Source organism: Cryobacterium sp. 10S3 (genome assembly GCF_034344045.1).
Taxonomy (GTDB): Bacteria; Actinomycetota; Actinomycetes; order Actinomycetales; family Microbacteriaceae; genus Cryobacterium; species Cryobacterium glucosi.
Window position 1 is genome coordinate 3,827,795 of sequence record NZ_CP133773.1, and the last position, 114,204, is coordinate 3,941,998.

The 114,204-nt window shown below is 66.0% G+C and carries 109 protein-coding genes, 3 tRNA genes, 3 rRNA genes and 2 pseudogenes (2 of these 117 only partly in view); 73 read left to right on the forward strand and 44 right to left on the reverse strand.

What is annotated here, in order from left to right:
- Together RHM57_RS17695 and RHM57_RS17700 are read right to left on the reverse strand one after the other, a co-directional pair.
- Positions 1–44, reverse strand: partial view of a hypothetical protein gene (locus tag RHM57_RS17695; RefSeq protein ID WP_166787341.1) — the start only. Its footprint begins 118 nt before the window's first position; only the first 44 of its 162 coding nucleotides appear in the window; it begins with the start codon at positions 42–44; its stop codon lies beyond the left edge, outside the window.
- 9 nt (positions 45–53) lie between these two features.
- Complete coding sequence (locus tag RHM57_RS17700; RefSeq protein ID WP_241985065.1) at positions 54–887, reverse strand: class E sortase; 834 nt, start codon at positions 885–887, stop codon at positions 54–56.
- A gap of 80 nt (positions 888–967) precedes the next feature.
- Here RHM57_RS17700 and RHM57_RS17705 point away from each other — a divergent pair, with 80 nt between their 5' ends.
- Positions 968–1,213 carry a cell division protein CrgA gene (locus RHM57_RS17705; RefSeq protein WP_134448576.1) on the forward strand — a complete coding sequence of 82 codons (246 nt, stop codon included), beginning with the start codon at positions 968–970 and terminating at the stop codon, positions 1,211–1,213.
- 79 nt (positions 1,214–1,292) lie between these two features.
- Here the strand turns inward: RHM57_RS17705 and RHM57_RS17710 are convergent, their stop codons facing one another.
- Both RHM57_RS17710 and RHM57_RS17715 read right to left on the reverse strand, forming a co-directional pair.
- The gene (locus tag RHM57_RS17710) at positions 1,293–2,132 is read right to left on the reverse strand and encodes a rhomboid family intramembrane serine protease (RefSeq protein WP_134448574.1); all 840 of its coding nucleotides are present in this window, start codon (positions 2,130–2,132) and stop codon (positions 1,293–1,295) included.
- 11 nt (positions 2,133–2,143) lie between these two features.
- Positions 2,144–2,683 carry a peptidylprolyl isomerase gene (locus RHM57_RS17715; RefSeq protein WP_134448572.1) on the reverse strand — a complete coding sequence of 180 codons (540 nt, stop codon included), beginning with the start codon at positions 2,681–2,683 and terminating at the stop codon, positions 2,144–2,146.
- A gap of 122 nt (positions 2,684–2,805) precedes the next feature.
- On the opposite strand from RHM57_RS17715, the gene RHM57_RS17720 reads away from it, so the two are divergent.
- Positions 2,806–3,333, forward strand: a complete 528-nt coding sequence (locus tag RHM57_RS17720) for a hypothetical protein (protein WP_134448570.1) — start codon at positions 2,806–2,808, stop codon at positions 3,331–3,333.
- A gap of 105 nt (positions 3,334–3,438) precedes the next feature.
- Here the strand turns inward: RHM57_RS17720 and RHM57_RS17725 are convergent.
- From RHM57_RS17725 to dnaA, 9 genes are all read right to left on the reverse strand, one after another.
- Positions 3,439–3,511, reverse strand: a tRNA-Ala gene (locus tag RHM57_RS17725).
- A 73-nt stretch (positions 3,512–3,584) separates the two neighbouring features.
- Positions 3,585–3,658, reverse strand: a tRNA-Ile gene (locus RHM57_RS17730).
- Between the two features lie 141 nt (positions 3,659–3,799).
- Positions 3,800–4,210 carry a DUF3566 domain-containing protein gene (locus RHM57_RS17735; RefSeq protein ID WP_134448568.1) on the reverse strand — a complete coding sequence of 137 codons (411 nt, stop codon included), beginning with the start codon at positions 4,208–4,210 and terminating at the stop codon, positions 3,800–3,802.
- On the reverse strand, positions 4,203–6,695 hold the full coding sequence (gyrA, locus tag RHM57_RS17740; RefSeq protein WP_322189891.1) for a DNA gyrase subunit A: 2,493 nt from the start codon (positions 6,693–6,695) through the stop codon (positions 4,203–4,205). The genes RHM57_RS17735 and gyrA overlap by 8 nt, the downstream gene beginning before the upstream one ends.
- 82 nt (positions 6,696–6,777) lie before the next feature.
- Positions 6,778–8,754 (reverse strand): DNA topoisomerase (ATP-hydrolyzing) subunit B, encoded by a 1,977-nt coding sequence (gene gyrB / locus RHM57_RS17745; RefSeq protein WP_134448566.1) that lies wholly within the window; start codon positions 8,752–8,754, stop codon positions 6,778–6,780.
- Between the two features lie 122 nt (positions 8,755–8,876).
- On the reverse strand, positions 8,877–9,365 hold the full coding sequence (locus RHM57_RS17750) for a DUF721 domain-containing protein (protein WP_134558118.1): 489 nt from the start codon (positions 9,363–9,365) through the stop codon (positions 8,877–8,879).
- A complete protein-coding gene (recF, locus tag RHM57_RS17755) occupies positions 9,358–10,539 on the reverse strand; it encodes a DNA replication/repair protein RecF (RefSeq protein WP_134448562.1) in 1,182 nt (393 codons plus the stop codon). Before recF ends, RHM57_RS17750 begins: the two co-directional genes overlap by 8 nt.
- A gap of 8 nt (positions 10,540–10,547) precedes the next feature.
- Complete coding sequence (gene dnaN, locus RHM57_RS17760; RefSeq protein ID WP_134448560.1) at positions 10,548–11,696, reverse strand: DNA polymerase III subunit beta; 1,149 nt, start codon at positions 11,694–11,696, stop codon at positions 10,548–10,550.
- 372 nt (positions 11,697–12,068) lie between these two features.
- The gene (gene dnaA, locus RHM57_RS17765; RefSeq protein ID WP_134448558.1) at positions 12,069–13,490 is read right to left on the reverse strand and encodes a chromosomal replication initiator protein DnaA; all 1,422 of its coding nucleotides are present in this window, start codon (positions 13,488–13,490) and stop codon (positions 12,069–12,071) included.
- A gap of 457 nt (positions 13,491–13,947) precedes the next feature.
- Between dnaA and rpmH the strand changes: the two genes are divergently transcribed.
- The 8 genes from rpmH (at position 13,948) to RHM57_RS17805 (ending at position 19,160) form a co-directional block, all read left to right on the forward strand.
- Positions 13,948–14,085 (forward strand): 50S ribosomal protein L34, encoded by a 138-nt coding sequence (gene rpmH, locus RHM57_RS17770; protein WP_010204566.1) that lies wholly within the window; start codon positions 13,948–13,950, stop codon positions 14,083–14,085.
- An 8-nt stretch (positions 14,086–14,093) separates the two neighbouring features.
- A complete protein-coding gene (gene rnpA, locus RHM57_RS17775; RefSeq protein WP_322189024.1) occupies positions 14,094–14,489 on the forward strand; it encodes a ribonuclease P protein component in 396 nt (131 codons plus the stop codon).
- Positions 14,490–14,511: 22 nt separating this feature from the next.
- Positions 14,512–14,823, forward strand: a complete 312-nt coding sequence (yidD, locus tag RHM57_RS17780; RefSeq protein WP_134448656.1) for a membrane protein insertion efficiency factor YidD — start codon at positions 14,512–14,514, stop codon at positions 14,821–14,823.
- An 8-nt stretch (positions 14,824–14,831) separates the two neighbouring features.
- Positions 14,832–15,809 carry a membrane protein insertase YidC gene (yidC, locus tag RHM57_RS17785; protein ID WP_134448555.1) on the forward strand — a complete coding sequence of 326 codons (978 nt, stop codon included), beginning with the start codon at positions 14,832–14,834 and terminating at the stop codon, positions 15,807–15,809.
- Positions 15,810–15,884: 75 nt separating this feature from the next.
- On the forward strand, positions 15,885–16,403 hold the full coding sequence (locus RHM57_RS17790) for a protein jag (RefSeq protein WP_134558121.1): 519 nt from the start codon (positions 15,885–15,887) through the stop codon (positions 16,401–16,403).
- 6 nt (positions 16,404–16,409) lie between these two features.
- The gene (gene rsmG, locus RHM57_RS17795; RefSeq protein WP_241975188.1) at positions 16,410–17,048 is read left to right on the forward strand and encodes a 16S rRNA (guanine(527)-N(7))-methyltransferase RsmG; all 639 of its coding nucleotides are present in this window, start codon (positions 16,410–16,412) and stop codon (positions 17,046–17,048) included.
- Between the two features lie 85 nt (positions 17,049–17,133).
- The gene (locus RHM57_RS17800; RefSeq protein WP_134560982.1) at positions 17,134–18,072 is read left to right on the forward strand and encodes a ParA family protein; all 939 of its coding nucleotides are present in this window, start codon (positions 17,134–17,136) and stop codon (positions 18,070–18,072) included.
- Complete coding sequence (locus RHM57_RS17805; RefSeq protein WP_134448551.1) at positions 18,072–19,160, forward strand: ParB/RepB/Spo0J family partition protein; 1,089 nt, start codon at positions 18,072–18,074, stop codon at positions 19,158–19,160. The genes RHM57_RS17800 and RHM57_RS17805 overlap by 1 nt, the downstream gene beginning before the upstream one ends.
- A gap of 553 nt (positions 19,161–19,713) precedes the next feature.
- On the opposite strand, the gene RHM57_RS17810 is transcribed toward RHM57_RS17805, so the two are convergent.
- The 6 genes from RHM57_RS17810 to RHM57_RS17835 form a co-directional block, all read right to left on the reverse strand.
- Positions 19,714–20,673, reverse strand: a complete 960-nt coding sequence (locus tag RHM57_RS17810; RefSeq protein WP_322136865.1) for a D-alanine--D-alanine ligase — start codon at positions 20,671–20,673, stop codon at positions 19,714–19,716.
- 42 nt (positions 20,674–20,715) lie between these two features.
- The gene (locus tag RHM57_RS17815; RefSeq protein ID WP_134448547.1) at positions 20,716–22,035 is read right to left on the reverse strand and encodes a PLP-dependent aminotransferase family protein; all 1,320 of its coding nucleotides are present in this window, start codon (positions 22,033–22,035) and stop codon (positions 20,716–20,718) included.
- Between the two features lie 137 nt (positions 22,036–22,172).
- Entirely contained in the window at positions 22,173–22,496 is a 324-nt protein-coding gene (gene trxA / locus RHM57_RS17820) for a thioredoxin (RefSeq protein WP_134448545.1), read from the reverse strand.
- Between the two features lie 9 nt (positions 22,497–22,505).
- Positions 22,506–23,480, reverse strand: a complete 975-nt coding sequence (gene trxB / locus RHM57_RS17825; protein WP_134558124.1) for a thioredoxin-disulfide reductase — start codon at positions 23,478–23,480, stop codon at positions 22,506–22,508.
- 166 nt (positions 23,481–23,646) lie between these two features.
- Positions 23,647–25,266, reverse strand: coding sequence for a murein biosynthesis integral membrane protein MurJ (gene murJ, locus RHM57_RS17830; protein WP_134448541.1), 1,620 nt, complete (start codon positions 25,264–25,266; stop codon positions 23,647–23,649).
- The gene (locus tag RHM57_RS17835; protein WP_322189028.1) at positions 25,259–27,634 is read right to left on the reverse strand and encodes a DUF6049 family protein; all 2,376 of its coding nucleotides are present in this window, start codon (positions 27,632–27,634) and stop codon (positions 25,259–25,261) included. Before RHM57_RS17835 ends, murJ begins: the two co-directional genes overlap by 8 nt.
- A 79-nt stretch (positions 27,635–27,713) precedes the next feature.
- On the opposite strand from RHM57_RS17835, the gene RHM57_RS17840 reads away from it, so the two are divergent.
- The 11 genes and pseudogenes from RHM57_RS17840 (at position 27,714) to RHM57_RS17890 (ending at position 37,081) form a co-directional block, all read left to right on the forward strand.
- Positions 27,714–29,147, forward strand: coding sequence for a CCA tRNA nucleotidyltransferase (locus tag RHM57_RS17840; protein ID WP_134558159.1), 1,434 nt, complete (start codon positions 27,714–27,716; stop codon positions 29,145–29,147).
- Between the two features lie 268 nt (positions 29,148–29,415).
- Positions 29,416–29,784 (forward strand): annotated as a pseudogene (gene rpsF / locus RHM57_RS17845) (30S ribosomal protein S6); the annotation flags it as partial.
- 219 nt (positions 29,785–30,003) lie between these two features.
- Positions 30,004–30,507: a single-stranded DNA-binding protein gene (locus RHM57_RS17850; RefSeq protein ID WP_134448535.1), complete on the forward strand. Its 504-nt coding sequence runs from the start codon at positions 30,004–30,006 to the stop codon at positions 30,505–30,507.
- Positions 30,508–30,568: 61 nt separating this feature from the next.
- The gene (gene rpsR, locus RHM57_RS17855; protein WP_035835236.1) at positions 30,569–30,832 is read left to right on the forward strand and encodes a 30S ribosomal protein S18; all 264 of its coding nucleotides are present in this window, start codon (positions 30,569–30,571) and stop codon (positions 30,830–30,832) included.
- Positions 30,833–30,840: 8 nt separating this feature from the next.
- Positions 30,841–31,290: a 50S ribosomal protein L9 gene (rplI, locus tag RHM57_RS17860; protein ID WP_134448533.1), complete on the forward strand. Its 450-nt coding sequence runs from the start codon at positions 30,841–30,843 to the stop codon at positions 31,288–31,290.
- A 436-nt stretch (positions 31,291–31,726) separates the two neighbouring features.
- Complete coding sequence (gene dnaB / locus RHM57_RS17865) at positions 31,727–33,118, forward strand: replicative DNA helicase (RefSeq protein ID WP_134448531.1); 1,392 nt, start codon at positions 31,727–31,729, stop codon at positions 33,116–33,118.
- 119 nt (positions 33,119–33,237) lie between these two features.
- The gene (locus tag RHM57_RS17870; RefSeq protein ID WP_322189031.1) at positions 33,238–34,401 is read left to right on the forward strand and encodes a Re/Si-specific NAD(P)(+) transhydrogenase subunit alpha; all 1,164 of its coding nucleotides are present in this window, start codon (positions 33,238–33,240) and stop codon (positions 34,399–34,401) included.
- A complete protein-coding gene (locus RHM57_RS17875; RefSeq protein ID WP_134448527.1) occupies positions 34,401–34,712 on the forward strand; it encodes an NAD(P) transhydrogenase subunit alpha in 312 nt (103 codons plus the stop codon). The genes RHM57_RS17870 and RHM57_RS17875 overlap by 1 nt, the downstream gene beginning before the upstream one ends.
- On the forward strand, positions 34,709–36,082 hold the full coding sequence (locus RHM57_RS17880) for an NAD(P)(+) transhydrogenase (Re/Si-specific) subunit beta (protein ID WP_134448525.1): 1,374 nt from the start codon (positions 34,709–34,711) through the stop codon (positions 36,080–36,082). Before RHM57_RS17875 ends, RHM57_RS17880 begins: the two co-directional genes overlap by 4 nt.
- Positions 36,083–36,197: 115 nt before the next feature.
- Positions 36,198–36,824, forward strand: coding sequence for a DUF308 domain-containing protein (locus tag RHM57_RS17885; protein WP_134448523.1), 627 nt, complete (start codon positions 36,198–36,200; stop codon positions 36,822–36,824).
- On the forward strand, positions 36,821–37,081 hold the full coding sequence (locus RHM57_RS17890) for a hypothetical protein (RefSeq protein WP_134448521.1): 261 nt from the start codon (positions 36,821–36,823) through the stop codon (positions 37,079–37,081). Before RHM57_RS17885 ends, RHM57_RS17890 begins: the two co-directional genes overlap by 4 nt.
- A 5-nt stretch (positions 37,082–37,086) precedes the next feature.
- Here the strand turns inward: RHM57_RS17890 and purB are convergent, their stop codons facing one another.
- Together purB and RHM57_RS17900 are read right to left on the reverse strand one after the other, a co-directional pair.
- Entirely contained in the window at positions 37,087–38,469 is a 1,383-nt protein-coding gene (gene purB, locus RHM57_RS17895; protein WP_134558128.1) for an adenylosuccinate lyase, read from the reverse strand.
- Entirely contained in the window at positions 38,466–38,993 is a 528-nt protein-coding gene (locus RHM57_RS17900; protein ID WP_134558160.1) for a low molecular weight protein-tyrosine-phosphatase, read from the reverse strand. Before RHM57_RS17900 ends, purB begins: the two co-directional genes overlap by 4 nt.
- Before the next feature lie 151 nt (positions 38,994–39,144).
- Between RHM57_RS17900 and RHM57_RS17905 the strand changes: the two genes are divergently transcribed.
- Together RHM57_RS17905 and RHM57_RS17910 are read left to right on the forward strand one after the other, a co-directional pair.
- Complete coding sequence (locus tag RHM57_RS17905; protein WP_322136859.1) at positions 39,145–39,510, forward strand: hypothetical protein; 366 nt, start codon at positions 39,145–39,147, stop codon at positions 39,508–39,510.
- Positions 39,507–41,003, forward strand: coding sequence for a hypothetical protein (locus RHM57_RS17910; RefSeq protein ID WP_134448514.1), 1,497 nt, complete (start codon positions 39,507–39,509; stop codon positions 41,001–41,003). The genes RHM57_RS17905 and RHM57_RS17910 overlap by 4 nt, the downstream gene beginning before the upstream one ends.
- Positions 41,004–41,051: 48 nt before the next feature.
- Here RHM57_RS17910 and RHM57_RS17915 read toward each other — a convergent pair whose 3' ends face one another.
- Positions 41,052–41,444, reverse strand: a complete 393-nt coding sequence (locus RHM57_RS17915; protein WP_134448512.1) for a phage holin family protein — start codon at positions 41,442–41,444, stop codon at positions 41,052–41,054.
- Between the two features lie 115 nt (positions 41,445–41,559).
- Between RHM57_RS17915 and RHM57_RS17920 the strand changes: the two genes are divergently transcribed.
- The 15 genes from RHM57_RS17920 (at position 41,560) to RHM57_RS17990 (ending at position 54,881) form a co-directional block, all read left to right on the forward strand.
- Positions 41,560–42,663 carry a histidinol-phosphate transaminase gene (locus RHM57_RS17920; RefSeq protein ID WP_322136857.1) on the forward strand — a complete coding sequence of 368 codons (1,104 nt, stop codon included), beginning with the start codon at positions 41,560–41,562 and terminating at the stop codon, positions 42,661–42,663.
- Positions 42,664–42,667: 4 nt separating this feature from the next.
- A complete protein-coding gene (pdhA, locus tag RHM57_RS17925; RefSeq protein WP_134448510.1) occupies positions 42,668–43,795 on the forward strand; it encodes a pyruvate dehydrogenase (acetyl-transferring) E1 component subunit alpha in 1,128 nt (375 codons plus the stop codon).
- A 98-nt stretch (positions 43,796–43,893) separates the two neighbouring features.
- The gene (locus RHM57_RS17930; protein WP_134448648.1) at positions 43,894–44,853 is read left to right on the forward strand and encodes an alpha-ketoacid dehydrogenase subunit beta; all 960 of its coding nucleotides are present in this window, start codon (positions 43,894–43,896) and stop codon (positions 44,851–44,853) included.
- Positions 44,854–44,898: 45 nt separating this feature from the next.
- A complete protein-coding gene (locus RHM57_RS17935) occupies positions 44,899–46,308 on the forward strand; it encodes a dihydrolipoamide acetyltransferase family protein (RefSeq protein ID WP_322189036.1) in 1,410 nt (469 codons plus the stop codon).
- 105 nt (positions 46,309–46,413) lie between these two features.
- A complete protein-coding gene (locus RHM57_RS17940) occupies positions 46,414–47,172 on the forward strand; it encodes a VIT1/CCC1 transporter family protein (RefSeq protein WP_134448506.1) in 759 nt (252 codons plus the stop codon).
- Between the two features lie 76 nt (positions 47,173–47,248).
- On the forward strand, positions 47,249–48,277 hold the full coding sequence (locus tag RHM57_RS17945) for a metal ABC transporter substrate-binding protein (protein WP_198413675.1): 1,029 nt from the start codon (positions 47,249–47,251) through the stop codon (positions 48,275–48,277).
- A gap of 4 nt (positions 48,278–48,281) precedes the next feature.
- Positions 48,282–49,073 (forward strand): metal ABC transporter ATP-binding protein, encoded by a 792-nt coding sequence (locus tag RHM57_RS17950; RefSeq protein ID WP_134448502.1) that lies wholly within the window; start codon positions 48,282–48,284, stop codon positions 49,071–49,073.
- Positions 49,074–49,955: a metal ABC transporter permease gene (locus RHM57_RS17955; RefSeq protein ID WP_134448500.1), complete on the forward strand. Its 882-nt coding sequence runs from the start codon at positions 49,074–49,076 to the stop codon at positions 49,953–49,955.
- Complete coding sequence (locus RHM57_RS17960) at positions 49,955–50,827, forward strand: metal ABC transporter permease (protein ID WP_322189040.1); 873 nt, start codon at positions 49,955–49,957, stop codon at positions 50,825–50,827. The genes RHM57_RS17955 and RHM57_RS17960 overlap by 1 nt, the downstream gene beginning before the upstream one ends.
- Positions 50,824–51,231 carry a Fur family transcriptional regulator gene (locus RHM57_RS17965; protein WP_134448496.1) on the forward strand — a complete coding sequence of 136 codons (408 nt, stop codon included), beginning with the start codon at positions 50,824–50,826 and terminating at the stop codon, positions 51,229–51,231. Before RHM57_RS17960 ends, RHM57_RS17965 begins: the two co-directional genes overlap by 4 nt.
- A 175-nt stretch (positions 51,232–51,406) precedes the next feature.
- Positions 51,407–51,643: a 50S ribosomal protein L28 gene (rpmB, locus tag RHM57_RS17970; RefSeq protein ID WP_134448494.1), complete on the forward strand. Its 237-nt coding sequence runs from the start codon at positions 51,407–51,409 to the stop codon at positions 51,641–51,643.
- Positions 51,643–51,810: a 50S ribosomal protein L33 gene (gene rpmG / locus RHM57_RS17975; protein ID WP_092322741.1), complete on the forward strand. Its 168-nt coding sequence runs from the start codon at positions 51,643–51,645 to the stop codon at positions 51,808–51,810. The genes rpmB and rpmG overlap by 1 nt, the downstream gene beginning before the upstream one ends.
- Before the next feature lie 3 nt (positions 51,811–51,813).
- Positions 51,814–52,119 carry a 30S ribosomal protein S14 gene (gene rpsN, locus RHM57_RS17980; RefSeq protein WP_134448490.1) on the forward strand — a complete coding sequence of 102 codons (306 nt, stop codon included), beginning with the start codon at positions 51,814–51,816 and terminating at the stop codon, positions 52,117–52,119.
- A gap of 310 nt (positions 52,120–52,429) precedes the next feature.
- On the forward strand, positions 52,430–52,717 hold the full coding sequence (locus RHM57_RS17985) for an HU family DNA-binding protein (RefSeq protein ID WP_134448488.1): 288 nt from the start codon (positions 52,430–52,432) through the stop codon (positions 52,715–52,717).
- A 154-nt stretch (positions 52,718–52,871) separates the two neighbouring features.
- Positions 52,872–54,881 carry a cytochrome c oxidase assembly protein gene (locus RHM57_RS17990; RefSeq protein WP_174774570.1) on the forward strand — a complete coding sequence of 670 codons (2,010 nt, stop codon included), beginning with the start codon at positions 52,872–52,874 and terminating at the stop codon, positions 54,879–54,881.
- Positions 54,882–54,897: 16 nt separating this feature from the next.
- Here RHM57_RS17990 and RHM57_RS17995 read toward each other — a convergent pair whose 3' ends face one another.
- Entirely contained in the window at positions 54,898–55,974 is a 1,077-nt protein-coding gene (locus RHM57_RS17995) for a hypothetical protein (RefSeq protein WP_322189043.1), read from the reverse strand.
- Between the two features lie 150 nt (positions 55,975–56,124).
- On the opposite strand from RHM57_RS17995, the gene RHM57_RS18000 reads away from it, so the two are divergent.
- Entirely contained in the window at positions 56,125–57,417 is a 1,293-nt protein-coding gene (locus RHM57_RS18000; RefSeq protein WP_134448484.1) for an ATP-dependent DNA helicase, read from the forward strand.
- 7 nt (positions 57,418–57,424) lie between these two features.
- On the opposite strand, the gene RHM57_RS18005 is transcribed toward RHM57_RS18000, so the two are convergent.
- Both RHM57_RS18005 and RHM57_RS18010 read right to left on the reverse strand, forming a co-directional pair.
- Positions 57,425–58,090 (reverse strand): hypothetical protein, encoded by a 666-nt coding sequence (locus RHM57_RS18005; RefSeq protein WP_322141078.1) that lies wholly within the window; start codon positions 58,088–58,090, stop codon positions 57,425–57,427.
- Positions 58,091–58,161: 71 nt separating this feature from the next.
- Positions 58,162–58,572, reverse strand: a complete 411-nt coding sequence (locus tag RHM57_RS18010) for a DUF4383 domain-containing protein (RefSeq protein WP_134448480.1) — start codon at positions 58,570–58,572, stop codon at positions 58,162–58,164.
- Positions 58,573–58,656: 84 nt separating this feature from the next.
- Here RHM57_RS18010 and RHM57_RS18015 point away from each other — a divergent pair, with 84 nt between their 5' ends.
- Positions 58,657–59,190 (forward strand): DinB family protein, encoded by a 534-nt coding sequence (locus RHM57_RS18015; protein WP_134558137.1) that lies wholly within the window; start codon positions 58,657–58,659, stop codon positions 59,188–59,190.
- 72 nt (positions 59,191–59,262) lie between these two features.
- On the opposite strand, the gene RHM57_RS18020 is transcribed toward RHM57_RS18015, so the two are convergent.
- Entirely contained in the window at positions 59,263–59,529 is a 267-nt protein-coding gene (locus RHM57_RS18020; protein WP_134448476.1) for a GlsB/YeaQ/YmgE family stress response membrane protein, read from the reverse strand.
- A gap of 291 nt (positions 59,530–59,820) precedes the next feature.
- Between RHM57_RS18020 and RHM57_RS18025 the strand changes: the two genes are divergently transcribed.
- Positions 59,821–61,281 (forward strand): nitronate monooxygenase, encoded by a 1,461-nt coding sequence (locus RHM57_RS18025; RefSeq protein WP_322136854.1) that lies wholly within the window; start codon positions 59,821–59,823, stop codon positions 61,279–61,281.
- Positions 61,282–61,343: 62 nt separating this feature from the next.
- Here the strand turns inward: RHM57_RS18025 and RHM57_RS18030 are convergent, their stop codons facing one another.
- Together RHM57_RS18030 and RHM57_RS18035 are read right to left on the reverse strand one after the other, a co-directional pair.
- Positions 61,344–62,243: a D-hexose-6-phosphate mutarotase gene (locus RHM57_RS18030; protein ID WP_322189047.1), complete on the reverse strand. Its 900-nt coding sequence runs from the start codon at positions 62,241–62,243 to the stop codon at positions 61,344–61,346.
- 114 nt (positions 62,244–62,357) lie between these two features.
- A complete protein-coding gene (locus RHM57_RS18035; protein WP_322189049.1) occupies positions 62,358–63,296 on the reverse strand; it encodes an NAD(P)-dependent oxidoreductase in 939 nt (312 codons plus the stop codon).
- 101 nt (positions 63,297–63,397) lie between these two features.
- On the opposite strand from RHM57_RS18035, the gene RHM57_RS18040 reads away from it, so the two are divergent.
- The 4 genes from RHM57_RS18040 to RHM57_RS18055 all read left to right on the forward strand — a co-directional run bounded on the left by RHM57_RS18040 (position 63,398) and on the right by RHM57_RS18055 (position 66,915).
- Positions 63,398–64,456, forward strand: a complete 1,059-nt coding sequence (locus RHM57_RS18040; RefSeq protein ID WP_134558140.1) for a D-2-hydroxyacid dehydrogenase — start codon at positions 63,398–63,400, stop codon at positions 64,454–64,456.
- A gap of 19 nt (positions 64,457–64,475) precedes the next feature.
- Positions 64,476–65,243 (forward strand): SDR family NAD(P)-dependent oxidoreductase, encoded by a 768-nt coding sequence (locus tag RHM57_RS18045; RefSeq protein ID WP_134448468.1) that lies wholly within the window; start codon positions 64,476–64,478, stop codon positions 65,241–65,243.
- A gap of 79 nt (positions 65,244–65,322) precedes the next feature.
- A complete protein-coding gene (locus tag RHM57_RS18050; RefSeq protein WP_322189051.1) occupies positions 65,323–66,378 on the forward strand; it encodes an L-idonate 5-dehydrogenase in 1,056 nt (351 codons plus the stop codon).
- Between the two features lie 6 nt (positions 66,379–66,384).
- Complete coding sequence (locus tag RHM57_RS18055) at positions 66,385–66,915, forward strand: gluconokinase (RefSeq protein ID WP_134448464.1); 531 nt, start codon at positions 66,385–66,387, stop codon at positions 66,913–66,915.
- A 24-nt stretch (positions 66,916–66,939) separates the two neighbouring features.
- On the opposite strand, the gene RHM57_RS18060 is transcribed toward RHM57_RS18055, so the two are convergent.
- Positions 66,940–67,857 carry an NAD(P)-dependent oxidoreductase gene (locus RHM57_RS18060; protein ID WP_322189053.1) on the reverse strand — a complete coding sequence of 306 codons (918 nt, stop codon included), beginning with the start codon at positions 67,855–67,857 and terminating at the stop codon, positions 66,940–66,942.
- A 130-nt stretch (positions 67,858–67,987) separates the two neighbouring features.
- Between RHM57_RS18060 and RHM57_RS18065 the strand changes: the two genes are divergently transcribed.
- The 8 genes from RHM57_RS18065 (at position 67,988) to RHM57_RS18100 (ending at position 75,771) form a co-directional block, all read left to right on the forward strand.
- Positions 67,988–68,779 carry an IclR family transcriptional regulator gene (locus RHM57_RS18065; protein ID WP_134448460.1) on the forward strand — a complete coding sequence of 264 codons (792 nt, stop codon included), beginning with the start codon at positions 67,988–67,990 and terminating at the stop codon, positions 68,777–68,779.
- A gap of 229 nt (positions 68,780–69,008) precedes the next feature.
- Positions 69,009–70,337: an MFS transporter gene (locus tag RHM57_RS18070; RefSeq protein WP_241975193.1), complete on the forward strand. Its 1,329-nt coding sequence runs from the start codon at positions 69,009–69,011 to the stop codon at positions 70,335–70,337.
- Positions 70,338–70,378: 41 nt separating this feature from the next.
- Entirely contained in the window at positions 70,379–71,116 is a 738-nt protein-coding gene (locus RHM57_RS18075; protein WP_134448456.1) for a fumarylacetoacetate hydrolase family protein, read from the forward strand.
- Positions 71,117–71,242: 126 nt separating this feature from the next.
- Positions 71,243–71,965 carry a TetR family transcriptional regulator gene (locus RHM57_RS18080; RefSeq protein WP_134448454.1) on the forward strand — a complete coding sequence of 241 codons (723 nt, stop codon included), beginning with the start codon at positions 71,243–71,245 and terminating at the stop codon, positions 71,963–71,965.
- Positions 71,962–73,020: an ABC transporter ATP-binding protein gene (locus RHM57_RS18085; RefSeq protein WP_134558145.1), complete on the forward strand. Its 1,059-nt coding sequence runs from the start codon at positions 71,962–71,964 to the stop codon at positions 73,018–73,020. Before RHM57_RS18080 ends, RHM57_RS18085 begins: the two co-directional genes overlap by 4 nt.
- The gene (locus RHM57_RS18090) at positions 73,017–73,844 is read left to right on the forward strand and encodes an ABC transporter permease subunit (RefSeq protein ID WP_134448450.1); all 828 of its coding nucleotides are present in this window, start codon (positions 73,017–73,019) and stop codon (positions 73,842–73,844) included. Before RHM57_RS18085 ends, RHM57_RS18090 begins: the two co-directional genes overlap by 4 nt.
- 64 nt (positions 73,845–73,908) lie before the next feature.
- The gene (locus RHM57_RS18095; protein ID WP_134448448.1) at positions 73,909–74,796 is read left to right on the forward strand and encodes an NAD-dependent epimerase/dehydratase family protein; all 888 of its coding nucleotides are present in this window, start codon (positions 73,909–73,911) and stop codon (positions 74,794–74,796) included.
- Positions 74,797–74,928: 132 nt separating this feature from the next.
- Positions 74,929–75,771 carry a fructose-bisphosphatase class II family protein gene (locus RHM57_RS18100; RefSeq protein WP_241975195.1) on the forward strand — a complete coding sequence of 281 codons (843 nt, stop codon included), beginning with the start codon at positions 74,929–74,931 and terminating at the stop codon, positions 75,769–75,771.
- Between the two features lie 112 nt (positions 75,772–75,883).
- Here the strand turns inward: RHM57_RS18100 and RHM57_RS18105 are convergent, their stop codons facing one another.
- Positions 75,884–76,675: a ferredoxin reductase gene (locus RHM57_RS18105; RefSeq protein ID WP_241975196.1), complete on the reverse strand. Its 792-nt coding sequence runs from the start codon at positions 76,673–76,675 to the stop codon at positions 75,884–75,886.
- On the reverse strand, positions 76,672–77,265 hold the full coding sequence (locus RHM57_RS18110; RefSeq protein WP_134558146.1) for a sulfite oxidase-like oxidoreductase: 594 nt from the start codon (positions 77,263–77,265) through the stop codon (positions 76,672–76,674). Before RHM57_RS18110 ends, RHM57_RS18105 begins: the two co-directional genes overlap by 4 nt.
- An 87-nt stretch (positions 77,266–77,352) precedes the next feature.
- On the opposite strand from RHM57_RS18110, the gene RHM57_RS18115 reads away from it, so the two are divergent.
- Both RHM57_RS18115 and RHM57_RS18120 read left to right on the forward strand, forming a co-directional pair.
- Positions 77,353–78,054: an SOS response-associated peptidase gene (locus RHM57_RS18115; protein ID WP_322189059.1), complete on the forward strand. Its 702-nt coding sequence runs from the start codon at positions 77,353–77,355 to the stop codon at positions 78,052–78,054.
- Positions 78,055–78,106: 52 nt separating this feature from the next.
- Entirely contained in the window at positions 78,107–78,970 is an 864-nt protein-coding gene (locus RHM57_RS18120) for a Sir2 family NAD-dependent protein deacetylase (RefSeq protein WP_134558148.1), read from the forward strand.
- 62 nt (positions 78,971–79,032) lie between these two features.
- Here RHM57_RS18120 and RHM57_RS18125 read toward each other — a convergent pair whose 3' ends face one another.
- Positions 79,033–79,902, reverse strand: a complete 870-nt coding sequence (locus RHM57_RS18125; protein WP_134558149.1) for a DeoR/GlpR family DNA-binding transcription regulator — start codon at positions 79,900–79,902, stop codon at positions 79,033–79,035.
- Positions 79,903–80,172: 270 nt separating this feature from the next.
- Between RHM57_RS18125 and RHM57_RS18130 the strand changes: the two genes are divergently transcribed.
- From RHM57_RS18130 to RHM57_RS18150, 5 genes are all read left to right on the forward strand, one after another.
- Positions 80,173–81,465 (forward strand): ABC transporter substrate-binding protein, encoded by a 1,293-nt coding sequence (locus RHM57_RS18130; protein ID WP_198413433.1) that lies wholly within the window; start codon positions 80,173–80,175, stop codon positions 81,463–81,465.
- An 84-nt stretch (positions 81,466–81,549) separates the two neighbouring features.
- Positions 81,550–82,470: a carbohydrate ABC transporter permease gene (locus RHM57_RS18135; protein ID WP_241975197.1), complete on the forward strand. Its 921-nt coding sequence runs from the start codon at positions 81,550–81,552 to the stop codon at positions 82,468–82,470.
- A gap of 1 nt (position 82,471) precedes the next feature.
- Positions 82,472–83,317, forward strand: coding sequence for a carbohydrate ABC transporter permease (locus RHM57_RS18140; protein WP_134448438.1), 846 nt, complete (start codon positions 82,472–82,474; stop codon positions 83,315–83,317).
- Between the two features lie 51 nt (positions 83,318–83,368).
- On the forward strand, positions 83,369–84,229 hold the full coding sequence (locus tag RHM57_RS18145; protein WP_134448436.1) for a ketose-bisphosphate aldolase: 861 nt from the start codon (positions 83,369–83,371) through the stop codon (positions 84,227–84,229).
- 4 nt (positions 84,230–84,233) lie between these two features.
- Positions 84,234–85,436 carry an ADP-dependent glucokinase/phosphofructokinase gene (locus tag RHM57_RS18150; protein ID WP_322189064.1) on the forward strand — a complete coding sequence of 401 codons (1,203 nt, stop codon included), beginning with the start codon at positions 84,234–84,236 and terminating at the stop codon, positions 85,434–85,436.
- A gap of 84 nt (positions 85,437–85,520) precedes the next feature.
- Here RHM57_RS18150 and RHM57_RS18155 read toward each other — a convergent pair whose 3' ends face one another.
- Positions 85,521–86,270 (reverse strand): SDR family oxidoreductase, encoded by a 750-nt coding sequence (locus RHM57_RS18155; RefSeq protein WP_322189066.1) that lies wholly within the window; start codon positions 86,268–86,270, stop codon positions 85,521–85,523.
- Between the two features lie 13 nt (positions 86,271–86,283).
- Positions 86,284–86,802, reverse strand: coding sequence for a GNAT family N-acetyltransferase (locus tag RHM57_RS18160; protein ID WP_134560995.1), 519 nt, complete (start codon positions 86,800–86,802; stop codon positions 86,284–86,286).
- 364 nt (positions 86,803–87,166) lie between these two features.
- Between RHM57_RS18160 and RHM57_RS19640 the strand changes: the two are divergent.
- The 3 genes and pseudogenes from RHM57_RS19640 to eda all read left to right on the forward strand — a co-directional run.
- Positions 87,167–87,601 (forward strand): annotated as a pseudogene (locus tag RHM57_RS19640) (gluconokinase); the annotation flags it as partial.
- 117 nt (positions 87,602–87,718) lie between these two features.
- Complete coding sequence (gene edd / locus RHM57_RS18165) at positions 87,719–89,551, forward strand: phosphogluconate dehydratase (protein WP_369125144.1); 1,833 nt, start codon at positions 87,719–87,721, stop codon at positions 89,549–89,551.
- Positions 89,551–90,183, forward strand: a complete 633-nt coding sequence (gene eda, locus RHM57_RS18170; RefSeq protein WP_322189070.1) for a bifunctional 4-hydroxy-2-oxoglutarate aldolase/2-dehydro-3-deoxy-phosphogluconate aldolase — start codon at positions 89,551–89,553, stop codon at positions 90,181–90,183. The genes edd and eda overlap by 1 nt, the downstream gene beginning before the upstream one ends.
- A gap of 38 nt (positions 90,184–90,221) precedes the next feature.
- On the opposite strand, the gene RHM57_RS18175 is transcribed toward eda, so the two are convergent.
- Positions 90,222–91,004 carry a hypothetical protein gene (locus RHM57_RS18175; RefSeq protein WP_134448414.1) on the reverse strand — a complete coding sequence of 261 codons (783 nt, stop codon included), beginning with the start codon at positions 91,002–91,004 and terminating at the stop codon, positions 90,222–90,224.
- Between the two features lie 71 nt (positions 91,005–91,075).
- Positions 91,076–91,146 (reverse strand) — tRNA-Gly (locus tag RHM57_RS18180).
- A gap of 72 nt (positions 91,147–91,218) precedes the next feature.
- Here RHM57_RS18180 and dcd point away from each other — a divergent pair.
- Together dcd and RHM57_RS18190 are read left to right on the forward strand one after the other, a co-directional pair.
- The gene (dcd, locus tag RHM57_RS18185) at positions 91,219–91,821 is read left to right on the forward strand and encodes a dCTP deaminase (RefSeq protein ID WP_134448386.1); all 603 of its coding nucleotides are present in this window, start codon (positions 91,219–91,221) and stop codon (positions 91,819–91,821) included.
- Between the two features lie 96 nt (positions 91,822–91,917).
- The gene (locus RHM57_RS18190; RefSeq protein WP_134558155.1) at positions 91,918–92,451 is read left to right on the forward strand and encodes a hypothetical protein; all 534 of its coding nucleotides are present in this window, start codon (positions 91,918–91,920) and stop codon (positions 92,449–92,451) included.
- Positions 92,452–92,458: 7 nt separating this feature from the next.
- Here the strand turns inward: RHM57_RS18190 and RHM57_RS18195 are convergent, their stop codons facing one another.
- The 3 genes from RHM57_RS18195 to RHM57_RS18205 all read right to left on the reverse strand — a co-directional run bounded on the left by RHM57_RS18195 (position 92,459) and on the right by RHM57_RS18205 (position 95,170).
- Positions 92,459–92,905 carry a hypothetical protein gene (locus tag RHM57_RS18195; RefSeq protein WP_134558156.1) on the reverse strand — a complete coding sequence of 149 codons (447 nt, stop codon included), beginning with the start codon at positions 92,903–92,905 and terminating at the stop codon, positions 92,459–92,461.
- Between the two features lie 68 nt (positions 92,906–92,973).
- Positions 92,974–93,774, reverse strand: coding sequence for an isocitrate lyase/PEP mutase family protein (locus RHM57_RS18200; RefSeq protein WP_134448381.1), 801 nt, complete (start codon positions 93,772–93,774; stop codon positions 92,974–92,976).
- 76 nt (positions 93,775–93,850) lie between these two features.
- Complete coding sequence (locus RHM57_RS18205) at positions 93,851–95,170, reverse strand: MFS transporter (RefSeq protein WP_134561011.1); 1,320 nt, start codon at positions 95,168–95,170, stop codon at positions 93,851–93,853.
- A gap of 196 nt (positions 95,171–95,366) precedes the next feature.
- Between RHM57_RS18205 and dnaK the strand changes: the two genes are divergently transcribed.
- The 8 genes from dnaK (at position 95,367) to rrf (ending at position 106,312) form a co-directional block, all read left to right on the forward strand.
- The gene (gene dnaK / locus RHM57_RS18210) at positions 95,367–97,235 is read left to right on the forward strand and encodes a molecular chaperone DnaK (protein WP_134448377.1); all 1,869 of its coding nucleotides are present in this window, start codon (positions 95,367–95,369) and stop codon (positions 97,233–97,235) included.
- Positions 97,235–97,840: a nucleotide exchange factor GrpE gene (locus RHM57_RS18215; protein WP_134448375.1), complete on the forward strand. Its 606-nt coding sequence runs from the start codon at positions 97,235–97,237 to the stop codon at positions 97,838–97,840. The genes dnaK and RHM57_RS18215 overlap by 1 nt, the downstream gene beginning before the upstream one ends.
- Entirely contained in the window at positions 97,833–98,843 is a 1,011-nt protein-coding gene (locus RHM57_RS18220) for a DnaJ C-terminal domain-containing protein (protein WP_134448374.1), read from the forward strand. Before RHM57_RS18215 ends, RHM57_RS18220 begins: the two co-directional genes overlap by 8 nt.
- 2 nt (positions 98,844–98,845) lie before the next feature.
- The gene (locus tag RHM57_RS18225; RefSeq protein ID WP_134448372.1) at positions 98,846–99,262 is read left to right on the forward strand and encodes a heat shock protein transcriptional repressor HspR; all 417 of its coding nucleotides are present in this window, start codon (positions 98,846–98,848) and stop codon (positions 99,260–99,262) included.
- The gene (locus RHM57_RS18230; protein WP_416173094.1) at positions 99,249–100,418 is read left to right on the forward strand and encodes a methyltransferase; all 1,170 of its coding nucleotides are present in this window, start codon (positions 99,249–99,251) and stop codon (positions 100,416–100,418) included. Before RHM57_RS18225 ends, RHM57_RS18230 begins: the two co-directional genes overlap by 14 nt.
- Before the next feature lie 563 nt (positions 100,419–100,981).
- Positions 100,982–102,501 (forward strand): 16S ribosomal RNA (locus tag RHM57_RS18235).
- Between the two features lie 446 nt (positions 102,502–102,947).
- Positions 102,948–106,075, forward strand: a 23S ribosomal RNA gene (locus RHM57_RS18240).
- 120 nt (positions 106,076–106,195) lie between these two features.
- A 5S ribosomal RNA gene (gene rrf, locus RHM57_RS18245) occupies positions 106,196–106,312 on the forward strand.
- The 16S, 23S and 5S rRNA genes sit together here, the layout of an rRNA operon.
- 213 nt (positions 106,313–106,525) lie before the next feature.
- Here rrf and RHM57_RS18250 read toward each other — a convergent pair.
- The 5 genes from RHM57_RS18250 to RHM57_RS18270 form a co-directional block, all read right to left on the reverse strand.
- Entirely contained in the window at positions 106,526–107,167 is a 642-nt protein-coding gene (locus RHM57_RS18250; protein ID WP_277870862.1) for a histidine phosphatase family protein, read from the reverse strand.
- Positions 107,168–107,301: 134 nt separating this feature from the next.
- Positions 107,302–108,621, reverse strand: coding sequence for a glycosyltransferase 87 family protein (locus RHM57_RS18255; RefSeq protein WP_166790701.1), 1,320 nt, complete (start codon positions 108,619–108,621; stop codon positions 107,302–107,304).
- A gap of 137 nt (positions 108,622–108,758) precedes the next feature.
- Positions 108,759–112,166 (reverse strand): DEAD/DEAH box helicase, encoded by a 3,408-nt coding sequence (locus tag RHM57_RS18260; RefSeq protein ID WP_322189075.1) that lies wholly within the window; start codon positions 112,164–112,166, stop codon positions 108,759–108,761.
- A gap of 87 nt (positions 112,167–112,253) precedes the next feature.
- Positions 112,254–113,162: a universal stress protein gene (locus RHM57_RS18265; RefSeq protein ID WP_166787243.1), complete on the reverse strand. Its 909-nt coding sequence runs from the start codon at positions 113,160–113,162 to the stop codon at positions 112,254–112,256.
- Between the two features lie 99 nt (positions 113,163–113,261).
- Positions 113,262–114,204, reverse strand: the end of a protein-coding gene (locus RHM57_RS18270) for a primary-amine oxidase (RefSeq protein WP_322189078.1). It continues 989 nt past the right edge of the window; the window shows 943 of its 1,932 coding nt (coding positions 990–1,932); its start codon lies beyond the right edge, outside the window; the stop codon is at positions 113,262–113,264.

Sequence of the window (114,204 nt, forward strand, 5' to 3'; positions counted from 1 at the left end):
AGCCAGAGCGGGCCGGGGAGGACCCGCCACAGTGCTGCGTACATATGAGCCTCCTAGCCCGCGGCCTGGGCTGCGATGATGGCGGCGAGTTCCGCGGGCGGGCCGGCCGAGATCGGCTGCCAGGAATCGAAGACGCCGTAGGCGATGATGCGTTCCGCCGTCGAATAGAGCGGATTGCAACTCGTGAGGGTGATGATGCGATCGGTCGCGGTGGCCCCCGGCGCATGCGGGACTGCGGCGAGCACGCCCACGTCGGTCGGTTGCACGTATTCCAGGTCACGGAACCGGTACGTGTAGTAGCCGTCGGCCGTCTGCACGAAAATGGGATCGCCGAGCTGAAACTCGTTGATCAGGTGCATGCCGCCGCCATTGGCGCTGCGGTGAGCGGCCACGACGAAGTTCCCGACCTCGCCGGGCATCTGAGTGCCGGGGTAATGCCCGATGCCGAGGCGTGGACTGTTGAGCACGTTGTGGCCGACGCCCTCAGCGATGGTGCGCGAGTACGCGGCGCCATAGCGGGGCACATACAGCACGGCGAACGGCTGCGCCTCCCCCGGGGCGACGCTGACGACGGGAGTCCCGAAGCCCGGCGTCTGGACGGGAACGGCCGTCGGCGTGTTCGTGGCGGTCGGCGCTGGCGTCGCGCTGGCCGCCTGTGCGTCGCCGATCCACTGCTGGCTGATCTGGTTGGCCGCACTCGCCTGTTCCCCCGCAACGACGAGGTCGTTCCACCACAGTTGCCAGGCGATGAAGAGGAAAACGAGAACGCCACCCGTGATGAGCACTTCACCGATGACACCGATCACACTCACCGGCCTGCGGCGCCGGGAAGCGCGCCGCTCGCGGCGACTCTCCGCTGGCGCAGCGGGCGGGGTGGCGTCGGACATGGTTCCGATTCTAATCGGCAGTGGTGGCCGGCAGGCCCTGGAGAGGTCGCCTGATGGGCAATGGCGCTAGAATCGCAGGCATGGCACGAACGAATCCCCGCACCAAGCCCGCCCGCACCGAGGTCGTTCGCTCTGGCGAGGACGCCCCGAACGCCGTCTGGTTCAAACCAGTCATGTTCGGCTTCATGCTCATCGGACTGGCATGGATCATCGTCTTCTACGTGAGCCAGGGCACCCTGCCGATCGCCGGCCTCGGCTCCTGGAACATCCTCGTTGGATTCGGGATCGCCTTCGTCGGCTTCCTGATGACGACCCGCTGGCGTTAACCTCTCGGTTACCCCCCTTTTGGGGGTCAATTACACCGGTGTAATTATCCCCAGTTGTGGACAGACCTGTGGATAACTTTCAGCCCAGGAACTTGACGAAACTCAGGGCGACGAGCACGATCGCGAAGGCCGCGACAAGCCAGTTCTGCAGCGACTGGTGCTTGCTGCGCCGAGTCTGCACGTAGATCAGGCCGAGGATCGCACCGCCGATCAGGCCGCCGACATGCGCCTGCCAGGCAACATTGAGGTTCGGCAGGAAGCCGATCACGAGGTTGATTCCGACCAGGATCAGCAATTGTGTCGAGTTGCCTCCGAGGCGCCTCTGAATTACCAGGAACGCGCCCATCAGGCCGAAGATCGCACCGGATGCCCCGACGACCGGTGTGAGCGGACCAGCGAGGAACAACACCCCGAGCGAACCGGCGAGGCCGCTCAGCAGGTACAGGGCGAGGAATCGACCGCGGCCGAGCATCCCCTCGAGGATCTGGCCGAATATCCACAGTGTGTACATGTTGAGAAGCACGTGGAAGATGAAGCCGGTCGAGTGGACGAAGACACTGGTGAGCATCCGCCATGGCTCGAAACTGCCGGGGTACGAGTAGATGCCCGCATAGAGCAATGCGCTCGTCACGTCGAATCCCGGGACGAGCTGCAGCAGGAACACGGCGAAGGTGACCCCGATGATGCCGTACGTGACGACGGGCCCACGGCTCGAGGAGATGCGGGTCAGCAGGGCCGGGCGGGTGCGCGGGGCGTTCTGCCGCTGCTCCTTCATGCACTCGGGGCAGATCACGCCGACGGCGGCCTGTGTCTGGCACTCCGGGCAGATGGTGCGGCCGCAGCGCTGACAGAGGATGAAGCTTTGCCTGCCCGGATGCCGATAGCAGAAATTGGCTGCGGATCCGGGCAGGTCAGTCATTCGAAGTGGGCCTAGACCTGCTCGACGGTGACGGACTCGATGACGACCTCGGTGAGGGGACGGTCACGGCCATCGGTCGGCACGGTGGCAAGCTTCGCGACGATGGCACGGGAGGCCTCGTCCTCGACTGCGCCGAAGATGGTGTGCTTGCCCTGCAGCCACGTGGTCGGGACGACAGTGATGAAGAACTGCGACCCGTTGGTGCCGCGGCCGCCCTGGATGCCGGCGTTGGCCATCGCGAAGACGTACGGCTGGGTGAAGTCGAGGTCGGGGCTGATCTCGTCGTCGAACTGGAAGCCGGGGCCACCGGTGCCCTGGCCGAGCGGGTCGCCGGCCTGGATCATGAAGTCCTTGATGATGCGGTGGAAGACGGTCCCGTCATAGAGGGGAGTCTTCGAGACCTTGCCAGTGCCGGGGTGCTTCCATTCGATCTCGCCGGTGGCGAGGCCCACGAAGTTCTTCACCGTCTTCGGCGCGTGGTTGCCGAAGAGGTTGACCTTGATCGGTCCGAGCGATGTATTGAGCGTTGCGACGGCGGTGTGCTTTGACATGGGGTCAATTCTTGCACAGGCGCGAAGACGGATCCTGACCGTCCACGCCATCCGAAGCCCTCTTGCGGTATTGCGTGGCAAGATGGATGGTGTTCGCCACATGACATCGATGGAGGGTCCAGATGAGCCTGTCACGCAAGCGCCGCAAGGAACTTACGAAGCTGCGCAAGAGCGCAGACGAGTTGTGGAACCACCAGCAGGAGGTTCTCGATCGGGCAAACGTGCTCGCACGTGATGCCGCACACCAGGCGGGGGTGCTCACCCGCGAGGAAGTCGTTCCCCGTGTCCGCGACAGCTACGACCAGTTGGTACGCCCGAAGATCCAGGCAACGCAGGATCTCGCAGAGGATGTGCGCAGCCAGGTCGTCACGAAGGTGCTTCCCGGCATCGGCACTGCTATCGGCACCGTCATGAGCGTCGGAGACGTCGCCAGGGATGCCCGCGTTCGTGCGGCCCTGAGCCGCCTGCACTTCCAGCAGCCCGTTGTGATCGAGAAGAAGGGCCCGGGGGCCGGCGCATACATCGCGCTCGGTGTCGCCCTGGCCGCCGCCGCAGGAGTCGCATACGCCGTCTGGCAGACGTTCCGCGCCGATGACGAGCTCTGGGTCGCCGACGACGAGCCCAAGAACGCATCGTCCGTCGAGTCGTAACAGACAGACAGAGACACAAAGAAGGCCCGCATCCACTGGATGCGGGCCTTCTGTCATTCTCGTGCAGGATTCATTCTCGTGCAGGATTCATTCTCGTGCAGATTGTGGAGCCACGGGGAATCGAACCCCGGACCTCCTGCTTGCAAAGCAGGCGCTCTACCAATTGAGCTATGGCCCCGTACATTCACGGGGGTGATGGCCGGAACGGCCGGTACTTCTTATAACTGCGACTGCATAAAACTGTAACTGCGTGGGGATACCGGGATTTGAACCTGGGACCTCTTCATTATCAGTGAAGCGCTCTAACCAACTGAGCTATATCCCCCTTATTGGGCAGATTTGAGACTACCGGAAACCTCCGGTTTCTCCCAATCGAGCAGCCGATTCGTTTCGGATGCTGCCCGATTGGGAGGCGGTGACGCGGGTGGAGCGGGTGACGCGGGTGGAGCGGGTGGAGAAGGTCGAGCTAGTTGTTCGTGAAGCCGACGAGCAGTCCGCCGGTGATCTTCACGCTCAGGTTGTACAGCACGGCGTAGACGGCACCCAGGGCCGTGATGACGACCGTGTTCAGCACCGCCACGACGACAGCGAAGCCCATGACATTACCGATGGACAGGATGCTGGCCAGATCGGAGGAAGACCCCGCGATATCGGCGTACAGCGCGTCGATCTTGCCGAAGATCCCGGTGCCGTTGAGCACCGTGAAGATCAGGAAGGTCGCGACGATGGTCACGATGCCGAGGCACAGGGCGATCAGGAACGACAGCTTCACCGCCGACCAGAAGTCGATGTACACCAGCTTGAGCCGCACCTGCTTGGTTGTCACAGTGGGCCTCCGGCCGGACTTCTTGGCAAGTTTCTCAGCAACACTACTCATCTAACGGTTCTTCCTCTCCCGAATCGCTCTCCGGCTCGTCCGCAGTTTCCTCGACGATCAGGTTACGTTCGGAGTTCTTCGCAATGGCGATGATCCGGTCTTCTTCCGCAAACTTAGCGAAGACGACGCCCATCGTGTCCCGTCCCTTGGCAGGGACTTCTGCGACGTCAGAGCGTACCACCTTGCCACTGGCAAGGACCACGAGTACTTCGTCCTCGTCATCCACGATAAGGGACCCGACGAGGTCCCCGCGATCATCGTTGAGTTTCGCGACCTTGATACCGAGTCCGCCACGGTTCTGCAGGCGGTACTGATCGGCCGCGGTGCGCTTGGCGTATCCGCCCTCCGTCACGACGAACACGTAGCCGTCGTCGGAGACAACGGATGCGTCGAGCAGCCGGTCATCCCCGCGGAAGTGCATCCCGATCACGCCGGAAGTGCTGCGGCCCATCGGCCGGAGGGCTTCGTCGCTCGCGGTGAACCGGATCGACATTCCCTTCCTGGACACGAGCAGCAGGTCCGAGTCTTCCTCCACGAGCAGCGCGGAGACGAGTTCGTCGCCCTCGCGCAGCTTGATCGCGATGATTCCGCCGGTACGGTTCGTGTCGTACTCGCTCAGGGCCGTCTTCTTGATCAGGCCGTCGCGAGTGGCGAGCGTGAGGTACTGGGCCGCCCCGTAGTCGCGGATGTCGAGGATCTGCGCGATCTCCTCGCCCGGCTGCAGTGCGAGCAGGTTGGCAACGTGCTGGCCCTTGGCGTCGCGACCGGATTCCTGGGCCTCGTACGCCTTGGCGCGATAGACCCGGCCGGTGTTCGTGAAGAACAGCAGCCAGTGGTGGGTGGTCGTGACGAAGAAGTGCTCCACGACGTCGTCCGCGCGCAGCTGGGCACCCTTGACGCCCTTGCCGCCGCGGTGCTGGTTGCGGTAGTTGTCGCTGCGGGTGCGCTTGATGTAGCCGCCGCGCGTGACGGTGACCACCATCTCCTCTTCGGGGATGAGGTCCTCGACCGACATGTCGCCGTCGAAGCCGAACATGATCTCGGTCCGCCGGTCGTCGCCGAATTTCGTGGTGATCTCGGTGAGTTCGTCGCTGATGATCGTGCGCTGGCGCTCCGGGCTCGCGAGGATCGACTGGAACTCGACGATCTGCAGCTCGAGTTCGGCGGCCTGGTCGATGATCTTCTGACGCTCCAGGGCCGCGAGGCGTCGCAGCTGCATGGTCAGGATGGCGTCGGCCTGGAGCTTGTCCACGTCCAGGAGGTCCATCAGGCCGGTGCGGGCGTCGTCGACGGTCAGAGACCGGCGGATGAGCGCGATCACCTCGTCGAGGGCGTCGAGGGCCTTGAGGTACCCGCGCAGGATGTGCGCATCCGCTTCGGCCTTGTTGAGCCGGAACTGGGTGCGCCGCACGATGACGTCGACCTGGTGGTCGACCCAGGCGGAGACGAAACCGTCGAGGGGAAGCGTGCGCGGCACCCCGTCGACGATCGCGAGCATGTTCGCGCCGAAGTTCTCCTGCAGCGGGGTGTGCTTGTAGAGGTTGTTCAGGACGACCTTCGCGACCGCGTCGCGTTTGAGCACGATCACGAGGCGCTGGCCGGTGCGGCCGGAGGTCTCATCGCGGATGTCGGCGATGCCACCGATCTTGCCGTCCTTGACGAGGTCGGCGATCTTGATCGCGAGGTTGTCCGGGTTGACCTGGTACGGCAGCTCGGTGATCACGAGGCAGGTGCGACCCTGGAGCTCTTCGATGCTGACGACGGCCCGCATCGTGATGGACCCGCGACCGGTGCGATAGGCATCCTGGATGCCCTTGATCCCGAGGATCTGGGCGCCGGTGGGGAAGTCTGGTCCCTTGATCCGCTGGATGAGGGCTTCCAGAAGCTCCTCGCGGGTCGCGTCCGGGTTCTGCAGGTACCAGAGGGCGCCGGCGGATACCTCGCGCAGGTTGTGCGGCGGGATGTTGGTGGCCATGCCGACGGCGATGCCGACCGAACCGTTGACGAGAAGGTTCGGGAAGCGCGAGGGGAGCACGGTGGGTTCGAGCGTGCGGCCGTCGTAGTTGTCCTGGAAGTCGACGGTGTCCTCGTCGATGTCGCGCACCATTTCGAGGGCGAGCGGGGCCATCTTCGTCTCGGTGTACCGCGGGGCGGCAGCGCCGTCGTTTCCGGGGGAGCCGAAGTTTCCCTGCCCCAGGGCGAGCGGGTACCGCAGGCTCCAGGGCTGCACCAGCCGGACGAGGGCGTCGTAGATGGAGGAGTCACCGTGGGGGTGGAACTGACCCATCACGTCGCCGACGACGCGCGCGCACTTGCTGAACGCCTTGTCCGGGCGGTAGCCGCCGTCGAACATGGCGTAGATCACGCGGCGGTGCACGGGCTTCATGCCGTCACGCACGTCGGGAAGCGCACGCCCGACGATGACGCTCATGGCGTAGTCGAGGTAGGAGCGCTGCATCTCGAGCTGCAGGTCGACCTGGTCGATCTTGCCGTGCTGCTCGAGATGAGCCGCCTTCGCGGCGGCCTCCGCTGCGGTCTCTTCGTTGGTCGTGTTGTTGGTGGTGTCGTCAGATGTCAAGGAAACGCACGTCCTTCGCGTTCTTCTGGATGAAGTTGCGGCGGGACTCGACGTCCTCGCCCATCAGTGTGGAGAAAATCTCGTCGGCAGCCGCTGCGTCGTCGAGCGTGACCTGGAGCAGCGTGCGGGTCTCAGGCGCCATCGTGGTTTCCCACAGCTCCTTGTAGTCCATCTCGCCGAGGCCCTTGTAGCGCTGGATGCCGTTGTCCTTGGGGATCCGCTTGCCCGCAGCAGCGCCGTCGGCGAGCAGCGCGTCGCGCTCCTTGTCGGAGTAGACGTATTCGTGCGGGGCATTCGTCCATTTGAGCCGGTACAGCGGCGGCTGCGCGAGGTACACGTAGCCGAGGTCGATGAGCGGCCTCATGTACCGGAACAACAGGGTCAGCAGGAGGGTCGTGATGTGCTGGCCGTCGACATCCGCATCGGCCATCAGGACGATCTTGTGATAGCGCACCTTGTCCGGGTTGAATTCCTCGCCCATGCCGGCGCCGAACGCCGTGATCATGGCCTGGACTTCTGCGTTGCCGAGGGCACGGTCGAGCCGGGCCTTCTCCACGTTCAGGATCTTCCCGCGAAGGGGCAGGATCGCCTGGTATTCCGGGTTCCGGCCCTGGACGGCGGAGCCGCCGGCCGAGTCACCCTCGACAATGAAGATCTCGGAGAGCGACGGGTCCTTGCTCTGGCAGTCCTTGAGCTTGCCCGGCATGCCGCCGCCCTCGAGGAGGCCCTTGCGTCGGGCGGTTTCGCGCGCCTTGCGGGCCGCCATCCGGGCGTTCGAGGCCTGGAGGGCCTTGCGGATGATCTCCTTGGCCGAGATCGGGTTGCGGTTGAACCAGTCGGAGAGCTGGTCGTTGGCGACCTTCTGCACGAAGGACTTCGCCTCTGTGTTGCCGAGCTTCGTCTTGGTCTGGCCCTCGAACTGCGGTTCGGCGAGTTTGATCGACACGACGGCGGTCAGGCCTTCACGCACATCGTCGCCGGTGAGGTTGTCGTCCTTTTCCTTGAGGATGCCCTTTTCCCTCGCGTACTTGTTGACGAGGGTCGTGAGCGCTGCGCGGAAACCCTCTTCGTGGGTGCCGCCCTCATGGGTATTGATCGTGTTCGCGTAGGTGTGGACGCTCTCCGTATACGCGGTGGTCCACTGCATGGCCACTTCGAGCGCCATCTTGCGTTCGTGGTCTTCGAACTCGAAGGAGATGATCTCTTCGTTGACGAGTTCGGCCTTCTTGGCACGGTTGAGATACTCGACATAGTCGACGAGTCCCTTCTCGTACATGAAGGTCTTGTGTATCGGTGCGCCCTCTGCGTCGAGGTGCTCCGGTCGTTCGTCGGTGAGCGTGATGGTGAGCCCCTTATTAAGGAACGCCATCTGCTGGAAACGGGCCCGCAGGGTTTCGAAGTCGAAGTCCGTGGTCTCGAAGGTCTCGGCGCTCGGCCAGAACGTGATCGTCGTTCCGGTCTCGTCCGAGGCTTCGTCCTGGCTCAGCGGGGCGAAGGGGACACCGTCGTGGAAACTCTGCCGCCACACGTGGCCCTGGCGACGAACCGCGACGTCGAGCCGGGAGGACAGCGCGTTGACCACGGAGCTGCCGACGCCGTGGAGGCCGCCGGAGACTGAATAACCGCCGCCGCCGAACTTTCCACCGGCGTGGAGCACGGTCAGGACGACCTCGACCGTCGAACGGCCCTCCGCCTTGTGAATGTCGACGGGGATTCCTCGCCCGTTGTCGGCGACGCGCACGGCTCCGTCGGCGAGGATCTCGATGCCGATCGTGTCGCAGTGTCCCGCGAGGGCCTCGTCCACCGAATTGTCCACAATCTCGTAGACCAGGTGGTGCAGACCTCGGGGGCCGGTCGACCCGATATACATACCGGGGCGCTTCCGAACGGCTTCAAGTCCTTCGAGGACCTGGATATCGTCGGCGCCGTATCCATGCTCCGGCTCGATCAATGGTTCGACTGACATCTGTTATGGAGCTCCTGACCGTCGCGCGGGCGACCCTTGAGTCTACCAAACAGGGCATGGTCTCCCGGCCATAAACGGGGATCTGACGCGTTTTGCCTAGTCGGTTGACCTGTTTTGGCTCCCTAGCCGTAGGTATCGCGTGGACCGCGCCCTGGAATTGATCTGGGACCCTTTTTCCAGGAGGGAGCGTTGGGTCCCTGAAAACGGATTGACAGGATGCCCGCGTCCGGATACCGGACGGAGATGTGCGTCATGATTTCGACACGCATCATGCGCAGCTGAGTCGCCCACGCCGTCGACTCGCAGTGCACGGTCAGGACGCCCTCGTCGATGCCGGCGGGAGTGGAGTGTTTCGAGGTTTCCTCACCGGCGAGTTCGATCCAGGATGCGAGCAGTTCCGACTGCGCGAGGGGTGAGTTCCAGCCCAGTTGCAGGGTCAGGGAGTCGATTGTGTCCCCGAGGCCACGCGGATCGCGGCCGATGCCGAACGGGACACTCGAGCCGGTGTCGTCCCGCACCCGGCGCCTCGCCCTGACACGCTTCGCGTTCGGGTCGCCGAACACGTCCTTGAAGCGCAGGTAGACCCGTGCTGCCTCGCTCTGCTCAGCCATCGATGACCTCCCCGGCGTGGATGTGAATCGTGTGCGCGGCCAGTTGCTTGGGGACATCCTCGAACACGGCTGCCGTGATGAGCACCTGGTCGAATCCCAGGACCGCGGCTGCGAGGCGGCTGCGGCGCGATTGGTCGAGTTCGGCGAAGACGTCGTCGAGGATGAGGACAGGATCCCCACTCGAGGAGTCCCTGCGCAGGAGTTCGGCGGCTGCGAGCTTGAGCGCGAGGGCGAACGACCAGGATTCGCCATGGCTCGCATACCCACGCGCCGGCAGGGCATTGAGCATGAACACCACATCGTCGCGATGCGGTCCGACGAGGGTCATCCCGCGGTCGAGTTCCTTCCTGCGCACACCGGCCAGGGATGCACGGAACAGGTCGGCGGTCGCCCCTGCCTCCTTCGCTCCGGCATCATTCGTGCCGACCGATGCTCCGGAGGGAGTGTCCTCCTCGCTGCCGAGGGTGTCATCCAGTCCGAGGATACTGAGTGCGCCAAGCAGGGCCGGCCCGTGATCGGCGCCGACGACGGCCTCATATGCAGTGCGGAGGGGTGTGCCGAGCTCTTCGACGAGCTTCGCCCGCTCGTCGATGATCTCCGAACCGAATTCCACGAGACGGTCGTCCCACACTTCGAGGGTTCCGAGCTGGGTTGTGCGCAATCCGGACGCCCTCGCCGATTTCAACAGGGAATTGCGCTGCCGGAGCACCCTGTCGTAGTCGGCGAGCACACCGGTGAGACGCGGAGACCGGAGGACGAGCAGCTGGTCGAGAAAACGGCGTCGTCCAGACGGGTCGCCGCGGACGAGCGCGAGGTCTTCCGGAGCGAACAGGACGCTCGAGAAATACCGCGGCAGTTCCCTCGTCTTGATCACCGAACGGTTGATCTGCGCCCGGTTCAGTCCCGAGCGGTTGATCTGCACTTCGGCGAGGAGGTCCCGGCCGTTGTACTCGAGTTTGGCCCGGATGATCGCGGATTCCTCGCCGGACCTGATCATCGCGGCCGTCGTCGACACCCGGTGCGAACCCAGTGTGCTCAGGAAGCCGAGGGCCTCGACCAGGTTGGTCTTCCCCTGGCCGTTGCTCCCGACGATGAGGTTCGGTCCCGGCTGGAACGGAACCTCGACCTGCGCATAGTTGCGGAAGTCGGTCAGGGACAGGTGAGTTACCCGCACCGGAGTTCTTAGCGCAACAGCAGGTTCGGCTGGAGCAAGTACTTGTAGCTGTCAGCTCCCGGCTGGTCGCGCGAACTCTGGCTCGTGATCAGGACAGGGCCCGGCTTGTTCGGGTTTTCCGTCTTCGTGAAGGAGATCCGCACGAATTCCGAGTGCACGGCCGTGAGGCCGTCCAGCAGGAATTGCGGCTTGAGGGAAACAACGGTTTCGACGCCGGACAGGATCGCATCGACGGATTCCTTGGCCTGTGCCTGTTCGGAACCGACCGCTTCGAGCGTGAGTCCCTCGGTCGTGAAGGAGAAACGCAGCGCAGCCTCGCGTTCGAGTACGAGAGCGACACGGCGGGTGGCCTCGATCAGTTCCGCGGTATTCATCACGGCGTAGTTGTCGACCTGGTCGGGGAACAGCCGGCGAACCGGCGGGTAGTTGCCCTTGATCAACAGGCTTGTGACGGTCTTCTTGTCGGCGGTGAATGCGATCAGTTCTCGATCGTCGGTGTTGGTGATCGCGACGGAGATCGTGCCGCTGTGTCCGAAGGTCTTGCCGACTTCCTGCAGGGTACGTGCGGGTACGAGCGCGGTGATGGTGTCTGTCGCGACCATCGTTCCGGGGTCCCAGTCGATTTCTCGCACGGCGACACGGTAGCGGTCTGTCGCGACGAGGCTCAGGCTGTTTTCGGAAATCTGCAGCTGGACACCCGTGATGACCGGCGTGACGTCGTCACGCGATGCGGCGACGGCGACCTGGGCGACGGCAGCGGCGAAATCTTCGGCGGGAACCAGGCCGGCCTGGCCGCTGACGACCGGGATGCTTGGATATTCCTCGACAGGCATGGACAGGAGCGTGAAGCTCGCGGTTCCACAGCTGACCGTGATGCGGGAGTCCTTGGTCACGAATGTGACGGGGGCGTTCGGCATCCGGCTGGCGATCTCGGCGAGGAGGCGACCGGACACGAGAACCCGTCCGGTCTCTTCGACCTCGGCGGCGATTTCGGTTTGCGCGGACACCTCATAGTCGAATGACGAGAGGATCAAGCCGGTCGCTGTTGCTTCGATCAGCACACCGCTCAAAATGGGCAGCGTGGTGCGCTGGGGAAGGAGTTTGACAGCAAAAGAAACGGCTTCGCTGAAAACGTCCCGGTTGGCCTGAAATCTCACGAAGTCACTCCTGTCGGTCGGAGACCTGTTTGGCCTCAATGGTAGTCGTTCTCACAACGGCCCCGGCGTCGCTCGGTTTCCTCCGGTGTCGGAGGAAAGGTTGTCGGCCAGAGAGAAGTTTAAGTTTTTGTTAATCTTCTTAACCGTTGTGGAAACTGTGGATAACTCTGTGGATGCGGCTCATTCACTGGGAACTACAAACATGTAACTTGTGGGCAGCCTGTGAGCGTTAATCGTCCCCCGGTTCAGGGCGAGCCTTGCCACCAGCGGAGTTTGCACAAGCTGGACGGTAGTTTCCACAAATTCAGACAAGTTGTTCGACGAGTTTCCACAGGGTTATCCACAACTGTGAAAACTGAGGGATTCTGCGGCTTATTTGTAGCGGTGGTCCTGTTTGATGCGGTTGGTGAGCTCCGTGACCTGGTTGTAGATCGAGCGGCGTTCCTTCATGAGTTCGCTGATCTTCTTGTTCGCGTACATCACCGTCGTATGGTCCCGGTTGCCGAACAGCTGGCCGATCTTCGGGAGGGAGAGATTGGTGAGCTCGCGGCAGAGGTACATCGCGATCTGTCGAGCCGTGGCAACGGCTTGGGAGCGTGAGGAGCCATAGAGGTCCTCGACGGTGAGCTTGAAGTAGTCCGCCGTGTTGGTGATGATGTCGACCGGCGCGATGACGTTGTCTTCGTCGAGGGTGATCAGGTCCTTGAGCACCGTCTGGACGAGGTCCATGTCGACGGGCGTTCGGTTGAGGCTCGCGAAGGCCGTGACCCTGATCAGGGTTCCCTCGAGCTCGCGGATGTTGGATGAGACCTTGGACGCCATGAATTCGAGGATGTCGTGGGGAACCTGGAGCTTCTCGCTCTGGGCCTTCTTGCGCAGGATGGCGATGCGGGTCTCGAGGTCGGGGGCCTGGACATCCGTGATGAGGCCCCACTCGAAACGGGACCTCATGCGGTCTTCGAAACCGGTCAGGGCCTTCGGCGGCAGGTCGCTCGTGATGACGACCTGCTTGTTGTGGTCGTGCAGGGTGTTGAAGGTGTGGAAGAACGCCTCTTGGGTCTCCGCCTTGCCCTGCAGGAACTGGATGTCGTCGATCATCAGGATGTCGATATTGCGATACCGGGACTGGAATGCCGAGCCGCGGTTGTTGGCGATCGAGTTGATGAAGTCGTTGGTGAACTCTTCTGAACTGACATAACGCACTCGGATGCCGGGATAGAGGCTCATGGCGTAGTGGCCGATGGCGTGGAGCAGGTGGGTCTTTCCCAATCCGGAGGAGCCGTAGACGAAGAGGGGGTTGTACGCCTTGGCCGGTGCCTCGGCAACGGCGACGGCGGCGGCGTGCGCGAACCGGTTCGACTGCCCGATCACGAAGTTGTCGAAGCTGTACTTGGAATTGAGCCGGGTGTCGTGCGGGCTCTCGACGGGCGGCGCGCTCTCGAAAACCGATTGGGGCGTCGCGGGTGTCTCGACGTCCCTGGGCAGTGCGGACTCCTGGACCGGACGGAGCGACTCCTGCTCGAGTTCGGGATTGACGACGACGTAGAAGGTCGAGACCGCGCTCGCCTCGGACAGTTGACCCATCGCGGCGAGCAGCGGCACCCGCATCCGCTGGTTCAGCATGCTCGCGGTGAACTCGTTCGGTACTTCGAGATAGAACGTGCCGGCCGCGATGCCCTTGGGTTCGACCAGGTTCAGGAAGCCGTAGAGCATCGGGGTGATGGTGTCATCCGATTCGAGGCTGGTGAGCACTGCCCGCCAGGTGTCCGCGATCGGTTGTTCTTCGGCTGCCATTGTTCCCTCTGTCGATACTGTCTGGTGAAACGCTGTGTGTTGAAACTGCGTGTCGGTACTGTCGATGATTTCTTGAATGCACCCGGAACTGCCGGAAGAGTCGACACCAGTGTGGGCCGAATCGACGGCCTCAGCAAAAGCATCCACAAGGTTATCCACCGCCTGTGCGCAATTCGGGCTGTGTTTTACAGGCATTGCGGGCTGCCTGTGGATAACTTGTCCTCACGGTAGTCAATGTCTGCCGCGGCGGCCAACTCTGTTGTGGATTCGGTACGTGTCGTTGACCGGAAACCGAGAAAACATCTGCAGAATCTGCCGTTTACCGCCGTCGGGTTTGACCAGCACCGATTGAGGCCGTAGTTTTAATCAGTTGACCCCAGCCCGCGGGCTACCTCACTCTTTCCCGGCCGTTCTACATTTTTTGGCCTGCGGAGATTCAATACGTGGAGACCACACAATGAGCAAGAGAACTTTCCAGCCGAACAACCGTCGTCGCGCCAAGGTGCACGGCTTCCGTCTTCGCATGCGTACCCGTGCCGGCCGCGCGATCCTCGGTGCCCGCCGTCGCAAGGGTCGCACCGAGCTTTCCGCCTAAGCACTCACGTGCTCGCGGGGACCAATCGCATCACGAGCGGCAACGACTACAAGATGGTCGTTCGCCGTGGCGTGCGTGTTGTTGGTCCGCATTTCGTGACGTACCTGCGTGACAATTCCGAGGGCTTACCCCCTCGGTTTGGTTTCATCGTCGCCAAAAACGTGGGGAACGCCGTCCGGCGCAACCGAATGCGACGTCGCCTGAAGGCGGCGTGCTTCGGTCTGCTCCCTACGGTGAACCCGGGCACGGATGTCGTCATTCGCGCACTTCCTGCGGCGCACGAAGTGGAGTGGCCGGTTTTGCAGGCCGAAGTCAGCCAGGCCCTCCTGAGTTTCCAGCGCCGAATTGCGGCGGGCATGACCGGATCCGGCCATCGCCGGCCGGAACGACTGCCCTCCCGATGAGTAGCCCGCGATGGTCGACCTCGTGAAGACGGTGTTGGCGTGGGTCCTTCTGCTCCCACGCAATCTGGGGGTTGTGCTCCTGCGCGTCTACCGCGCGGTGATCTCACCGCTGTATGGCGACGTTTGCAGGTACTATCCCTCTTGTTCGGCGTACGCACTCGGCGCCGTTCAGGAACATGGCCTTGTAATCGGGTCCGGTCTGGCTGCACGCCGGCTGGCCCGGTGTCATCCGTGGGCCGAAGGCGGAGTCGATGACGTTCCGCTGAAGCGCAAGCGTCGCTACGCCGTGACGTCGTTTGGATTTGTAGTCCCAGTGAGCCACGGAAAGGGCTGACCCAAAGTATGGACCTCCTAGGTACGATTCTCTGGCCTTTGAAATGGGCTGTCGAGCTCCTGCTCGTCGCCTTCCACTGGTTGTTCACGACCGTTGGCCTCGGCTACAACGATGGCATCACCTGGGTGCTCGCGATCGTGGGACTCGTGCTCGTCGTGCGCGCCGCGCTCATCCCCATCTTTGTACGGCAGATTCGCAGCCAGCGCAAGATGCTCGAGGTCGCTCCCCAGCTCAAGAAGATCCAGGACAAGTACAAGGGTAAGAAGGACCAGTTCTCCCGCGAGGCAATGTCCCGCGAGACCATGGAACTGTACAAGCGCACGGGCACGAACCCGCTGAGCTCGTGCCTTCCCCTCCTGCTGCAGATGCCGATCTTCTTCGCGCTCTTCTCCGTCCTCAACGACGCGCAGCACGCCAAGGCCGGCGTCGGTCCGCTCAACTCCCAGCTTGCGGAGAGCTTCGGGAGTGCGACCTTGTTCGGGGTTGCACCGCTGCACGAATCGTTCTCCACGCAGTGGGCGCTGCTCGTGGCCGGCAGCCCGTACAACCTCGCCGTGATGCTCATCGCGGCCACCATGGTCGTCCTGATGACTGCTTCGCAGTTCATCACGCAGCTGCAGATCGTCTCCAAGAACATGTCGCCGGAAACCAAGGCGAGCCCGATGTTCAAGCAGCAGCGCATGATGTTGTATTTACTCCCGCTCGTCTTCGCCTTCTCCGGTATCGCCTTCCCGCTCGGCGTCATGTTCTACTGGCTGACCTCGAACATCTGGACCATGGCCCAGCAGTTCCTGGTCATCCGCAACATGCCGACACCGGGCAGTGAAGCGGCCAAGGCCCGCGAGGAGCGTCTCGCGCGCAAGGGAAAGCTCATCGCGAAGGATGGCGACATCATCGTGGTCGAAGAGCCGAAGAAGCAGCAGCCGCAGCGTCAGCAGCCCGTCGGCAAGTCCCGCGCCAAGAAGCAGACCGGCCCGAAGAAATAGACTGGTCCGAAGCGACTGAACAGGCCGAAGGGCCTGAACAGAACGACTGAGCAGAACACAGAAGAGACGGACATCGTGACTGAGAACACCGACGTGATCGCCGCGGATTCCCCCGCGGAAGACGACTCCCCCACCCTCGATCAGCTCGAGAAGGAGGGCGACGTCGCCGCGGACTACATCGAGGAATTCCTCGACATCTGCGACCTCGACGGGGACATCGACATCGATGCCCGCAACGGCCGCGCCTACGTGTCGGTCAATTCGACGGATGCCGGAAGCCTGCGCCTGCTCTCCCGCCCGGACACCGTGAACGCCCTGCAGGAACTGACCCGCCTCGCGGTGCAGAACAAGACCGGGTCGTTCTCCCGGTTGATCCTCGACATCGGCGGCTCCCGTGAGGCCCGCCAGGCGGAGCTCGGCGTCCTCGTGACCCGGGCGATCGAGCGCATCGCCGCAGGCGCGACGGAAGCCTCCCTGCCGCCGATGTCGTCCTATGAGCGCAAGCTCGTGCACGACCTCGTCTCCGAGCACGGTTACGTGTCGGAGTCGACGGGCGAAGGCCGCGACCGTCACACGGTCATCACCGCGGCGTAGTTTCACGTGGAACCCGTGAACGACACGCTCGAGATCGAACCGGTCGTCACGGCCGGGCTCTTCGGGGACCGCATCGACGTCGCACGGGCCTTCGCGGCCAACCTCGCGACGCAGGGCGAGGAGCGCGGCCTGATCGGCCCGCTCGAGTTGCCCCGGCTCTGGAGCCGGCACATCCTGAACTGTGCGATCATGGCCCCGCTGCTCCGGCCCGGACTGGTCGGCGACGTCGGGTCCGGCGCCGGACTGCCCGGACTCGTGCTCGCGATCATTCGGCCCGACGTCGACTTCGTGCTGATCGAACCGATGGAGCGCCGGGTGGCTTGGCTGACCGAGCAGGTTGCGGAGCTCGGTTTGACCAACACGACCGTGACGCGCGCCCGTGCTGAGGACCTGCACCTTCCGCATCCGCTCGACCAGGTCACCGCGCGCGCAGTAAGCGCTTTCCGAACACTGATTCCCCTGACGGCGCCGCTCCTCAGGGCAGGGGGCGAGCTCGTGCTCATGAAGGGCGCTGGTGCGCAGGGCGAAATTTCGGCGGCTGCGAAGGAGATTCGTCGCTTCCACCTCAGCAATGTCGAGGTGATCACCCTCGGTGAGGGCGTGCTGCAGGACGTGACGCGAGTCATAAGGGCTACAGTTGATTAGTCCCCGATTGGCGTTTCGCACACGCGAACACGGATCGTGCATCACCCTCGGATGGCTCTTCAACCGTCGAACGTAAAGGTTTCACGTGAAACAACCCGGCCAGGAACAGCACGACACCACGGCCGCACGCGGTTTTGACAGCAGCACTCCCCTCGCCAGGGAAATCACCGAGCTCACGCGCAGGCGTCAGGTGATCGCAGCGGAGAAGCTGCCCAAGCCCGAGCGCACCCGGATCATCACGGTGTCCAACCAGAAGGGCGGCGTTGGCAAGACCACGACCGCCGTGAACCTGGCAGCGGCCCTGGCCCGGCAGGGTGCCCGGGTACTTGTGATCGACCTCGATCCGCAGGGAAATGCCTCGACAGCGCTCGGCGTCGAACACCGCGCGGACACCCCGAGCGTCTATGACGTGATCATCAACGACGTAGAACTCGCCTCCGTTGTGCAGAGCAGCCCCGAATTCGGTTCGCTCTTCTGCGTACCGGCGACGATCCACCTCGCGGGAGCCGAGATCGAGCTCGTCTCCCTCGTCGCCCGCGAACAGCGGCTGAGTCGTGCCCTCACCGTGCACCTCTCCGCAATGACGGATCCCTACGACTATGTGTTCATCGACTGTCCCCCATCCCTCGGGCTCCTGACGATCAACGCCTTCGTCGCCGCGAAAGAGGTCCTCATCCCGATTCAGTGCGAGTACTACGCGCTCGAAGGCCTGAGCCAGCTGCTCAAGAACATCGAACTGATCGAGAAGCACCTGAACCCCGAACTCACGGTATCGACCATTCTGCTGACGATGTACGACAGCCGCACCAACCTGGCCAACCAGGTGGCGCAGGACGTGCGCGATCACTTCCCCGACCAGGTGTTGAGTACCCTCATTCCGCGCTCTGTGCGGGTTTCTGAGGCGCCGAGCTACGGTCAGAGCGTGATCAGTTACGACCTGAACTCGGCAGGATCGCTCTCCTACCTTGAAGCAGCAGCGGAAATCGCCAGACGCGGTGCCCCCCAGACAGGAGAACGACAGTAATGGCGAAGAGAACAGGCCTCGGCCGCGGTATCGGCGCCCTGATTCCGATTCAGGACGACCCGACCCTCGCCCGTCCCGTGGACGTGTTCTTCCCGTACTCCCCGGCGGCGAAGGCGAGCGCGGCAGCCGCACTCGCGGCGGCGGGTGACAAGGCCGGGATCGACGCTGTCGGACTCACCGCGGTGCCGGACTCGGGTGCTCCCGCAGAGGACGGCCTGGTCGAGGGCGGTTCTGCTGTCGTCGAGCCGGCGGATGCGGATGCGCCCGTCCTCGTACCGGTTCCCGGTGCCCGGCTCGCGCACCTCAATCCGTTCGATATCGTCCCGAATGCCGTGCAGCCCCGCAGCGTGTTCGACGAATCCGATCTTGCGGAACTCGTGCACAGCATTCGCGAGGTCGGTGTGCTGCAGCCGATCGTGGTGCGCCCCCTCCCCGATCAGCCCGGAAAATACGAACTCGTCATGGGCGAGCGTCGGTTGCGGGCGACCAAGGAAGCGGGCCTCGATTCCATCCCCGCCGTTGTCCGGGAGACCGCGGACATCGACATGCTCCGAGACGCACTGCTCGAGAACCTGCATCGTGCCCAGCTCAATCCGCTCGAAGAGGCGTCGGCGTACCAGCAGCTGCTTGCGGACTTTGGAATCACCCAGGACGAGCTCGCACAGCGAATTGGCCGGTCAAGGCCACAAATCACCAACACGATCCGTCTCCTGAAGCTTCCGGAAGCCGTCCAGGTACGGGTCGCCGCGGGTGTCCTGTCCGCCGGTCACGCCCGTGCGATCCTCTCCGTGGGCGATCCGGAAGGGATGCTTCGTCTCGCCGACAAGATCGTCAACGAGGACCTCTCTGTGCGGGCGGCGGAAGCCGCGGCGACGGCAGTGCCGAAGGCGCAGGCGCCTCGACCATCGGCAGGCAAACGCCAGGGTCACCTCGACGAGATCGCTTCACACCTTGGCGATCGCCTGGACACCCGGGTGAAGATCAACCTGGGCGCGCGTAAGGGACAGATCAATATCGATTTTGCCACGATCGGCGACCTGAACCGGATTCTTGCGGTTCTGGGAGAGCCCGGCTTCGGGTCGAATTAGATCCCTCGGTCGAACAGGCCTGCTCCCCTACGGTGTTTCACGTGAAACATCACGCACGCACACGCGTCAGGTGAGCCGATTCACTCGCGGGGTGCTTGGTACGAAATGACGCAATTGGCGCGCTTCATCACCGGGGCGCCTGGTCGACGCGACGTTCTGCGCATGTTTCACGTGAAACGGTGTCACGAGACGCGAACCCCAGGTATGTTTCACGTGAAACATAGCGTTAGACTCAAGCCATTCTCTATGTAACCGGTGTCTCAAGGGGCCACCGCCGTGCAGGGTGAATCACCAGCGTGCCTGTGGGGTGTGCAGAATGCAGCGCATGTTTCACGTGAAACGTGCTCTTGCGCGGATTTTCTGCCTCCCGTCATTTCTGGCGCGAGTGTTTCACGTGAAACGTTGTCAGGAAAGACGAGTGGGAACGCCGGTTCTGCGTGATCTCAGGTCTTCAGAAGGCATCCTAAGCCGATTCCGGCGCTCCGGGAATGTCCGATTCGCGCCCCAAAGGGGCTGATTTTCGGGAGAAATGGACGATCTTGTCGGATCGAAGTCAGTCGACGGTCGCGACCGCGGCTCGCGCGAGTGACTCGTAGACGTCGCCGAGCGTCGCACCCGACGCTTCGATGGACTGGGGGACCAGGGAGGTTTCCGTGAGCCCGGGGAGCACGTTGGCTTCGAGGAACCAGACAACGCCTTCTTCGTCGACGATCAGGTCGATCCGGGAGATGTGCCGGAGTCCGAGCAGCGTGTGAATATCGACAGCCGTCTGGGCGACGAGAGTGGCGATGTCCGCGGTGATGCGCGCTGGTGCGTAGAAGAGGGTCTCGCCGGCGTTGTAGCGGGCCTCGAAGCTGTAGACGCCGTTGACGGGCACGATCTCGACGGCGGGGAGGGCGACCGGACCGAGTCCGGAGTCGATGACAGTGACGGCGAGTTCGGTGCCGCGTACCTTTTCTTCGACGAGGGCCACCGAGTTGTAGGTGTAGGCCTCGACCATGGCCCGCGGAAGCTCGGCCGCGGTCTCGACGATGGTGACACCCTGCGCGGATCCACCCTGGGATGGCTTCACGACAAGGGGAGTGGGAAGTGCCGTCAGGAGATGCTCGAGAACGCTCGCCGCTCCGAGGTCCCGGAAGGTCTCTTTGGAGAGGGCAATCCAGTTCGGTGTCGCGAACCCGGCGCGTCGGACGAGTTCCTTGGCCGTGGGCTTCGTCCAGGCGAGGCTCGCCGGACCTCCGCGGGAGCCGACGTGGGGGATACCCGTCGTCTCCAGGAGCGAGAGGAGCGCGCCGTCTTCCCCGGTGGCTCCGTGCACGACCGGGAAGATGACATCGGGGGCCCGGGTGGTGAGGTCGAGCAGGAGTCCCGCCTGCGGGTCGAGGAGGGTGACCTTGTGGCCGAGGCCGGTGAGCGCGTCCGCGACCCGACGCCCCGAACGGAGCGAGATATCGCGCTCATGCGAGATTCCGCCGGCGAGAACGATGATCGCGAGGGGAGAAATATCGGTCATGATCAGGGATTCCTTGCTAATCGCTTGGGGGTGGTTCGTGGGCTAGGAGATGTCGGTCGGCAGCGGGTTGAAGCGACCGGGTGTGCGGAGCGGATCGAGCGAGCCGGTTCCGGCGAACGTTTCGAGAAGGTCGAGCTCATCGCGGACGACGGTCGCGAGGCGACGGACGCCGACCCGGATCTCGGCAGGGGTGGGATAGCAGAACGACAGGCGGATGTTCTGCTGGCCGTCGCCGTCGGCGAAGAAAGCGGTTCCCGGCGTGTACGCGACGAGCTCCTTGACGGCGCGCGGGAGCATAGCCTTGGAATTGAGCAGCTGCGGCAGGGTGACCCAGACATAGAATCCGCCATTGGGATTCGTCCAGGTGAGTTCGGGCAGGTACTCGTCCAGTGCATTCAGCAGGGCGTCCTTGCGCTCGTGGTACACGCCTCGGAAGGTGTTGATCTGGCCCTTCCAATCGGCAGTGGCCAGGTACTCCGAGATCACGAGTTGGCTGAACGAGCTCGGCGACAGAACGGCGGCCTCGTTCGCGAGCACCAGCTTTTCCCTGATCGCGTGGGGTGCGAGGGCCCAACCCACCCGGAAACCCGGAGCGAGGGTTTTGGAGAAGGTGCCGAGGTAGACGACGCCGTCCTGTTCGAGGGAGCGCATCGCATCCGGTGCCGGCTTGTCGAAGTAGAGCAGGCCGTACGGGTTGTCTTCGAGGACGAGGATGTTGTTGGCGCGGCAGATCTCGAGAATTTCGATACGCCGTTCCCAGCTCAGCGTGACCCCGGCCGGGTTGTGGAAGTTCGGGATCGTGTACAGGAACTTGATGGTCTTGCCTGCAACACGGAGCTGCTGGATGTGCTCACGCAGGGCTTCAGGGATGAGACCGTGTTCGTCCATGGGAACATGGTCGACCTCGGCCTGGTACGACTTGAAGATGACCATGGCAGTCACGTAACTCGGTCCCTCGGAGATCACAACGTCACCGGGATCGAGAAAGAGTTTGCTGACGAGTTCGAGGGCGTGCTGCGAGCCGGTGGTCACGACGACATCGTCGGCATGGGCGCGGATGCCTTCGAGGGCCATGACCTCGAGGATCTGTTCGCGGAGAGCGGGTACTCCCTGGCCGGAGCCGTATTGCAGGGCGACGGGACCCTGCTCACGCATGACCCGCTCCATGGCGTTGACCACGAGGTCCGGGGGCAGCGCTGCCACGAACGGCATTCCCCCGGCCAGTGAGACGACCTCGGGGCGGGAGGCGACGGCGAAGAGGGCCCGCACCTCGGAGGCCCGCAGCCCGGCGGCTCGCTCGGCGTAGTGGTGGTACCACGGGTCGAGGTTGTTACCGGCCTGGGAAGAGCCCTGTGCAGTCACGTCACATCCGTTCTGGTGAGGGTTCAATCGTAGGCCCACCCGGATACGACGAAGCCCGCCCGACGGTGCCGGGCGGGCTTCGTTCATCTCTACGTCCGGTGTTTCACGTGAAACCGACCGAAGCGGGGAGAGGGCCTCTAGGCCAGGTATGCGGCCAGGTCGGAAACGAGGACGACCTTCGGCTTGGCGCCGATGACGGTCTTGACGACCTCGCCCTTCTGGAACACCTTCATGGCCGGGATCGACGTGATCTGGTATTTCGCGGCGAGGGCGGGGAAGTCGTCGACGTTGAGCTTGACGATGTCGAGCTTGTCGGCGTGCTCTGCGGCGATCTGGTCCAGGATGGGGCTGACGGCGCGGCAGGGGCCACACCATTCCGCCCAGAAGTCCACGAGGACGGTCTTCTCGTTGTTGATGACTTCCTGGTCGAAAGTCGCGTCGGTAACGGCGCGTGCGGACATGTGTGCTCCTTAGTTGGTGGCTGTTGCGAATGTGGAGTCGCCGGCGCTGGCCAGCAGTTCCGCGGGGAGGGAAGCGAGGTAGTGCTCCGCGTCGAGCGCAGCCACGGTGCCGGAGGCGGCCGCGGTCACGGCCTGGCGGTAGTGCGGGTCGATGACGTCGCCGGCGGCGAAGACGCCCGCCTGGCTGGTCAGGGAGGATCGTCCAGCGACGGCGATCGTGCCGTCCGTCGTGAGATCGAGCTGCTTGTGGACGAGGTGGGTGCGCGGGTCATTGCCGATGGCGACGAAGACCCCTCCGACGGGAAGGATGCTTTCGGCGCCGGAAACCGTGTCGCGCAGAACCAGGCCGTCGACGGCATCCGTGCCCGTGATGCCGGAGACCGTCGAGTTCCAGACGAACTCGATCTTCGGGTTGGCGAAGGCGCGATCCTGCATGATCTTGGAGGCGCGCAGGGTGTCCTTGCGGTGCACAACGTAGACCTTGCTCGCGAACCGGGTGAGGAAGGTGGCTTCCTCCATGGCGGAGTCGCCGCCGCCGATCACGGCAATCTCCTTCTCTTTGAAGAAGAAGCCGTCGCAGGTCGCACACCAGGAGACGCCGCGCCCCGAGAGGCGCTCTTCGTCTTCGAGACCGAGCTTGCGGTAGGCGGAACCGGTCGCGAAGATCACGGTCAGGGCCTCGTGGGTCTCGCCGGAACCGAGCGTGACGGTCTTGACCGCGCCGGTGAGGTCGAGTTCGGTGACGTCGTCGTAGACGACCTCGGTGCCGAAGCGTTCGGCCTGCTCCTGCATCTTCTGCATGAGGTCGGGGCCCTGGACACCCTCGGGGAAGCCGGGGAAGTTCTCGACCTCGGTCGTGTTCATCAGCTCGCCGCCTGCCTCGACCGAGCTCGCGATGAGGAGCGGTTTGAGGTTGGCGCGCGCGGCGTAAATGGCGGCCGTGAATCCGGCAGGGCCGGAGCCGATGATGATGATCTGACGCACGCGTAGACTCCTTCGCAGTGGGGGCAGGGCAGGTGTGGCTGCCTCGCTGCCGGGTACAACACATCCTAATCGGATGCTATTCCGCGCCTCCCAGCCGGGGGCCTGCGTTCACGGCCGGTTGCCAGTGTGCCCGGCCCGGGGACCACCTTGCTGGTGGCGTGCCGGACTAGTTCGTGCCGCGCGGGCGGAACCGGTTGATCAGCGGCACCAGGAAGACCCTGAGTTCATCGCTGCGCATGAGCAGCAGCATTCCGAAGTAGGCGAGCGACATCACGCCGCCGATGATGAGCATCGAAAGGATGGCCTCGAGCCGTCCGGAGACGGCGAAGCCGCCCTCGTGAGTGCCGCCGAGGAGCAGGAGGATTCCGAGGCCGATGATGAGGGGAAGAATCGCGGCGACCAGGTACCGGACGAGGCTCCGCAGGATACGACGGCCGTCGAGACCGCCCAGACGACGCCGCAACAAATGGCCGGCCAGGATCGTTTGCAGGATTCCGGAGACCGTCACGACGAGTGCGATGCCGACGGCGATCCAGGCCGGGGGCAGCAGCGAGCACGCGAGCACTCCGGTCACGACGAGGATGACCTGGAACAGGGTGAAGAAGAACGGGGTGCGGGTGTCGCCGAGCGCGTAGAACGTGCGTTGCAGGACGAAGAGCACGCAGAAGGCGACGAGGCCGAGAATGTAGGCGATGATGACGTTCCCGGTGCCCTGCACCTGCTCGAACTTCCCCTGGGTGAAAACCGCCGCGAACGGGTAGGCGCAGACCAGGATGACCGTCGACGCGAGCACGATCAGGAGTGACGTGCCTCGTATAGCCGACGAGGCATCCGTTCTGAGCTTCGCAACGTCACCGCGGGAGGCATGCTCGCTCATGCCGGTGAAGTAGGCGGTGGCCACGGAAACGGTGATGACCGAGTGCGGGAGCATGAAGATGAGCCAGGCTGTTGCGAGCACGGCGACGGACGCCTTGCCCGTGGCCTGGGTGACGACCTGGGTTTCGACGATCCCGGCGGCCGTGCTGAGCAGGAGCATGCCGAAGGTCCAGCTCGCGGTCTTGCCGGCGGCGCCGAGCCCGACCCCGCGGAAGTGGAAGTCGGGGCGGAAGTGAAGTCCGATCCGACGCCAGAAATAGAAGAGCACGACGGCCTGCGCGACGACGCCGAGCGTGGCGGTGCCGCCCAGCAGTGCGACCATGCCCGGGGTGAAGTCGCTCGCCGTGCGATCACCGTTGGGGTCGGCCCCGGCCACGAGGGCGAAGACGACGATTCCGGCCAGGGCAACCACGTTGTTGAGAACCGGAACCCAGGTGAACGGTCCGAACGACTTTCTCGCATTGAGCACTTCCCCCAGAACCGTGTACAGGCCGTAGAAGAAGATCTGCGGCATGCACCAATAAGCGAAGGCGATGGCGAGGTCCAACTGCGCTGGAGGCAGGTGCAGGCCGATGAAGGGCGTGATGACCGGGACCAGGAGTGTTGCGGCGAGCGTGGTGACCGCGAGGATGCTGAGCGCCAGGGTCAGCAGCTTGTTGATGTACGCGGTGCCGCCGTCGACGTGGAGTCCGGCCCTGACGATCTGGGGGACGAGGACCGCGGTGAGGACTCCGCCTGCGACGATCGTGTAGACGGTGTTCGGGAGCTGATTGGCGAGCGCGAACGCGTCGGCGCTCGTGCCGTACAGGCCGATCACGCCGGCGAGGACGATGACCTTCACGAATCCCAGGATGCGGGAGACGATCGTGCCCGAGGCGAGGAATGCGCTCGCGCGCCCGATGCTAGCCACGCGGCACGACCGGGGGATCGACGGGGGCATCGACAGGGGCGTCCACAGGGGCATCTGTCGCCTGCGCGACCGCAGTACGTTCCCGGCGGCGGCGCTGCACGTTTCTCCAGAGCCCGAATCCGAAGAAGAGCACGAGCAGGGCGGCGAAGATGAGCGAACCGAGGCCCTCCCAGTCCGCACGCACGTTGATCGGAATCTGACTGGGCTGGCCGACGACGGAACCGTCCGGGGAGAAGAGGGTGATCCGCAGCGTGACCGCACCATTCCCGACAGCGGCCGTCACGGGGACCTTGACGGTCCTGGCCGAGGACGCCTCGATCGTCGCCTCGATGACATCGCCGCCGACGATGAGTCGGCCGTTGGACGGGACGACCTGGACTTTCACCGTCACGGACTGCCCGAGGGCGTTGTCGAGGGTGATCGGGATGTCGACCTGACTGCCGACGACGTTGATCGGACCCTTCGTGGACACGCTGATCGAGGAGAGCAGTACAGAGGAGTCCGCGAGGCTCGAGTCGACGGCCTCGCTCCAGGCACCCGTATCCTGCGCCCAGCTCGTCGACAGCAGCGCGAGCGTCGTCAGTCGCTGGGTGGCGGTGATGGCGAGCGGTTTGGAGAGTGCCGTCGAGAACGCCGTCACCTCACCTTCACGGTGCAGCAGAGTGCGCGCCGTGAGGATGCGGGCATCGGACACCGCCTGGGACTGGAAGCTCACGTCCGTGGCCGGCGACGCCGCACGTGCGGCGGCCACGGTCGCCGGTGCACGCCAGCCCAGGCCCGAAAGGGCCGCGAGGGTTTCGCTCAACCGGACTCCACCCGGCACGGGGTCACGGTCGAACGTGGCGAGGAGTGTGCGCACGGTCGCGGGACGTTCGGCGGAGACCACCGCGATCTGGGAGCTCAGCTCGGCCATCGCCACCTGCCAGTCGCTATCCGTCGTCGCGGTGGCCGCCGTCCGGAGCGCTGCAGAGATGGGTTCGTCGGTGACCAGGGCGTTTCCATGCCCACCGGCCAGGACCACGTTCGCGTTGGGGGTCTCGGTGAGGTCAGACTGCGCGGTGTTTGCCCCGCCGAGGATGAGGCTCGAGAGGCCGCCCGCCGTGAAGACATCGAGGTCGGCGGCCGAGACCGTGCCCGTCAGCGGCCAGCCGATGTCCGTTGCCGTGTAATTCCAGGCCAGGAGTTGCTCGCTCGTGGGGACTGTGCCCGGAGTGATCACGGGTGCTGAGGTCGGGGGTGGAGTCGGAGTCGCGGTGTCGGTCGTCGTGTCGGTCGTCGTGTCGGTCAGGCCGGCAGGGGCGCTGCCGGTTGCCGTCGGAGTCGGGGTCGGTGTCGGAGTTGATGTTGATGGTGTCGGTGCCGGTGTCGGGGAGGTGAAATCCGAGGCGTTGATCGACTGGTCGAATGAGAGGGGAACCAGGAGGGTGCCGGCAGCGGCCTGGGCCTGAAGGGTGAGGTCGGCATCCGCATAGCCGAGCGGGAATATATCGTTCTTCGCCTGACCGAGGCGACCGAGCCAGGCCACGGCACTCGCCGGTGCCGTGTTGCCGAGGATACGGATCGACGCGATGATCATCGGATCGATCGCAATCGTCACGTCGCGGTTGATCACGCCGTCGAGCTGCCGGCTCAGCCTGCCGCCCGGCGCGGTGTAGGTTTCGAGTGATTTCGCCGGGATGAGACCCTCGGTCTGCTCCGGCACCGTGATCGGCATCACGACAGCGAGGGCCACCGGGGTGACGACCTCGTTGGAATACCAGACGAAGGTGCCCCGCCCCTGGGCGAGGACGGACCCGTCCTCGGTGATCGTGGCCGAGATGCCGCGGGCGCCCCACGCGTTGCCCGAGGTGAGGCCGACGTCCGCGGAGGGCACCGAGATGGCGACGGTCGCCGTTCCCGCTGGCGGGATGGCGGCCGGAAGTGCCGAACGCAGCATCAGGTCGCCGGGCTTGCCCGTCTTGGTGGGATGCAGCCAGGCGGTGAGTGCGCTGCGACTGGTCAGTGCCCGTTCGGCGAGGTAGAGCTCGATCGTGCCGGGGGTGATGGTTTCGGCGCTGCCGTTGGTGATCCTTACGGTGACCGCGAGGTCCTGACCTGACCGCAGGGGCGCCAGCGAGACGGGGGCGACCGTCACCGTGACCTGGTCCGTCGTCGCAGCATCCGCTGTCGGCGTCGGCGTCGGAGTCGCCGTCGCGGCGGCGGCCGCGCTGGTGGGCGCGCCGGGAATGAAGCCGGACGAAGCCAGGGGAAGCAGTCCGGCGAGGATGCCGATCAGGAGGGCGGAGACGGGGACCCTGAGGTGCGACCAGCGGCCGCTCGCCGCTGTCGGGTGCGCGGGCCGACGCGCAGTACTTGACTCGGCCACCATATAGGGGATTCTACGGCGTGCGCCCTGAGTAACCGGTCTGCGGCTCCCGCGCCGGCGACCAGGAACTAACATGGGGGGCATGCAGAGCGTCGCGACAGCCCTCACGCGGCTGGGCGACCTGGCTGCCACTCCTTCCGTATCCCGCCTGGCCCTGGCCTTCGAGGCTGCGGGCCACGAGCTTGCCCTCGTCGGCGGTCCGGTGCGCGACGCGTTCCTGGGCCGGACCCTGCACGACCTCGATTTCACGACGGATGCGACCCCGGAGCAGATCCTCGAGATCGTCACCCCGATCTCCGAGGCGCAGTGGGATATCGGCCGGGCCTTCGGGACCATCGGGGCGAAGGTCGCCGGCGAGACCGTGGAGATCACCACCTACCGGGCGGACAGCTACGACGGGGTGACCAGGAAGCCGGAGGTCGTATTCGGGCTGAGCCTGGAGGACGACCTTCTCCGCCGGGACTTCACGGTCAACGCGATGGCGTTGCGCCTTCCCGGGCTCACCCTGGTCGACCCGGCGAACGGCATCGGCGACCTCATGGCCGGGGTCCTGCGGACGCCGATCTCGCCGGAGATCTCCTTCGGCGACGACCCGCTGCGGATGATGCGTGCCGCCAGGTTCACCGCCCAACTCGGTTTCACCCTCGACCTCGACACCGCGATCGCGATGGACGCGATGGCGTCGAGCATCCGCAATATCTCGGCGGAACGGGTCTGCGAAGAGCTCTGCAAGCTGCTCCTCTCGGACAACCCGCACGGCGGCCTCGAGCTGCTGGTTGACTCCGGCCTGCTCGACATCGTCCTGCCGGAGATTCCGGCGCTGCGCCTCGAGGTCGACGAGCACCACCACCACAAGGACGTCTACCAGCACACCCTCACCGTGCTCGACCAGGCGATCGGCTACGAGAAGTCCCGGGAGAGCTTCCCGGGCGGACCGGACCTGATCGTGCGGCTCGCCGCCCTGTTCCACGACATCGGGAAGCCGGCGACCCGGAAGCTCGAGCCAGGCGGAATCGTGAGTTTCTACCACCACGACGTGGTGGGCGCCAAGCTCGCGAAGAAGCGCCTGCGTGCGCTGCGCTTCGACAACGACACGATCGCGGCCGTCTCCCGGCTGATCGAGCTCCACCTGCGCTTCTTCGGGTACACCGAGGGAGCCTGGACGGATTCGGCCGTGCGCCGCTATGTGCGCGACGCCGGCGACCAGCTCGAACGGCTGCACATCCTCACCAGGGCCGACGTGACCACCCGCAACCGGCGTAAGGCCGACCGGCTGGGCTTCGCATACGACGACCTCGAGCAGCGCATTCGCGAACTCGCCGAGCAGGAGGAGATGGCCGCAGTGCGGCCAGACCTCGACGGAGAGCAGATCATGGCGATCCTCGGCGTGAAACCGGGCAGGGAGGTCGGCGAGGCCTACCGTTTCCTCCTCGAACAGCGCCTCGACGACGGCCCCCTCGGTGTCGAGGAGGCAACGCGCCGCCTTCAGGCGTGGTGGGCGGGACACGGCCAGTAACCACTCCTCAACAGGGGCGGATGTGCGCACTTCTCCACAAGCGCTGCTTCCGGCTGCACGGTCCACGCGCGTCCCGGCATGCTCGGACTGACGTGAACACAGACGGCGTGGAGGGCGCCGCGGCGCTGTGGTGGCTTTTGGTCGCCTCATCGAGTAGTCTGGGCAGGTTGTCTGCGCGCCGGATTCCCGGCCTCCGCCTTCAGCACATGCACAACCCTCCTGTTGCAGAGATTCTGCAGCCGTTTAGTCCGAAGGAGGTGGGTTAGTCATGCATCAGTACGAGTTGATGGTTATCCTCGATCCCGAGATCGATGAGCGCACCGTAGCTCCCAGCCTTGACAAGTTCCTCAACGTTGTTCGCAACGATGGTGGAACGATTGACAAGGTTGACGTTTGGGGTCGCCGCCGTCTCGCTTACGAGATCAACAAGAAGTCCGAAGGCATCTACGCCGTCGTCGACTTCACCGCGAACGCTTCTGCCACGGCCGAGCTCGACCGCCAGCTGAAGCTGTCGGAAGCCGTCATGCGCACCAAGGTTCTCCGCGCAGAAGAAGGCATCGCCCAGGTTGCCGTCGCGAGCAAGCTCGCCGCCGAGAAGGCAGCCCGCAAGGCAGCCAACCCGAAGGTCATTGCCGCGAAGGCCGAAGCCGCAGCCGCCCCGACCGCCAAGGTCGCCGCGTCTGTCAAGCCCGCATCGGCTCCCGCCGCAGCAGCCGTCAAGGCCGCAGCCCCGGCAGCTCCTGCAGCCCCGGCAGCGGTCGCCACCCCGGCAGCAGTCGCCAAGCCCGCAGCGGTCGCCACACCGGCTCCCGCAGCAGCCGTCGACACCGCCGACAAGGCAAGCGACAAGTAGCCCATGGCCGGCGAGACCGTAATCACCGTGGTGGGCAACCTGACCAGCGATCCGGAACTGCGTTACACGCAGGGCGGGCTGGCGGTTGCCAACTTCACCATCGCATCCACTCCGCGCAATTTCGATCGCGCAGCCAACGAGTGGAAAGATGGCGACGCATTGTTCCTGCGCGCGAGCGTTTGGCGTGAATTCGCCGAGCACGTCGCCGGTTCACTGACCAAGGGTTCTCGTGTCGTCGCTACTGGGCGGCTCAAGCAGCGTTCCTATGAAACGAAGGAAGGCGAGAAGCGCACAAGCTTCGAGCTCGAAATCGACGATATCGGTCCTTCGCTCAAGTACGCCACTGCTTCGCTCACTCGCGCTGCATCGTCCTCCTCCCCGCGCGGCGGTAACTCCGCAGCGGCCGGGAACGACGAGCCCTGGGCAGCCACTCCTCCCGCCGCCGTGAACACCGGTGGCGACGTGTGGAACACCCCGGGCAACTTCAGCGACGAGACACCCTTCTAGCCGATCGCGGCGCTCCGGCGCCGTCAGGCTGAAACGCACTTCTTAAGAAAGTAAGGAAATCATGGCTGGAAAGTCGAGCGGCGACCGCCGCAAGCCGCTCCGCGGAGCTAAGGGTGGCAAGAATGCCGCTCCCGCGAAGTCGATCCGGGTTGGTGTCATCGATTACAAAGATGTCCCCACCCTGCGCAAGTTCATCTCCGAGCGTGGAAAGATCCGCGCCCGTCGTATCACCGGTGTCTCCGTCCAGGAACAGCGCCTCATCGCCCGTGCCGTCAAGAACGCCCGCGAAATGGCGTTGTTGCCCTACGCCGGCTCAGGCAGGTAGGTAGCCAAATGTCGAAAATCATTCTGACGCACGAGGTCTCCGGCCTCGGTGCACCCGGCGACATCGTCGAGGTCAAGAACGGGTTCGCCCGTAACTACCTCTTCCCGCAGGGCTGGGCCGTTTCCTGGACCCGCGGAGGCGAGAAGCAGATCGAACAGATCAAGGCTGCTCGTGTCGCCCGTGAGCACGCCACGCTCGAAGAGGCCCAGGCCCTGAAGGCAACCATCGAGAACACCAAGGTCCGTCTGGTCGTCAAGGCCGGAACGGGCGGACGCCTCTTCGGCTCCGTCAAGACCACGGATGTTGCCGAAGCCGTCGCCGCTGCAGGCCTCGGTGCCATCGACAAGCGCAAGATCGAGCTCAGCCCGATCAAGTCCGTCGGCGAGCACCAGGCAACGGTTCGTCTTCGCGACGAACTGAGCGCCACCATCACCCTCGTGGTGGTTGCTGCCAAGTAAGCAGTCACACTGCCGGCCTAGCGGCGGACTCCCACCGGAGTCCGCCGCTAGGCTCGTTTAAGGCTCCAGCCACCCCTTTCGAGGGTGATTTCAGTTGATGAATCCCCACATTTGTACACAGGATTTCTTCTGGGCACCAACGTTCAAGGTGTACTTGAACCAGCTTTTTACCCACAGCTGTGAATAGAATTTATGCCTGATCAAAGTGCATTAAATTTTCAAAGAAGATTAGTTGTCCACAGCCGAGTCCACAGGTTGTGCACAAGCCTCGCGGCGTTTCGCCCTCATTCTGCACAGTGTTATCCACAGGGTGGTTTGTTTCCAGCGGAAACCGGTCCGTATGGTGGGCACGCGGCCGGATTTCGAGGTGTGCCGGAATCGTCCGATGGTGTCGGCGGTCCCTGATAGAACATCACCACGGACAGAGGAGGCACGGTTGTCGATCGCACACCTGGGTCTGGCGGACAAACGCGGTACCGATCTGCGCAACGGCACAGAGACCCGGCACACCGAACGAACGCTCCCCCACGATCTCCTGGCCGAACAGAGCGCGCTCGGCGGCATGATGCTCAGCAAGGACGCCGTCGCAGACGTCGTCGAGACCGTTCGCGCCGCGGACTTCTACATCCCGAAGCACGAGCTGATCTTCGATGCGATCCTGTCGCTCTATGCGCAGGGTGAGCCGACGGACGTCATCGCCGTCACCGACGAACTCACCAAACTCGGCGAACTCTCCCGAGCCGGCGGCGCAGACTACCTGCACACGCTCACGAGCCTCGTCCCGACCGCCGCCAACGCGGGCTTCTACTCCTCCATCGTCGCCGAGCGGGCCCTGCTGCGCCGCCTCGTCGAGGCCGGGACCCGCATCGCCCAGATGGGGTACTCGGGCGAAGGCGAGGTGCTCGACCTCGTCAACAACGCCCAGGCCGAGATCTACGCCGTCACCGGCAGCACAGAGACCGAAGACTACGTGCCGCTCACCGACGCCGTGACGGCGGCAATCGACGAGATTGAAGCCGCCAAAGGCAAAGACGGCCAGATGACCGGCGTGCCGACCGGCTTCGCGGACATGGACGAGCTCACCAACGGTTTCCACCCCGGCCAGCTCATCATCGTCGCGGCACGTCCTGCCCTCGGAAAGTCGACGCTCGCGCTCGACTTCGCGCGCTCGGCCTCGATCAAGCACGACATGCCGAGCATCTTCTTCTCCCTCGAAATGGGCCGCAGCGAAATCGCGATGCGCCTGCTCTCTGCCGAGGCATCCGTGCCCCTGCAGAGCATGCGCAAGGGCACGGTCGACGCGCGCGACTGGACAACCATCGCGGCCACCCGCGGACGCATCAACGACGCCCCGCTCTACATCGACGACAGCCCCAACATGACCCTCGTCGAGATCAGGGCCAAGTGCCGCAGGCTCAAGCAGCGCGTCGGACTCAAAATGGTCATCATCGACTACCTGCAGCTGATGACATCGGGCAAGAAGGTCGAGTCCCGACAGCAGGAGGTCAGCGAGTTCTCCCGAGCTCTCAAGCTCATGGCCAAGGAACTGCAGGTGCCCGTGATCGCCCTCTCCCAGCTCAACCGTGGACCGGAACAGCGTGCGGACAAGATGCCGGCCATCTCCGACCTCCGGGAGTCCGGTTCGCTCGAGCAGGACGCCGACATGGTCATCCTGCTGCACCGCGAGAGCGCATATGAAAAGGACAACCCCCGCGCCGGCGAAGCCGACCTGATCGTCGCCAAGCACCGCAACGGTCCGACGCGAACCGTCACCGTCGCCTTCCACGGCCACTATTCGCGCTTCGCCGATCTCGCGCCCGGTTCGTAGATTCCGCGTTAAAACGACCCCCTCTTCCCCGGTACGCTAGCGGGAGGGCGGTAAAACCGCGCAAGCTTTCGGGTTGTCCGGATTTGCTCGTGGCTGGCCGCCGCGAAGGAGATACCCGCGTGAAGGTTGGCATTGGGCGAGAGCGCATCGAGGGAGAGCGGCGTGTCGCCGCGACACCGGAGACTGTGCAGCAACTACGGGGCCTCGGTGTCGATGTCCTGATCGAGGCCGGCGCCGGCATCGCTGCAGGATTCTCCGATCGCTCATACACGGATGCCGGTGCCACCGTCGTCCCCGAGCTCGCGCTCGATGACCTCGACGTCTACTGCCACGTGCGACCGCTCACCCCCTCGATCGCCGCCAGGCTCCACTCCGGCCTCGTCACGGTCGGACTCGCGGCCCCCGCAAACGAACTCCCGACCGTCACGGCCCTGGCCGCGGCCGGCGTCACCGCCTTCGCCCTCGAACTCGTGCCGCGCATCAGCCGCGCCCAGTCGATGGACGCCCTGACCTCGCAGGCCCTCGTCGCCGGCTACCGGGTCGTCCTCGAGGCGGCCATCCGCTTCCCGCGGTTCTTCCCGATGTACATGACTGCCGCGGGCACCATCCCGCCCGCGCGCGTCCTCGTCCTCGGCGCCGGCGTCGCGGGCTTGCAGGCGATCGCGACGGCCAAGCGCCTCGGCGCGCGCGTCTCCGCGTACGACGTGCGCCCCGCATCCGCCAACGAGGTCACCTCGATGGGCGGAACCTTCGTGACGCTCGACCTGGATGCCGTCGAGGGCGCGGGCGGGTACGCCCGCGAGCTCAGCGAAGACCGCGCCGTCCGCCAGCGCGAGCTCCTCGCCCCCCACGTCGCCGCGGCGGATGTCCTCATCACCACGGCCGCGATCCCCGGCCGCCCTGCACCCCTGCTCGTGACGCACGACATGGTCACCGGCATGCGGCCCGGCTCCGTCATCGTCGACCTCGCCGCCGAAACCGGCGGAAACGTCGAAGGCGTCGTCGCCGGCGTCGACACCCTCGTTCCGGTCGCGAGCGGGGACGGAACCGTCAGCCTCGTCGGGATGAAGGACGCGGCATCCACGATGCCCGCTGACGCCTCACGCCTGTACGCCAAGAACGTCGCGAACCTGCTCGCTCTCATGACGAGCGAGGGCACGGTCGCCCCCGATTTCACCGACGAGGTCATCGCCGGCGCATGCCTCACCCACTCGGGCGAAGTGACGCACGAACCGACCAAGGCCGCCCTCGCGGCCCAGGCCGCGCTGCAAGGAGAAGACTGATGGATCCGATCACCCTGTTGACCGTGGTGGTGCTGGCGGTGTTCGTCGGCTTTGAAGTGGTCTCGAAGGTCTCGAGCACCCTGCACACCCCGCTGATGAGCGGCGCGAACGCCATTCACGGCATCATCCTGATCGGCGCGATCACCGTCGCCGGCCAGACGACCACTATCTGGCTGCTGGTCGTGGCCCTGCTCGCCGTGCTCCTCGCGACAGCGAACCTCGTCGGCGGCTTCGTCGTCACCGACCGGATGCTCAAAATGTTCGCCCCCCGCAAACCGGCCGGCACCGACGCGAAGGACACCGCCAAATGAGCCTGCTCAGCCCCGAATGGACCGGGCTCCTCTACCTGGTCTCCGCCGTCTGCTTCATCCTCGCCCTCCGCGGGCTGTCCTCGCCCAAGACCGCACGGCGCGGCAACCTGATCGGCGCCGCCGGAGCGCTCCTCGCCGTCATCACCGTGTTCTTCTCGGTCCGGATGGACAACATCCCCGCCATCATCGTGGCCATCGCCGTCGGTTCGGCCATCGCCGCCCCGATCTCCCGCCGCGTGCAGATGACGCAGATGCCCCAGCTCGTCGCCCTCTTCAACGGCGTCGGCGGCGGCGCAGCCGCCCTGGTGGCCATGCTCGAGCTCGGTGAAAGCGCCAATGGCTGGACCAGGGTCGCCGTCGTCTTCACAATGCTCGTCGGCGCGGTGTCCTTCGCCGGCTCCGCCGTCACTGTCGGCAAGCTCCAGGGCCTGATCAGCTCCCGCCCGCTCGTGTTCCCCGGGCTGGCCTGGGTCATGGGCGGCATCGTCCTCCTGGCGCTCGTCACCGGCGGCTTCGTCGTCGGGACCGGTGCCGCCGGCTGGGCGGTCGTGCTGCTCGTTCTCGGCCTCGTCGTCGGCGCCCTGCTCGTGCTGCCGGTCGGCGGCGCGGACGTGCCCATCGTCATCTCCCTGCTGAACGCATTCACCGGGCTCGCCGTCGCGGCCTCCGGCATCGTGATCGGCAACCTCCTGCTCGTCGTCGCCGGCACCCTCGTCGGTGCAAGCGGCACGATCCTCACCCGCGCGATGGCCGCAGCAATGGGCCGCGGAGTCAGCGGCATCATGTTCGGCGCCTTCAAGGGCGGCTCGACCGCGGGCTCGACCACGCAGAGCGACCGTCCTGTCCGGTCCTCCAGCCCCGAAGACGTCGCCGTGCTGCTCAACTACGCCCAGCGGGTCGTCATCGTTCCCGGCTACGGCCTTGCCGTCGCCCAGGGCCAGCACACGATCGCCGAACTCGCAACGACCCTGCAGGCCAGGGGCGTCGAGGTCGTCTTCGCGATCCACCCGGTCGCCGGGCGGATGCCGGGGCACATGAACGTGCTCCTCGCCGAGGCGAACGTTCCGTACGAGTCGCTCAAGGAAATGGCCGAGGTCAACCCCGAGTTCAAGAACACCGACGTCGCCCTCGTCGTCGGCGCGAACGACGTGGTCAACCCCGCGGCCAAGACTTCGCCCGGCTCGCCGATCTACGGGATGCCGATTCTCGACGTCGGCGACGCCCGCCAGGTCGTCTTCCTCAAGCGCTCGATGCGCCCCGGCTTCGCGGGCATCGAGAACGAGTTGCTCTACGACCCGAAGACGACGCTTTTGTTCGGCGACGCCAAGGATTCCCTCACCAAGATCCTCGGCGCGGTCAACGCGCTCTAGGCTCTGTCACCGAGCGGATGCTCCGAGCCGGCCCGCGTAGACTTGGCCAGTCTCGCTACCCGACAACGAGCATCCGCTACCGGCAGGAAGCCGCAGGCAGGAAAGGGGTCTTCGCATGGCCGACGCACCCGACAACGCCCGCACGGACCACCGCACCGCGGGGTATTGGACAGTGCCCCTCGTGCGCGCTGCGATCGCCGTCGTCCCGGCCATCCTGATCACCTTCACCGCGAACCACTCCCCGGACTTCGGGCTCGTGGTGTTCGGCGCCTTCGCCTTCGTGAGTGGCGTCGCCGTCGCCGTGCTGAGCCGCCGCACTCTCGCAGACTCCCGTGAACGCAGCGCCTTCCTCGTGCAGGGCGTCGCCGGTGTCGTAGCCGGGGCGCTCGCGCTCGGCTTCCACGGCGGGGGGCTCGGCTTCTTCCTCTACCTCGTCACGGTCTGGGGCATCGTGACCGGCTTCCTGGAACTGTCGAGCGGCATCCGTGCCCGGCGCAGGGACCCTGCAGACCGTGACTGGCTCGTGATGGGCGCGGCGACCGTGCTGTTCGCGATCGTTGTGCTGGTGCTGCCGCCGAACGTCGTCGTTTCCGTCGGCCTGCTCGGCGCCTATCTCGTGATGCTCGCGGTCTACCTCGGCATCGCAGCGTTCTCACTCAAGTGGGCCGTGGCGGCCGGCGCCGCCCAGGTCCCCCTCGACTCGATTCACCCCGCAGCACCCAACGATTCGGACACTCAGTGACCCAGAACACGCCGCGCAAGCCCAGCCGCTCCGAAGTACTGAAGCCGCTCGAACTGGTCGGCCTCGCCGGCGTGATGGCCCTCTTCCTCGGGCTCGTCGTGCTGATGAGCACGAGGGAGCCGCTGCTCGCCCTGGTCGGGTTCGGCATCGCGTTCATCGTCGTGCTCGTCGTGATCGCGATGCTCGTGCTCAACATCAAGCCCAACGACGCCGAAAAGACCGACATCGACGAGCAGGACAAGGGCCAGCAGCCCTAAGCCGGTCAGCCGAGGTAGTCGACGAGACTGTCGGCGAGGCCGACGTATGCCGCGGGAGTCAACGCGAGCAGGCGGGCCCGGGCGTCCTCCCCGATCTCGAGCCCGGAGACGAAGGCGACGAGGTCGGCCTGGTTGATCCGCTTGCCACGGGTGAGCTCCTTGAGCAGCGCGTACGGGTCTGCGATCGTCGACCGGCCGGCCGAGACCTCCGCCCGGATCACGGTCTGGATGGCCTCGCCGAGGATCTCCCAGTTGACGTCGAGATCGTGAGCGAGCAGGGCCCTGTCGATGTCGATCTCGCCGAGCCCGCGCACGATGTTGTCGAGGGCGAGCAGGGAGTGGCCGAAGCCGACGCCGATGTTGCGCTGGGTCGTCGAATCGGTCAGGTCCCGCTGCATGCGCGAGGTGACCAGGGTCGCGGCGAGCGAGTCGAGGATCGCCGAGGACAGTTCGAGGTTCGCCTCGGCGTTCTCGAAGCGGATCGGGTTGATCTTGTGCGGCATCGTCGATGAGCCGGTCGCGCCGGCCTGAGGGATCTGCCGGAAGTAGCCGAGGGAGATGTAGGTCCACACGTCCGTTGCGAGGTTGTGCAGCACCCGGTTGACGTGGGACACCTTCGAGTACAGCTCGGCCTGCCAGTCGTGCGATTCGATCTGGGTCGTGAGCGGGTTCCAGGTCAGCCCGAGGCCCTCGACGAAGGCGCGGGACACGGCCGGCCAGTCGATCGTGGGATCCGCGGCGACGTGCGCCGCGAATGTTCCGGTCGCACCGCTGAACTTGCCGAGATAGTCGTTGGCCTCGACCTGCGCGGCCAGGCGCTCGAGCCGGTACACGAAGACCGCGATCTCCTTGCCGACGGTCGTCGGCGTTGCCGGCTGGCCGTGGGTGCGGGCGAGCATCGCATCCGCCCGGTATTCGAGGGCGCGCAGCCGGAGCAGTCCGATGGTCGCGCGGAGCTTGGGCAGCCAGACCTCGCGCACGGCGGAGCTCACGGTGAGGGCGTACGCGAGGTTGTTGATGTCCTCGCTCGTCGCGGCGAAGTGGGTGAGCTCGCTGATCCGGTCGAGGCCGAGCGTGGTCAGGCGGCGGCGCACGAGATACTCGACCGCCTTGACGTCGTGGCGGGTGGTGGCCTCGAGAACGGCGAGTTCGTCGATCTCGGCCTGGCCGAAGCCGGTGACGAGGGCGCGCAGCGAGGCCTTGTGTCCGGCGTCGAGCGGAGTGGAACCGAACAGGCTGCGATCGGTGAGGGTGATCAGCCACTCGACCTCGACGTGCACCCGCGCGCGGTTGAGTCCGGCCTCCGACAGGTACTCCCCGAGTTCGGTGACGGCGGCCCGGTAGCGGCCGTCTAGCGGGCTGAGGACCTGGGGGGGTAGTGGACTCATCGGACTCCCTGTCGAATTGCGGGCTCTAGTTGCGCGAAGAGCGCGAGGTTTGCCTTCTCAATCATGCCCAATACCGAGTCAAACAACGCATCGTCGGAATAGTACGGGTCCGGCACGTCGTGCAGGGACGCCTGTTCCTGGTCGAAGCTGAGCAGCAGGCGCACCTTGCTCCTGTCCCGGTCGCTCACCGCCCAGTTGCGCAGGATGCGCTCCTGGGTGCGGTCGAGCACGACGACGAGGTCGTAATCGCTGAACCAGACCGGGTCGAACTGGCGGGCGCGATGGTGGCTGCCGTCGTACCCCTGCCGTTTGAGGGCGGCGACCGTGCGGACATCCGCCTGCTCGCCGACGTGCCAGTCGCCGGTGCCCGCAGAGCTCGTGAAGATCAGCCGGCCGAGCCCGGACCGGGTGACCAGGTCGCGCAGGGTGATCTCCGCCATCGGCGAGCGGCAGATGTTGCCGGTGCAGACGAAGATGATCCGAAAGGGCGTCGCCTCGTCGGGGCGGATCGCCGAGAAGGTCATGGCTCCATTGTCCGTCACTTTCGCCTCCTCCACACCTGCTCGGGGGACTTCGCTTTCCCCAGGTTCCCGTCGGCGGGCGCTCCGGAGGGTAGTGGCGCACAGGATCGGTCTGTCGGGGCCCGCCGGGTCGGCCTCGCGGAAGGGCAGGCCGATGCAGTGGTGGCAGTATCCGCCGGAAACCGACCGGTTGACCGAACTGCGGCACCAGCGGATGCTGCTGCGCACCCTGGCCGACGACATCGCCCTCGCGGCGCGCCGGCTTCTCCCCGCCGGCGCCCCGGCAGAGTGGCGCTCCGAGGCGCAGCGCGCCTACCTCGACCGCCGCTGGGAACTCGCCGCGCTCCTGGCCGGGGCGGAGCGGAGCATCGAGGAGACCCTCACGGCGGTGCTCGCGCGGATCGACAGTGTGAAGGCTCAACTCGCGGCCGAGGAGGTGACGGCAGCGGCCGCTGCGACGACGTTGGTGCCGCAGGCACCGGGCGGAGCCCGGGCGACCCCCGGAGGCTGGTCGGAGTGAGGGGGCCGGGGTCCGGCGAGGGACTACTGATCTCCGGCGGTGGTGGAACCCTCGTCGCGACGGACGCCGTTCTCGCCGAGGCGGCCGTGCTCCGGGCGCTCCAGACGGAATCCGAGTCCTGGCGCGCCCGGCTCGCCCGGATCCGGGCGCTCGAGTCCTCGCCGACCCCGGCTGTGCGCTGGACGGACGCCGACCCGGGCCTCGGCATCCTGCGGACCGACACCGTGCTCGCCGACATCAGTGAGCGGAGCAGGGCGCTCGCCGACGCGCTCCTGACGGCCGCGGAAGGATACGGGCGCGTCGAACGGGTGGTCGAGCGGGCGAGCGGCGTCGCGGGAGCGTGGCTCGGCTACCTCGTGGGGCGTGCAGCCCCGCTGATGATCCTCGGTGCGCTGCCGAACCTCGCGGCCTTCGTCCTCGGCGGCCTCGTGAGCCGGGCGCTCTTCGGCGACTCTGTGGCCGGAGGGAGCCTGGCGGAGGTCGCGGCCTGGTTCCAGGCGAACCCGGGAGTGTTGAGCGACCCGGCCGTCGTCGCCGCGGTGCGCGTGCTCGTGTCCTCCGCCGACGACGCGGCCGTCGGCGCGCTCGGGTTGCCGTTTCCCGCAGCACTCGAACTGGGCGACGAGGGACTCGGCCTGCTCGGAGTCTCCTCCGTCGCCGGGGCGGCGCTGCTCCTGGTCCGTCCGTTCGGCCTGCTCGTGGAGACGCCGGTGAGCGTGCACCGGGTGACCGAGACCGGGAGCCCGGTGCATCCGGCCGTCCTCGCGGCCCTGCCCCCTGACGGTTTCGGGGAGCTCGCGCGGCGGATCCCCGACGCGAGGGCCGACGGTCCGCAGATCCGGATCGAGCGCTACGCCGGCAACGCTGGCTCCCCGCCGTCCTGGATCGTCTATGTCGGCGGCACCGCGGAGTGGGACCCGACCGGCACAGGGCAGCCGTTCGACCTGACCAGCGATGTCGCCGGCGCTGCGGCGGGCGACGCGGGTTCGGGCCCAGGCAACCTCGGCCCCTCCGGTTCGTATCGCGCCGTCGTCGAGGCGATGCACGCCGCCGGTGTCCAGCCGCAGGACCCGGTGCTCCCGGTCGGGCACTCCCTCGGCGGTCAGATCGCGGTCCAGCTCGCGGAGTCCGGAGAATTCAACACCGTCGGTGTCGCCTCCTTCGGCGGCCCGACGGCAGCGCTCTCCATTCCGGCCGGGGTGGAGGCCGTCACCGTCGAGCACACCGACGACATCGTTCCGGCGTTCGGCGGCATGCCGCCAGGGGTCGACGACCGGGTCCTCGTGCGCAGCAGGGCGTTCGCCGCCGGTGAGGCGCCGGCAGGGCAGGCATTGCCTGCGCATTCCCTTACGAGCTACCAGGCCACCGCCCGCCTGATGGACGGGTCGGCGGAGCCGAACCTGCTGCGCTTCCGGGACACCCTGGCCGGGGTCGGCGCAACCGGACCGGCCGAGGTCACCCGGTGGCGCGGCATCCGCGTGACCGGGCCGTGAACCCGGGCGGGCCGTGAACCCGGGCCGTGAACCAGGTGCGGGGGTGGGTTACTGGCGGCCGGTGGCGGGACGCGCGAGCACGCCGAGCAGCCAGCTGATGATGCCGAGAACGAGTGCCCCGAGCACCCCGGTCCAGAAGCCGTCGACATGCAAGCCGAAGCCGAGGCCGTCGGAGATCAGGGCCACGAGCATGAGGAGCAGGCCGTTGACGATGAGCGCGAGGAGGCCGAGGGTCAGAACGTAGAGCGGGAAGGCGATGACACGCACAAAACCGCCGATCACGCCGTTGACGAGACCGAAGATGAGGGCAATGAGGAGATACGTCACGACGATGGCGCCGGTGTCCGGCGCATAGGGTTCGACACTCACTCCCGAGACGAGGAGGGTGGTGAGCCACAGGGCGACGGCATTGAGGATGAGCTTGATCAGGAATCTGGCCATGCGACCACTATGGCACCTGACCGGGCGCTGCGCTTGGGTGGTGCGGCCTGCGGCACGCCCGGTCTCCGCGCGGCTCATGCGGTCGCGCGAATACGCCCCGGCGTAGAATCGCCGAGTGAGCCCCACAGACCAGTCAGCGGTGCGACTGCGCCCCGAAATCATCGCCCTCCCGGCCTACAGGCAGGGAAAGGCGGCAGCCGCGAGTGCCTTCAAGCTCTCGAGCAACGAGAACCCGTTCGGGCCACTGCCCGGTGTGATCGCTGCCGTCGGCGCCGAGACGACGTACAACCGCTATCCGGATGCCTCCGCGTCCGAACTGCGGGAACGCCTCGCCGCACGCTACGGGCTTTCGCCGGACGAGGTGCACGTGGGCAGCGGTTCCGTCGCCCTGCTCTCCCAGCTCATCCTCGCCGCGGCGGGCCCAGGGGACGAAGTCGTCTATTCCTGGCGCTCCTTCGAGGCGTACCCGAGCCTCGTCACCGTCGCAGGCGCGACGAGCGTGCAGGTGCCCAACCGGCCGGATCACGGCCACGACCTCACCGCCATGGCCGCCGCGATCACCGACCGCACCCGCGTGCTCATCGTCTGCAGCCCGAACAACCCGACAGGCACGATCGTGCACGCTGCGGAGTTCGAGGCCTTCATGGCGGTCGTCCCCTCGACGCTGCTCGTCATCCTCGACGAGGCGTACGCCGAGTTCGTGACCGACCCCGACGCCGTCAGGGGCATCTCCCTGCTGGGCCGCTACCCGAACCTCGTCGTGCTCCGCACCTTCTCCAAGGCATACGGCCTCGCCGGGCTCCGGGTCGGCTACGGCCTCGGGCCGGTTGCGATCCTCGACGCTGCCCGTGCGACGGCGATTCCGCTGTCGGTCACGGGGGTCGCCAGTGCTGCCGCGATCGCATCGCTCGATGTCGATGACGAACTCATGGAACGGGTGCGCACCATCGGCATCCGTCGTGACACGATCTGGCGCGCGCTCACCGAGCAGGGCTGGAACACTCCCGCACCCCAGGGCAACTTCATCTGGTTGCCGACGGGCGCGGAAACCGGTGTCGCCGCCGAGGCGCTCGGTGCGGCCGGACTCGTGGTGCGGCCCTTCCCCGAGGGGATCCGGATCTCAATTGGCGAGGAAGAATCTGTGGAAGAACTACTGCGAACCTGCGCGGAACTTGTACAAAATCTACCAATAGGGCATTCGGCCCGGCGGCTAGGTTAGTACGATGGCAGCGCGCGAGAACGACTCACCCCTGGTTCAGGTGCTCTCGACGAGCGGGCTCGTCGAGCCGAGCGAGGCGGCGGCGGAGTTCATGCCCTACCTCGACCGCCTGACCGAAGACGACCTCCGCAGGTTCTACCGTGACATGGTCGTCGTCCGTCGTTTCGACAAGGAGGCGGCGAACCTGCAACGGCAGGGCCAGCTCGCCCTGTGGGTGCCGAGCCACGGCCAGGAGGCCGCCCAGGTCGGCAGCGCGTATGCCACCCGCCCCCAGGACCACGTCTTCCCCTCCTACCGTGAGCACGTCGTCGGCATGATCCGCGGGCTCGACCTCGTCGACATCCTGCGGATGCTGCGCGGCGTCACCCTCGGTGGCTGGACCCCCGAGGATCACGGCAACTTCCATCTCTACACTCTCGTGCTCGCCTCGCAGACCCTGCACGCGACCGGATACGCGATGGGCATGCAGCTCGACGGCACGACCGCGACCGGCAACCCCGAAACCGACGAGGCGGTCATCGTCTACTACGGCGACGGAGCCTCCTCCCAGGGTGACGCGAACGAGGCCCTCGTCTTCGCGGCGAGTTACCAGACCCCGCAGGTCTTCTTCCTGCAGAACAACCACTGGGCGATCTCGGTGCCGGTCACCCGGCAGTCGCGCACCCCGCTCTACCTCCGCGCCGGCGGCTTCGGCATGCCCGGCACCCAGGTCGACGGCAATGACGTGCTCGCGAGCTACGCCGTCACCGCCAAGCACCTCGACGACGCGCGCGCGGGCAAGGGCCCCGCCCTGATCGAGGCGATGACCTACCGGGTCGGTGCGCACACCACCGCAGACGACCCCACCAAGTACCGTGACCCGGAGGAACTCGCCGCCTGGGTCGCGAAAGACCCGATCGTCCGGTTCCGCGCCTACCTGCAGGGCCTCGGCGTCGAGCAGGACTTCCTCGACGCCGTCGACGAGGAGGCCGAGGACCACGCAGCGGATGTCCGCCGCCGCGCCCTCGAGATCCGCTCGCCCGAGCGTTCCGTCATCTTCGACAACGTCTACGCCGAACCCCACCCGCTGATCCAGGAACAGAAGGCCTGGCTCGACCGATACGAAGCATCCTTCGAAGGAGGCGACGCGTGAGCGACACGATCGTGACCGAGACCCCGGTCCGGGAGCCGGCCGCTTCTGCAGTGCCCGCGGCAGCATCCGCCGTTCCAGCCACCTCGGCGAACCTCCCGATGGCCAAGGCCCTGAACGCCGGCCTCCGGCAGGCGATGCTCGACAATCCGAAGGTCCTGATGATGGGCGAGGACATCGGACCGCTCGGCGGCGTGTTCCGCGTCACCGAGGGCCTGCACGCCGAATTCGGCGACAAGCGCGTGCTCGACACCCCGCTCGCAGAGTCCGGCATCGTCGGCACCGCGATCGGCCTCGCCCTCCGCGGCTACCGTCCCGTCTGCGAGATCCAGTTCGACGGCTTCGTCTTCCCCGGCTTCGACCAGATCACCAGCCAGCTCTCCCGGATGCGCAACCGGCACGAGGGCCAGGTCACGATGCCCGTCGTGATCCGGATTCCCTACGGCGGACACATCGGCTCGATCGAGCACCACCAGGAGAGCCCGGAGGCGTACTTCGCGCACACCCCGGGCCTGCGCGTCGTGAGCCCCTCGAACCCGCACGACGCCTACTGGATGATGCAGGAGGCGATCGCCTCCGACGACCCGATCATCTTCTTCGAGCCGAAGAGCCGCTACTGGCCCAAGGGCGAGGTCCGTTTCGGCGCGAGCGGGATTCCCCTGCACGCGAGCCGGGTCGTCCGTGCCGGCTCCGACGTCACCCTCGTCGGCCATGGCGCCATGGTCACTGTCCTGCTGCAGGCCGCCGAACTCGCCGCGGTCGAGGGCATCAGCATCGAGGTCATCGACCTGCGCTCGATCTCCCCGATCGACTACGGCCCCATCCTCACCTCCGTGGAGAAGACCGGCCACCTGGTCGTCGCCCAGGAAGCATACGGCTTCGTGAGCGTCGGCTCGGAAATCGCGGCGACCGTCACGGAGCGCTCGTTCTACCACCTCGAGGCTCCCGTGCTGCGGGTTTCCGGCTTCGACACCCCCTTCCCGCCCGCGGCCGTCGAGACCCACTTCCTGCCGTCCCCCGACCGGGTCCTCGAAGCGGTCGATCGTTCCCTCGCCTACTGACATGCACCACCCCGCACCTAGCATGACCCACAGCAAGGAATCCAGATGAGCGTCCTGAACTTCACCCTTCCCGATGTCGGTGAGGGCCTCACCGAGGCTGAAATCGTCGAGTGGCGGGTCGCCCCCGGCGACACCGTGTCGATCAACCAGGTGCTCGTCGAGATCGAGACGGCCAAGTCGCTCGTCGAACTGCCGTCTCCGTTCGTCGGCGTCGTCGGCGCCATCCTCGTGGAGGTCGGAACGACCGTGGACGTCGGAACGGTGATCATCACCATCGTCCCCGCCGAGGAGCCCGCAGCCGTCAGTCCGGCTCCGGCCGCTGCTCCCGCTGCCGTGACGGCGGATGCCGGAGCAGGACAGGTCCCCGCCGCACACGTCACCGAGCTGGCCGGCGCAGCCCTCGACACCGGGTCGACCATCACCGCTGAGGAGCCGAAGGTGCTCGTCGGTCGGGGAGCCGCTCCGAGCGTGCCGACCCGTCGCCGTCGGGGATCCGACGGTGCCGCGCCGCACGCCTCGATCGCTCCTCCCGCGATCGAAACGCCCCGGCCGGCCGCCGCAGCCCAGGCGCGGGCGCCGCGAGCGGCATCCGCCGGTCCCGTCATCGCCAAGCCCCCGATTCGCAAGCTCGCGAAGGACCTCGGCGTCGATCTCGCCCTCGTCGAGGCGACCGGCCCCGTCGGCGACGTCACCCGCGAGGACGTGCTGCGCGGGGCGACCCAGGCGAGCGTGTTCCGCAACATCCAGACGCCCGAGTGGCCGAGCGACCGTGAGGAGCACATCCCGGTCAAGGGCGTGCGCAAGGCGATCGCGCAGGCCATGGTCGGCAGCGCGTTCACCGCGCCGCACGTCAGCCTGTTCGTCGACGTCGACGCCACGCGCACGATGGAGTTCGTCAAGCGCCTCAAGTCCTCGACCGACTTCGCCGGGGTGCGGGTCTCGCCGATGCTGATCATGGCCAAGGCGATGATCTGGGCCGTGCGCCGCAACCCCACCGTGAACTCGGTCTTCACCGATCAGGAAATCATCATCAAGCACTACGTGAACCTCGGCATCGCCGCGGCCACCCCGCGCGGGCTGATCGTGCCGAACGTCAAGGAAGCCCAGGACATGAGCCTCCTCGAGCTCGCTCGCGCCCTCGAGACGCTCACCCTCACGGCGCGCGACGGCAAGACGACGCCGGCAGACCAGGCCGGGGGCACGATCACGATCACGAACATCGGCGTCTTCGGCATGGACACCGGCACCCCGATCCTCAACTCCGGCGAAGCCGGGATCGTCGCCCTCGGCACGATCAAGCCCAAGCCCTGGGTCGTCGACGGCGAGGTGCGCGTGCGCCAGGTCACGACCATCGGCGCGAGCTTCGACCACCGGGTCGTCGACGGAGACGTGGCGAGCCGCTTCCTGGCGGATGTCGCGAGCATCATCGAGGAACCGGCCCTCCTCCTCGAATAGCGGGTTCAGACTTTGGGAAGGCTTACCTCACCAGCTCTTTAACGCGCTGGTGAGGTAAGGCTTTCCACGCTGGCGGACGTGGATTCCCTGTGGTCTGATGTTCCAATGACCTCCATCGCCCCCGCCAGAATCGCCCCCGTCGCTCCTGCGGTCGAAGCCGCAGCCGACGACCGGAAGCGCACCGAGAGCCACGCCGGCCGCCTGAACTGGCTTCGCGCCGGGGTGCTCGGCGCCAACGACGGTATCGTCTCCGTCGCAGCCCTCGTCGTCGGCGTCGCCGGCGCGAGCGGCTCGACCGCAGTCATTGCCGCGGCCGGCACAGCCGGTCTCGTCGGCGGGGCGATCTCGATGGCCCTCGGTGAATACGTCTCCGTCAGCAGCCAGAGCGACAGCCAGCGCACCCTGATCGCGCGCGAGAAGCACGAACTGAGCATCGACCCGGAGGGCGAGCTCGAGGAACTCGCGAAACTCTACGAAAAGCAGGGCCTCGCGCCCGCGACCGCCCGCCAGGTCGCCACGGAATTCACCGCGATCGACCCTGTGCGCGCCCACCTGCTGGCCGAGCACAGCATCACGGAAGACGACGTCGTCAGCGCCTGGCATGCCGCCTGGGTCTCCGCCGCGGCGTTCACCCTCGGCGCGCTGCTCCCGTTCCTGGCGATCCTGCTCCTGCCCGCGAGCGTGCGCATCCCGATCACCTTCGGCGCCGTGCTCGTCGCCCTCGCCGCCCTCGGCGCGACCGGCGCCCACCTCGGCGGCAGCCCCAAGCTGCGGGCGATCATCCGCGTCGTGCTCGGCGGCGCCGCCGCGCTCGTGGTCACCTTCCTGATCGGGTCCCTGCTCGGCACCTCCGGCGTCGTCTAGCCCGCCAGCCACCAAGCGGTGGCGAGCCCACCTAATGGTTTTGACAATCATTATCAATAGGGATAGCGTCGCTTACGTGACCCCCTCGAAAATCCTCGTACCCGCACTCCTGGCCGCGGCCGCGCTCACCCTCAGCGGATGCTCGGCCACGACGCCCGGTTCGGCCGGAGGCTCAGGAGGAGCATCGGGCGACCTCCGGGTCGTCGCGACAACCACCCAGGTCGCCGACCTCGCCCGCAACGTGATCGGGGATGCCCCGGGCGTCACGCTGACCCAGCTCATCCAGCCGAACCAGAGCGCGCACAGCTACGACCCGTCCGCGGCCGACCTGACCGCCCTCGGCCGCGCCGATGTGCTCGTCATCAACGGCGTCGGCCTCGAGGAATGGCTCACCGACGCGATCGACGCCTCCGGCTTCCATGGCGTCACGATCGACTCCGATGCGGGCATCACGATCGCAGAGAGCGGCGCCGGAAACGACGAGGCCCCCCACACGGCGGATGCCGCACACGACCACGCGGGCGGCAACCCGCACATCTGGACCGACGTCGCGAACGCGGAAGCCATGACCCGCACCATCGCCGCCGGTCTCGCGGCCGCGAGTGCCGCCGACGCCGACCGGGCAGCTGCCTTCACGGCCAACGCCGCCGGCTACGGAAGCACGCTCGCAGCGCTCGACGGCTGGATCCGCACGAACATCGACCCGGTCCCCGCCGCGGAGCGGCTTCTCGTCAGCAACCACGACGCCTTCGGTTATTTCACGGCCGCATACGGCATCACCTACGTCGGCAGCGTGATCCCGAGCTTCGACGACAACGCCGAACCGAGCGCAACCGAAATCGACCAACTCGTCACGAAGATCAAGGCCACCGGCGTCAAGGCCGTGTTCTCCGAGGCCTCGATCAGCCCCAAGGCCGCCGACACGATCGCCCGGCAGGCCGGCGTCACCGTGTACTCCGGCGACGACGCCCTGTATGGCGATTCCCTCGGCCCGGCCGGCAGCGACGGTGCCACCTACGTCGCCTCTCAGCTGCACAATGTGCGCCTGATCCTCGAGTCCTGGGGCAGAGTCCCCACCGCCGTACCGGCAGACCTGCGAGAGTGAACACGTGAACGAGAACGATTCTCAACCGCGGACCGCCGCGCCGCTCGCCCTCCACGTGGCCGGGGCATCCTTCGCATACGCCCAGACGCCCGCGCTCGAAGACGTCGCCTTCGACCTGCGCGCGGGTGAGGCCGTCGCCCTGATCGGGCCGAACGGTTCGGGAAAGTCGACCCTACTCAAGGGAGTGCTCGGCCTGATCCATCGCACAGCAGGCACGGTCGAAGTGCTCGGTGAATCCCCGGCCCCCGCAGGCGCGGTCGGGTACGTGCCCCAGGCCGACGAGCTCGACCCGGAATTCCCGGTCACCCTCGAACAGGTGGTCATGATGGGGCGATACCGTTCCCTCGGCTGGCTGCGCCTGCCCGGCAAACGCGACCGCGCGCACGTCGCAGCGGCCCTCGAGGCCGTCGGCCTCTCCGAACGCGCCAGGACCCGGTTCGGCGAACTCTCCGGGGGCCAGCAGCAGCGCGGCCTCCTCGCCCGCGCCCTCGCATCCGGGCCCCGCCTGCTCCTGCTCGACGAACCGTTCAACGGCCTCGACCAGGAGAACCGCAACGCGCTCGTGGACACCGTGAAGCGACTCAAGGCCGACGGTGTTGCCGTGCTCATCTCGACGCACGACCTCGAACTCGCCCGCGACGTCTGCGAATCGGTCCTGCTGCTGAACGGCGGCCAGGTCGCCTTCGGCCCACTCGACGAGGTGCTCAGCCTTGAGAACGTCCAGCGCACCTTCCGGTCCGTCGGGGTCGAACTCGACGAGCACACCGTCGTCGTGCCCAGCCACACGGGGCACTGAGTGGATGCCTGGGGCGCGCTTCTCGACGCCTTCTCCCTGCCGTTCATGTCCCGCGCCCTCGTGGTGCTCCTCGTGCTGAGCCTCGTCGCGGGCATCGTCGGCGTGCTGGTCAACCTGCGCGGGCTCGAATTCATCAGCGACGGGCTCACCCACGCGGTGTTTCCCGGCATCGCGATCGGGTTCGTCTGGGGCGGCCGTGAGGGCCTCTTCGCGGGGGCGATCGTCGCGGCAGTGCTCACTGCGATCGTGTTGGCGGTGCTGATGCGCAAGGCTGTGCCGGTCGACGCCGCGATCGCGATCGTGTTCACGGCCATGTTCAGCATCGGCGTGATCGTCGTGTCCCGGCAGACCAACTACGTCGGCCAGCTCGAACAGCTCCTGTTCGGGCGGCTGCTCACGATCAGCGTGGTCGAGGTCGTCCAGACGATCGTGATCTGCGCGATCGCCCTCCTCCTCGTGGGAGTCACACTCAAGGAGCAACTCTTCCGCGCCTTCGACCGCACCGGGTTCTCCGCCGTCGGCTACCGGCCCTTCGTGCTCGACCTCGTGCTCAACGTGGCGATCGCGCTCGTCGTCGTCGCCGCGTCGAGCGCCGTCGGAACCCTGCTCGTGCTCGCGGTGCTGATCGTTCCCGGCGCGGTCGCACGGCTCGTGACCGTGCGCCTGTGGCTGCTGTTCCCGGTCGCGGCGGTGTTCGCCGCCGTCGCGGCGTGGCTCGGCCTCTCCCTCGGCTATGTGGCATCCGTGGGGGCCGGCATCAACCTGCCGAGCGGCGCGACCGTCGTGCTCGTACTCGTCGCCGGGTACGCCCTCGCCCTCGTCGGCCGACTCCTGCTCGACCGGCTGCGCGCGCCGCAGCCTCGGCCCGCGGCGGTGCTCTGATGGATTACTTCAGCACCGCCCTCATCGCCGCGACCGTGATCGGCGCACTCTGCGGCCTCGTCGGCTCCCTTGTCGTGCTGCGCCGGCGCACCTTCTTCGCCCAGGCCCTCACCCACGCCACCTTCCCCGGCGCGGTCGCCGCGGCCATGCTCGGGCTGAGCATTCCGCTCGGGGCTTTCGTCGCGAGCATCGCCATCGTCGGAATCATGACCGTGATCGGCCGGGTGCGCCGCCAGGGCAGCCAGGTGGCCTCTGGCATCGTCCTCACGGCGGGCTTCGCGCTCGGGGTGCTCCTGCAGGCGCTCAACCCGTCGCTGCCCGTTCACGTCGATTCGTTCCTCGTCGGATCCATCCTGACCACGACCGGTTCCGACATCGGCCTCGCCGGCGGCGTCCTCGTGGTCGCCGTTCTGGTGATCGTCTTCTTCGGCAAGGAACTGCTGTTCTCGACCTTCGATGCGAGTGGATACCGCGCGGCCGGATACCGGGAATGGCCGATGGAACTCCTGACCCTGGGCCTCATCACCGCGACCGTCGTGACCGCGATGCCCGCGGTCGGCGCGATCCTCGCGATCGCCCTGATCGCAGCCCCCGCGGCCGCCGCACGCCTGCTCGCCCGCACCACGGGGCAGATCCTCGTCGCGGCACCCGTCCTCGGGGCGACGGCCGGGATCAGCGGGGTACTGCTCTCGCGCGCCATCGACGTCGCCGCCGGGCCCGCGATCGCGCTCACCGCAGCAGCGTTCTTCCTCCTGGCTCTCGCCGTGCGTCAGATCCGCTCCCGGGCCGGCAGTTCCCGGACCGCCGCCCTGCCCACCCGGCCGGCTTCCGGTCGTGCCGCCGCCCGGGCGAGCCTAGGGTGGGAGTCATGAAGCGCAACACCTGGCAGCGCGAGGCTGTGCGCACCGCCCTCAGCGACACGGTCGGATTCGTGAGCGTGCAGGGCCTGCACACCCGCCTGCACGCCACCGGATCCCCGATCGGACTCGCGACGGTCTACCGCGCCCTCGCCGACCTCGCGGGCGAAGGCGAGGCCGACTGCTTGCAGTCGCCCGACGGCGAAAGCCTCTACCGGGCCTGCAGCACGACAGACCACCACCACCACCTGATCTGCCGGCACTGCGGCCTCACCGTCGAAATCGAAGCGGATGCCGTCGAAACCTGGGCGAAGAACGTCGCCGCCGAGCACGGCTTCACCCAGGCCGCCCACGTCGTCGACGTGTTCGGCCTGTGCGCGGCGTGCACCGCGGCATCCGCCGCCGCCGCCATCGCCTGAGCGGAGTTGCGCGGACACCCGTCGACCCGTAGAGTTGGCGGTTGCTGCGCATATCTTTGCGTGCACTGCCGGAATACATCGGCTTCGCTTTCTGAACCAGTGAAGTGGAACTGCTGTGCCCGGCCGACAAGAGATCTTGGGAAGGGCATTCGCCCTTCGGTATTGGAGGAGAACCATGGCAGCAACCTGCCAGGTGACCGGAGCCGTTCCCGGCTTTGGACACAACGTTTCGCACTCGCACCGACGCACCAAGCGTCGTTTCGACCCGAACGTACAGACCAAAAAGTACTACGTGCCTTCGTTGCGCCGTAACGTCACCCTGACCCTCTCGGTCAAGGGAATCAAGGTTATCGATGCTCGTGGCATTGAGTCGGTCGTCAAGGACCTGCTCGCCCGTGGGGAGAAAATCTAATGGCCAAGCAGCATGACGTCCGCCCGATCATCAAGCTCCGCTCGACGGCCGGCACCGGTTACACGTATGTGACCCGCAAGAACCGTCGTAACGACCCCGACCGTCTCGTGCTCAAGAAGTACGACCCCGTAGTGCGCAAGCACGTTGACTTCCGAGAGGAGCGCTAACACATGGCCAAGAAGAGCAAGATCGCCCGTAACGAACAGCGCAAGATCGTTGTTGCCCGTTACGCCGTCAAGCGCCTGGAGCTGAAGAAGGCCCTCGTCGACGAGTCCGGTACGGACGAGTCGCGCGAGGCAGCCCGCCTCGGCCTCCAGAAGCTTCCCCGCAACGCTTCGCCGGTGCGCGTGCGCAACCGCGACGCCGTCGACGGTCGCCCCCGTGGCCACCTCTCCAAGTTCGGCATCTCGCGCGTGCGTTTCCGCGACATGGCGCACCGCGGCGAGCTGCCCGGCATCACCAAGTCCAGCTGGTAACACCCGCTGAATCGCTTCGCTGAACTCCGGTTCCGCGAATGAGGGGATGTCGACTTCGGTCGACATCCCCTTTCTCGTACCCGGGCGGATGTCTCGTCGAGGGACCCCGGATTCCGCGCACAGCGGAAATGGCACTCCCGGAAGGGCAAAAAGCGCCCCAAGATGCCGAAAAACGCCGGAAATACGCGGAAGTTCCCGGAACTCTGTTAGATTCAACGCGGTCCAACCGACCAACGGATGCGCCTTCTGGCGTCGCCCGCATTACCCGCATACCTGTTTTTTACAGACGAAGGTCCGAGGAGGACACTCAATGGCTGACAAGTCGCTGAACAAGACCGAGCTCGTTGCCAAGGTTGCCGCAGACTCTGGCCAGAGCCAGGTTGCCGTCGACAGCGTGCTCAACGCATTCTTTGCCGCACTCGCCGAAACCGTCGCGAGCGACGGCAAGGTCACCATCCCGGGCTGGCTCGGCGTCGAGCGCACCGCCACCGCGGCGCGCACCGGCCGCAACCCGCAGACCGGCGAAGAAATCGCCATCGCAGCAGGCCACCGCGTCAAGCTGACCGCCGGCAGCAAGCTGAAGGCCGCCGCCAAGTAACATCGGCACCCGTTCCACCTGCTTCACCCGCTTCATCTGCTTCACCTGCTTCATACAGAGGAGGGCGTCGGCTTCGGCCGGCGCCCTCCTCTGCGTCCGGTCCGTGGCATCCGCTCTCGGCATACCCACCCGGCTGGCCGGTTAAGCTGGAGCCGTGCCTCGTCTCGTGCGGATCTCCGGTCCTGCAGCCCTCCTCCTGGTGGCCGTGCTCTCGACCCTGCTGGCCCTCGCCTACGGCGGCGGCGCTGCTGCGCAACTGCTCGCAGACCCGGGGCCGCTCGTGCGCTGGGGACTCCCGGTGGCGAAGCTGCTCGTCAACCTCGGTGCTGCGGGCACGATCGGCGCCCTCGTGCTCGCCTGCTTCGCGCTCAGCCCCCGCGAGAACGCATACGGCACCTCGCTCGACTTCGCCGCGGGAGCCGCGGCACTCTTCACCGCCGCCTCCGCTCTCACCGGGTTCCTGACCTTCCTGCAGGTGACGGATGTCCCGTTGGCCTTCGACGACCGCTTCAGCGCGACCGCCGGCCAGTTCTTCAGCCAGATCGAACTCGGCCAGGCCTGGCTCGCGACCACGCTCATCGCCGCGGGCGTCACGGTGCTGTGCTTCGCGGTGCGCAGCCAGACCGGGCTCGTTTTCGTCACGGCCCTCGCGATCGGCGCCCTCGTTCCGATGGCGCTCCAGGGCCACGCAGCGGGCAGCCAGGGCCACGACGTCGCGATCACGGCACTCGGACTGCACCTCGTGTTCGCGGCGATCTGGCTCGGCGGGCTCCTGACGGTCGTCGTGCTCCGCAAACAGCTCGAGGGCACGCGTATCAACGCCGTCATCGGCCGCTATTCGACGCTCGCCCTCGTGAGTTTCATCGTCGTCGCGGCCTCCGGTTACGTCAGCGCCGAACTGCGGATCGGCAGCATCGACCGGCTTCTGACGCCGTACGGCATCCTCGTGCTCGTGAAGGTCGTCGCCCTCATCACGCTCGGCGGTTTCGGTGTGTTGCAGCGCCGGTTCCTCGTCGAGCGGATGCGCCGGGCCACGCTCGCGGGACCGGGCGCCGCCGGCCGCAGCGCGGGCACCTGGTTCTGGTGGCTCGTGGTCGGCGAGCTCGCTTTCATGGGACTCGCCTCAGGGGTTGCTGCGGCGCTCGCCCGTACCGCGACCCCGGTCGCCCAGGTCGTGGCGACCCAGGTCGCCACCTCGACCCCCGCGCAGATCCTCACCGGCGAGCTGCTGCCGCCAGAGCTGACCTTCGCCCGGTACTTCACCGAGTGGGACTTCGACCTGGCCTGGGTGCTGTTCTGCGCCTTCGGGATCTTCTTCTACCTGGCCGGGGTCTACCGGTTGCACAAGCGCGGTGACTCCTGGCCTGTCTACCGGACCGTGTCCTGGGTGGTGGGGATGCTCATCCTCTTCTACATCACCAACGGCGGCGCCAACCTGTACGCGAAGTATCTGTTCTCGTCGCACATGCTGATGCACATGGCGCTCACCATGCTGGTGCCGGTGTTCCTCGTGCCCGGCGCCCCGATCACCCTTGCCGCCCGGGCCATCCACAAGCGCACCGATGAGAGCCGCGGAGCCCGCGAGTGGATCCTCCTCGCGGTGCACTCCCGGTACGCGGGCGTCCTGACGAACCCGATCGTCGCCGCAGTGCTCTGGGCCGGCTCCCTCTGGGTGTTCTACTACTCGAACCTGTTCAGCTGGGCGACGACCGACCATATCGGGCACGAGTGGATGGTCGTGCACTTCCTGATCACCGGGTACCTGTTCGTGCAGTCCCTGATCGGCATCGACCCGGTGCCGTACCGGCTGCCCTACGCCTTCCGGCTGCTGCTGCTGCTCGGCACGATGGCGTTCCACGCCTTCTTCGGGGTCGCCCTGATGACCGGGACGGGCCTGCTCCTCGCCGACTGGTACGGCGCGATGGGCCGTACCTGGGGGGTCAGTGCGATCGCCGACCAACAGCTGGGCGGCGGCATCGCCTGGAGCGTCGGCGAGATCCCGACGATCGCGCTGGCGATCGCCGTCGCGATCCAGTGGTCCCGCAGTGACGAGAAGGAAACCCGGCGCAAGGACCGCAACGCCGACCGGACCGGCGAGGCCGAGCTCATCCGCTACAACGCCCAGCTCGAGCGGCTCGCCTCGCGCGACACCCGGCAGCCCTAGTCCCTGCCGGAATCGGTCAGCGGAGCTGGATCGCGAGCGACCCGTCGGCCCCGACCACGACCTGGATCGCGACCGCGAACGGAACATCCTCATCCCGGGTGCTGAGGTCCCCGTCGAAGAGCGACTGCACGGCGACCTTGATGTGCGCCCTGCCTGCCGTCGCCGGCATGTCGAAGGCGGTGTCCCCGGCGGCGAGCGTCACGGCCGGGTATTCGGGAATCGACCAGGTCGGCACCGACTTGACCCTGTCGTTGATCTCGATCCCGAAGGGGCAATCAGAGGGCTGCAGGACTGTCTGCGTCGCGCAGGAATCGAGGAAGGCGTTGAGCTCCGACTGGACCTGCCCGACGAAGGACGCGTTCGGTTCGGCGTCGACCGAGACATCCGTCGCCCCGGACTGCGTGACGGGAACCGACTGCGGCGCCGCGGTCAGCAGGGCCGACTCGTGCGCGATCGTGTACCGGGCCGGGGCGAACGCGAGGTACGCGGCCTGGTTCGAGAACGTCACCGGGCCGTCGGCCGCCGCGTGCGCGCGCGTGTCGAGGGTGAGGCCGTTGACCGAGAAACTCGCCTCGTGCAAGACCGTGACGCCGAGCACCGCGAGGGGGCTGGTGTCGAAGCGCCACGAGTCGAAGACCGCCGCGTACGTTCCCGCCCTGGCCACCCGGAACTCCATCGTCTCCGGAGCACCGTCGAGGTCGAAGGCGTAGATCACGCTGTGCACCTCGGCGGTGCCGGTGCCTGTGCCTGTGTCGGCGGCGTCCGGCTGCACGGTGTCGCTGACGAGCCTGATCGCGGTGATCGAACTGAGCACGGATGCCCGCAGCAGCGTGTCGGGAAGTTCCGTCGGCAGGCCCGCCGCCGTCAGCTCTGCCGTGGTCGGGGTCACCCCCGGCAGGGTGAGTGCGCTCGCGGTGTCGTGTCTGGCCAGGGCGTCGAGGTACTGGCGCACAAAACCACCCGCGCTGTACACCTCGCGGTTGAGCGAACCGATCGCCGCGAACAGCGCGGCGACGAGGAGGACGACAACCACGACGACGGCGACGAGGGTTCGGCCCCGGTCGCGCGGGGCCGTGCGGTCGCGGTTGCTCACGTCCACATTCTACGGGCGCGATTCTGAGGTGCCGGCGTGCGTGGGTGCGGGACGGGAGCTGCGATGTCCATGGATGCCCGGCATCCGCCCCCGGCACCGGCCCGGGCGGATACAGTGGAATGTTCCCTCCATTCCTACTGAAAGCGACCCGTGTCCCCGATTTCGTTGTCGCGTGAGCAGGCCGAGGTCTACCAGGCCATCGAGAACACGCGCCAGAATGTCTTCGTGACGGGGCGCGCCGGCACCGGCAAGTCGACGCTGCTGAACCACCTGTCGTGGAACACCAGCAAGCAGATCGTGATCGCCGCCCCGACCGGTGTCGCGGCGCTCAACGTGGGCGGGCAGACGATCCATTCGCTCTTCCGGCTGCCGATCGGGGTCATCGCCGACCACGCGATCGACCAGAACGACCAGGTCAAGAAGCTGCTCAACACGATCGACACCGTCGTGATCGACGAGGTCTCGATGGTCAACGCCGACCTGATGGACGCGATCGACCGCAGCCTCCGGCAGGCCAGGCAGCGCCCGAACGACAGCTTCGGCGGCGTGCAGATCGTCTTGTTCGGCGACCCGTACCAGCTCGCGCCCGTCCCCGGCGATTCCGACGAGCGGGCGTACTTCACCGACACCTACCGGTCGATGTGGTTCTTCGACGCGAAGGTCTGGAAGGGCGCTGAACTGCGCATCTTCGAACTGACCGAGGTGCACCGGCAGCGGGATGCCGACTTCCGGCACATGCTGAACGCCGTGCGCTACGGGCAGGTCACCGCGGAGATCGGCGGCGCGCTCAACGCAGCGGGCGCCCGCACCCCGCCTGCAGAGGGCGTGATTACCCTCGCCACCCGCAACGACGCGGTCAACCGGATCAACGCGGCCGCGCTCAAACGACTGCCGGGCAAGGCGCTCACCGCGAAGGCAGAGGTCACCGGTGACTTCGGCGGCCGCACCTATCCAGCGGACGCGGTGCTCGAGCTCAAGGTGGGCGCCCAGGTGATGTTCCTGCGCAACGACTCTCCGCTCGACGGCGGCGCGCGCTGGGTCAACGGCAGCATCGGCACGGTCACGAAGGTGGATTCGACGGTCTACGTCGAGATCGACGGCACGACGCACGAGGTGGAGCCGGCCGTGTGGGAGAAGTACAAGTACAGCTACAACCAGGCGACGAAGAAGCTCAGCAGGGACGTCGTCGCCGAGTTCACCCAGTTCCCGCTGCGGCTGGCCTGGGCGGTCACCATCCACAAGTCCCAGGGCGCGACGTACGAACGGGCGATCGTCGACCTCGGCACCAGGGTCTTCAGCCCCGGCCAGACCTACGTTGCCCTCAGCCGGCTGACCGGCCTCGACGGGCTCTACCTCACCCGGCCGCTGCGGCCGAGCGACATCATCGTCGACGAGGACGTGCAGCGGTTCATGGGCAGCCAGGGCGCCCTGCCCGCGTCCTGACCCGCGGCTAGTGGTGGTGGCCGGCCGGGGTCTCGGGGGTAGGGGCCGAGGGAAGACCGTGCGAGCCGTGCGGGACGGCGTGCGCGCCGGCATCCGTCGCGGCCAGCGCCGGTGTGGTGAGCCCGGAGACGACGAGGGCGGCGAGCGTGAGAGCCGCGAGGAAGCGCCACCCGCCGGCCGTCTCACCCGCTGGGGTGTGTGCCGAATCCAGGACGTGGTGCCTGATTCGGGTTGGCTCGGGGCGATTCGGGCCGGATTCGGCCTGAACTCCTGAATTCGGAACGCGCTCGGTGGTGGTGGTGCCGGTGCTGGCGGCGCGGCGGGTGCGGCGCAGGGCGAGTGCAAGGGAGCCGGCCAGGAAGAGGTCGAAGAGGGTTGCGGTGGCCATCGGCTGGAGCGGGAGGCCGGTCGCGGTCGCCGGCACGCCGAGGCCGCTGCCGAGGGTTGCGACGGCGCCCCAGACAAAGACAGGGATCAGGGCTCCGAAGAGCGCTGCCCCGGGGGCGAGTGCCCGCCCCCGGACCAGCGTTACGGCGCCCCAGCCGAGCTCGGCAGCGCCGAGCCCGACCAGGGTGATCATGAGGAGCACCGGGGCGCTCGCACCCACGGCGAGGTGGATCGTTCCCGCGCCGATGGCGGCAGAGGAGAGCCAGAGGCGGCTGATCGGGGTCATCGAAGCTCCTGTTCGTGGATGCGTGGTGCGGCGTGCTGCGTGGCGAATGCGGGTGTGGAGCGGCCGGCGGTTCAGGCGACCGCGGAGTGGCGGACGACCTTGTCGGCGGCGAGGCCCGCACCGAGCAGCACGATCGCACTGGCGAGGTGCAGGAAGTGGTCTGGCGTGTTGAGGGCGAGGATGTTGAGCTCCGAGCCAGCGATGAAGAACCCGACGATGCCGAGGAGCAGGTAGACCGCGCCGATCGTGGTGTTGACGGACTTGGCCGCGGTGACGCCCGAGAGGCCGGCGATGAGCAGTGCGGCGCCGATCAGCAGGTGGGCGACGTTGTGCAGCGGGTTGACGGCGAAGAGGCCGAGCAGGAGCCCGCCCTGGGTGGCGATGAAGCTGACCCCACCCGTGACGGCGAAGCCGAGCAGGCCGACGAGCAGGTAGACGGCTCCGAAGACGGTGGCGACGAGGCGGTTCGGTGAAGTGCGCATGAGATTTCCTCCTGGTAGAGACCGCGGGGGTGCGGTTGCCAGTAGTTCGGAATGAACCTCACAGCGGATTGGTAGGCTCGCGGCATGAATATTCCCCCGGACACCAAGGACTGGACCTGGGTGCTCGAGCGCCCCTGCCCCGAGTGCGGTTTCGTCGCCGCGGATGTCGTCTTCGAGGACATCCCACGGTTGATCCGCGAGAACGCCGCGGCCTGGCTGCCCGTGCTCGAGCGAGCGGATGTCGCGGTGCGGCCGAGCGAGCACACCTGGTCCGCCCTGGAGTACGCCGCCCATGTTCGCGATGTGTTCCGTATTTTCACCGTCCGGCTCGCGCTGATGCGCTCGGAGGACGACCCCCTGTTCCCGAACTGGGACCAGGACGCGACGGCCGTGGCGGAACGGTACGGCGAGCAGGCCCCGGAACGGGTCGCCGTCGAACTGGCCGAGGCCGCGGCATCCGCGGCCGTTGCGTTTACCGCGGTCCCCGCCGCCGAACTCGGTCGGGTCGGCAGGCGCAGCGACGGCGCCCGGTTCACTGTGACGACGATGGGACAGTACTTCGTGCATGACCCGGTGCATCACCTGCACGACGTCACCGCGGTGTCAGAGCACCGCTAGAGTCGCGGCTGCCGTTTCTGAGGCGGGCAGCGCAGGTGACGGTGGTGATGCACCGGGCGTGTGCGGCCGCCGCTACGCGGTGTGCCTCCGGTTGACGACGGCGCCATAGATCAGCAGCACGATGATCGACCCTGCAATGGCGAGCAACCAGCTGGACAGCTGGAAGAAATCGCCGATGCCGACGCCGAAGAGGAGGGACCCGAGCCAGCCGCCGAGGATCGCGCCCACCACTCCGAGGAGCAGGGTCACGAACCAGCCGCCGCCCTGGGTGCCGGGCAGGATGGCCTTGGCGATCGCGCCGGCGATCAGGCCGAGAAGTAGAAATCCGATGAAACTCATGTCAAGCGTCCTTTCGCTTACAAGCGTTGTCTCACATGGTGTGTCATCACATGCCTGCCCGCAGACTCTGGCGCGGGTGCAGGCCAACCTCCATCTCCGTCTTACTCATCGAGTCTGCCACGATCCGGTATCCCGGTCACGGGGTCGCGGCCCGAATGCAACCCGATTCGGGAATATGCCGTGAGTTACGATTGCCCTGCGCCCTGCAACTGATCACCCCCGGTCTCAGCGACTGCAGTGGCACCCCCGTTCTCGCGGCGGACGCCCCGGCGCAGATCGACGGAGGCCCTCTTGTCCGACAGAACACTGCCCGTGGTCATCCAGGGCGGCATGGGCATGGCCGTCTCGTCCTGGCGGCTCGCCAATGCGGTGGCCCGCACCGGCCAGCTCGGCGTCGTCTCCGGCGTCGCCCTCGACTCCGTCCTCACACGCAGGCTTCAGGACGGCGACGCCGGCGGACACATCCGCCGGGCGCTCGCCGCGTTCCCGGTTCCCGCACTGGTCGGGCCCGTTCTCGAGCGCTACTTCCAGGCCGAGGGCCGCGCGGAGGGCGAGCCGTACCTTCCCGTACCCAAACTGTCCCTGAAGCCCACCCGCGAGCAGCAGGAGCTCAGCGTGCTCGGCAACTTCACCGAGGTCTGGCTGGCCAAGGAGGGCCACACCGGGATCGTCGGGATCAACTACATGGAGAAGGTGCAGATGGCGACCCCGCCGGCCGCACTCGGCGCCATGCTCGCCGGGGTCGACTACGTCCTGATGGGCGCCGGCATCCCGCGCCAGATCCCGCACCTCCTCGATGAGCTCGCCGCCGGCCGGGTCGGCACGATCGACATCGACGTGCACGGGGCCGAAGCGGATGCCGTCCACACCGTGAGCGTGGATCCCGTCGACGTCCTCGGGCTGACGCCGGAGACCTTCCCGCCGCTACTCCGCCCGTTCTTCCTCGCCATCGTCTCGGCGCACGTGCTCGCGTTCTACCTCGCGCGCGATGCGGACATCCGCCCGGACGGGTTCATCATCGAGGGCCCGACGGCAGGCGGGCACAACGCGCCCCCGCGCGGCCGGCTCACCCTTGACGACGACGACCAGCCGATTTACGGCCCGCGCGACGACGCGAACATCGTCAAGATCGCCGAACTCGGCCTGCCGTTCTGGCTCGCCGGCGGCTACGGGCAGCCGGAACGCCTCGCCGTCGCGCTCGCCGCGGGAGCACAGGGCGTGCAGGTCGGCACCCTGTTCGCGCTCAGCCAGGAGTCCGGCCTCGCCCCCGAACTGCGCGACCAGGTGCTCGGCCGCCTCGACGCGACGGAGCTCTCGATCCGCACCGACGCCGCCGCCTCGCCGACGGGATTCCCGTTCAAGGTGGCCCAGCTGCCGGGCACGTTGTCCGAACCGGCGGTCTACGCCGACCGGGTGCGTCTCTGCGACCTCAGCTACCTGCGCGAGCCCTATGCGAAGAAGGACGGCACGGTCGGGTTCCGCTGCCCGAGCGAACCCGTGCACATGTACGTGCGCAAGGGAGGCACCGCCGAGGATGCTGCCGGCCGCGCCTGCCTCTGCAACGCGCTCACCGCGACCGTCGGCCTCGGCCAGACCCGCAAGACCGGCTACGTCGAGGCGCCGCTGCTGACGCTCGGCAACGACATCGACGGGGCCGCCGTGCTCCTCGCTGCACATCCGGAAGGGTGGAGCGCCGCGGACGCCATCGGCTGGCTGCTCCGCGACGCCCCGGTCTCCCCGACCGCCTCCTGACCACTACCTTTCCGGTCGAGAGTGCCCGTTACAGCGGTCACTCTCGACCGGAAAGGTGACTCTCAAGCTGCTTCAGTGACGGTGAACTCCGCTGTCATCGTGTGGCTCGTGCCGGGGGCGAGGGTGATCGCGGCTGCGCCCACGTTGCAGGTCTCGACGCAGACCATGCCGGTCCATTCCTGGGAGCCGAAGTCCGCCATTGCCGCGGCCTTGTCGATCCATGGGTTCCAGACGACGGTGCTCTCGGAGCCGGTCTTCGCGACGGCGATGCTGCGCGTCCCGTCCTTGATGACCGTGGTGGCCGTGGTGCCGGGGTAGACCCGGTCGGTCTCCGCCACGAAGCCGACGGGGCCGTCGGCCCCTGGCTCGAGCGTGCCGCCTGAGACCTTGTCGAGGAACGGGGCGCCCTCGAGCCCGGTGACCGTCGTCCGGTGGATGTCGTCGATCGCGAAGTAGCTGTGCAGCGCCTCCTCGACGGTCACGGCCACCGTGTCCCGGTTGGTCACGGTCAGCTCGAGGCGGAGCGTCGCACCGACGGTCACGGTGTAGCGGGCTTCGAACGGATGCGGCCACGCCGACGCGCGCGTCGCGGGCGAGTCCGTCAGGTGGAAGGTCAGCACCACATCGTCAGCGACCTCGGCGGCGCCGGACAGCTGCCACTCGGTCACGCGGGCGAACCCGTGGGCCGGCGCCGTCGTATCCGCTGCGTTCGGACCGAACCAGGGGAAGCAGATCGGGATTCCGCCGCGGATGGCGGTGCCCGGGGTGAAGCGGCTCGCCGCGCTCATCCAGAGCACGGGGGCTCCGCCGGCCGGAACCCACGAGGCGACGTGCGCACCGTGCAGGTACACCTCGGCCGACCCGGCGCGGCCGGTGACACGGACGATGGGGAGCCCGCCGACGCCGGGGGCGAGGTGGACGGACGCCGGCAGGACGGGAAGTGCTGTGGGAATGGTTGACATGGGAAACCTCCAGGGTTCACCTGATTTTCCCACAGTGGGACTGTTGATGAGCGGGCGCGATTCTCAGCCGGTGCCTGCCCGCTGTGTGGCAGACATCGGACCATCAGGGTGCGGTTAGGCGACTGCGACCGGTGGCGGGTTCTTCGACTCGACATAGGCCCGCGTGACCGCAATGTCCTGGTCGCCGAAACCGTGTGCGGTGAGATCGGTGAAGGTGTCGAGCAGCAGACGCAGCTGAGCGGCATCGGTGCCGGTTCGATCGGCTTCTTCGAGTGCGTAGCGGAGGTCCTTGATCATGTACCTGGCGACTCCGGACGGGCGATAGTCCGCGTCGACGATACGCCGCTTCCGGCTGTCCAGGACCCGACTGCCCGCGTACCCGTTTTCGAGAAGGTCGAAGAGGGCGCCGAGGTCGAGGCCGCTCCGTTCCGCCAGGACCGCAGCTTCGCCGAGCGCCAGAATATTCGCCGCCACGATGAGTTGATTGCAGAACTTGGCGATTGCGCCGGCACCGAGCGGACCGAGGTGCGCCGGGGTCCCGATGGCCCGTAACACGGGCAGTGCGAGGTCGACATCGTCAGCGCTGCCGCCGACCATAATCGAGAGTGTCCCCGCGACCGCACCGTCTTCGCCGCCGCTCACAGGGGCATCGACGACGTGGAGGAGACCGTTGGTCTCAGTTGCGAGCCTGTCCGCGAGCTCACGGATGCCGGACGCGGAGGACGTGGAGGAAATCACCAACAAAGTGAGGGTCGTGATACCCGAAACGATACCGTCGGGGCCGTTCAGAACCTGTTCAAGTTGCGGAAGGTCCGGGAGCATGTCGACGATGATGTCGGCCTGTTCAGCGAGCCGCCGCGGGGATTCCGCCCAGGAGGCTCCCGAATCCAAGAGTTCGGAATAGCGTTCGCGTCCTCGGTCGCTGATGACAACGTTCCAGGAGGCTGCAGGGCTGCGCAGGAGGCTTGCAGCCATCGGGCGGCCCATCACTCCCAATCCAATGACTCCGACAGTAAGCGAATTTGCAGCAGGAAAACTACGTTGGTTTGACATGTCGTTCACTCTAGCGAACTCTGTTCAGTAGGATGGATGCAGCTTGACATTCAGGAGCGCCGCACACCGACCCCTATTCGGCGCAGAAAAGGGTAAATACAGTGATCGAATCAGATACTCGCCTTCGAGTCGTTGTCGCGGCTCCACTGTCCGAGGAACTATGCCACCGCATCGAAACGGGTGAACCCCGCCTGCAGCTCATCCGCGATCAGGAGCTGTTGCCCCCGCAGCGCCATCCCGGCGATTTCAACGGCGACCCTTCCTTCCACCGCACTGCTGCGCAGCAGGAGCGCTTCACGGCCCTCGTCGATAGCGCGGACGTGCTCTACGGCATCCCGGACGTCGATTCCGCGGCACTGAAGAAGACCGTCGGAGTCAACCCGCGCTTGCGCTGGGTGCAAACCATGGCGGCGGGCGGCGGCGGACAGGTTGCCGCCGCAGAGCTCAGCGCGGCGCAGCTGGAACGGGTTGCCTTCACGACTTCCGCCGGCGTGCATGGCGGTCCCCTCGCCGAATTCGCACTCTTCGGGGTGCTCGCCGGCGCCAAGTCATTGCCGCGCCTCCTTGCCCAGCAGCACGACCACACCTGGAGTGGCCGCTGGACCATGGGGCTTGTGAGTGAGCAGACGGTCCTTGTCGCCGGTCTCGGTGGCATCGGTGCCGGAGTCGCTTCCCGTCTTGCCGCACTCGGCGCACGCGTGATCGGCACGACCCGTGGCTCGCAGGACATCCCGGGAGTCTCCCGCTTCATCCAGCCCGAAGAAATCCCCTCCGTGGCGCACGAGCTGGATGCTGTCGTCGCGACCCTGCCCGGGACCGCTGCGACCAACGGACTCTTCGGCAGCGACTTCTTTTCCCGGATCAAGCCGGGCGCGACCGTCGTGAACGTGGGACGTGGGACCGTCATCGACCAGGACGAACTGTTGCGTGCGCTGCGGAACGGCCGGGTCGGGTTCGCGGCCCTCGACGTGTTCGCCGAAGAACCCCTCGCCACCGACAGCCCATTCTGGGATCTGCCGAACGTCCTGGTCAGCCCGCACACCGCCGCTCTCAACGCTGCAGAGGACCGGCTGATCGCCGAGCTCTTCACCCGCAATGCCACTCGCTTCCTCGACGGACAACCCCTGATAAACCGGGTCGATACCGTCGAGTTCTACTGAAAGACACAGGAGAGAACTGATGAACACGCTATTTGACGTCTCGGGGAAGACGGCACTCGTCACGGGATCGAGCCGAGGAATCGGACTTGCGCTCGCGGGCGGCCTCGCGGACGCGGGAGTGCGGGTTGTCGTCCACGGACGCAACCGCGATCAGGTTGACGCGGCCCGCTCCGGGCTGGAGAAATCCGGCCGGGTGGAAACGATCGCATCCACCTTCGACATCACCGACCCGGCCGCCGTCGCCGATGGAATCGCGGCGATCGAGAATGAGTGGGGTGTGCTGGACATCCTGGTCAACAACGCCGGAATTCAGCGCAGGGCCCCGTTCACCGAGTTCACCTTCACTGACTGGAACGACATCGTCGCGACCAACCTCACCGGTGCATTCCTGGTCGGCCAGCAGGCCGCTCGAGGGATGGTGACCCGCGGCAGCGGCAAGATCGTGAATATCGGATCGGTGCAAAGCCAGCTCGGGCGAGCAGGCATTGCGCCATACGCTGCGACCAAGGGCGGAATCTCGATGCTGACGAAGGGCATGTGTGCTGATCTTGCGGTCAGCGGCATCCAAGTGAACGCCCTCGCGCCCGGGTATTTCGCGACCGAGCTCACGAAGGCTCTGGTCGCGGACGAGGCCTTCAGCTCCTGGGTGCGCACGCGAACACCTGCCGGACGCTGGGGCGATGTCGCAGACCTGGTCGGCACCCTGATCTACCTCGTGTCGCCCGCGTCGGACTTCGTCAACGGGCAGACGATCTTCGTCGACGGCGGAATGACCGCCGTGGTGTGACGAGACCCGGTCAGCAACCTGGCCTGCGCACAGCGGATTCAGCGAACGGAACCACATTCACAGGACAGAGGAGTCCAACATGTCGAATATTCACACCGGCGTTCTCGGCGTTGTCGCCCACGCCAAGGGAGACCTTCGGGTCGAGGCCATCGGAGAGCCGCGGCCTGAGGCTGATGAGGCGGTCGTTGAGGTCGCCTTCGGTGGCATTTGCGGATCAGACCTGCACTACTGGCTCGATGGGGCGGCCGGAGAATCCATTCTCCGAGAGCCGCTTCTGCTCGGGCATGAAATCGTCGGAACGGTCGTCACGTCGGCCGCAGACGGATCCGGACCCGTTGCCCGGACCCGTGTCGCGGTACACCCCCTGACGCCGGGGCCGGGTGATGGCAGTCGCTATCCGATCGAGCGGCCGAATCTTGCACCGGGCGGGACCTATCTCGGCAGTGCTGCCCGGTTCCCGCACCGGTCGGGTGCATTTGCCAGGCGGGTCGCGCTGCCCAGCCGGATGCTGCGGAAACTCCCGAAGGGGCTGTCGCTTCGCGACGCCGCTCTCGTGGAACCGGCCGCCGTTGCGTGGCACGCCGTTGGGCGAGCAGGCGAGGTGCGCGGCAGACGAGCTCTCGTTGTCGGGTGCGGTCCGATCGGGTCGCTCGTGATCGCCGTGCTGCGGCACCATGGCGCAGCGGAGATCATCGCGGTCGACACGGTCGAGCCGCCCCTGTCGAGGGCGCGCCTGCTCGGTGCGACCCAAACGCTCCTCGCCACCGATGCGGACGCGATTGCGCGCGTCGACGCCGATATCGTGATCGAGTCGTCCGGCAACTACCGGGGACTCGAATCGGCGGTGCGCGGTGCCACCCGTGGAGGACGCATCGTGATGGTCGGACTGCTGCCGTCCGGCGAGCAGCCGGCCCTGATCTCGCTGGCGATCGTCCGCGAGCTGGAACTCGTCGGATCGTTCCGGTTCAATGACGAGATCGACGAGGTCGTGGCCGCTCTCGCCGACGGCTCCCTCGACGTCGGCGGAATCGTGACCCAGGTCTTCCCCGTTGGTGAGGCCGCTGCGGCCTTCGAAATCGCCCGCGACCCCGCTGCATCCGGCAAGGTCTTACTCAGCTTCGAAGAACGGGACTAGAACGCCATGATCAACTCCGTCCAACATCCGCTTGTCGTCGTGATGGGAGTGTGCGGTGCGGGCAAGTCGACAGTCGGTGAACAGCTTTCGCGGGCCATCGGCGAGTCGTTCATCGACAGCGACGTGCTCCACCCCGCGGCCAATATCGCCAAAATGGCCGCAGGCCGTCCCCTCGACGACGCGGACCGGATGCCGTGGCTCTCGCTCGTCGGCGGCGCCCTTTCCGCCGCGCGAGCCGATGGCCAGGGGCTCGTCATTGCATGCTCCGCGCTCAAACGGAGCTATCGGGACGCGATTCGTGCCGAGGCGCCTGGAACGTACTTCGTGCACCTTTCTGGTACTCCTGAATTACTGGCGGCGCGCCTCCGCGACCGCGGAGGACATTTCATGCCGCCTGAGCTTTTGGAGTCCCAACTCCGTACTCTTGAGCCGCTCTGCGACACCGAGGAGGGAACCGTCGTCGACATCGCCGCAGGGGTCAGCGAAATTGTTGCCGCTGCGGTCACGTCCCTGCGGGTTCCGGCGGTGTCTCAGTAGCTGCCGAAGCCTCGACCAATGAAATCAAAGACTGCCGACGTATCGGTGGATGACGGCGAGATCCTGGTCTCCGAGGCCCGCTTCGGTCAACCGTAGGAAGGATTCCCGCACGGCGGCCAGGGTCGGGGCCACCGTGCGGGTATCTGCAGCAGCGGCTGCCGCGAAACTCAGGTCCTTGACCATGAATTTGGCCGCCCCTGTTGGCGTGTAGTCGCGCTCGACGAGCCGTCGACCCTTCGTCTCCAGAACGCGGCTGCCCGCATAGCCGCCCTGGAGAAGGTCCAACAGGGCGCCAAGGTCAAGGCCTGAGCGTTCGGCGATCACGCTCGCTTCGGCGATCGCGCTCATTGTCGCAGCGACGATGAGCTGGTTGCAGGCTTTGGCCACGGCGCCGGCTCCAAGTGGCCCCAGTCTCAATGGGGACCCACAGGCGCTGAGGACCGGCAGGACGCGTGCGACGGGTTCGACGTCGCCGCCGACCATGATCGAGAGTATTCCTGCTTCCGCGCCTTCGGTGCCGCCGCTGACGGGGGCGTCGACAAGAACCATTCGCCCGTGCGTACCGTGACGGAGTCGAGCGTCGACCGTGCGCAGTCCGGCAGCTGAGACCGTGGCCGAGACGACCACGACAAGCTCCGTGGACGCTTCGGCGACGCCGTCTGGCCCGAAAAGAACCTCCTCCACCTGAGGCAAATCGGGAACCATGAGGATGAGGACGTCCGACTGCTCCGCGAGTTCGCGCGGCGTGCCTGCCCATGCCGCTCCGGCTGCCAGTAGCGCCGCAGAACGTTCTCGTGATCGCCCCGTGACCGTGACTTTGCGGATGTGCCTGTCCGGTCCGCTGGCGCGGAGCAGGTTCAGGGCCATGGGCAACCCCATGTTTCCCAGCCCGATCATTCCCACGGATACAGGACCTGATTCGGCGGGGGGCAACGTTGACATTTGAACAGCATACAGAACCGCATTCACCACTGTGGATGGTGGTCGCCCCGTGAAAGTGGGCGACTGGTACCATCGGGGTGTGTTTCGGCTGCCGCCATGCGGCGCAGCGCGGCGCCAAGGAGGAAGCGGAATGAGCGTCATCGAGGTTGAAAAGGGTGCTCAGGCGCCGGCAGTCTTGAAGGCGGTCAGGATCCTCGATCTGCTCGCGCTCTCGCCCGGCCGCGCCCGTTCCTTGAGCGATATCGCGCGAGAGTTGGGTATAGCCAAGTCGTCGACGTCCAATCTGTGTGCGTCGCTCGAAGAGGGCGGGCTCATCCGGCGAAGCGGTGGAGGATATCTACTGGGCAGACGCGCGGTCGAGCTCGGAAGCGCTTACCTCGCGGGGTTCGACCAGATTCGGGAGTTCTACCGGATCTGCGAAGAGTCGGAGGTGCTCACCACACAACTTGTGCAGATTGCAATGTTGGACGGAGCCAGGGTCCTCTATCTGGCGGCGTACGAAGGGAGGGAGCGGTTCCCGTTGTCTGCGGGCGTCGGAGATCGCTACCCGTCGTCAGCGACCGCGGTGGGTACGGTACTCCTCGCGGAACTACCACCGGACGAGGTTGAAGCGCTGTACGCGGACCCCAATCGACTCGTGACTTTCACTGATCGTTCAACGAAGGACCTGGAGACGTTGCAGCGGAAGTTGAAGATGACGCGTGAGCGCGGATATGCCATCGATGAGGGTGAGATCCACTTGAGCGTGGTCGGTTTGGCAGTCCTCGTCCCTTCGACGCGAAGCGGAGAACCATCGTTCGGAATCGGTGCGTCGCTGGTGCACCCGAATGATTCACCGGAGGAGCGGGCGCGCGTCCTGGCGGCTCTTCGGATGGCGGCAGCGGAGCTGACGCGACCGACGATTGTTCCTGTCGAAAAATAATCGTTCAGAATGCCGAACTCTGTTCAGCCGGGTGTAGCATCATTCCTACGGGCACAGACGCCCGCATCGACGCCTCGACTTGGGTGAATTCCGAGTAATTCATTCGACTCAGGGGTCATCCAATGGAGGGTGAGACATCGTGAGCAGTGAGAATCAACCGGGCGGTTCCAGTGGGGCTTCGGATCCGGATTACGCGGCGAATCTTCGTCGGGCCACTTTGGCATCAAGCGTGGGCAGTGCGCTGGAATATTACGACTTCGCCCTGTACGGGCTCGCGTCGGCCCTGATCTTCAGCAAGGTATTCTTCTCCAACCTCACACCTGCCGTTGCCCTGGTCGCGAGCTTCGCCACCTTTGGGGTGGCCTTCGCCGCACGTCCACTCGGGGGGCTTTTCTTCGGCACGATCGGCGACAAGCTCGGTCGTAAATGGGTTCTACTCACGACGATCGCCATCATGGGTGGCGCATCCACTCTCGTCGGCGTCTTGCCGACCTATGAGCAGGCCGGCCTGTGGGCCCCGGCTCTCCTGGTTTTGCTCCGGCTCTTGCAAGGCTTCGGTGCTGGCGCCGAACAGGCGGGCGCGACGGTCCTTATGGCCGAATACGCACCCGTTCGCCGACGCGGCTTCTTCGCGGCCCTCCCCTTCATTGGGATTCAGGCAGGAACCTTGCTTGCCGCGGGAGTGTTCGTCTACCTCGGCACCCTCCCCACGGAGGTCCTGCTCGCGGGAGTGTGGCGCATTCCCTTCCTCGCCTCCATCCTGCTCATCGGTGTCGCCGTCTTCATCCGGATGCGCCTGCGGGAAAGCCCGACATTCATCACTCTCGAAAAGCAGGATCAGGTTGCCGAGAGTCCCCTCCGCGAGGTTTTCCGCGGCTCATTCCCCTCGGTTCTGCGTGGAATCGGCCTGCGGATGGCGGAGAACGGGGGCTCCTATATCTTCAGCACTCTCGCCGTGAGTTTCGTGGTCACAACCGTTGGAGTCGGCACGTGGATCGGCCCGCTCGCCGTCGCGGTTGGATCGTTGGTCGGGATGGTGACGGTTCCGTTCGCCGGTCACCTCTCTGATCGCTTCGGACGGGTCCCCGTCTACCGGTTCGGCGCGGCGGTCCTTCTGGTGCTTGCCTTCCCCGGCTGGTGGCTGCTGTCGCTCGGAAACCCTGTAATCGTCATCATCGTGATCGCCGTTGCAATCGGCCTCGGAGTCAACACCATGCTCGGCGCGCAGTGCGCGCTCCTTCCTGAAATGTTCGGCAACCAACACCGGTATCTCGGTGTTGCGACGTCACGGGAATTCAGTGCCATCCTTGCCGGCGGGATCGCGCCGGTCCTCGGTGCTTTCCTCATCGGCGCCAGCGGTGGGGCCTGGTGGCCGCTGGCCATCTATGTCTTCATCCTCGCCGCGATCACGTTCGCAACGACTTTCGTGACACCCGAGACCCGCGGCCGTGACCTGACGCTTCTCAACGACGCACTGTTCGACAGCGCGGTTCAGGTTGAGACACGTCCCGAACACATGGTGTCGCACAAGGAATTCCTCGCACGTGTCGGCAGCTGACGCAGCTTCTCTCCTCATTCGACCAAATCAGAAAGCACAGCATGCGGATAGCACGACTCGAAACTCCAGAAGGGCCCCGCTCTGCGGTGGCCGTGGACGATCGTTGGGACTTCATCATCGATCCTTTCGCCCGGGAAATCATCTTCACCGGGGACTCGACACCCATGGACGGTGCCGTGCTCCTTGCCCCGGTGCAACCCGGCCTCGTCGTCGGAATTGCTCATAACCTCACCAACAACAACCACGTCCTGCCCATTCAGGCCTGGCAGAAATCGGCACACACCGTCGCGGGGCCTGGCGACGAGATCCTGGCTCAGCGTGGCGTGGGAACGGTCAACGTCGAAGGAGAACTTGCCGTCGTCATCGGGCGATCGGCTACCGCGCTCACTGTAGAAAACGCCTTCGACTACGTTCTCGGATTCACGGTCGCGAACGACGTGACGAACGTCGATCAGGTGCCCGTCGACGAAAAGAACTTCCAGAGCAAAAGTGGAGTCAACTACACACCGCTCGGCCCCTGGATCGAGACCGAGGTGGCCGACCCCGAGAACGTGAGCACAGAGGTCGCGATCAACGGTGAGGTGCGCGCCCGGTCCGGGTCGTTCAACCTCCCGTCGAGTGTTGCCGCGACACTCGCATACGTGACGCGCTGGCTCACCCTGGAACCCGGGGATGTGATCATGACCGGTGCTCCGAACACCTTTGTCGCCGTTCATCCCGGTGATCGCGTCGACATCACTCTCGAGGGGATCGGAACGCTCAGCAGCACCGTCGGCTGATCGTCAACCGGGAAGTCCCGGAGCCCGGATGCTCGCCCTGCAGGCTGCAGGGCGAGCACCCGGGCTCCGGCATGTCACGCACCGAGGGCCTTGACCCGCACTGAACAAGTGTTTAGCATGTTGAACATGCGTACAGCTCGTCCCTCTCCACCGGAGGACCTCACGGCGCGCGCCTTGATCCGGGATGCCGCGATCGTTCATTTCGCTCAGGACGGCTTCCGCAAATCGAGCCTGCGGGCGATCGCCGCCACCGCCGGCGTGAGCGCGAGCCTCGTCGTGCATCACTTCGGCAGCAAGGAGCGCCTCCGCGGGGAGTGCGATGAATTCGTGATCGGCACCATGCTGGCCGCGGCCCGCGACAAGGCGAGCCCGGCGGGACTCCAGGCCGTGATCCAGGGATACCTCGCGAACCCCGCGGAATACGAGGTCGACGTCGCCTACCTGTCGCGGGCGATCGCGGAGGAGACGGCGGCCGGCCGGACCTTCGTGGACACGATCGTCGACGAGACCGAGGCGATCATCCGGGCCGGAATCGCGGACGGAACCATGAACCCCTCCTCCGACCCGCGCGCGGTGGCGGTCCTGATCGCGACGACGAGCCTGGCGATGATGACGATGAGCGCACACCTCGCCCGGTCGCTCGGCTTCGAGGGCCTGGGTCTCGGCCAGGAGACGATGCGGCGGCTCGCGCTGCCGTCGGTCGAGCTGTACACCCACGGGCTCTACACAGACGAGACCGTGCTGAACGTCACCCGGAAGGCGCTCGCGGCAACGCCGGAGCCCGCTGCGGCACCCCCGGCAGAGCCCATGCCGGCCCAGGAATACCCCAGTCGAGAGGACACCCGATGAGTCACGTCGAAACAGCGAGCTGGCCACATCCCGGGGCGTCGTCCCCGCCCACGGATGCCGCGATCCAGGCCGTCGAGATCACCAAGCGCTTCGGCAGCACCCAGGCCCTCCATGGTGTGACCTTCACGGTTCCCCGCGGCAGCGTCTTCGGCGTGATCGGCCCCAACGGAGCGGGCAAGACCACGACCATGCGCGCCCTGCTCGACATCATCCGGCCGAGCTCCGGGCACGCGACCGTTCTCGGCACCGACTCGCGCAACGCCGGCCCCGAGTTGCGCCGGCGGATCGGCTTCCTGCCCGGAGAACTCATCCTCGAGGGCCGCATCACCGGACGAAAGCTCCTGCAGCACTACGCCGACATCTCCGGTCCCGTCCGCACCGGGCACATCGAAGAACTCGCCGAACGGTTCCATCTCGACCTCGCACAGCCGGTGCGCAAGCTCTCCCGCGGCAACAAGCAGAAGCTCGGCATCGTGCAGGCGTTCATGCACGAGCCGGAACTCCTCGTGCTCGACGAACCGACGAGCGGGCTCGACCCCCTGATGCAGCAGGAGTTCCTGCTGCTCGTCAAGGAGGCCCGCGACGCCGGCCAGACCGTATTCCTGTCCTCGCATGTGATCAGCGAGATCCAGCAGGCCGCCGACGAGGTCGCGATCCTCCGGGACGGGCGCATCATCACCGTCGCGAGTGTCGAGGCACTGCGCCAAACGGCCGTGCGTCACTTGCGGATGACGGCCACCGGCATCCGCCCCGCCGACCTCTCCGAGCGGCTGGGCCGGCTCGACGGCATGGCCGGGCTCGTCTGCATGGCCGTCACCAGCCCCGCTGGGGCCGCAGCCACCGAGGCGACCGCAACCCTCGAGGGTGCGATCCAGCCCTTCATCCAGGCCGTCTCCACGCTCGACCTCACGGATCTCGTTCTCGAGGAACCCGACCTCGAGGAATCCGTGCTCGCGCTCTACACCGCGCCGGAGGATTCCGCAGAGTCGCACAGGGCCTCCCGGGCGACCCGAACCGCCCGCGGGTCCCGAGCGGAAAGGAAGGAACCGAAATGACCGCGTCCACGGAGACGGATGTCCGCCGTGCGCCCCTGCCGATCTTCGGCAAGGCGTTCGCAGACGGCCGGCGAGCCCTGCTCGGCTGGGGAATCGGCATCGCGGCGGCGATCTTCCTCTACCTGCCGCTCTACCCGAGCATGATCGGCACGTCCGAGATGCAGAAGCTCATCGACTCCCTGCCGCGGGCCCTGATCCGTACCCTCAATTACGACCAGATCAGCACCGGGGCCGGCTACACCCAGGCGACGGTCTTCGGCCTGATCGGGTTCCTGCTGATGAGCATCGCCTCGATCGGCTGGGGCGCGGCCATGCTCGGCGGCGACGAGGAATCCGGCCAGCTCGAGCTGACCCTCGCCCACGGCGTCACCCGGGTGCAGGTGGTCGTGGAGCGGTTCGCGGCGCTCGTGCTGAAGGTCCTGTTGATCACCGCCCTGATGTTCGTGCTCATCGCGCTCCTCAACGGCCCGAGCCAGCTCGGCATCGACGTCGGGTACCTGGCCCAGACCTGCCTGCTTTTCGCGGGCCTCGTGCTGCTCTGCGGCAGTGTGGCGATGCTCGGCGGCGCGCTCACGGGCCGCAAGGTGTGGGGCATCGGTGCCGGAGCGTTCGTCGCGGTCGTCGGCTACGTCTTCAACGCCCTCGGCAACCAGAGCGCCGACCTCGAGTGGTTGCACGGGCTCTCGCCCTACTACTGGGCGTTCGGAAACTACCCGATGACGAACGGGGCCCCGCCGCTTGCGCTCCTCGCGTTCTACGGCGGTTCCCTGCTCGTCGCGGCGGTGACGGCACTCGTGCTGCGCCAGCGCGACATTGGCGTCTGAGCGGAGCCGGCAGGCCCCGGCGCGGTAGCGTGAGGCTTTCACCACGTTCAGCAAGGGAGCGCTCATGAAGGTTGTCGTCACCGGTGCCAACGGAAAAGTCGGTCGGGCCGCCGTCCAGGCGCTGCTCGCAGCCGGCCACGACGTGACGGGGGTCGACCTCGCCCGCCCGGTCTTCGAGCGGGCGGTGGAGGGCGCGGCGCGCTACCAGATGGCCGACCTGACGGATGCCGGTGAGGCCTTCGCCGTGATCCGCGGAGCCGACGCTGTCGTGCACACCGCCGCGATCCCGGACCCGACCGCGAATCCCGCCCACGTCGTGTTCCGCACCAACCTGATGGCGACCTTCAACGTTCTCGAGGCCGCCGTCCGCTTCGGCGTGCCGCGCTTCGTGAACATCTCGAGCGAGACGGTGCCGGGATTCCTGTTCGCCGAGCGCGGCTTCCTGCCTGAGTATGCGCCCGTCGACGAGGACCACCCGGCGCACCCGCAGGACCCGTACGCGCTCACCAAACTCTTCGGGGAGCAGCTGATGGATGCCGCCGTCGCACGTTCGGACATCCGGTGCATCTCCCTGCGGCCGAGCTGGGTGCAGAACGAGGACAACTACGAGCAGAACCTCGGGCCGCTCGTGCGCGACGCCGCGTTGGCCAGCGGCAACCTGTGGAGCTACACCGATGCATACGACCTCGCGGACGCCATCGTGCTCGCCGCCGAATCGGAGCTGCCCGGCCATGAGGTGTTCTACATCGCCGCGCCGGACACTGCAGGCGGGCGCGACTTCGCCGCGATCCTGCACGAGCACTATGGCGACACGATCCCGCTGCGGCCCCTCTCCCGCCCGGATGCCTCGGGCATCTCGAGCGCGAAGGCGCAGCGCCTGCTCGGCTGGGCGCCGAAGCGGTCCTGGCGAGACTACCTCGACGCCGACGGCAGGGCGCTGGCGAGCTCGTGACCCGCGTTCGTAACACGGAAGAGTTAGGCTGACGCCATTCCAGTCTCCGGTACACCCGTCCCCGTCCGTCCCTCCGCCGAGCCGGAAATCGAGCCGACGGGCATCCCCCGTGGCTCCGGTTCCGGCGCCGTCGTGCTCGGCGCGCACTCCTATCCCGCCGCCCTCGTCGCCCGCGTGCGTGAGGCGACGGATGCCGCCGCGGCGGCCTGCCTGCCCTGGCTCGGCCGGGGCGACAAGATCGCCATCGACGACGCCGCCGTCACGGCCATGCGGGACGTGCTCGCCGATGCTCCGTTCGAGGGCACCGTCGTCATCGGCGAGGGCGAAAAGGATGCGGCCCCGATGCTGGCCAACGGCGAGGCGCTCGGCCAGGGCGGCGCCCCGCTCTGCGACGTCGCCGTCGACCCGCTCGACGGCACCCGCCTCGCGGCCTCCGGTCTCCCCGGCTCGATCTGCGTGATCGCGCTCGCCCCCCGCGGCACGATGTTCGATCCCGTCGACGTCTTCTACATGGACAAGCTCATCTGCGGCGCGGCCGGCCACGGGGTCGTCGACATCCGCCGCCCGATCGCCGAGAACCTCGCCAGGCTCGCCGCCGTCACCGGGGTCGCCGTGAGCGACCTCGTCGTCGTCGTGCTCGACAAGCCCCGTCACGCGGTGCTCATCGCCGAGATCCTCGCGACCGGCGCCGAGCTCCGGCTCGTCGGAGAGGGCGATATCGTCGCCGCCGTCGCGGCCGCGACCTCAGGGACCGACGTCGACGTCGTCGTCGGCATCGGTGGGACACCCGAGGGCATCATCGCGGCCTGCGCCGTGCGGGCACTCGGCGGATTCATGCAGGGGCGCCTCGCGCCCCAGACGCCCGAGCAGCACGCCGCGGCGCTCGCGGCCGGGCACGACCTCGACCGGGTGCTCGAGCTCGACGACCTCGTCGCGAGCGAGGCTGTGCTGTTCGTCTCGAGCGCCGTCGGCTGAGCCGGCTCAGTCGGAGATTCTCGCGAAACGCCGCTGGGCCGGTCGGCGGATGCGGCGTGTCGCGAAAATCTCCGACTGAGCGCGTGCGCAGGGGCGCGGGGGCGCGGAAACGTCAGGCGCCGTCCGCGCCGCCGTACCGCTCGGTCCGGATCCGGGCGGGATCCCGGCCAGCCCGCACGAGGGCGTCCGCCACGAACTCGACAAAGGGGGTCGCGCCGCACACGAACGTGAGCGCGCTGGTGCCGAGGGTCTGAACGCTCGCCGCGAGGCCGGTGACGTCAAGGCGGCCGGGTGCGTGGGGCCATCCGCTCGGGGCACGCCGGGTGTACACCCAGTCGAGGTCGAAGCGCGGGGAGACCCGGGCGAGCTCCTCGAGTTCGGCGCGGTAGTACGCCATCTCCGGTGAGCGCACCGAGTAGAGCAGGCGGAACGGAGCCGGGTGCGCGGCCGCCTCATGGGCGCGGATCATGGCCATCAGCGGAACGACGCCGGAGCCGCCGGCGATGAGCTGCACCGGCGCGGGTTCCTCCTCGCGCCAGACGAACCAGCCGCCGATCGGTCCGCGGATCTCGAGCCGGTCGCCGACATCGAGGCCGCGCACGAGATACGGCGAGACCTCGCCATCGTCGAGTTCCTCAACGGTGATCTCGAGAACCCCACCCGGTGCGGCCGAGGCGAGCGAGTACGAGCGCACGGCGGTGTACCCGTCCGGTGCGGTCAGGCGAACGTCGATGTGCTGGCCCGCGACGAGCTCGGGCAGCTGGGGCAGGGCGGCTGAGGCGGGCAGCCGCATCCGGATCGTGCGGGCCGTCGGGGTTTCGGCGTAGGCCTCGACGACCAGGGCGTCGTGCCAGTCCGATGCGTTCCACGTGGAACGGGCGGCGCTCGCCGGGACGTCGCTCACCAGTACCGTTCTTCACGCCAGGGGTCGCCGTGCATGTGGTACCCGTTCTGCTCCCAGAAACCGGGATCGTTGCGGGTCGACAGCTCAATGCTCCGCACCCACTTCGCGCTCTTCCAGAAGTACAGCGCGGGCACGAGCAGCCGGGCAGGGCCGCCGTGCTCCGGAGCCAGCGGGGCGCCGTCGAACTGGTGCGCCACCCAGGCCTTGCCGCCGCGCAGCTCGTCGAGCGGCACATTGGTCGTGTACCCGCCGTAACTGCGGGCCATCGCGAACCCGGCCCCGGTGTCGACGCCCTCGAGCAGCGTGTCGAGGGAGACGCCGCGCCAGCCGGTGCCGAACTTCGACCAGCTCGTCACACAGTGGATGTCGACGGTCACGTCTTCCTGCGGCAGCGCCTGGAACTCGTCCCAGGTCCAGGTGGTCATCAGCCCGGACTCGCTCGTGATGCTGAAGCGCCACTCCTCGGTGGACACCCGCGGGGTGGGTCCGATCGAGAGTACCGGGAAGTCCGTGACGAGGTGCTGTCCCGGCGGCAGCCCGGGGACGGGTTCGCGGCGACGGCCCATGAAACCGGGCGAAAAGAGACCCATGGCGACTCCTCCAGAGATGCGATTGCCGGATTCGCACAGCCTAGCGGCGCGATTGTCAGGACGCACCTGCCGGAATACCCTGAGCACATGTGCGGACGCTTCGCGATGGACAAGGACACCGACGATCTGATCCAGGAGTTCGTCGCGACCGGCGGCGACTTTCGGGACTGGCGGCCGTCGTACAACATCGCGCCGACCGATCGGGTTCCCGTGGTGCGCGAGTGGGAACACGACGGAACGATCACCCGCGAGGTTGACGCGGCGACCTGGGGGCTCACGCCGGCCTGGTCGACCGGCGGCAAACGACCCGCGCCGATCAATGCGCGCCTCGAGACCGTTGCCACCAACGGGATGTTCCGCACGGCCTTCGATTCGCGCCGGTGCATCGTCCCGATGACGGGCTACTACGAGTGGGAGGACCTCCCAGACGGCAAGCAGCCGCACTTCATCCACGGCGACGGGCTCCTCGCAGCGGCCGGACTCTACGCGGCGCGCAAGGAGAGTGACGACTCCTGGTCCCACAGTATGACGATCATCACGAGGGAGGCCCGCGACGCTTCGGGCGAGATCCACGACCGGATGCCCGCATTCCTCGAACGGAATGTGTGGGACGAGTGGCTCAGACCGGGGAAGCTCACCGACCCGAATCACCTGCTCGACCTGCTCGACCGAACGTCCAGCGCCGTTGCGGCCCACATCGAGAGCTACCCCGTGTCCCGGCGGGTGAACAGCGTGCGGATGCCCGACGCCGAACGGCAGGACCCGGCACTCATCCGGCCGCTGTCCTGAGGCGCACAATGGAAGGGCGGCCGTCGAATAGGGCCGCAGCTGGAGATACTCCGTGCCCGTCCCGTCCGCCCAACCTGCAGCATCCGTTCTGCACACCCCGCTCGCCCCGAGTCGCGCACTGCTCGCGCGGGCGCAGCGGGTCATCGTGATCGCCGGCGCCGGGATGAGCGCCGACATCGGGACGCCCGTCTACTGGACCGGGGACAACGCGGCATACGGTGACACCGTCTCGCACTACGGCCACACCAACCTCGAGCATTCCTGCGCGCCGCTCTGGCTCGAGGAACCCGACCAGCAGGCCGCGTTCTTCCGCGAGACCTGGCGGGAGATGCGCGAATCGGAGAAACCTTCCCGGCCCGCCGACCCGTACTTCGTGCTCCAGGACTGGCTGGATGCCGCCGCGAAGGACTCCTTCGTGCTCACCTCCAACGTCGATACCGCCTTCACCGACCACGGCTTCCCTGCCGAGAAGCTCCTCGAGATCCACGGCGCCTACGATCGCTCCCAGTGCCTGGCCGAACCGGAGGCGCACGGCGTCTTCCCGACCGTCGACCCGACGCTTGCCACCACCTTCTGTCCCACCTGCGGGAGCCTTGCCCGGCCGAACGTGCTCTTCTTCGACGACTACTGGTTCAACAACGCCGCGAACGAACTCCAGGAGGACGACTTCCTCGACTACCAGCGCCCCCTCGCAGCGGAGGACCCCGGCAGCACGGTCATCCTCGAGATCGGGGTCGGCCTCACCGTGATGAACCTGCGCAACCTGACCTGGGACCTGCACTCCCGGTACGACATCCCGATCGTGCGCATCAACCCGTTCCACGTCGGCCGCGGCGATGACGTGTCCGCGGGGAGCGCGCCGATCTATGAGCACCAGCTCACCGCGCTCGTCGGGCTCCGCGCCCTGCTCGGCTAGCCGGCGGGCACGCTGCGGCCTGCCGGGCCTGACGGGTCTGTCCGCCGAACGAGAGACGAGCCTCAGGGGGCCTGTCGCAGGTCGGGTTTGTCCGGTGAGCCGGGCGGCGGAGTCAGCACTTCCACATTGCTCTTCCGGAAGGCCTTGGCCAGGTCGGGCGGCGGGGCCTGGTCGGTGATGAAGTAGTCAGCCCGGCCCAGCTCGGCGACCTGGGCGAAAAGCTGACGCCCGAATTTCGTTGAGTCCGCGAGGATCGCGACGCGCGAAGCCCGGGCGACCATCTCGCTCATCATGACCGCCTCGGCGAGGTTGCTCGTCGAGTATCCGCCATCGGCGGAGACGGCCCCCACCGAAATCAGGGCCAGGTCGCAGCGCACATCGAGGTCATTCCCGCTGCCCGCGAACTGAAACCCGACGGGTCCGATGGTCGACTGGCCGCTGAGGCGCACGGCGCCGCCGAAGACATAGAGGTCACGACAGACATCCGGTGGCATCTCGATCGGAATACGGAGGTTGTTGGTGGCCACCGTCAGGTTGCGGTGCTTGTCCAGGTGGCGCACCGCTGCCAGCGTCGTCGTGCCGGCGTTGATCATGATGACGGAGCCGTCCTGCACGAGTCCGGCCGCCAGGGCGCCGATCTTGTCCTTCGCGGATGTCTGCAACCGCAACCGGAGGTCAAGTTTCTTCTCCGTCGTTTCCATGACCGATTGGCTGACCGCTCCGCCGTGGGTCCTGACCAGTACCCCGTCGGCATCGAGCTGGTCGAGGTCCCTTCGGATGGTGTCGGCCGAGACTCCGAAGTGCTCCGCGAGAGCCCCGACCGTGACCTGACCTGCTTCTGACACGTACAGGGCGAGATCGGCCTTGCGTCCCGCGGGCAGGCGGGCGGCCTGATCGGGCCGGTTCGAACGCGGGGCCGGGGAAGGGGACATGCCTGATATTAGCATTTTCTTGCATTTTCGTTCCGTGCTTTGTTGATTTCATCGGGCCAATTCCGGAGTTTCACGCATGACCCTGCATGCATGAGTGACTCCGACTTGGTCGGCTCGACCGGTGAATCCGGCGAAATCAGGGTGTTGGCGCGTACAAATTGGTGCATTTGTATGCTTGACGATCGGCAATTCACTCCGCTACTATCATGCAACAAGGCGCAGAAAAGCGCATACAACAGCAGAACACAGCAAAACTTGGAATGGAGAACCATGAATAGCAAAGGCGCTATGGTCCGGAGGGCTGTCGTCCCTCTTGTCGTCGCAGGAATGGCCGTCACCCTCATCACCGGGTGCAGCACCAGTAGTTCGGTCACCGCGACTGCGGATCCGAACGAGAAGGTCACGCTGGAGTTTTCCCAGTGGTGGGAGCCGGAACTGCCCGCTGGTGCACTGCGCACCCTGATGGACGAATTTCAGACGGAGAACCCGAACATTACGGTCAAGCTGCTCAGCGCGCCGTACGCGGCAACCAAGGACCAGACGGTTGCCGGCGCGGCCTCGGGAGTTATGTCCGACGTTGTGGGACTTGACGGGGCCTGGGTGAGCGACTTCGCCAAGCAGGGCGCGCTCGCCGACCTCTCCCAGCTGATGAAGGACGCCGGGTACGACGAGAGCCAGCTGGCCAGCCAGGTCAAGATCAAGGACTCGACCTTCATGATCCCGGTGCTCAACTTCGTCTATCCCATGTTCACCAACGACGATCTGTTGGCCAAGGCCGGCGTCACGGCACCGCCCACCAACCGCACCGAGTTCACCGCGGCGGCCGAAGCTGTCACCAAGACCGGGGACGCCAAGGGTTGGGTCCTCCCGCTTTCCCTCCAGGCGCCGAACGGAATCCAGAATGACGTCATGTCCTGGGCGTGGGCATCCGGTGGCAGCATGCTCAAGAACGGAGCCCCGGACCTCACGAACGCCGCGGTGAAGAGCGCGACCAATTACGTGAAGGACCTCTGGGACAAGGGCGTCATCGCCCCCGGTTCCCTCACCATGACGGAACAGGACAAGGTGGAGGAATTCACCAACGGCCGGGTCGGCATGATGATCGACTCCCTGTCGCACGTCACGAGCATCCGGGAGAAGAACCCGAACCTCAAGTTCAGCATTTCCGCCATTCCCGCGGCGGACGGTTTCACCGGCAAGCGCGGCATCCCATACGCGTCGTGGGGCATCGGTGTCTCCGACACCGGAAAGCACAAGGCGGAGGCCTGGAAGCTCGTGCAGTTCCTGATGAGTGAGAAGACCAACTCCACCTTGTCCACTCTCGCCCACGCCTTCCCCGGGAACACCAGCTCCACTCCGGACTTCACCGGAACCGACCCGCTCTTCAAGACGGCATTCGACATCTACAAGAGCGGCACACCCGTCAACGAGTTCGTCGGTCTCCCGGTCGCGGAACAGCTGATGCGTGACTTTGACGAGCAGTTCCAGGGCGCGCTGACCGGGACCCAGTCTGTCGACGACATGCTGACCAAAGCCCAGGGGGCCTGGACCGCGAAGTTCTAGCCAGTCGGAGACAACTCAGCCTCGCGTGGCCGCGTCAGGACTCGTGCCTGACGCGGCCACCCAAACTCAAGGAGGGATCACGTCTTGAGAACAACACGCACCACAGGTGCTGAGCGGACTACCGCGGCAAAGTCGCTGACCGGCAGGCTCACGCCGTACGGATTCATCTCCCCGACGGCGGCCCTGCTCTTCATCCTCATGTTCGTCCCGATCGCCATGGTCATGGGCTACTCCGTCATGGACAACGTCATCACCAACAAGCATCCGGAGTTCGTCGGGCTGGACAACTACGTCAAGGTCCTCACCAACGGCGTCTTGCCGACTGCCGTACTCAATACGGCGATCTTCACCATCGTCAGCGTGATCGCACACCTCGTGCTCGGCCTGTTGTTCGCGATGATGCTCAATACGAAACTACTCAGCAATCTCACCACCGGGCTCTTCCGGGTGATCTACGTGCTGCCCTGGCTGTTCACGGTCGCCATCATCGCCATCCTCTGGCGGCTCCTGCTCAACCCGAACGGCGTTATCAACTATGTTCTGGTCGGCCTCGGGATCACTCCCACCGGCATCGAGTGGCTGTCGACACCGGGAACGGCGCTTCTGGCCGTCACGTTCATCAACATCTGGGCCGGGTACCCGTTCTACATGGTCAGCCTCCTGGCCGGCCTGCAGGGAATTCCGACGGACCTCTATGAAGCAGCCAAGGTGGACGGGGCTTCAGCGCTCCAGCAGTTCTGGCACATGACCCTGCCCCAGCTCAAGCCCATCATCATCAGCATGTCCCTGCTCGACGTCATCTGGACGTCGCAGCAGTTCGCGCTGATCTGGATGACCACCGGCGGTGGGCCCATCAACGCAACGGAGATGCTGAGCACATTCACGTACAAGCTGGCCTTCAGCAACTACGAGTTCTCCCAGGCCTCCGCGAGTGCCGTCCTGCTCCTGGTCGTGTCGACAGTCCTCGCATACGTCTATGCCCGATACCAGAAAGCGCGGGAGTGATATGGCTGCGACCCAAAGACGCGTTCGCCTGGTGAAGAAGGCCGGGCTGTTCATCGGCCTGCTGATCGGCGCCGTGTTCGCCGGATTCCCGGTGGTGTGGATGGCGTCGAGCTCGTTCAAGTCGAATACCGAGATCTTCGCCTCGCCGCCGAAACTGATCACGGACAACTTCTCCTGGGATGCGTACACGTCGATCCTGACCGACCCCACCAAGGTGCGGTTCTTCATCAACAGTTACGTGGTGTCCCTGTCCGTGACGGTGCTCACGCTCCTCATCGCCATCCTGGCGGCGTATGCCTTCAGCCGGTTCGAGTTCCGCTTCAAGAAACCCCTGAACATGATCATCGTGAGCGTGCAGGGCGTCCCGCCCATCACGCTCCTCATTCCGTACTTCGGATTGATGGTGACTCTGGGCCTGTACAACACCTACCTGGGCTTGATCCTCACCTACATGGTGTTCACGCTGCCCTACGCGATCATCATGATGACCGGCTACTTCAACACCCTGCCCAAGGAACTGGACGAGGCAGCCCGGGTCGATGGGGCGAGTGCGATGGGAGCGCTCTGGCGCATCCTCGTGCCGATATCCATCCCGGGCATCGTCTCGGTGGGTATCTACACCTTCATGATCTCGTGGAACGAGTTCCTCTTCGCGCTGACCCTGACTCGCACCCAGGACATGCGTACCGTGCCCATCGGCATCCAGTTGCTCATGGGCCAGAACTCCTACGAGTGGAACCAGATGATGGCGATGAGCATCCTCGGGTGCATCCCGGTCCTGCTCCTCTTCCTCTTCTTCCAACGCTTCTTCATCGGCGGCATGACTGCAGGAGCGGTCAAGAACTAGCCGCGTCTGCCTTTTCCCTCTCGTCTCACCCCAACCAAGGAGAACCACCGCATGTTAATGAATGGAATCGACCTTCTGGCCGTCGCGAATGCGAACGACTTCGCTGTCCCGGCGTTCAACGTCAGCGACTACGCGATGATGAACGGCCTCTTCGAGATCAGCGAGGAGAAGAATTCCCCGCTGATCATTGCGATCCACCCGGACGAACTGAGCCACATCGGCGTCGACATGCTTCCCGCGATCATTGCGCGCGCTCACCGCTCGACCGTACCCGTCACCATCCACCTGGACCACGGGGCGACCTACGAGCAGGTGCTCGTGGCCATCCAGAGCGGCTTCACATCCGTCATGATCGACGGATCGCTGCTCCCGTTCGCCGATAACGTGGCGATCACGAAGCGGGTCGTCGATGCCGCGCATGCCGTGGGCATCTCGGTCGAGGGTGAGCTCGGCACGATCGGCAAGACGGACAGCGAGGCCGAAGACGGCACGGCGACCATCATCTTCACCGATCCCGACGACGCGGTGAAGTTCATCGCATCCACCGGCGTGGACAGCCTGGCCATTGCCATCGGCACGAGCCACGGCATCTATCCCGCAGGCATGAAGCCAGAGCTCAGGCTGGACCTGCTCCGCGAGATCACCGGCAAGGTCGGCATCCCCCTGGTCCTTCATGGCGGATCCAACAACCCGGACCAGGAAATCGGGGAGGCCGTGCGGCTGGGAATCAATAAGATCAATATCTCGAGCGACATCAAATCGTCGTACCACTCCAAGATGCGGGAGGTTCTTGCCGACCCGGGTGTGCGGGAGCCGAACACGATCCAGCCGCCGTGCGTCGCCGCCATGAAGATCACCGCGGCGCAGAAGATCGACCTGTTCAATGCGGCCGGAAAAGCAGCACTCTACTAATCGAATGGCACATATCTCCATGCGCGAAAAACTGGTGTTGGGGCTCGGCGGAACCGTCGACTACGAGATCGCCTGGGACTCCCGGGTGATCGAGCACCTCATCCGCGAGTACTCCATTCGCGCGTCGGAGCTGGATGCCTCGATCCCGGTCATGAGCGAGCGGGACCTCGTCGTCACGTTGCTCGCCTTCCTCGAGGGCGGTGCCGGAGGAGAGCGATTCGTCGCCTCCTCCGACATCGTGGAGACGTTCGCCGCCCGGTTCGATAGAAGGATCACCCTGGGCGGCACGTGCGTGCGCGCCGCGATGGCGATGCAGGCGCTCGGCATCGAGAGCACTGTTCACTTGATCAGCATCGACGATCACGTTCGCAGGCTGCTCCCCGCGGGATGCGCCTACCTCTGCAGCGCAGACCACGACACGACCGATCCGCATCTCATCGTGCAGTTCAACGCGGGCGCGCGCGTCCAGGCCGGCGACATCGACCTGCGTGCGCCGCACCCGAATCGGGTCATCTACGCCAATGATCCACCGAACGAACAGCTGCTGTTGAGCAACGCTCTCGGAGAGGTGCTCCGAGATGCCGAGGTGTTCCTGATCTCGGGGTTCAACGTCATCCAGGACACGGACCTGCTCCAAGAACGGTTGGTGGACATCCTGCGGCACATGCAGCAGTTGCCGGTAACAGCAGTCGTCTATTACGAGGACGCCGGATTCCATGTCCCGGCGATGAGCCGGTACGTGCGCGACGCGCTCATCGGGGTGATCGACGTGTACAGCATGAACGAGGACGAAATGCAGGCATACCTGGGACGCCCCGTCGACCTCCTGGCCGTCGACGAGGTGGCCGAGGCGCTCCGGGAATTGCAGCGGCTGATCCCCGCCGCGACCCTGGTCGTGCACACGAAGTATTGGTCTCTCGCCCTGGGCGAGTTCGCCGCCTCCTATGGCGCGAGCCTCCAGGGCGGCATCACGATGGCGAGCACGCGATACTGCTATGGGGACGATTTCACCGAGCGGGACTACCGGGAAGTCGACAACCGGATGCCCAGCGTGCCCGGTACTCGGTTCGCCTCCGATCTCGAGGACCGGATGGGGCACACCGTCCGGTGCCTGCCCGCGTTCGCGCTCACCGTCGCCGCGCCGACGACCATCGGACTGGGCGATTCGTTCGTCGGCGGGTTCATCGCTGCCCTGGCTCGGCGCTAGCCGGGCGGACAGTGGTCGAAGCCGGGCCGGCTGCCGTTCCAGTGAAGACCGGGTCGCTCCGGTTCCAGAGAGTGCGGCCCAGGACTAGGACGACCGTTCGCCGGTCAGCCACTCGTCGAATGTCGTGGGAGCCTCGCCCTCGTCCCCGGTGCCGCGCAGCACCCCGGAACGCATTCCGCGCCAGTACGCGCCGGGAAGGGACACCCCGAGTGCCGGCATCCGTCGCCCGTCGGCCCGGATGACCTTGCGCACCATGCCGAGGAGGATCTCATCCCGCGGCCCGCGCAGGTCGCGGTGACGTCCCCGCTCGGTGCCGTCGGCGATCGCAACGAGGGCGTCGGCCACGTCGACGGCCGCGATCGGACGCAGCAGTCCGGCGGGGACCAGGGCGATCGGGCCGAACGACGCGCGACCGAGCACCTGCCGCGCGAACTCGTGGAACTGGGTGGTTCGCAGGATGCTGAACGGCACCGGCCCGGCGGTGACGAGGCGCTCCTGTTCGACCTTCCCGGCGTAATACCCGAGCGGTAGGTAGTCGATTCCGACGATGGACAGCGCCACGTGGTGTCCCACCGACTGGCGCACTTCCGCGGCGAGCAGGTGCCTGGTCGCCGCGCCGAAGAACTCGACGGATGCTGCGGCTGAGGTGCTCGCCACGCTCGTGACGTCGATCACGGCATCCGCTGCCGTGAGCGCCGCGTCGAGTCCGACGCCGGTGCTGACGTCCTGCCCGGTTGACCGTGACAGCGGGACGACCTCGTGACCACGGCGTTGGGCGACCGCAACGACGTGCCTGCCGACGGTGCCGGTCGCCCCGGCTACGACGATCCTCATGATGCGACCCCTCCTAGGACGTTGTGAGTTGCTTGACCATCTCGAGTTCCCGGGTCGTCGGGTCGAGGTCGTAGGGCGCGGTCACGCCGGTTGCCGCGAAGCCGCGGTGCTCGTAGGCGGCGCGGGCGCGGTCGTTGTGCTCGTGCACGTGCAACGTGAGCCGACCCGATTCCGTGAGCGCCCAGTCCTCGATGCGCGACAGGAGAGCATCCGTAACGCCGGCCGCCCCGCCGCGGTAGTCCGGCGCGACGTAGACACCGACGAGCAGCGCACCCGTCGCCTCGTCGGGAACGTAGCCGCCCATCGTCCCGACCCAGCGCCCAGAGGGCGCGATCGCCACGACGACGATCGAATGCTCATGGGTGCCGCGCGCTCCGCGCATGGTCCATTCGGCCTCGTCGTGGGCGAGCGCGGCGTCGAAGGTCTCCCCGAAGGCGAGGGGCGTGTCGTGGAGCATCTCCAGTCGAAGTTCCCGGATCTCGCGCCAGTCTGCCGCCGTCGTGCGGCGAATCGTGAACCCCTCGGTCATCATCCACGCACGATAGCAGGGAAGCGCGCCGGGTCGAGGTGAAGCGCCGCGCTCACCGGGTCCGCGCCGCGTGCGGGCCACGCACGCCTCGACTTGACGGCTCTCTCCCGGAGTGCCACACTCGCAATATCTGATTAATCAGATTAATCTGATTAATGAAATTCAGCGTCAACCTCGCTGTGCCCGCGCCAGCGGAGCGCGGTGACCTGGGCCTGACAATGAGGTCGCGCCGAAGCGTCCTCGCGAGAGGACGACGATGTACTCATCCACACCACCCGGACTGACGAACGCAACCCCACCAGCCCGCGTCAGCAGCGACCCGCACACCCCTGTCGGCGTGCCCGGCCCGCAACCCGTCCTGGTCATGATGGGGGTTTCCGGCTCGGGCAAGTCGACCGTAGCCGCTCTCCTCGCCAGCCAGCTCGGGTGGGACTTCGTCGAGGGCGACGATCTGCACCCCGCGGCGAACGTGGCCAAGATGGCGTCGGGCACTCCGCTCACCGACGAGGACCGCTGGCCCTGGCTCGACACCGTGTCGTCCTGGATCGTCGAGCACACCACGGCCGACCTCCCCGGCATCGTCACCTGCTCGGCGCTGAAGAAGAAGTATCGGGACGTGCTGCGCGAGCAGAACGTGATCTTCGTGCACCTCGTCGGCTCAAAGGACCTGCTCGGCGCACGGATGTCTGCCCGACTCGACCACTACATGCCGGCCAGTCTTCTCGATTCGCAGCTGGACACCCTGGAGCCGTTGGATTCCGACGAGCGCGGCATCCTGATCGACGCGGCGAGACCGCCCGCCGAGGAGGCCGCCAGGATCGTCACGATGCTCGGCCTGCGGCCGGCCGCAGGCTCGTCCGCACCCGGTGCGGCCACATCAGGACAGTCGACCGCCCGGACGCCGAACACCACCGTGGCCATGCACCCGGTCGTCGAAGCGGTCACGCGCCGCATCATCGAACGCAGCGCACAGAGCCGGGCCAGGTACCTCGCCCGGATCGATGCCGCCGCGGAGCAGGGACCGACCCGCGGTCGCCTGGGCTGCGCGAACCTCGCCCACGGGTTCGCTGCCACCGGCCAGCAGGACAAGGCGGCGCTGCGCGCCTTCGTGAAGCCGAACATCGGGATCGTGTCCTCGTACAACGACGTGCTCTCCGCGCACCAGCCGTTCGCGGCCTACCCGGCGATCCTCAAAGACGCCGTCCGGAAGGCCGGCGGCATCGCGCAGGTCGCGGGCGGCGTGCCCGCGATGTGCGACGGCATCACCCAGGGCAGAGACGGCATGCAGCTGTCGCTGTTCAGCCGCGATCTGATCGCCATGGCGACCGGCGTCGCGCTGGCCCACGACCTGTTCGACGGAGCGCTGCTGCTCGGCGTCTGCGACAAGATCGTGCCAGGCCTGGTCATCGGCGCGCTGGCCTTCGGTCACCTCCCGGCCATCCTGGTGCCGACCGGACCGATGAGTTCCGGGATTCCGAACAAGGAAAAGAGCCGCATCCGCCAGCTCTACGCCGAAGGCCTGGCCGACCGCGAGCAACTTCTCGAGGCCGAGACGGCGTCGTACCATTCCGCAGGCACCTGTACCTTCTACGGGACGGCGAACTCCAACCAGATGCTGATGGAGGTCATGGGACTCCACCTTCCCGGCGCGAGCTTCGTCAGCCCGGACTCCCCGTTGCGCGAGGCCCTCACCGCCGCCGCGGCCCGCCAGGTGGTCGCGCTGACCGAGCTGAAAGACCGGTACACCCCGATCGGACGCGTGGTGGACGAGCGGTCGATCATCAACGGCGTCGTTGCCCTGCTTGCCACCGGAGGGTCGACCAACCACGCGCTGCACCTCCCGGCAATCGCGGCCGCCGCGGGGATCCAGCTCACCTGGCAGGACTTCGCGGACCTGTCCGAGGTCGTTCCCCTGCTTGTCCGCATCTACCCCAACGGCCCTGCCGACATCAACCACTTCCACGCCGCCGGGGGCACGGCGTTCCTGATCGGCCAGCTCCTCGACGCGGGCTTGCTGCACCCCGACGTCCGCACCGTTGCCGGCGCGGGACTCGACGCCTATCGCCGGGAGCCGGTGCTCGACGGAAACGCCCTGAGCTACCGCCCGGGACCGACCGAGAGCCTCGACACGGACGTGCTGCGGCCCGCCTCAGCGCCTTTCGCGCCGAACGGCGGACTCCGGATCCTGGACGGCAATCTCGGCAGTGCGGTCATCAAGGTCGCCGCGGTGGCGACCGAACACCACGTCATCCAGGCGCCCGCGGTGGTGTTCGACGACCAGCACGTCTTCCTCGCAGCGTTCGAAGCCGGTGAGCTCGACCGGGATCTCGTGGCCGTGATTCGGTATCAGGGCCCGTCCGCAAATGGAATGCCCGAGCTGCACAAGCTCACCCCGGCGCTCGGCATCCTCCAGGATCGCGGCTATCAGGTCGCTCTGGTCACCGATGGGCGGATGTCCGGCGCGTCGGGAAAGATCCCGGCCGCCATCCACCTCACCCCCGAAGCCGCAGCGGGCGGTCCGATCGGCCGCATCCGCGATGGCGACCTCGTACGCCTCGACGCGACGGCGGGCACCCTCGACGTCCTCCTCGACGACGACGTCTTCGCGGCCCGCGAAATCACCGGTGCTGCGCTCGACGACGTCAGCTGGTCCGGCACCGGTCGGGAGCTCTTCTCGGTCTTCCGCCGGCAGGTCGGCCCGGCCGACCGTGGCGCCAGCGTCATCACCAACACACTTGAAGGAGTCCTCTGATGTCCACCCTGAACGCAGCCCAGCTGCTCGAGCTCGCACCCGTGATCCCCGTCGTCGTCATCGAGGATGCCGACCGCGCGGTGGCACTGGCCCGGGCACTCGTGGCGGGTGGCCTGCCGGTTATCGAGGTGACGCTGCGCACCCCGGCTGCACTGCGTGCGATCAGTGCCATCGCCGACCAGGTGCCCGACGCCGTCATCGGCGCCGGAACGGTCAACAACCCGGAACTCGTGCGTCGGGCCGCCGAGGCCGGGGCCCGGTTCCTGATTTCTCCCGGGTCGACCGATGCCCTGCTCGACGCGATGGACGCATCCGGTCTGCCCTACCTGCCGGGAGCCGCGACCGCGTCGGAGGTCCTGCGGCTGATCGAACGCGGACACCCGGAGATGAAGTTCTTCCCTGCCCAGGCGTCCGGCGGCCACGCGGTGCTGCGCTCACTCGCGGCGCCCCTGCCGGAAGCGCGGTTCTGTCCGACGGGCGGGATCACGCTCGCGAGCGCGCCCGTCTACCTCGCGCTTCCCAACGTTGGGTGCATCGGCGGCACGTGGATCACTCCGCTGGATGCCATTGAAGTCGGCGACTGGACGCGTATCGAAGGACTGGCCCGCCAGGCCGCCGGCCTGCGGCCCTGAACTGCGGCACTCGGCTTGGGCTCTGGCTTCGGCCAGGCCTAGCCGAGGCCCGCGATCCGGTTCAGTGCGGCACGCATGATGAGCTCGGCGGGGTCGTCGAGGACCTCGTGGTTGAGGTAGAACGCTTCGAACCACGCGCGCACTTCCTCCTCGGGGAGCCCGACCGCAACCCAGTCGACCCCGGCGACCGCTTCGGAGACCGGTTCCCCCGTGCCGGCATCGAGCCACGCCCGCACAATCGGCGTCTCGGGGTCCGCGTCTTCCGGGTTCCAGGTGAGGATCAGGCTGCGTGCCTCGTCGTCCGTGTGCAGATGGTCTGTGCGCCCGGACCCCAGCCAGGGCAGCATCATCTGCTCGCCGGGAATGGCAACGTCCACGATCTCCAGGGGCACCGCCCCGAAGTCGCGGGCGTAGACCCGAAGTCCTTCGTGGTGCCAGTCGGCGGCCTCTTCGGCGTCCTCCGCGAGATCTTCGAGCAGAGGGAGAGTGTGCTTGACGAGCGCCAGGGCCCACGCCACGAGTTCCTTCGTCTCCCGCTTCGGCCACGGGCTGCGATCAGTCTCTTCTCCGTCGGCGCCATGGAAGTGGTGCTCGACACCGTCAGGCGTCGTTTCCAGGTGCAGCTCTCCGCCCTCGAACCCGAGGGAGAACACAGCCACCTCTTCTTCGTCGGCCTCGCCCTCACCGTCGACGAACCAGTCGGCGTTCAGCACCGGGTTCCGGAACTGGGTCGGCAGCGGCGGAGCCTCCAACGGCAGGTCGCCCAGGTCCAACACCGCCCGGAAAACAGTGTCCGGCATTCGCAAGGTGGGGTCAGTCACAGGTACTCCTCAGTCCGCGTCGAGAATACCGGAAACGAGGCGTCGGGAAGTGACGTCGGGAAGTGACACGGAGCGGATGACGGGAATCGAACCCGCGCTATCAGCTTGGGAAGCTGAAGTTCTACCATTGAACTACATCCGCGCGTCCGGCCGCGGGCAGTGCCTGCACCGGAACCGTGCCAGCATATCAAGTCCTCGCCGTTAGGCTGGACCCGTGCTGCTCTCCGATCGTGATATCAAGGCCGAAATCGACGCGGGACGTATCGGGCTCGAGCCCTACGCTCCGGAGATGATCCAGCCGTCGAGCGTCGACGTGCGCATCGACCGGTACTTCCGGTTGTTCGACAACCACAAGTACCCCTATATCGATCCGGCCGAGGACCAGCCCGAACTCACCCGGCTGATCGAGATCCCCCACGACGAACCGTTCATCCTGCACCCCGGTGAATTCGTGCTCGGCTCCACCTATGAAAAGGTCAGCCTCGCCGACACGATCGCGGCCCGCCTCGAAGGCAAGAGCTCGCTCGGCCGCCTCGGCCTCCTCACCCACTCGACGGCCGGATTCATCGACCCGGGCTTCACCGGCCACGTGACCCTCGAGCTCAGCAACGTGGCCACCCTGCCGATCAAGCTCTGGCCCGGCATGAAGATCGGCCAGCTCTGCTTCTTCCAGCTGAGCTCGGCCGCCGAACGCCCGTACGGCTCGAGCCAGTACAGCTCGCGCTACCAGGGCCAGCGCGGGCCGACGGCGTCGCGCTCCTTCCAGAACTTCCACCGCACGGATGTCTCGATCGCCCCGACGACGGACGTGCAGTAGCCGCAACCCCCGTTCCGCCCCCGCCGGAAAAGTCCTGATCCAGAGCGAGAGGACGGGTTCACACGGGCGCAACATGCGGCCGGTAAAATCGGGAGCATGACGACGACATCCGTACCCGGTTTTGCCGAGGCGCTCATCGCGCCCGGCCCGACGCCCGAATACCCGGGCCGGATGCGTCGCTTCGGCCAGCTCGTCGGCAGCTGGGCCGCGAAGGGCTCACGCCTCGACGAAGCGACCGGCGACTGGCACGAGCGTCAGTTCACCTGGATCGTCGAGTTCGTGCTCGACGGGCGTGCGGTGCAGGACGTCGAGATCGTCGATGTCCCCGTGAGCGACACGCATCCCGACGGACGGGAAACCGTGGCCATGGCCGTGCGCGTCTACGACCCGCACGCGGGCGCCTGGCGGGTCAGCTATTTCGCCCCCGCCATCGGCGAGTACTGCCACCTCGTGGCAACCCCGCACCGCAACGGGCTGCGCCAGGACGGTACCGGCACCGACGGCCGGCCGATCCGCTGGAACTTCGTGTCCATCACCGCGGACGCCTACTCCTGGGAGGGCTGGGTCTCCAACGACGAGGGCGCGACCTGGGTGCTCGTCGAGCACAACGAGGCCACCCGCATCCGCTGACCGGCAGCTACCGGGCCACTCGCTCCCGGATCGGCTCCAGACCCCGCACCACGCCGGGTGCGAGGCCCAGCAGGGCGTAGACGGCGATCAGTTCGAGTGCGCCGAGGCTGAAGTAGATCGTCTGCAGGTCCGCGTACTGCCTGATCAGGGCGATCTCCACGAAGATCCAGATCATCATGCCGAAACCTGCAACGACGGTCGCGATCAGTGCCCAGTCCTTGCGGCGCAGCAGGCCGATCGCCGCCAGGAGCTGGGTACCGCCTGCGACAACGCCGAGCACGAGCCCCGGAACGAAGTAGGACGTGAACGGTGTGCCCTCGAGGTAGGCCAGCGGCAATCCGCCGCCGTTGAACCCGGAGCAGAGAACCATCCCTGCGAAGGCCGACACCGCTCCGAACAGGAGCAGACCGATCAGGATGCCGCGGACCAGCGCGGCGGAGACGCTGAGTTTCATGTCGGGAACCTCTCACTTTCTCCCGAGCATATTCCCGAACTCACCGCGCCGCCGGCCACGGCATTCCGCTAGAGCGAGAAGGGAAAGCCCAGATCTGCAGGATATTCTCCGAGAGAAGTGAGCTGGGTCGCCGAGCGCTGCAGTGCGGCGAGGGTGAGGCCGAGCGTGCCCGGCCCGAAGCTCACCCGGGAGACGCCGAGTTCGGCGAGACGGGCCAGGGGAACGGCGCCCGGGTGCCCGATCACGGAGATGCGGCCGTTGACCTCGTCGAGGGCCCGCTTGACCTTGTCCTCGTCGCCGAGGCCGAGGAAGAAGATCACGTCGGCGCCCGCGTCGAGATACGCGTTGGCGCGGGCCACGGCCTCGTCCCATTCGCCGCCGCCGGCCAGGGTGTCCACCCGGGCGTTGATCACGAGCGGCACGCCCGCGGCGTCGGCCCCGGTGCGCGCGGCGGCCACCCGGGCTGCCGCGGTCGCGATGTCGTACTGCGGTGCCTTCGCGGCGCCGATCGAGTCCTCGAGGTTGATGCCTGAGGCGCCGGCCTCCTCGACGAGGCGACGGACGTTGCGGGCGACGCCGGCGGCATCCGCTGCGTACCCCTTCTCGAAGTCGACCGACACCGGCAGGTCGACCGCGCCGATGATGATGCGTGCCGCCGCGATCGCCTCGTCGACAGTGAGCCCGCCGCCGTCTTCGAGGCCACGCACATTGGACACGGAGTGCGAGGCCGTTGCCAGGGCCCGCACGCCGGGCGCCTCCGACACGATCTTCGCGGTGATGGCGTCCCAGACGTTCGTCACGATGAGCGGTGTGCCCGGGACATGGAGCGCGTTGAGAAGTTCGGCCTTCTGGATCTGCTGAGTTGTCATCTCTCCAGCCTGACAAAGATGCCGCCCGTGGGCGAGATCACAGCGGATGTCCAGTCGATGAACAGAGATCGCCCAGCTACCCGAGCGGGTGCTGCTTCGCCTTCACCGGGATCAGCATCAGCAGCCCGACCAGGAGCACGAGCGCGATGCCGAGGATGCCCCAGACCTGGCTGCCCGAGACGCTGACGAACAGGGCGAAGAGCGTTGGTGCGAGGAAGGTCGCCGCCTTGCCGGTCGTCGCGTAGAGGCCGAAGATCTCGCCCTCGCGCCCGGCCGGGATGCCACGGGCGAGGAAGCTGCGGCTCGCGGACTGGGCCGGGCCGACGAACACGCACATCAGCAGGCCGAAGATCCAGAACATGGTCGCGCCGCCGGTGGCGAAGAAGAAGACGGCGAGGCCGGCGACGATGGTACCGGACAGGGCGACCACCATCACGTTCTTGGCCCCGAGGCGGTCGTCGAGGCGGCCGACGAGCACGGTGGAGATGCCGGCGATGACGTTGGCGACGATCGCGAAGATGATCACGTCGCCGCTCGAGAAACCGAAGGTGCCGGCCGCGAGGATGCCGCCGAACTGGAACACCCCGGTGAGGCCGTCGCGGAAGACCGCGCTCGCGATCAGGAAGAGCGCCAGCTGGCGGTCGCCGCGCCAGAGTGCGGCCACGTCGCGCCCGAGCAGTACATAGGAGCGGAAGAAGCCGACCCGCTCGCGCCGGGCGGCGGTGGGAGCCGCGTACTCGGGCACCCGGAAGAGCAGCGGCAGGGCGAACAGGCCGAACCAGGCTGCCGCGATGAGCATTGACACCCGCACCGACAGCCCGTTTGCGTCGGTGACGCCGAAAAGACCGACGTCGGGGTGGATGAAGCCGAAGTAAAGGATGAGCAGCAGCACGATGCCGCCGAAGTAGCCCATCGACCAGCCGAATCCGCTGACCCTGCCGATCGTCTTCGGCGTGGAGACCTGGCCGAGCATCGCGTTGTAGTTGACGGTCGCGAATTCGTAGAACACGGTCCCGGCGGCGAGGAGGATCAGTCCGAGCAGCAGGAAGTCGGGCGAGGCCTGCACGAAGAACATCGCGGCGGTGAGGCCGACGACGATGAAGGTGTTCACGCCGAGCCAGAGTTTCCGGCGACCGGAGGCATCGGAGCGCTGCCCCGTGATCGGCGCGAGCAGGGCCACGAGCAGGCCTGCGATCGCGAGCGCCCAGCCGAGCTGGGCCGAGATGACATCCTTGTCGCCGAACGACGACCCGGTGAGGTACACCGTGAAGACGAAGGTCGTGACGACGGCGTTGAATGCGGCCGAACCGCCGTCCCAGAGGCTCCAGGCGATCACGCCGCGCCCGGCCGGGGTGGGGTGATCTGCCGTGCCGCGCTGTTCCGCTGTCCCAGTCATGCGCTCAGAGTAGTGGTCGCCGGGGAACAGTGGGGAAATTGATCGGGAATCCAAAGTTGAGTCACTCACACTCAACTTTCAGCTGGCTGGCTTGACTCCGATTTCGGGCGGTGCCACACTTGAGTCAATACCGCTCAACTCTGGTCGATCATACCGATTGTCCCGTTGAGCTCACACTTTGAAGGAGAACGCACACATGGCCCGTGCAGTAGGCATCGACCTCGGAACCACCAACTCGGTGGTGGCCGTCCTCGAGGGTGGAGAACCCACCGTCATCGCGAACGCCGAAGGCTTCCGCACCACCCCGTCCGTCGTCGCATTCACCAAGGACGGCGAGGTTCTCGTCGGTGAGACCGCCAAGCGCCAGGCTGTCACCAACGTCGACCGCACCATTTCTTCCGTCAAGCGCCACATGGGCACCGACTGGACCGTCGGCATCGACGACAAGAAGTACACCCCGCAGGAGATCTCCGCCCGCATCCTCGCCAAGCTGAAGCGCGACGCCGAGCAGTACCTCGGCGACAAGGTGACGGATGCCGTCATCACCGTCCCCGCGTACTTCAACGACGCCGAGCGCCAGGCCACGAAGGAGGCCGGAGAGATCTCGGGCCTCAACGTGCTCCGCATCATCAACGAGCCGACCGCAGCAGCACTCGCTTACGGCCTGGACAAGGGCAAGGAAGACGAGCTCATCCTGGTCTTCGACCTCGGCGGCGGAACCTTCGACGTCTCGCTCCTCGAGGTGGGCAAGGACGACGACTTCTCGACCATCCAGGTGCGTTCGACCGCCGGTGACAACCGCCTCGGCGGCGACGACTGGGACCAGCGCATCGTCGACTACCTGATCAAGAAGTTCAAGGAAACCACCGGCGTCGACGTCTCCAAGGACAAGATCGCCAAGCAGCGCCTCAAGGAAGCCGCGGAGCAGGCCAAGAAGGAACTCTCCAGCAGCATGTCCACGAGCATCCAGCTGCCGTACCTCTCCCTGACCGAGAACGGCCCGGCCAACCTCGACGAGACGCTGACCCGCGCCCAGTTCGAGAAGATGACCGAAGACCTCCTCGACCGCACCAAGAAGCCGTTCCAGGACGTCATCCGTGAAGCCGGCGTCAAGGTGGGCGACATCGCCCACGTCGTGCTCGTCGGTGGTTCGACGCGTATGCCCGCCGTCTACGAGCTCGTCAAGAGCGAGACCGGCGGCAAGGACCCGAACAAGGGCGTCAACCCGGACGAGGTCGTCGCCGTCGGCGCCGCACTCCAGGCCGGTGTGCTGAAGGGCGAGCGCAAGGACGTCCTCCTGATCGACGTCACCCCGCTGAGCCTCGGCATCGAGACCAAGGGCGGCATCATGACGCGCCTCATCGAGCGCAACACGGCCATCCCGACCAAGCGCAGCGAGACCTTCACCACGGCAGACGACAACCAGCCGTCCGTCGCGATCCAGGTCTTCCAGGGCGAGCGCGAGTTCACCCGCGACAACAAGAACCTCGGCACCTTCGAGCTGACCGGTATCGCACCGGCCCCGCGCGGCATCCCGCAGGTCGAGGTCACCTTCGACCTCGACGCCAACGGCATCGTGCACGTGTCCGCCAAGGACAAGGGCACCGGCAAGGAGCAGTCCATGACCATCACGGGCGGTTCCTCGCTCGCGAAGGAAGACATCGAGCGCATGGTGCGCGAGGGCGAAGAGCACGCCGCAGAAGACAAGCGTCGTCGCGAAACCGCCGAGACCCGCAACACCGCCGAGCAGCTCGCGTACTCGATCGAGAAGCTCCTCAAGGAAAACGACGAGAAGCTCCCGGCCGAGGTCAAGACCGAGGTCCAGGCCGACGTCGACGCGCTCAAGTCTGCGCTCGCCGGAGACGACGAGGCCGCGGTCAAGACCGCGTTCGACAAGCTCAACGAGAGCCAGGGCAAGATCGGCGAGGCCATCTACAAGTCGAGCCAGGCGGATGCCGCGACGCCCCCCACCGAGTCCGGCGAACCGACCGCTGACGCGGGCAAGTCCGACGAAGACGTGGTTGACGCCGAGGTTGTCGACGACGAGGAAGAAACCAAGAAGTAATGGCCAAGGACAAGGGTCCGGTCAACGGGCCGTCCGACGAAGAGGTGGAGCCGGTCGCCGCGGAGGAATCTGCGGCAGCCGAGGCGTCCGCCGAATCCGAGGCCGCTGCATCCGCTGAGGGCATCGAGGAAGACGAGCTGACGGTCCAGGACATCCTGGACGCCGCCACGCGCGAGGTCGCAGAGCCGACGAGTGAACATCTCGCCGACCTCAAGCGGGTCACCGCCGAGTACGCGAACTATCGCAAGCGCACCGAGGCGAACCGCGAGATCGAGCGTGAGCGCGTGACCGTGGACGTCGTCAAGGGCCTGATCCCGGTGCTCGACGACCTGGACCGTGCCGAGAAGCACGGCGACCTCGTCGCAGACACCGCATTCAGCACCATCGCAGCCAAACTGCGCACGAGCGTGGAGCGCCTCGGCGTGAAGCCGTTCGGCACGGTCGGCGAACCGTTCGACCCCACCGTGCATGAGGCCATCTTCCAGATGCCTACGCCCGATGTGACGGTCGACACGGTCGGCGAGGTGGTCGAGACCGGCTATTTCCTGGGCTCGACGCTGCTGCGTGTTGCCAAGGTCGTAGTCCAGGTACCGAGCGATGGCTAGCCAGGACTGGTTCGACAAAGACTTTTACAAGGTCCTCGGCGTCTCGAAAGACGTGACGCCGGCCGACCTCAAGAAGGCCTATCGCAAGCTCGCCCGCAAGTATCACCCGGACTCCAATCCGGGCAATCCTGCGGCCGAAGCGAAGTTCAAGGAAATCAGCGAGGCGCACTCGGTGATCGGCGACCCCGCACAGCGGAAGGAATACGACGCTGTGCGGGCCATGGGCGGTGGAGCACGCTTCACCGCCCCCGGTGGCGGAGGCGCCCAGCAGGGTGGCGGCTTCGACGACGTCTTCGGCGGCATGTTCGGTGGGGGTGCCCGGCAACAGGGCTACTCCTACCAGCAGCAGGGCGGGTTTGACGACCTGCTCGGCGGCATGTTCGGCCGGGGCGGCGCCGGCGGCGGCGGTTTCGGAACGTCCACGGGAGGGTTCCGCGGTTACGGCGGACCGACCCGCGGGCGGGACGTGATCGCATCCACGACCGTCGACTTCATCACCGCGACCCACGGCGACCAGATCACCCTGCAGACGCAGGATGGCCGGGCCATCAAGGTCAGGATTCCCGCCGGCGTCGCCGACGGGCAGAAGATCAAGCTCCGCGGCCAGGGCCAGCACAGCCCGGACGGCGGCGAGGCCGGTGACATCGTCCTCACCGTGACGGTGCGCAAGCACCCCGTCTTCGAGCGTGACGGCCTGAACCTGAGGCTGCACGTGCCCGTGACGTTCGTCGAGGCAGCTCTTGGCGCGACGATCGAAGTGCCGACCCTGGGTGGAGCGCCGGTCAAACTGCGCATCGCCCCCGGCACGCCGAGCGGGCGGGTCCTGCGGGTCAAGGGACGCGGCGTTGTGACTCCGAAGGGCACCGGCGACTTGCTCGCCGAGGTCCAGGTCGCGGTGCCGTCGCACCTGTCGAAGGACGCCGAGGAGAAGCTCGCTGCTTTCGCGGCGGCCCTTCCCGACGAGAACCCGCGCGACGAACTGCTGGCGAGAGCGAGAGACTGACGGTGGACGAGAACTCCCGGGTGTTCGTCATTTCGACGGCCGCAGAGCTTGCGGGCATGCACCCGCAGACGCTGCGACAGTACGATCGCCTGGGACTGGTGAGTCCGGACCGCACCCCGGGCCGGTCTCGCCGGTATTCGATGCGTGATGTGGTGAAACTGCGCGAAATCGCGGAGCTGGGTGCCGAAGGCGTGAGCCTCGAGGGCATCCGGAGGATCATCGCGCTCGAGGACCACGTGCGCCGCCTCGAATCGCGTTTGCGCGAACTCGAAGCGGCCCTCGCCGATGAACTGCTGAACCGGTCGGGTCGCCGCGTCTTCGCGGCCGGCTCGGCCGGTGAGGTCATCTCGATGCGCGCGGGCACCCGAACCCGCCGCGCGAACCAGGTGGTCATCTGGCGCCCGCTTGACGGCCGCTGATCCCGTGGCGCCCGACCCCACTGCGTTCGACCCCACTGCGTTCGACTTCGCCGCGCTCCGGCGTTTCCCCGACGTCGAGGCCTCCAACCTTTTTGCCGTCGACGCGAGCGACCGGCTGATCCTCGACGAGGCGGCAGAGAGCCTTCCCGCCGAACGGCTCGTTGTCGTCGAGGACCGGTATGGCGCCCTCACCCTCGGCGCCGCTGCGCTCTTCGGGGCCACCGGCATCCGCGTGCACCAGGACGCGCTCTCGGGCGAGGCGGCCCTGGCCCGGAATGCCGACGAGTTCGGCCTCACCGACCGCTACCGCTCGTTCCCACTGGGCCACGAGCTCCTGTCGGGCGCAACCCTTGTCCTCCTCCAGCTGCCCCGCAGCCTCGCCGCGCTCGACGAGATCGCCGAGGCGATCGCCCGGTACGCCGATCCCACGGTCGTCGTTGTCGCCGGCGGGCGGCTCAAGCACATGACCCCGGCCATGAACGAGGTCCTCGCACGGCACTTCGAGCGGCTCCAGGTCTCCCCGGCCCGGCAGAAGTCCCGGGTCTTGCGTGCCTCCGGTCCCCTCCGGGCGACGGAACAGGCGAGCCAGGCCTGGCCGCACGTCAGCAGGCATGACGACCTGGGTCTGACCGTGTGCGCGCACGGCGCCGCGTTCGCCGGCACCACGATCGACATCGGAACCCGGTACCTGCTCGAGTTCCTTGACCGTATGAAACCGGATGCCGTCCGCGCGATCGACCTCGGCTGCGGCACGGGCGTGCTCGCGGCCGCGCTCGCGCTACGCCGAACCGGACTCACGATGATCGCGAGCGACCAGTCGGCCGCCGCCGTCGCATCCGCCGGGGCCACCATGATCGCCAACGGGGTCGCCGATCGGGTCACGGTCGTGCGTGATGATGCGCTCGGATCCCAGGCGGATGCGTCCAGTGAGTTGATCCTGTTGAATCCGCCGTTCCACATCGGATCCTCCGTGCATGCCGGCATCGCGCTCAAGCTCTTCGCTGATGCCGCGCGGGTGCTCCGGCCCGGCGGTGAGCTCTGGACGGTGTGGAACACACACCTCGGCTACCGGCCGGCGCTCACCCGCCTGGTCGGGCCGACGCATCAGGTCGGCCGGAACGCCAAGTTCACGGTCACGGTCTCGGTGCGACGGTAGGCAGCCGCAGGGCTTCGGGAGGCCTTCAGGGGTGCGAAACCTTCCCGAAACAGAGGTGCAATCCATCCGACACGCCCGGGATGTGACCGGGAGTTGCGGCCCCCCACGGTTCACCGTAAAGTCATCTAAGTCACCCCACAGGTTCGGAAAGCCGAAGCGCTTACCGGCCTCAAGCGGGACCACTTCCAATCCCGATCAACGCGTAAATTCGCTGATCGAGATTGATGGCGTTTCACCAGATTCCCTTAGCGGGGGACCGAGCGAAACGACACGAAAGAAGAATAAGGAATTGCCTCGGAGCGACAGCCTGCAAGGGCCTGAAGCCGAGGTGTCCGATCCTTGAGAACTCAACAGCGTGCACAATGTCAAATGCCAAAAACCTCGTGGTTTGGATCCGTTTCTAGCGGTGAAGGGCCAAGAGATTCCTTTGGAAAACATTTATAACAACAAAGCAAGTCAGTAATGATTTGTTCTGTCAGTTTCAAACTTGTGTCTGGTCCGCCCATTCCGGCGGTCAGTCACACTAGATGTGCCGGTCGCTTCGGTGGCTTGGCAATCAAACATTTACGGAGAGTTTGATCCTGGCTCAGGACGAACGCTGGCGGCGTGCTTAACACATGCAAGTCGAACGATGATGGAGAGCTTGCTCTTCGGATTAGTGGCGAACGGGTGAGTAACACGTGAGCAATCTGCCCTTGACTCTGGGATAAGCGTTGGAAACGACGTCTAATACCGGATACGACCCTTGGAGGCATCTCTGGGGGTGGAAAGAATTTTGGTCAGGGATGAGCTCGCGGCCTATCAGCTAGTTGGTGAGGTAATGGCTCACCAAGGCGACGACGGGTAGCCGGCCTGAGAGGGTGACCGGCCACACTGGGACTGAGACACGGCCCAGACTCCTACGGGAGGCAGCAGTGGGGAATATTGCACAATGGGCGAAAGCCTGATGCAGCAACGCCGCGTGAGGGACGACGGCCTTCGGGTTGTAAACCTCTTTTAGTAGGGAAGAAGCGAAAGTGACGGTACCTGCAGAAAAAGCACCGGCTAACTACGTGCCAGCAGCCGCGGTAATACGTAGGGTGCAAGCGTTGTCCGGAATTATTGGGCGTAAAGAGCTCGTAGGCGGTTTGTCGCGTCTGCTGTGAAAACCCGAGGCTCAACCTCGGGCCTGCAGTGGGTACGGGCAGACTAGAGTGCGGTAGGGGAGATTGGAATTCCTGGTGTAGCGGTGGAATGCGCAGATATCAGGAGGAACACCAATGGCGAAGGCAGATCTCTGGGCCGTAACTGACGCTGAGGAGCGAAAGCATGGGGAGCGAACAGGATTAGATACCCTGGTAGTCCATGCCGTAAACGTTGGGAACTAGATGTGGGGACCATTCCACGGTCTCCGTGTCGCAGCTAACGCATTAAGTTCCCCGCCTGGGGAGTACGGCCGCAAGGCTAAAACTCAAAGGAATTGACGGGGGCCCGCACAAGCGGCGGAGCATGCGGATTAATTCGATGCAACGCGAAGAACCTTACCAAGGCTTGACATATAGAGGAAACGGCTGGAAACAGTCGCCCCGCAAGGTCTCTATACAGGTGGTGCATGGTTGTCGTCAGCTCGTGTCGTGAGATGTTGGGTTAAGTCCCGCAACGAGCGCAACCCTCGTCCTATGTTGCCAGCACGTAATGGTGGGAACTCATGGGATACTGCCGGGGTCAACTCGGAGGAAGGTGGGGATGACGTCAAATCATCATGCCCCTTATGTCTTGGGCTTCACGCATGCTACAATGGCCGGTACAAAGGGCTGCAATACCGCAAGGTGGAGCGAATCCCAAAAAGCCGGTCTCAGTTCGGATTGAGGTCTGCAACTCGACCTCATGAAGTCGGAGTCGCTAGTAATCGCAGATCAGCAACGCTGCGGTGAATACGTTCCCGGGCCTTGTACACACCGCCCGTCAAGTCATGAAAGTCGGTAACACCCGAAGCCGGTGGCCTAACCCTCACGGGAAGGAGCTGTCGAAGGTGGGATCGGTGATTAGGACTAAGTCGTAACAAGGTAGCCGTACCGGAAGGTGCGGCTGGATCACCTCCTTTCTAAGGAGCACAGCAGTGCCGTCTGTATACAGCGGAGTAACACTGCCAAGCCATACGAAGACGAATGTTCTTCGATGGCGCTCATGGGTGGAACATTGACATTGATATGCAGAGATCATCTCTGGATCCAGTACGCCTGGTACCGCTTGCGGTGCCTCGTTGGAAAGGTCCGGTTATGAAGGAAACATATATGCACGCTGTTGGGTCCTGAGGGACCGGAACAACTGGGTTTTGCCTGGTTGGACTGTTCCTCTGGACCTTTTCTTGTTCACATCAATCGTGGGCAGGTGAGGGTACCGCCCGTACTTTGAGAACTACACAGTGGACGCGAGCATCTTAAATTTGACAGTCTTCGGACTGCAAATTACAAAGATCTATTTATAGATCATTGGTCAATTTCGATTCTGAATTTATTCAGAATACTTAATCGATTCAAACTCATGTGATTTCAAATTTCTAAGAGCAAACGGTGAATGCCTTGGCATGTAGAGCCGAAGAAGGACGTAGTAATCTGCGATAAGCCTCGGGGAGTTGATAAACGAACTGTGATCCGAGGATGTCCGAATGGGGAAACCCCGCCAGGCCCGTAAGGTGACCTGGTGACTCCCGCCTGAATATATAGGGCGGGTAGAGGGAACGTGGGGAAGTGAAACATCTCAGTACCCACAGGAAGAGAAAACAATAGTGATTCCGTTAGTAGTGGCGAGCGAACCCGGATGAGGCTAAACCGATCATGTGTGATAGCCGGCAGGCGTTGCATGGTCGGGGTTGCGGGACTTTTCTGCTGATTCTGCCGAACAGTGAGGGTTAGAGCGTTGTATAGACGAACAGGATTGAAAGCCTGGTCATAGAGGGTGCGAACCCCGTAGTCGAAATGCAGTAATCGCCCGAAGAGTATCCCAAGTAGCACGGGGCCCGAGAAATCCCGTGTGAATCTGTCAGGACCACCTGATAAGCCTAAATACTCCTACATGACCGATAGTGAACAAGTACCGTGAGGGAAAGGTGAAAAGTACCCCGGGAGGGGAGTGAAATAGTACCTGAAACCGTTTGCTTACAAACCGTTGGAGCCAGTCTGATTCTGGTGACAGCGTGCCTTTTGAAGAATGAGCCTGCGAGTTAGTGATATGTGGCGAGCTTAACCCGAGAGGGGAATGCGTAGCGAAAGCGAGTCTGAATAGGGCGATTCAGTCGCATGTCCTAGACCCGAAGCGAAGTGATCTATCCATGGCCAGGTTGAAGCGACGGTAAGACGTCGTGGAGGACCGAACCCACTTCAGTTGAAAATGGAGGGGATGAGCTGTGGATAGGGGTGAAAGGCCAATCAAACTTCGTGATAGCTGGTTCTCTCCGAAATGCATTTAGGTGCAGCGTTGCGTGTTTCTTGCCGGAGGTAGAGCTACTGGATGGCCGATGGGGCCTAAAAGCTTACTGACGTCAGCCAAACTCCGAATGCCGGTAAGTGAGAGCGCAGCAGTGAGACGGTGGGGGATAAGCTTCATCGTCGAGAGGGAAACAACCCAGACCACCAACTAAGGTCCCAAAGCGCGTGCTAAGTGGGAAAGGATGTGGAGTTGCACAGACAACCAGGAGGTTGGCTTAGAAGCAGCCACCCTTGAAAGAGTGCGTAATAGCTCACTGGTCAAGTGATTCCGCGCCGACAATGTAACGGGGCTCAAGCACGCCACCGAAGTTGTGGCATTGATATTTTTGGTAAGCCGCACACTTGTTGTGTTGGTTCAGCCGTGTTGATGGGTAGGAGAGCGTCGTGTGGCCAGCGAAGCGGCGGTGTAAACCAGCCGTGGAGGCTACACGAGTGAGAATGCAGGCATGAGTAGCGAAAGACGGGTGAGAAACCCGTCCTCCGAAAGATCAAGGTTTCCAGGGCCAGGCTAATCCGCCCTGGGTAAGTCGGGACCTAAGGCGAGGCCGACAGGCGTAGTCGATGGACAACGGGTTTATATTCCCGTACTGGCGAAAAACCGTCCAAGCTAATCCAGTAATGCTAAGCATCTGAATCCTCTAGATGGATCCCTTCGGGGTGAAGCGTGAGGCCTAGCGTGCGACCCTATGCTGGTGCGGTTAGCGTATTAACAGGTGTGACGCAGGAAGGTAGCTGAGCCGGGCGATGGTTGTCCCGGTCTAAGGATGTAGGCCGAGAGATAGGCAAATCCGTCTCTCATATAAGGCTGAGACCCGATGGGTAGCCCGTAAGGGCGAAATCAGTGATCCTATGCTGCCAAGAAAAGCATCGACGCGAGGTTTTAGTCACCCGTACCCCAAACCGACTCAGGTGATCAGGTAGAGAATACTAAGGAGATCGAGAGAATCGTGGTTAAGGAACTCGGCAAAATGCCCCCGTAACTTCGGGAGAAGGGGGCCGGAGGCGTGAAGGGATTTACTCCTGGAGCGTTCGAAGGCCGCAGAGACCAGTGGGAAGCGACTGTTTACTAAAAACACAGGTCCGTGCCAAGTCGCAAGACGATGTATACGGACTGACGCCTGCCCGGTGCTGGAAGGTTAAGAGGAACGGTTAGCCGCAAGGCGAAGCTGAGAATTTAAGCCCCAGTAAACGGCGGTGGTAACTATAACCATCCTAAGGTAGCGAAATTCCTTGTCGGGTAAGTTCCGACCTGCACGAATGGCGTAACGACTTCCCAGCTGTCTCAACCGCGAACTCGGCGAAATTGCATTACGAGTAAAGATGCTCGTTACGCGCAGCAGGACGGAAAGACCCCGTGACCTTTACTACAGCTTGGTATTGGTGTTCGGTGTGGCTTGTGTAGGATAGGTGGGAGACTGTGAAGCTTGGACGCTAGTTCAGGTGGAGTCAACGTTGAAATACCACTCTGGTCATATTGGATATCTAACTTCGAACCGTGATCCGGTTCAGGGACAGTGCCTGGTGGGTAGTTTAACTGGGGCGGTTGCCTCCTAAAAAGTAACGGAGGCGCCCAAAGGTTCCCTCAACCTGGTTGGCAATCAGGTGTCGAGTGTAAGTGCACAAGGGAGCTTGACTGTGAGACTGACAAGTCGAGCAGGGACGAAAGTCGGGACTAGTGATCCGGCAGTGGCTTGTGGAAGCGCTGTCGCTCAACGGATAAAAGGTACCTCGGGGATAACAGGCTGATCTTGCCCAAGAGTCCATATCGACGGCATGGTTTGGCACCTCGATGTCGGCTCGTCGCATCCTGGGGCTGGAGTAGGTCCCAAGGGTTGGGCTGTTCGCCCATTAAAGCGGTACGCGAGCTGGGTTTAGAACGTCGTGAGACAGTTCGGTCCCTATCCGCTGCGCGCGCAGGAAATTTGAGAAGATCTATCCCTAGTACGAGAGGACCGGGATGGACGAACCTCTGGTGTGTCAGTTGTTCCGCCAGGAGCACCGCTGATTAGCTACGTTCGGAACGGATAACCGCTGAAAGCATCTAAGCGGGAAGCCGGCTTCGAGATGAGATTTCCATCCCTTCGGGGGAGAGGCTCGCAGCTAGACTACTGCGTTGATAGGCCGGATGTGGAAGAGGGGACTAAAGACCCTTGGAGCTGACCGGTACTAATAAGCCAATAATTTGATAACACACCAGTTTGAATAAGCTGCAAGCGTCCACTATGTGGTTCTCGACGTACGGTCGAGAACAAACCCCTTCCAGGAGGGGTCTATAACTGAAAAATATAGAATCGATCCATCGAAAGATGTTTCGGCGGCTATAGCGAGAGGGAAACGCCCGGTCACATTCCGAACCCGGAAGCTAAGACTCTCAGCGCCGATGGTACTGCAGGGGGGACCCTGTGGGAGAGTAGGACACCGCCGGACTTAACTTAGAAACACCAGAAAAGCCACCCCACGGGGTGGCTTTTCTGCTTTAACCCACATGCATCAGCCAGCCTCGCAGCCCTGCACTGGCCCCGCGCGACACCAGCGCCGCTACGCCCCAGGACACGCCGGGCGCGTAACGGCGCAACCGGCGCGCCACCCGCGGAGGTCAACGGGGGCGGTCAGCGGGAGCGGTCAGCGGGAGCTCAGGGGTCAGCGGGCGGGGACGGCGTCGAGGGCGTCCAGGTCGTTGTCGAGGTCGTCTGTTGCCGTCAGGACCTCGCCGTTGAGTACCTGGAGCGACCAGTCGGTGTCGTCCAGGCTGGCGACGTTCAGGGCCGCGTTGGTGATGGTGCCGACGAACTCGCCGAGGGCCTTCATCAGGGTCAGGCGGATCAGCGTGCCGTGGGAGACGACGATGATCCGGGCCCCGGGGTGCGCCACGGCGAGCTCACGCAAGGCCTCGAGGCCGCGCGCGGCGACATCCGCTTCGGACTCCGCGCCGATGAAGCCGCCGTTGCCGGTCGGACCGCCATCGATGCGCAGGGCGTCGAGCTCAGGGCCGGCGCTCAGGCCCTCTGCGGGACCGTAGTTGCGTTCCACGATCTCCGGGATGCGGCGGGTCACCGTGAGGCCGAGGCCGTCCGCAATGAGGTCGGCGGTTTCCGCGGCCCGGGACAGGGTCGAGGAAACAATGAAGTCCCAGTCGTAGTCCGCCAGGTGGCCGACCGCCTCGGCGGCCTGCGCGCGCCCGGTGTCGTTCAGCGGGATGTCCGACAGACCCTGGATCCGCATGGCGGCATTCCAGTCGGTCTGGCCGTGGCGGATAAGGGCGAAGGTCGTTGGTGAAGTCACTACTCCATTGTCCCCCGGCCGGGGACCCAACCGGGAATCGCCAAGGCGGCCCGGACCCTGCCCGAACGCCTGCGACGCACGGCAAGGCTACGCCCGGCTCTGGGCGGGTGGAGACTGCGCGGGTTGACGCCGGGTCAGGCGGCGACGCTACGCGAGTTGCTCGCGGCCAGGCGGCGGGAGAGCAGTGCGGGCGAGGTGACGGGAGCCACGACCATGCGCCACAGCGTGACGAGAGACCAGCCGAACATCACGATCAGGAGGCCGTTGCGCGCCGTCAGCAGCACGAGCGCCGACAGGTCGCCGTTGACGAGGGGCATGTAGAACACCGGGAAGATCAGCGTGGTCAGAACGCCGATGGCGACCATCATGTACGCCGGCGCGCGCCAGGCGTGCCAGCTGTGGCTGACTCCGACGATGACGACGGGCGCGAGCCACAGCATGTACTGAGGGGACCCGACCTTGTTGAAGATGATGAAGGCGCCGACGAGCGCGAGCGACCCGACGAGCAGGAGCTGCGAGACGTCGTGGTGACGGCGCAACGCGACCAGCATGAGCGTGACGATCGCCCCCATGGCGATGAACATCAGCGGATTCATCAGGGAGGCGACGAGCGTTGTGCCGGGTCCGCTGACCTCGCGGGTGGCGATCGCGTAGTTCTGGTAGATGAACGTGTTCGGGTGGCCGAGGGCGGCGAGCCAGACCCAGGGGGTCGTGATCGGCGCTTCGAGCTGCATAGCCCGGTCGGACTGCATCGTGACGAAGCCGGTGATGTACTTGAGTCCGCCGAGAGCGAAGACAGTGCCGACGACGCCGGCCGTGACCGCGATGCCCGTGAGGATCACCGTGATGCGACGCCGGGACGCGACAACGACGGCGACAACGACGGCCGCCGGCCAGACCTTCACCCAGGTGGCGATGGTGAGCAGTGCTGTGGCCACGATCGGGCGACGGGCGAGCAGGACGAGACCCATGATCACGAGCGGGGCGGTGAGGCCCTCGAGCCGGAGCAGGCCGACGGGGCTCAGGACGAAGCTGATCACGAGGAAGAACCAGGCGGAACGGTAGCCGCTGATCTTGCGGCCGGCATCCGTGAGCACCATGACGGCCAGGGCGTTCAGCGCGGCCGTCATCAGGAACCACATCAGCTGGTACAACAGCGGACCGCCGAGGCCGGCGAACACGATCGGGAACAGGGCGCCGATCGGGTAGACCCACTCGACGTTGATGCCCATCCAGACGTGGTGCACGAGGCCCTGCTGGGCCCACGTGCGGTAGAGGGGCAGGTCGCCGAGGACATTGCCGGTCAGGATCGCGGGGAGGAGGGCCAGGAGGAACACGACGTGGATGGCGATGAAGCCGATCACGAGGGTGCGGGGGGTTTCCAGCCACAGGCGGCGGGCGGGCGTGAGAACGCGTCGGACCCGGTGGTCGACCTGGTCAAGAATGTAGGACATTTCACTCACCTCTGCAGACGGCCAAAAGCCCGGGAGGGCAGACTTCATCCAAATTATAGGTTTGTGCGCTGGGTTGCAAGACAGTTCTGCCCGGTTACCGGCCCTTCCTGCTGAGAGAGCTCACAGCCTGATGGCGGTCAGGCGAGCAGTTCGCGGATGTCCGCGGCCGTGAGCGCGGTTCCCCTGGCGCCGTCGGCGGAGAGCACGCTGTCGAAGAGGCGTGCCTTGGTGGCCTTGAGCGCCATGACCTTCTCCTCGATCGTGTTCTTCGCGACGAGCCGGTAGACGAACACATTCTTGGTCTGGCCGATCCGGTGCATCCGGTCGACGGCCTGCGCCTCGGTCGCGGGGTTCCACCAGGGGTCGAGCAGGATGGCGTAGTCGGCCTCGGTCAGGTTGAGCCCGAAGCCTCCGGCCTTGAGGCTGATCAGGAACACCGAATTGGTACCGGTCTTGAACTCGTCGATCACCGCAGCCCGGTTGCGGGTCTTGCCGTCGAGGTAGGAGTATCTGATACCGGCGGCTTCGAGCCGGTTGCGGGCCCGGCCGAGGTACTGGGTGAACTGGCTGAAAATGAGGGTGCGGTGCCCGCCGGCGACGATGTCTTCGAGCAGTTCGAGGAGCGCGTCGAGCTTGGTGGAGGGGATCCCGTCGTACTTGGCGTCGTAGAGGCCCGCGTCGAGGCTGAGCTGGCGGAGCATCGTGAGGGATCGGAAGATCTCGAAACGGTTCGCGTTCAGGTTCTCGATCAGGCCGAGCACCTTCTGCCGTTCCCGGGCCAGGTGGGTGTCGTAGACGGCCCGGTGCCGGGGGTTCAGGGTGAGCTCGAGCACCTGCTCCTGCTTGCTCGGCAGGTCACCGGCGACCTCCTCCTTGGTGCGGCGCAGCATGAACGGGCGGATGCGGCGGCGCAGCTGGGCGAGCCGTTCGTCGTTCGCATCCCGTTCGATGGGCTTCTGGTAGTAGTCCGCGAAGCGGGTGGGGCTCGGGAACAGGCCGGGCGCAGTGATCGACAGCAGCGACCAGAACTCCATCAGATTGTTCTCGAGCGGGGTGCCGGTGATCGCGAGCTTGAACGGTGTGTCGAGGCGCCGGGCGCATTGGTAGGCCCTGGATGCGCGGTTCTTCACGAACTGGGCCTCGTCGAGCAGGAGACCGGCCCACGGCACCGCGTTGTACTCGTCGAAGTCGAGGCGGAACAGCGTGTACGAGGTGATCACGACATCCGCTTCGGCATGGAGGGCTGCGATGCCCGTCGCCCGTTTGCGCGAGGTCTCCGTGACGGATGCGACGCGCAGGCCCGGCGCGAATCTCGCGCACTCCGCAGCCCAGTTCGAGACGACGCTCGTGGGAGCGACGACGAGGAACGGGTGCGCGGGTGCGTCGCTGTCGCGTGCGGCCACCGCGCGGCTGATCAGGGCGATCGCCTGCAGGGTCTTACCGAGCCCCATGTCGTCGGCCAGGATCCCGCCGAGCCGGTGGTCGTGAAGGAAGCCGAGCCATTCGAAGCCGGACTGCTGGTAACTGCGGAGTGTCGCGTGCACGCCGTCCGGCAGCGGGAGCGTCGGTACCCGTTCCACGTCGGTGAGCCCGGCGACGATGTCGCGCCAGCCGGCGGCCTGGCTTGTCACGACGCCGAGTTCCTGCAGTTCCTCCCAGAGGTCGGCCTGGAAGGGGCTGATGCCGAGGGAGGTCGCGGATGGTTCCTGCAGGCTGCGGGCTTCCTCGATCAGGCGGCGCAGGGTGTGCAGTTCGGGCCGGTCGAGGCTGAAGTACGTGCCGCTCGGGAGGATGAGGATGTCCTGGCCGGTCGCGAGGGCCCGGAACAGCACGTCGAAGGGCACGTCCTCTCCGTCGATCGAGACGGACACCGCGAGATTGAACCAGTCCCGGTCGTCGAGGCGCTCGCTCGTGCCGACGCTGATCACCGGGGCGGTGTCCGCCGCCCGGTAGTCGACCACGACGCCGCTCTGCACGACGACGACGTCGGGGAGTACTTCGAGCCGCGGCACGACCCCCTCGAGGAAGTCGATCATGCCGGCGCCGGTGAGTTCGGAGTGCCCGGACAGCCGGGGCACCCCGCCGCGCCGCGGGGCGAGCTCGGTGAGGGGTGCGAGCAGTTCGTCGACGGAGCGGAGGATCCGTGCCTCGGCGGCGGAGTCCCGGTAGCGGTGCTCTCCCGGAGCCGGCCGCAGTTCGAGGTCGTATTCCCCTGCTGGGGTTTCGGTGCTGGTGCTGGTGCCGGTGCTGGTGGCGGCCGGGCCCGCCTGGTAGCGCCACGCCCAGTTCAGAGCGATGCGCGCATCCGCCTGGTGGCTGATCGTGAGCGTGAGCTCGGGGCGCGGGCTTTCGGGCAGCTCGAACGAGTCGTCGCGGCTCGTGACGCGCGCACGGTCGCGGAGGTACGGGTAGAACTCGGCGAGGAAGTCGGGCTCGTCGGCGGTGGGCACGTCGATGGACTGGCCGGTGGCGGCGAGGTTCCGCAGCTCCCTGCTGACCTCGACAGCGAGCGGCGCGAGGGTGAGCCTGCCTCCGGTCGGGTCCCCGGCCGGGGCATCCTGCCAGGTGTAGATGCCGTGCGCCGGGTCGCCCGTGAAACCGAACCGGCCGCCGGGCAGCCGGTGCTCGTCGAGTACGACGGTGGGGGTGAGCGCGAGGCCGCCGGGTGTGCGGCGGATGTCGAGCTCGAGTGATGCGGGACGATCGGCGATGCGCACGGGATCCTGGGCGCCCGAGGTGGAGATGAGCGGGATGCCGGCGGCCGTCGCCTCCTCGAGCAGGCCCCAGAGCGCCCGGTCCGGGAAGTCGTCGAGCTGGATCCACTGCGTCGCCGAGCCGTAGTACGGGCGTCCGGCGAGGTGCAGGGCGTAGAGCGCGGAGAGCACCCGCCGTTGGGCGCGCTGGGCGGTGCCTGCGGTCTGGGCGATGTTGTCCCAGGTCAGGGCGCCGCGGATCCAGCGGCCCTGCTTGCCGAGCAGCATCGGCCGGGCGGCGAGGTGCCGTCCACCGGACTGGAACCGGGAGTTGACCGGGGCGAGCACCTGGAACTGCAACGCGAGTTCCGTCCCTGTCCGCGCGGCCGTCTCTCCGGGTGTGGGCAGGCCGCCGAGCGCGCTGCGCCAGCGCGGGACGGTCGGGGCGGGCGCTGCGGATGCTGCTGCGGGGGACTGGACTGCATACAGGGCCGGCGGCGCGGACCGCCTGCGGAAGCGGTCGACGTCGGCCTCGTCGGCCTCGATCGAGCCCGGATTCCCGCCGTTCCGGCTCGTGACGAGCAAGGCGGCGACATGCTTGCAGTTGCTCCGCATCGGGCAGGTGCAGAGCCCGGTCGCGCGCACCGCGACACCGGCGGGATTCAGGATGAACGAGATGGTCACCGTGTACGGCGTGCGTCCAGTGCCCCGGACCTTTCCGATGAGCCTGGTGCCCGAGTCGTCCCAGACTTCGGACAGGACGTGGCCGTTGCGCGCATAACGTTCACCGCGCGAAAAGGCCTGGCTTCCGACGAGGAGGGCGATCTCGTGTGAGCTGAGAGAGTGAGCCATAAGGGGGAAGAGGGTTCCTTAGAAGGTCGAACCCCATTCTCCCACGGTGTGGCCGGCAGCGGAGGCGGCGGCGGCCTCCGCTGCCGCTCAGCGGGCGAGGCGGGCGGCGGCGCCGGTGGGGACGACGACGAGCGGCACCGGAAGGGCGTTGAGCATCCGGTGGGCGGTGATGCCGAGGAAGATCGTGGTCGGCTGGGCGAGGCGGCTCGAACCGACGAAGGCGACTTCGTCCGTTCGCCACTCGATGGCCTCCACCGCGGACTCCACGTTCTCGCCGACGGCGACCTCGGTCGTGATGGCGCCCGGAGCAGACGATCGCGTCGAGTAATACTCGAGCACCGATTCGAGATGCGCCGTGCTCTCCGCGGTCCGGGCCGCCTCGACAGCGGGCGTCGACTCGCCGTGCTGGGCGCGCCGGGAGTCGACCTCGACGAGGGTGAGGAAGCGCACGTCAACGCTGAGGCCCTCCGTGAACGCCAGCAACGAATCGAGGAGAGTCGACCAGCCGGGCCGGGTTCCGATCGCGCAGGTGATCCGGGAGATCTGCGCCGGGGCGAGGTACCCGTGCGGCGCGAGGGCGACGGGTACGGGCGAGGCGTGCAGGAGGGCGTTTGCGACACTGCCGATCGTGTAGCGACCGCGGATGCCGTGGCGTGAGGCTCCGACGACGATCCGGTCGGAGTCGAATTCCGTGACGGCCCTCAGCAGCCCGTCGGAGGTCGCATCCGCCCAGATCAGGTGCGTCGTGGCCACGACGTCGGCCGGCACTCTCGCCGCGGCGCCGGCGAGCCACTCGAGGCCCTGCTGTTCGAGGAGTGCCTCGAAGTCGGAGCCGGAGGCGCGCAGCCGGGAGGGCGCGATAGTGGAGTGCGGCAGCACGAGGCACAGCCGCAGCTCGGCTCCGGTCAGCCGGGCGAGGGCGACCCCGAGTTCGATGGCATCATTGCCGCGATCGGTCGCTTCGTAGGCGACGACGTAGTTCGCTGTCCTGGTCACGCTGGATCTCCCTGGGTTCTCGGTGAAATGTCGGTGGGGCTGGTCTGTGCGCTTCGTGGCCGGTGCTGCTCGGTGCTGCTCAGTGCTGGTCAGTGCTGGTCAGTGCTGGTCGTGATGCTCATGTCCGTGCGCGTGTCCTGCGGCACCCGGCTGCACGTCGAGGGAGGGGTTGCGGTCGAAGAAGCCGACCGGCTTGAGCCAGAATGACACGGTGTCGGCCGGCATGACGGGCCACTCCTCCGGGCGGGTGATGTGGTGGATGCCGAAGACGTACCAGAGCACGATGTCGGTGTTCCGCACCGGCCGCCCGGCGCGGGTCCACTCGGGCAGGCCGTGGTCGACCGCGCTCTGGTTGACGAACTCGCCGCAGGGCCAGCGCTGCGTCTCGTCTCCGGGGGTGACCCACACCGTGTGCCCGATCACCTGGGCGCGCTGGAACACCGGCGAGGAGGGGTCGAAGAACGAGGGAATTGCGCCGCCCGGAACGAGCTTGTACGACACCGGGGTGCCGAGCCCGTTCAACGTCGCCTCGTTCACGACCTTCCAGCTGCGTTGGGTCGCCCAGTCGTAGTCGTCGAAGCCCTCGGTCTCGATGGGCGTGCTCCGCTGGGTGAGGGCGAGGCCGAGCGGATTCGCTTCGTCGATCGGCTCGACGCGCGTCTCGGAGCGGAACACCGTGTTCTCGGTCCCGTCGATGTCGAGGTCCATCCGGGCGACGATGAAGTGCTGGTGGAAGGGGGCGTATGTGCGGGTGTCCACAAGGGTGCCGTTCGGATGCGGGTGGCCCGCGTCGAGGCTCGTGACGACCATGATCCCGGTCGCGCGCACCTCGCACTCCATATTGCCGTCCTGGTAGAAGCGCCAGTAGACGAGGTATTCGTAGTTCGCGACGGTGACGTGGAAGGAGACGACGAGGCGACGCATCCGCCGTACCTCCGATCCGCCATCGTGGTCGACGTGCTTCCAGAGCACGGCGTTGTCCTCTTCGTGGATGCAGATGGCGTTGGGAATCGAGTACGGTTCGCCGGCGCTGTTGTGCAGC

Bases quoted from the DNA above. Each gene is read 5' to 3' on its own strand.
- RHM57_RS17700 (WP_241985065.1), bottom strand. From the start codon at position 887: ATGTCCGACGCCACCCCGCCCGCTGCGCCAGCGGAGAGTCGCCGCGAG.
- RHM57_RS17705 (WP_134448576.1), top strand. From the start codon at position 968: ATGGCACGAACGAATCCCCGCACCAAGCCCGCCCGCACCGAGGTCGTT.
- RHM57_RS17710 (WP_134448574.1), bottom strand. From the start codon at position 2,132: ATGACTGACCTGCCCGGATCCGCAGCCAATTTCTGCTATCGGCATCCG.
- RHM57_RS17715 (WP_134448572.1), bottom strand. From the start codon at position 2,683: ATGTCAAAGCACACCGCCGTCGCAACGCTCAATACATCGCTCGGACCG.
- RHM57_RS17720 (WP_134448570.1), top strand. From the start codon at position 2,806: ATGAGCCTGTCACGCAAGCGCCGCAAGGAACTTACGAAGCTGCGCAAG.
- RHM57_RS17735 (WP_134448568.1), bottom strand. From the start codon at position 4,210: ATGAGTAGTGTTGCTGAGAAACTTGCCAAGAAGTCCGGCCGGAGGCCC.
- gyrB (WP_134448566.1), bottom strand. From the start codon at position 8,754: ATGTCAGTCGAACCATTGATCGAGCCGGAGCATGGATACGGCGCCGAC.
- RHM57_RS17750 (WP_134558118.1), bottom strand. From the start codon at position 9,365: ATGGCTGAGCAGAGCGAGGCAGCACGGGTCTACCTGCGCTTCAAGGAC.
- dnaA (WP_134448558.1), bottom strand. From the start codon at position 13,490: ATGGCAGCCGAAGAACAACCGATCGCGGACACCTGGCGGGCAGTGCTC.
- rpmH (WP_010204566.1), top strand. From the start codon at position 13,948: ATGAGCAAGAGAACTTTCCAGCCGAACAACCGTCGTCGCGCCAAGGTG.
- yidC (WP_134448555.1), top strand. From the start codon at position 14,832: ATGGACCTCCTAGGTACGATTCTCTGGCCTTTGAAATGGGCTGTCGAG.
- RHM57_RS17805 (WP_134448551.1), top strand. From the start codon at position 18,072: ATGGCGAAGAGAACAGGCCTCGGCCGCGGTATCGGCGCCCTGATTCCG.
- RHM57_RS17810 (WP_322136865.1), bottom strand. From the start codon at position 20,673: ATGACCGATATTTCTCCCCTCGCGATCATCGTTCTCGCCGGCGGAATC.
- trxA (WP_134448545.1), bottom strand. From the start codon at position 22,496: ATGTCCGCACGCGCCGTTACCGACGCGACTTTCGACCAGGAAGTCATC.
- RHM57_RS17835 (WP_322189028.1), bottom strand. From the start codon at position 27,634: ATGGTGGCCGAGTCAAGTACTGCGCGTCGGCCCGCGCACCCGACAGCG.
- RHM57_RS17840 (WP_134558159.1), top strand. From the start codon at position 27,714: ATGCAGAGCGTCGCGACAGCCCTCACGCGGCTGGGCGACCTGGCTGCC.
- RHM57_RS17850 (WP_134448535.1), top strand. From the start codon at position 30,004: ATGGCCGGCGAGACCGTAATCACCGTGGTGGGCAACCTGACCAGCGAT.
- rpsR (WP_035835236.1), top strand. From the start codon at position 30,569: ATGGCTGGAAAGTCGAGCGGCGACCGCCGCAAGCCGCTCCGCGGAGCT.
- rplI (WP_134448533.1), top strand. From the start codon at position 30,841: ATGTCGAAAATCATTCTGACGCACGAGGTCTCCGGCCTCGGTGCACCC.
- RHM57_RS17875 (WP_134448527.1), top strand. From the start codon at position 34,401: ATGGATCCGATCACCCTGTTGACCGTGGTGGTGCTGGCGGTGTTCGTC.
- RHM57_RS17880 (WP_134448525.1), top strand. From the start codon at position 34,709: ATGAGCCTGCTCAGCCCCGAATGGACCGGGCTCCTCTACCTGGTCTCC.
- RHM57_RS17885 (WP_134448523.1), top strand. From the start codon at position 36,198: ATGGCCGACGCACCCGACAACGCCCGCACGGACCACCGCACCGCGGGG.
- purB (WP_134558128.1), bottom strand. From the start codon at position 38,469: ATGAGTCCACTACCCCCCCAGGTCCTCAGCCCGCTAGACGGCCGCTAC.
- RHM57_RS17900 (WP_134558160.1), bottom strand. From the start codon at position 38,993: ATGACCTTCTCGGCGATCCGCCCCGACGAGGCGACGCCCTTTCGGATC.
- RHM57_RS17905 (WP_322136859.1), top strand. From the start codon at position 39,145: ATGCAGTGGTGGCAGTATCCGCCGGAAACCGACCGGTTGACCGAACTG.
- RHM57_RS17915 (WP_134448512.1), bottom strand. From the start codon at position 41,444: ATGGCCAGATTCCTGATCAAGCTCATCCTCAATGCCGTCGCCCTGTGG.
- pdhA (WP_134448510.1), top strand. From the start codon at position 42,668: ATGGCAGCGCGCGAGAACGACTCACCCCTGGTTCAGGTGCTCTCGACG.
- RHM57_RS17930 (WP_134448648.1), top strand. From the start codon at position 43,894: ATGGCCAAGGCCCTGAACGCCGGCCTCCGGCAGGCGATGCTCGACAAT.
- RHM57_RS17935 (WP_322189036.1), top strand. From the start codon at position 44,899: ATGAGCGTCCTGAACTTCACCCTTCCCGATGTCGGTGAGGGCCTCACC.
- RHM57_RS17940 (WP_134448506.1), top strand. From the start codon at position 46,414: ATGACCTCCATCGCCCCCGCCAGAATCGCCCCCGTCGCTCCTGCGGTC.
- RHM57_RS17960 (WP_322189040.1), top strand. From the start codon at position 49,955: ATGGATTACTTCAGCACCGCCCTCATCGCCGCGACCGTGATCGGCGCA.
- RHM57_RS17965 (WP_134448496.1), top strand. From the start codon at position 50,824: ATGAAGCGCAACACCTGGCAGCGCGAGGCTGTGCGCACCGCCCTCAGC.
- rpmB (WP_134448494.1), top strand. From the start codon at position 51,407: ATGGCAGCAACCTGCCAGGTGACCGGAGCCGTTCCCGGCTTTGGACAC.
- rpmG (WP_092322741.1), top strand. From the start codon at position 51,643: ATGGCCAAGCAGCATGACGTCCGCCCGATCATCAAGCTCCGCTCGACG.
- rpsN (WP_134448490.1), top strand. From the start codon at position 51,814: ATGGCCAAGAAGAGCAAGATCGCCCGTAACGAACAGCGCAAGATCGTT.
- RHM57_RS17985 (WP_134448488.1), top strand. From the start codon at position 52,430: ATGGCTGACAAGTCGCTGAACAAGACCGAGCTCGTTGCCAAGGTTGCC.
- RHM57_RS18005 (WP_322141078.1), bottom strand. From the start codon at position 58,090: ATGACCCCGATCAGCCGCCTCTGGCTCTCCTCTGCCGCCATCGGCGCG.
- RHM57_RS18010 (WP_134448480.1), bottom strand. From the start codon at position 58,572: ATGCGCACTTCACCGAACCGCCTCGTCGCCACCGTCTTCGGAGCCGTC.
- RHM57_RS18015 (WP_134558137.1), top strand. From the start codon at position 58,657: ATGAATATTCCCCCGGACACCAAGGACTGGACCTGGGTGCTCGAGCGC.
- RHM57_RS18020 (WP_134448476.1), bottom strand. From the start codon at position 59,529: ATGAGTTTCATCGGATTTCTACTTCTCGGCCTGATCGCCGGCGCGATC.
- RHM57_RS18030 (WP_322189047.1), bottom strand. From the start codon at position 62,243: ATGTCAACCATTCCCACAGCACTTCCCGTCCTGCCGGCGTCCGTCCAC.
- RHM57_RS18035 (WP_322189049.1), bottom strand. From the start codon at position 63,296: ATGTCAAACCAACGTAGTTTTCCTGCTGCAAATTCGCTTACTGTCGGA.
- RHM57_RS18045 (WP_134448468.1), top strand. From the start codon at position 64,476: ATGAACACGCTATTTGACGTCTCGGGGAAGACGGCACTCGTCACGGGA.
- RHM57_RS18050 (WP_322189051.1), top strand. From the start codon at position 65,323: ATGTCGAATATTCACACCGGCGTTCTCGGCGTTGTCGCCCACGCCAAG.
- RHM57_RS18055 (WP_134448464.1), top strand. From the start codon at position 66,385: ATGATCAACTCCGTCCAACATCCGCTTGTCGTCGTGATGGGAGTGTGC.
- RHM57_RS18060 (WP_322189053.1), bottom strand. From the start codon at position 67,857: ATGTCAACGTTGCCCCCCGCCGAATCAGGTCCTGTATCCGTGGGAATG.
- RHM57_RS18065 (WP_134448460.1), top strand. From the start codon at position 67,988: ATGAGCGTCATCGAGGTTGAAAAGGGTGCTCAGGCGCCGGCAGTCTTG.
- RHM57_RS18075 (WP_134448456.1), top strand. From the start codon at position 70,379: ATGCGGATAGCACGACTCGAAACTCCAGAAGGGCCCCGCTCTGCGGTG.
- RHM57_RS18080 (WP_134448454.1), top strand. From the start codon at position 71,243: ATGCGTACAGCTCGTCCCTCTCCACCGGAGGACCTCACGGCGCGCGCC.
- RHM57_RS18085 (WP_134558145.1), top strand. From the start codon at position 71,962: ATGAGTCACGTCGAAACAGCGAGCTGGCCACATCCCGGGGCGTCGTCC.
- RHM57_RS18090 (WP_134448450.1), top strand. From the start codon at position 73,017: ATGACCGCGTCCACGGAGACGGATGTCCGCCGTGCGCCCCTGCCGATC.
- RHM57_RS18095 (WP_134448448.1), top strand. From the start codon at position 73,909: ATGAAGGTTGTCGTCACCGGTGCCAACGGAAAAGTCGGTCGGGCCGCC.
- RHM57_RS18110 (WP_134558146.1), bottom strand. From the start codon at position 77,265: ATGGGTCTCTTTTCGCCCGGTTTCATGGGCCGTCGCCGCGAACCCGTC.
- RHM57_RS18115 (WP_322189059.1), top strand. From the start codon at position 77,353: ATGTGCGGACGCTTCGCGATGGACAAGGACACCGACGATCTGATCCAG.
- RHM57_RS18125 (WP_134558149.1), bottom strand. From the start codon at position 79,902: ATGTCCCCTTCCCCGGCCCCGCGTTCGAACCGGCCCGATCAGGCCGCC.
- RHM57_RS18130 (WP_198413433.1), top strand. From the start codon at position 80,173: ATGAATAGCAAAGGCGCTATGGTCCGGAGGGCTGTCGTCCCTCTTGTC.
- RHM57_RS18140 (WP_134448438.1), top strand. From the start codon at position 82,472: ATGGCTGCGACCCAAAGACGCGTTCGCCTGGTGAAGAAGGCCGGGCTG.
- RHM57_RS18145 (WP_134448436.1), top strand. From the start codon at position 83,369: ATGTTAATGAATGGAATCGACCTTCTGGCCGTCGCGAATGCGAACGAC.
- RHM57_RS18150 (WP_322189064.1), top strand. From the start codon at position 84,234: ATGGCACATATCTCCATGCGCGAAAAACTGGTGTTGGGGCTCGGCGGA.
- RHM57_RS18155 (WP_322189066.1), bottom strand. From the start codon at position 86,270: ATGAGGATCGTCGTAGCCGGGGCGACCGGCACCGTCGGCAGGCACGTC.
- RHM57_RS18160 (WP_134560995.1), bottom strand. From the start codon at position 86,802: ATGATGACCGAGGGGTTCACGATTCGCCGCACGACGGCGGCAGACTGG.
- edd (WP_369125144.1), top strand. From the start codon at position 87,719: ATGCACCCGGTCGTCGAAGCGGTCACGCGCCGCATCATCGAACGCAGC.
- eda (WP_322189070.1), top strand. From the start codon at position 89,551: ATGTCCACCCTGAACGCAGCCCAGCTGCTCGAGCTCGCACCCGTGATC.
- RHM57_RS18190 (WP_134558155.1), top strand. From the start codon at position 91,918: ATGACGACGACATCCGTACCCGGTTTTGCCGAGGCGCTCATCGCGCCC.
- RHM57_RS18195 (WP_134558156.1), bottom strand. From the start codon at position 92,905: ATGAAACTCAGCGTCTCCGCCGCGCTGGTCCGCGGCATCCTGATCGGT.
- RHM57_RS18200 (WP_134448381.1), bottom strand. From the start codon at position 93,774: ATGACAACTCAGCAGATCCAGAAGGCCGAACTTCTCAACGCGCTCCAT.
- RHM57_RS18205 (WP_134561011.1), bottom strand. From the start codon at position 95,170: ATGACTGGGACAGCGGAACAGCGCGGCACGGCAGATCACCCCACCCCG.
- dnaK (WP_134448377.1), top strand. From the start codon at position 95,367: ATGGCCCGTGCAGTAGGCATCGACCTCGGAACCACCAACTCGGTGGTG.
- RHM57_RS18215 (WP_134448375.1), top strand. From the start codon at position 97,235: ATGGCCAAGGACAAGGGTCCGGTCAACGGGCCGTCCGACGAAGAGGTG.
- RHM57_RS18220 (WP_134448374.1), top strand. From the start codon at position 97,833: ATGGCTAGCCAGGACTGGTTCGACAAAGACTTTTACAAGGTCCTCGGC.
- RHM57_RS18255 (WP_166790701.1), bottom strand. From the start codon at position 108,621: ATGTCCTACATTCTTGACCAGGTCGACCACCGGGTCCGACGCGTTCTC.
- RHM57_RS18260 (WP_322189075.1), bottom strand. From the start codon at position 112,166: ATGGCTCACTCTCTCAGCTCACACGAGATCGCCCTCCTCGTCGGAAGC.